Source organism: Algoriphagus aquimarinus (assembly GCF_007997215.1).
In the GTDB taxonomy this organism is placed as follows: Bacteria; Bacteroidota; Bacteroidia; order Cytophagales; family Cyclobacteriaceae; genus Algoriphagus; species Algoriphagus aquimarinus_A.
This window is the reverse complement of the sequence record NZ_VORW01000014.1, coordinates 1-109,706: the sequence shown is the minus strand read 5'-3', so window position 1 is coordinate 109,706 and position 109,706 is coordinate 1. Positions and strand designations below refer to the sequence as shown.

The following is a 109,706-nucleotide window of genomic DNA, read 5'->3' as shown; positions in this document are numbered from 1 at the left end:
AGGATGCTAAAATACGAGCTGCGGCTAGCGAACAACTCAAATGGGTAATCGATCGAGCGTATGATTTAAATGCTCAGGTGCTTTGTGGGCCATACCATTCTGGATTCACTGTTTTTGCATCACGAGAACCTATAGAAGAGGAATACAATTGGTCAGCTGAATACCTAAATGCTATGGGTGATTATGCCCAGCAAGCTGGTGTATTGTTGACCCCTGAGGCATTGAATAGATTCGAATGCTATCTCTGCAATACCATGGAGCAGCTTTCCTATTTGCTCAAAAAGGTAGATCACCCGAATGTACAAGCGATGTTTGATACACATCATGCGAATATTGAGGAGAAAAAACTGGGGGATGCCATCAAGTTTATCGCACCTCAGTTAGGGCATTTCCATATTTCGGAGAATGATCGCGGCACGCCAGGTTCAGGTCATGTGAACTTTGACGAGACGTTTAAAGCGCTGGCTGATGTGAAATATAAAGGGTGGCTGACCATCGAAGGATTCACCAGAAACGATCCTGCTTTTGCGAATTCCATCGGTGTGTGGAGGAATTTCTCTGAGCCTTGGGAAATGGCTGAAAAAGGCTATGAGTTGATTAAAGGGATGGGAGAGAAGTACGGGATGTAGGGGCTAGTTTTAAAAACGGTAATGTGTTCCAAAACACCAACTATGTTTGACCACATAACTAATACTATCAATATAAAAATCTAGTCCTCAAGATTCATCGTGAACTCTGTTAGTTTCCCTGCTTCTGCCAAAACAACTTCGGCTGACTCGAAAAGTTGATTTGTTGCTATATTCTCTCCGATTAGGCTAATCACATGGTATCCTGGTGGCACACCTTGAAAGAAGTAAATTTTTCTTTTGACATCTAAACTTCCCATGTTGTTTAGTTTTATTTTCAGGTTTTTGTAATCAGAAATATTGGAAAGAGTTACTTTGATGCTACCAGGAATGGTTGTTTCGATTTTGTTATTTATAGATTTTTGAAGTTCGGCCATATTGGTTTGAAATTCTAGCGCCCAAGCGCTTGTTTCTTCCTTGACAATCTCTTTTATCATTATAATAAAATCTGCCAACATGCTCAATAGTTCTTTAGCCTCCTCCTCAGGGATTACAGCCAAATTTTTACCATAAGTTTCAATTTTCCATCTTAGCTCAAACTCCTTTATTTTTTTGGTGATTTCCATTTCTGTTGTGATGTACCTTATCCAACCAGATGAAAATCCAAAGAATTTATCAAGTAGCAATAATGTTCCTGCAAAGGCAATTGCTATATATCCTAAGTTTAATATTGTAGTTTCTCCTTTGTTTTCTAAGATTAGGGCATTGATCAACGGGATGATTCCACCCAACCCAAAAAGAATAATGGAAGTTAGGCGGATACCTCTTGAGTATTTACGCTTGGCCTTGATATTAACTTTGTACCAGTTTGAAGCATTGTTCGCTTCTTGGATAGTATTAATGAAGGTCTCTTCTATTGTTTCCATAAAAATTTGATTTCTTCATAATGAATTACCCTGCCTTATAAGTTTGTTTGTTAATGATGCTTCCCCCGTTGTTATATAATAATTTGAGTCCTAATAAAACAAAGCATTTTTCCTCATAAATAAACATTACGATTCGGGGCATATTAGAGGTATCTACCTACAAATCAATTGATTGACGGTTTTCTTCGAAAAGGATAATGATTAAAAAAGTAGCTTAAATTATCACTTTTCAGTAGAAAGATTAAAAAGAAAATCTCTGCAAGAAATTAAATTTTCATAAAGAGACCTTTCCTTTATTAATCCTATTTAAGTGAATATAAGTCAATTAGACAAGAGATGCAATTAAATTCAATCCTGCTTTTGCCAACTCCATCGGTGTTTGGCGCAACTTCTCCGAGCCTTGGGATATGGCTGAAAAAGGCTATGAGCTGATTCGAGAAAAACTTGTGAAGTATAGCCGCTAGTCCGACTTATTTTCTGTTTACCAGATTCCGAATTGCTTGAAATGGTGTGCGAAGTGCTTCGGGTGAAAACGCTCCCACTCTGAATAAGCTAGCATTCCAAATCTCGGATGGACAGTAGTAGCATTTGTGTCTGACTCAAAGAATTCATTATAGGCAGTTATGCTGTCTATGAGTTGCTGCTTGGCCTCGTCTAAGTTCGTACTTCGTAAGGGCATCAGATCTCCAGCATTCATACCTGGAGCAACTACTCCGCGGGGGAAATCCATATCTGAGTCCAGAAGCGCTCTTTTCTGAAATTTTTGCTTTTCACTTGGTTCAAACTCCGGGATTTTGATTCTGTTATATGCTATTTTAACAGTGACGGTTAAGTGCTCTACCATGTGTTGAGGAGTCATTATTCCAAATTGTGCTGGAGTATCAGCTTTTAGATTTTTCAGCTTTTTCTCAATTGTCTTACTTTCCATAGTTGGGTTCTTTAGGTTTTAAGGTACACAAAAAAAGCGCTTGATTTCTCAAGCGCTTTTGGTGATTAGGGAACTTTAAATCTTAGCTGCCACACATTTCGCAATTATCTGGATCATCCAGTGAGCATGCAATAGCATCTTGTTTCTGTGATTTTACTTCTACTATTTCTTGCTGAGCTTTTTCTATTTTCGGCTCAAATCCTGTCTTGTCCAAAGTGAATTTGATAGCACCTACAGCTGCTTGAGATCTCAAGTAGTACATGCCTGTTTTTAATCCTTTTTTCCAAGCATAGAAGTGCATAGATGTCAACTTACCGAAATTAGGGTCCTGCATGAAGATGTTCATACTTTGAGACTGACAGATGTAAGCTCCACGATCGGCAGACATATCGATGATGATTTTCTGCGAAATCTCCCAAACAGTTTTGTAGATGTCTTTGATGTGCTGAGGAATTCCTGGTACATCTTGCACGGAACCATTGGTAGAAATCAATCTATTTCTCATGGTGTCATCCCAAAGACCAAGTGCGATCAAGTCTTTCATCAAATGCTTATTCACAATAATGAACTCGCCTGAAAGGGTTCTTCTAGTATAGATATTAGAAGTGTAAGGCTCAAAGCACTCATTGTTACCCAAGATCTGAGAAGTAGAGGCAGTAGGCATTGGAGCCATCAAAAGAGAGTTTCTCATGCCGTACTTCTTCACTTTCTCTTTTACCTCGGTCCAGTTCCATCTGTTAGACTTTGGAGTCACCCCCCAAAGGTCAAACTGCAACTCACCTTTAGATGCTGGAGAACCTTCATAAGTCTCGTAGGTGCCCTGAACTTTAGCCAGTTCCATGGAAGTTTCCACTGCTGCAAAGTACATGGTTTCAAAAATATCTTCATTCAAGCCTTTTGCTTCTGGAGAATCAAACGGCATACGAAGCAGAATAAATGCGTCTGCAAGTCCTTGAATTCCCAAACCGATTGGGCGGTGACGGAAGTTTGATTTGCGTGCCTCTTCTACTGGGTAGTAGTTTACATCAATCACCTTGTTCAGGTTCTTGGTAGCTACTTTGGTAATTTCATATAGTTTCTGATGGTCAAAGAATAATTTTCCATCAGGGCCTGCAGTTACAAATTTTGGAAGTGCAATAGAGGCCAAGTTACAAACAGCTACTTCATCAGGAGCAGTGTATTCGATGATCTCAGTACAAAGGTTAGAAGACTTGATGGTACCCAAATTCTTCTGGTTAGACTTGCTGTTTGCTGCATCTTTATAAAGCATGTAAGGAGTACCTGTCTCGATTTGAGATTCTAGTACTTCAAACCAAAGCTCTTGAGCTTTGATCGTCTCACGAGCTTTGCCTTCTCTCTCGTATTTTTCATATAGTCTTTCGAACTCTTCTCCGTGGCAATCAGAAAGTCCAGGAGCCTCGTGAGGACAGAATAGTGACCACTCTAAGTTTTGTTCCACACGCTTCATGAAAAGATCTGGAATCCAAAGTGCATAGAACAAATCTCTTGCTCTCATTTCTTCCTTACCATGATTTCTCTTTAGCTCCAAGAAATCTTTGATGTCCGCATGCCAAGGTTCTAGGTAGATCGCAAAGCTTCCTTTTCTTTTTCCTCCACCCTGATCTACATAGCGAGCAGTCATGTCAAAGTTTCTAAGCATTGGGACAATACCATTGGAAACTCCGTTTGTGCCTTTGATGTAGGAGCCTTTGGCTCTTACGTGGTGAATAGAAAGACCGATGCCTCCAGCAGATTGGGAGATCTTAGCACATTGCTTCAGGGTGTCGTAGATTCCGTCAATACTATCATCCTTCATCGTTAGCAAGAAGCAAGATGAAAGCTGAGGTTTAGGCGTGCCAGCATTGAAAAGGGTAGGAGTAGCATGTGTAAACCACTTTTCAGAAAGTAGGTTGTATGTTTCAATCACTGACTCCATGTCCTCTTTGTGGATCCCAACAGCCACTCTCATCAACATGTGTTGAGGACGTTCTACTACTTTTCCATTCAGGCGGATCAAGTAACTTCTCTCCAAAGTCTTGAATCCAAAATAATCATACCCAAAATCCCTTTTGTAATCAACGGCTGCATCTAGTTTAGCTGCGTTCTTTTTGATGATGCCATATACTTCCGGATCTAACAAAGCTGCATTTTCATCAGTCTTAGGATTTACATGAGTATATAGTCTTTTCATCGTATTTGAAAAAGACTGGCTAGTAGTTTTGTGAAGGTTAGAAATAGCTATTCTAGCAGCCAAGATTGCATAATCTGGGTGCTTTACAGTTAGGGAAGCACAAACTTCCGCTGCCAGATTGTCCAACTCAGTAGTTGATACGCCATCATACAAACCATCGATTACCTTTTTGGCAACATCGATAGGCTGGATGAATCTTGGATCCAACTCATAGCAAAGGTTTTCAATCCTGGTTGTGATTTTATCGAATCGTACTGATTCTCGCCTTCCGTCTCTTTTTAATACTAGCATTTCATTGGGATTTTTGGTTGATGGAAAAAGGGTTAATTAGAAATCCTCACCAATGGAGAATCTTGGTGAATCGTCAGAACCCTCGGTAGTTTTCATTACTCCAGCTTTTTGGTAATCACCTACTCTTTTTTCGAAGAAGTTGGTTTTTCCCTGAAGTGAAATCATATCCATGAAATCAAAAGGATTCGTACTGTTCCATATTTTATCACATTCTAATTCGTCTAGCAGTCTATCTGCGACAAACTCGATGTACTGACACATAAGATCAGAATTCATCCCGATAAGTCTAACAGGTAGCGCGTCGGTCACAAATTCTTTTTCTATTTCTACAGCATCTCTGATGATTTCTCTTACCGTTTCTTTTGGCAGTTGATTGTTCAGGTGCTGAGTATAAAGGTGACAGGCAAAGTCGCAGTGCAGCCCTTCGTCACGAGAGATTAATTCATTGGAGAAAGTAAGGCCTGGCATCAAGCCTCTTTTCTTCAGCCAGAAAATAGAGCAAAATGAACCTGAGAAAAAGATCCCTTCCACTGCTGCAAAAGCGATCAAACGCTCTTGGAAGTTTCCATTGTCAATCCATCTCAAAGCCCAGTCAGCTTTTTTCTTTACGCAGTCAATATGTTCTATAGCGTTAAGCAGTTTATCACGTTCTCCTGCATCTTTAATGTAAGTATCGATAAGTAAGCTATACGTTTCAGAGTGGATATTTTCCATTGCGATCTGGAAGCCATAGAAAAATTTAGCCTCTGTATATTGAACTTCAGATACGAAGTGTTCTGCTAAATTCTCATTTACAATTCCATCACTGGCAGCAAAAAATGCAAGAACGTGAGAGATAAAGTGACGCTCGCCATCATTCAATGCCTTCCAGTCCACCATATCTTGACCTAAGTCAATCTCTTCAGCTGTCCAAAAGCTAGCTTCTGCTTTCTTATAATACTGCCAAATGTCATTGTGTTGGATAGGGAATAGCACAAAGCGATTCTTATTCTCTTCTAATATTGGTTCGTACTGCATTGCCATTTGATTTTTTTAAGCGTAATAAATTTGCTCTTAATATAGTTTCTGTCGGTCCGGTGATAGGAAAAGCTGCCTTTTTAGAACAGCCTTTGAACAAATATGTAAATCAAAATCGGGAAATAAAACCTGTGAAGTGCCTATTCAACCCTCTTTCTGAATAATGTTCAAAAACTGTATAATATTCAAAAAATCAATAGTTTAGACTATATCAAATATATCTTTGAGTTAATTGAATGAGCGCTTTTTAAGGGTTTGAAATAAATTGAAATAATTACGAAAAAGATTTTCAACCAAAATTCAAGCATGAAACTGACCAGGGTTCAAGTATTACACATAATTAATTATGCTCTTCAAGATTTTGATCATCAAACTGTTGAGTGAAAACTGCATTGGCTATTTTAAATGATTTAAGAATAAAATTGTCTTTCAGCCGGGAATTATTAAGGTTATTTTTGTCCAAATTTGAGGTGCGGCACAGTTTCATTATAATTCTTAAATAATATTTCTTGGGGCAGTTTTTTTGTTTTATATAACTTCCCTATATTTGCACTCCGATTTCAAAAGAATCAAGAACTATGTACGCAATTGTAAACATCGCAGGAAAGCAGTTCAAAGTAACACAAGATCAGTTCGTCTATGCTCCAAAGCTAGACTTAGAAACTGGCGCTTCCATCGAATTCGACCAGGTACTATTAGCAGAAGCTGATGGAACTGTGTCCGTAGGAGCTCCCCTACTTAAAGGAGCATTGGTAACTGGGAAAGTCCTAGATCATGTAAAAGGTGATAAAGTCATCGTCTTCAAAAAGAAGCGCCGTAAGGGCTACAAGAAGAAGAACGGTCATAGACAAGACTTCACTAAAGTATTGATAGAAACTATTTCACTCTAAGTTTTCTTTTTCGAAAACTATAACAGAATAAAACCATGGCACATAAGAAAGGCGTCGGTAGTTCCAGAAACGGTAGAGACTCACAATCCAAGAGATTGGGTGTGAAGAAATTTGGTGGCGAAGTAGTAATCGCCGGTAATATTATCGTAAGACAAAGAGGTACTAAGCATCACCCAGGTGAGAACGTAGGACTTGGTAAAGATCATACCTTGTTCGCTACATCTAACGGTGTTGTTACCTTCAGAAAGAAATTTGATGGCAGATCATACGTAAGCGTATTGCCAGCAGAAGCTTAATTTAAGCAAACAATCAATTTAGATAGCTCCTTCATTCGAAGGAGCTATTTTTTTTATGAGGATTTTTTAACCGCAGTGAACGCGGTGGTTTCGCAGAGAGCGTAGCTTAAGTTTTTATCTTATATGTCTGAAACCATTTGGTTCAAGTCTCAAGACCTGTCCGACTATCGGCGGGCTTGGACTAAAACAATGCAGTCTCCAGACTGCTATTCATTCAGAATTGTCATTCTTTTATCAAGTCAGACACGAATGATTTCTAGATTAATATACTGACACAAAAAAGCCCGACTAATAAAAAATCAGTCGGGCCTTTTATATGGTTATATTTTTTAAAATGGTTTATAGCTCAGTACTTGATCTATAAATGTAGTGGCGCTTTCTGGAGAAATAACCAGTATAAAGACTATCCCGAAAATTGCTCCATACAAATGTGCATCATGATTGATTGCATCGTCTTGATTTTTTCCTTTGAAATAAGAATAAAGAAGAAATAGCACACCTAAAATAAATCCAGGTAAGCATAATATCCCAAATAAGCAGATATCTGAAAGCGGCAGTATAATGATACTTGCAAAAACTGTTGCGGCTGTTCCGCCAGAAGCTCCCAATGCTCTGTAGTAGCTATTGTCCTGATTTTTCAGATAGGTAGGGATATCTGAGATGATGATTCCCAAAAGATAGAACAATACAAATACAGCTCCGCCCATAACTACTCCGAACTTATAGGCAAGAACTTGCTCCACCACACCTCCGAAGAAGTAGAAGGTGAACATGTTGAAGAAAAGGTGGATGTAATCTTTGTGGATAAAGCCCGAAGTGATGAATCTATCCCACTGTCCATTCCGCTTGATTTTGTAAGGAATAAACATGCAACGTTCCATAAAAGCTGCATTATTGATTCCGTAGTAACTGCTGATCGCAGTGATTATGATCAGGACAACTGTAATTGATAAAGTCATTTATTTTTCTCGGTGAATTAGGTCCTGGGTTATTTTCTTGAGTTCAAGAAAATAGTCTTCGTTCTTGAAATGAATAGCATCGTATTGAGCAAATCCAGCTTCGAAATAGGAATTCATTTTGGATTCCGTAATCGCTTTAACACCTAGCTTTTCATAAAGCCCGCGTACTGCCTGTACTTTTTCTTCTTTGTCGAATTCGCTTTGGGAAAGCCAGTAGTTTAGTGTTTCAGCATCTTCACCTTCAGCAAGTTCAAGTGCCTTTATCAGAAGGAAAGTTTTTTTATTGGAAATGATATCTCCTCCGACCTGCTTACCGAATTTGGCCTGATCTGCAAAGACATCGAGTAAGTCGTCTTTCAGCTGAAAGCCAACACCGATATTCATTCCGAAATCATATAACTTCTGTGCATCATCCTTTTCCGCTCCAGCCAGCAAAGCACCAAGTTGTAAAGCGAATCCCAAAAGAACGGCAGTCTTCAAGCGAATCATATTGATATATTCGTCTTCGTGTACAGACTCCAAGGACTCAAAATTCATGTCGAACTGCTGTCCTTCACATACTTCTGAAGCTGTTTTATTGAACAAGCGAATTATCTCTCCTAGTTTTTCGGCTTCAGTAGGTAAGAGCAAATCATAGGCTTTCACCAACATTACGTCACCTGAAAGTATGGCTACGTTATTATTCCATTTGATATGGACAGCTTTTTTGCCTCTTCTCAGGGGAGCATCGTCCATAATATCGTCATGCATCAGTGTGAAGTTGTGAAAGACTTCTACTGCCGCCGCTTGGCTTAGGATTGTTTCCGGATCAGTCTTATAGATCCCATAGGCCAATAAACTAAGCAAAGGACGGATTCTCTTTCCGTCCAAGCCTAGAATATAAGTAATGGGTTCATAAAGTTCTCGTGGTGACTTTCCTATTCCCGCATCTATCGGGAATTTATTCTGGATGTAGTGCTCCAGCTTACCTAACAGGGCGTGCGCGTGGCTTTTTTCTGTCATTATCTGCAAATTCCAAATCAATTGTTCTACGGTCAATGTCGGTGTTGACCACCCTGACCTTAACTTTATCACCTAAAGTGATCATTTTTTTCGTCTTCGAACCAACGAGACGCATGTTTTTCTGGTCGAAATCGTAGTAATCGTCATCCATATCCTGGACGCGAATCATGCCTTCACACTTGGTTTCTGTGATTTCTACAAAGACTCCCCATTCTGTGATTCCAGCTACAATTCCATCGTAATCCTTGTCTTCTGCAAGTGACATGAATTCCACTTGTTTGTATTTGATAGAAGCTCTTTCGGCATCAGCAGCACGTTTTTCTCGTTCAGAGGAATGCACACATTTTTGCTCCCATGCTTCTGCATCTGGAGATTTACCATTTTCAAGATAAAGCTCAAGAAGCCTGTGCACCATCATGTCTGGGTATCGACGGATAGGAGAGGTGAAGTGAGAATAATGTGCGAAAGCAAGACCAAAGTGTCCTTTTGGTTCAGTCGTATATTTGGCTTTCGCCATACTTCGAATCGCCAGTTGCTCAAGCACGTTCTGCTCAGGTTTGCCCTGTATTTCTTCCATCAGCTTATTTAGCGCGTTGGAAACATTATTAGGGTTTTGAATATCGAATTCATGACCAAATCGCTTCGCAAAGCCTGAGAAAGTATCCAATCGCTCCATGTCTGGAGAATCGTGTGTACGATATACAAAGGTGTCTTTTCCCTTATTCTTATTGAAAATGAATTCAGCTACATATTTGTTTGCCAAAAGCATAAACTCTTCTATGAGCTTATGAATATCTTTTCGCTCTTTGATAATCAAACCAAGTGGAGTGCCTTTTTCGTCCAGGTTGAACTTCACTTCTACCGTCTCAAAGTTGACAGCACCATGCTTGAATCTACGCTGACGGATTTTCTTCGCCATTACATTTAGCAAAGTTAATTCTTCAAAGTAGTCTCCTGACTGATTGTCAATATTCTCCTGAGCATCTTCGTAGGCATATCTTCGATCAGAGTGAATGACAGTTTTGCCAATCCAATGTTTCTTCACATTAGCCTCATCATCCACTTCAAATACGCAGGCAAAAGTCAGTTTGTCTTCATTTGGACGAAGTGAGCAAAGTCCATTACTCAATCGCTCTGGAAGCATAGGGATAGTTCTGTCTACCAAATAGACAGATGTTGCTCTGTTATATGCTTCTTTTTCCAAAGCCGTATTTGGCTGCACATAGTGAGTTACATCAGCGATGTGAATACCTATTTCGTGATTACCATTTTCTAATTTTCTATAGGAAATAGCATCATCAAAATCCTTCGCATCCGCAGGATCAATCGTGAAAGTCAGAATATCTCTGAAATCTTTTCTTTTCTTGATTTCTTTGGCTGTGATTTTCTCAGAAATTGCTTCAGCTTCTTTTTCTGGCTCTTCTGGATATTCAAAAGGTAACCCGAATTCTGCCATGATGGAGTGAATCTCCACTTCATGTTCTCCGGCTTTACCGAGTACACGAATTACTTCTCCAGTTGGATTCTTATCTCCTTCTCGCCATTCGGTGAGTTTGACGATTACTTTTTCGCCATGCACAGCACCATTCAATGCTCCTCGATGAACGAATATATCCTTGTGCATTTTTCTAAAATCCGGAACTATGAATGCGAAACGAGGGGATATTTCCACTCGCCCTACGAATTCGTCACGGCTTCTTTGTACTACTTCCAGAACTTTGCCTTCTACTCGCCCGGTTTTTCCTTTGAGGGGATAGACCATTACACGAACTTTATCGCCATCAAGCGCTTGTTTGAGGTCAGCTTCTTTAACCATAATATCTCCATCGACTTTTTCAGGGTCAAGTGGGACAATGAATGCGAAGCGAGGATTTACAAAGTCCACAATACCCTCGATGAATTCAGGATCCTGAGTGGATGAGTAATAATTTCTTGGATTGCGAGAAACTGATCCAGCTTCTACTAGTTTGCTGAGCACTGGTTCCACTCCACCTTTTGTAAGGGCATCCCGGATTTCCAGTTTCTTAATGATTTGCTTGGAGTTAAATTCTTCTCCAAAATTAGCGTCTAAAAATTGAAGGATACGACGAGCCAAGCTGGCTGCATCTGTTTGTTTTCCTCCATTATTTTTACTTGTGTTTTTGTTGTTAGTTTTTCTTCCCATGTTTTGGGTTGTTGATTAGGGTTAAGGTAAAAAGATTTATGTCCCTGCGCCCATTAATCTTTGTGATCTTTTTTTGAATCTTCTAAATGGATGATTTCTATTTCTAAGTCATCCAACTGTGGATGCATAGCCATATATACTCGAGCTGTGACTTCCACATCTCTCAGGCAATATTTTTTGATTTTTTCTACGTCTTTTTCCAGATGAAAAGTAGTGTTGACCTGACTTCCGTCAAGATCATCTTTTGAAGATGGAATTCCAAAAACTGAAGCTAAAAGCTCCAAGCGGGTGTAATGTTTATAGTCTCCAAACTTCCAAAGCTCCATCGTGTCTAGATGGCGAACTTCCCAGGGCTTTTTCCCTGAGATCTGTAAAGGCTCTGGCAATGCTACTCCATTGATGAGCATTCTGCGGCAGAGGTATGGAAAATCAAATTCCTTACCGTTGTGAGCGCAAAGAATCCATTTTTTCTTCTCTAACAAAGCCTTAAACTCTAAAAGAAGTTCCCGTTCATCTTCATGCGCATAACATTTCGATCTGAACGCCAGTTTTTTGTCTTTCTTTTTCCACTGAAAATACCCCACGCCGACGCATACTACTTGCCCAAATTCGGCATGGATTCCTGCTCGATCAAAGTACAAGTCTCCAGGGGCATGAATGCCGTCTTCAGTGTGAATCAAACGCTCTTTTCTTAGCCACTCTTCTTGAATTCGCTCGGGCAGTTCTTCAAATTTTTCAGTTAACGAAGCTGTTTCTATATCTAGAAACAGAATGTCATTCAAATGATCAAAAAAATCTGCCATAAGCGTGAATTATGCGTGTAGAACTCCTTCTAGGCCAATTTCGGGAATCATCTTTATGAAGCATGGATCGAAACTGCCTGAAGTAAAGATAAACTTTTTATCAAAAATCTGATCCATAATATAATAACTCACCCAAAACTCATTGTTCAAAGCAAAAACCGATGGATCAATAGCTTCGATTTTAGCTACAGCCTGCTCACTTAATTCATCTAACATGTGTCGAAGGGTAGATGTTTTCTTTATTTCTCCATTTATTTCACCGTATCCTTTTGAAGTGATCATCACATTTTTCAGCTCAATCATATTCAAGTTGATAATATATACCGCCCACTCTGTTCCCATGGCAGTTTCTTCTTTTGCTATTGCCAGTTTTACTCCAGTCACAGGGCTGAAATCTATGTCTTTCTTCATAATGTTTCTATACTCTCCATTTCAAATAATTCGATCAAATGCTGCTTCACTCGACCTTTAACCTCTTGCATATCCACTGCTCTGCCCAGTTCAAGATGAAGTGATGTCACTGCTTTGTCGTCGATCCCACAGGGGATGATGTGTCCAAAATAGCTGATATCCGTGTTGACGTTGAAAGCAAAACCGTGCATGGTAACCCAGCGACTGGATTTTACACCCATAGCGCAGATTTTCCTGGGATTTTTCTGCTCCAAATGGTCTATCCATACGCCAGTTAATCCGTCTATTCTACCTGCTTGGATTCCATAATCTACCAAAGTCAAAATGATCGCTTCTTCCAGAAATCTCAAGTATTTGTGAATGTCTGTGAAGAAATTATCCAGATCCAAAATAGGATATCCTACGAGTTGCCCTGGTCCGTGATAAGTAATATCTCCGCCACGATTGATTTTGTAATATTGAGCATGGTGGCTTTTAAGACCGTTTTCATTCAATAGCAGATTTTCTTCCTTGCCACTTTTTCCCAGTGTATAGACATGCGGGTGCTCCACAAATAGGATGTAATTGCTACTTGGAGATTGGTAGGCAGGAGCCAAAGGACGGTTTCTGATTTTCAGCGCGACCGTTTCTGCAAATAACTGCTCCTGATAGTCCCAAGCCTGCTGGTAATCAAGCTGTCCTAGATCTCGGAATTCTACTTTTTTATTAATAATTTCATTCATCGGATAGTCCCGAAGGATTTACTTTTCAACTGAGCCAGCAACTGGTTCGTTCATTGATTTTTCAAAATTAAACAAATATCCAAGATGGCTGAACACAACGATTCTGGAAAACTTGCAGAGGAACTAGCTGCTGACTGGTTAGTGAGCAAAGGGTATGAATTTGTAGAAAAGAATTACAGATACTCACATGCCGAGATTGATTTGATCATGAAGCATCGCGGACTGTTAATTTTTGTTGAAGTTAAATTCAGATCAGGGACTGGCTTTGGATTTGCAGAGGAGTTTGTGGATTCGGTCAAACGGAAACTGATTATCAAAGCCGCAGATCAGTACATATATGAAAATGACTGGCATAAAGACATCCGCTTTGATATTGTAGGCGTTTATAAGGATCGCACAGGGAAAATTAATTTCAGGCATTTTGAAGATGCATTTTACTAAACAATCACCCCGGTTTAATTTAAAAAAACATGAAGAAAGTAACAGTAACGTTCTTTTTTGCCCTTCTGGCAATTGTAGGATTCGCACAAGATGCTAAGAAGGACAGACGAATAGAGGAAGATGCTATAGATGCAAAAGCAGCATTTTTGGAAGACGATCCAGAAATGGAGAGTTTTTTCAGCTCTTCTTATGGCTACATTATCTTACCAAATGTAGGTAAAGGTGGTCTTGGGATCGGTGGAGCTGCCGGAAACGGAGTTGCTTACCAAGGTGGAAATAATATTGGCTTTGCAAAAATGACGCAGATTACGATAGGTTTTCAGGCAGGCGGACAAGCATATTCCGAAGTTGTGTTCTTCGAAGATCAGGAGGCGTTTGAGAGATTCAAAAACAGTAAAGTAGAAATGTCTGCTCAGGTATCGGCAGTTGCCGCAGCTGAAGGGGCTTCTTTGAATGCAAAGTATATCGAAGGTGTAGCAGTATTTACACTCGCAAAAGGTGGATTGATGTATGAAGCCTCAGTAGGAGGTCAGCAATTCAAATTCAGAGAAAAATAAGAATTATATGTATATCGGAAATGATGCCAGTATATTTATTTTCTTTGGTGTACTGGCTGGAAGACCGAAGACCGAAGTGGCCTAAAATCTAGAGTTTAGCTTATATTTTGATGCTTACATCCACTTACTGCTAGAAAAGCTGATTTACATAAAAAATTAATTGTCTTTACGGTACACTAGATTTCCGTCCTTATCCCATTCAGCACGAATATAAGGGCGGAAATTTTTTGTATAAGCTGATTCCTGATATTGAACCTCGCGCTTCCGGATTGCTTTGGTATTGTTCGTATCCCAATATTCTGTCCAAAGCCCTACTTTTTCTCCGAATTGATATTCTCCAGTTACAGCCACTTGCTTATCTTCATAGAAGTAGAAGTAATTTCCTTCTTCAAGTCCATATTGCACAGGGATGATTTCTCGGATAGTTTTAGTGGATTGGTCGAAATAGCGGGTTCGGGATTCTCTAGGCCAGCCTTCGGAAAAGTGGTTTTTGTCCTGAAGTACATTCTTGGAATCAAATAGCATCCAGGTTTTGTGCTTAGTACCGTAGTAGAACATGCCACTTTCCACCACTTCTTCATTGATTACACGCTCGTAAGGCCCGTGAAGCAGGTAGCCTTTCCCTGCTACATAATCTTTGGTCTTGATGCTTCTATCCTGCGTGTCAAACCAGTATACGTCCCGAATATATGGATCAGGCCTTCGGCTTACATCAGTGTAGCTGAAGAACTCAAAAATCTGCTGACCTCGGATTTCATTTCGCGTGTAGCCTTTTTTAGTTTTGATTCCGAACCATTCATTTTTGCGTTCTTTCTTCTTTTTCTCTTTTTTTTCTTCCTTTTCTTTTGAGTCATCAAAAAGCAGCAAAGGCATAGTCGTTGGAAGCAACCTTGAGTTCACCACACCACTAGAATCAGGATCTGATTTGGGTTTTGCTTCTTCTTTTTGCGCAAAAGAAACCTTGCTCAAAAGTAGGAGGAAAATAAAACTGATATAAAATCTACTCATTGTATACAAAAACGCAATTTACTTCGGTGTATTTTATCCAAAAATAACATTTCGAGATCAAAACCCACCGATTGTTTAGATTTTATAATCTTCTCTCTATTTTTGTGGAATTTGTAATAAAATCTCTCAAACAATGAATTCTATTTTATCAGACCGGATAATCAATATGGAGGAATCGGCCACTCTTGCCATGGCAAAAAAAGCAAGAGAGCTGAAATCACAAGGAGTTGACATCATCAGCCTTAGTTTAGGTGAGCCTGACTTCAAGACTCCAAAGCATATCCAAGAGGCTGCAAAAGATGCAATCGACGAAGGAAAGTACTTTTCATATCCTCCTGTAGCGGGTTATCAGGATTTGAGAGAAGCTATCGCAAAGAAGCTTCGTGAAGAGAACGAAATCTCTGAAGCAAAAGCTGAAAACATCGTTGTTTCAACTGGAGCCAAGCATTCTATTGCCAATGTATTCATGTGCATGATCAATGAAGGCGATGAGGTAGTTATCTTCTCTCCTTACTGGGTGAGTTACGCCGAAATCATCAAGCTAGCTGGTGGAGTTCCTGTATTGATACAAGGTACTTTGGAGAACAACTTCAAAGCAACTGCTGCTCAGTTAGAGGCTGCGATTACTCCTAAGACCAAAGGTGTTATTTATTCGTCTCCATGTAATCCTACTGGATCGGTATTTAGCAAGTTCGAACTTGAAGCGATTGCCAACGTGGTGAAAAAGCATGAAAACATCATGGTGATCGCCGATGAGATCTACGAGAAAATCAACTTTGCTGGAAGAAATTACAGCATCGGATCATTCCCAGGAATGTTCGAAAGAACAATCACCGTAAACGGATTCTCTAAAGGCTATGCAATGACTGGCTGGAGAGTTGGTTACATCTGTGCTCCAGTTTGGATGGCAAAAGCTGTAGAAAAAATCCAAGGTCAGTTCACTTCAGGAGGAACAGGTATCGCTCAAAGAGCTGCACTTGCAGGTATTTCTGGAGATCAGACTCCAACGACTGAAATGGCTAATGCTTACCTAAGAAGAAGAGGCTTGGTATTGGACTTACTTCGTGATATCCCAGGAATCAAAACTCACGTACCAGAAGGAGCATTCTATTTCTTCCCAGACGTGACTGCTTTCTTTGGCAAGTCTGCCAAAGGACATGATGTGAAAGATGCGGATGATCTTTGCTTGTATCTTTTGGCAGAAGCTCACGTGTCTCTAGTGACTGGAGCTGCTTTTGGAGCGCCGGATTGTATCCGACTTTCTTACGCAGCTTCCGATGAAGAGCTGGTAGATGCTCTCGGAAGAATGAAAAAAGCACTCGGCGAGCTAGCTTAATCTGATTATCCGTAACGATGCCAGTATTGCTTTTTTCTTTACTATCCTGACCGAAGACCGAAGACGGATGACCGAAGCGAGCCTCAATCTAAAAGTTGATCATACTCGCTAGAAGATTAGGTTTTCTTGGCTAGAAAACAGATACAACAAATGTTAGAACTTAACCCCGGCAAACGTCGGGGTTATTTTTTGCCTAGCCAGAAAGGCTTATTTTTGAGAAAAATTACCCTATGGCTGAAGTAATCGTAATCACCCCGGTTAAGAATTCTCTTGAAACAACCCTAGATACTGCAAGAGCTATTGCAAGCTCCACGGTAGGGGTAAGGCATATTATTTTTAATGACTTCAGTACAGAAGAGACCAAAGTAGGGCTTGAGCAGAATAAGGCAGAAATCGGTTATGAACTCATTCATTTGGAGGATCATACAGATCATCCTTCGCCTAATTACAAGCTGGTACTTCAGATGGCTCAGAAGATGGCGAATGAAGCTAGCTTACCCCTTTTAGTCATAGAATCAGATGTAGTGGTGAAGCCCGAGACTATTGCGGATTTGCTGAGTTTCCAGAAATCATCCATTAAATCTGGGTTGGTAGGATCTGTGACGGTGGATGAAAATGGGATGGTAAACTTTCCGTATCTGAAATTCAAAGGAGTGAAAGAGTCAGTAATCGATACTTCGAGAAGTTTAAGCTTTTGCTGTACACTTTTCGGAACTGACTTTTTGAAAGCCTATGACTTCATGGGATTAGATGAAGCAAAAGATTGGTATGATACGTTTATCTCAAAGAAGTCCATCGAGCTGGGATTCAAGAATCATGTGCTGATGAATGCTCCCGTGTGGCATAGACCACATGCCAGCAGACCATGGAAGCAATTGAAATACAGCAATCCTCTGAAATACTATTTCCTGAAGTTCTGGAAGGGAATGGATAAGATTTGATTAGAGTTTACCTATGAACTTCATCAAGGTATTGTAAGGTCTGGACCAGGTACGCTGGATTCTTAGGGGGCCGTTCAACTCTCTCTCAAAAAAGTCCATGTGTTTGGCATTCAAATAAGCTAACCTCTCAATTTTCTTTTGGTGAGTGGCTGTCTTCTTTCTCTTGCTGGTGGGAGTCAATCGATAGAAATATCCTAAGAAAGGTAACTGCACAACCTCTCCACCATTTTTTAGCATTTTAATCCAAAACTCCCAATCTTCTCTTCCCATCGTCATGTCTTCAGAGAATCCACCAACTTCCAAGGCATCTTTTTTCCAAAAAAAGGTAGCGGGAAAAATCATATTATCTCTTGCGAGTTGATAGCGGCTAAAGGGCTTGAGATTCCATTTTTTTTGCCCCTTTTCATTGAATTTTATTCCCTGGCAATAGACTACTCTCACTTCTGGTCTAGCTACCATGACTTTGACCGCTTCCTCCATGTAATTAGGGGCGATTAAATCGTCCCCATCCAATGGTAGAATGATTTCACCTTTAGCGGTTTTGATTCCATGATTTCTAGCTCTTGATACGCCTCCATTGGGTTGGTCCAAGACAACTACTTCTGGGAATTCTTGCTCCAGTTCACGGGCTATTTCGAGAGAATTGTCAGTGGACCCATCATTGATTATTAAAAGTTCAATCGGTCTGTAGGAGGATGCAAGTGCACTTTTAACTGTTTCTCTAAGGTATTTCGCTTGGTTATAACAAGGAGTAATTATAGAAACTAATGGTGCTTTCATTTTCACGTGCTTAAAACTCTCAAATTTTACTATTCGAAGGTAACTTTTATTTTATAAAGATTTAATTTCCGAGAATGTGGCAAGGATAGACTTTACTGCCTAGTTTTTAACGGTTTCGCCGTAAGTTTCTGAGAACCTGATTAATCTAAAGAGATTTTCTTAGACCTGATACTACTGGAATAATCAGTGCCTCAGTTCCATTTTTTCTAGAATTGAGAGAGTTAGTTATCTCTTCATTAAACCTATCAGTTGAAATAGGGGGATACTAGGAAGACTAAATCAAGTTTTGTTATATTTTGAAAAGAGTAAGAAAATAGTTTGAAACTTTGTTTAAATCATTGAATTTCATAATTTTAAAATGGTGATTAAACAACTTTTTATCAATATTTGATTTTTTCAAACACGGATTCTTTTAATAATCCATTTTTCTAACTCAAGCTGTTTCAAAGAAAATCCGGGCTATGGCCCGGATTTTTTTTTGAATTTTTTTTAGTGAACTTTCGATTTCCGAATTGCTTAAAGGTCCACATGATCAAAAATAAGAATTTACTTTTCCTAGTTTTTACATTTGCTTTTTGCATTCGCGGGTTTGGTCAGAATGATAAGTTTCAATATGACACTAGTTATGTTGAGAGTACTCACGAAGCATTCGCAATCAGGCTTTTTACTTCTCAGAAATACACTCGACTTGTTCAAAATACTCCAGACCAAGATCGAACTTTTGTATTAAAGCCAAACACTGGTTTGAAAATGGGAGTTGGGGTTAGCTATCAGCGCTTGACTATCAATGTTTCATTTCCCGTAGGGTTTCTGTACCCGGATAAGCAAAAGAATTGGCCCTTCAATTTGGATTTACATTCACATATTTATGCTCCCAGAATCATAATTGACTTTTTTGGGCAGTTTTATGGAGGTTATAAGATAAAAGCAGATGATTTGGAAAACTCAGATGCGGATTATCTTAGAGAAGACATGCGTTTATCATCCATGGGTATGAATATGAACTATCTTTTTTTTGGAGATAAAATTTCACTTGGAGCTGCTTTCAATCAGACTGCCGTTCAAAAACGTTCTGCATTTTCCCCATTTATAGGATTTGAAATCTATGGAGGAAAAATTAAAGGAGATTCTCTTTTATTACCAAAAAGTCAAGTGCCCGACGCTGCTAATTTTGATAAAGCTGGCTATTTTCAAGCAGGTCCTAATGCAGGTTTGGCAGGATCTCTGGTTTTTGGAAAAGGGTTCTTTCTTACGGGTACTGCATCAGCCAATTTGAGTGGAGGTTATTCCAAATGGAGAAATGGCGAAGAGTTCAAGAAATGGGGTGTAGTTCCTACTTATTACCTGAGGGCTTTCGTAGGCTATAATGGAAAGCGCTTCTCTATTAATGGAAATTACGTTTATAAAAATTTAAACTTAGTAGAGGGGGAAGCTTACGATCAAGCGATCAACACGGGGAATTATAGGGTTATTTTAATGTATAAGTTATACCCTAGGGATAAATTCAAAAAAGGGTTCAATAAAATAAACCCACTAAGTGTACTGTTTAAGGATTAGTACATCAACCTATGGACTCTCCGTGATAATTATTTTAGCTTTGAACACATAAAAAACCCAAATACAATGGCAGATCAATTCGGTATTCAAGAATCTTTGAAGCGACTCGGAATAAAATCAGAAAACTCAGGGACATCAACTGGTGTCAATTGGATAGATTCTGGAGAAGCTTCCATTTCATCTTTTTCACCGGCAGATGGAGTCCTGATTGGAAAAGTGCAGGCAACGAATCAGAAAGCTTATGAGGAAGTGATCTCTCAGGCTCAAGTTGCTTTTGAAAGCTGGAGACAAGTACCTGCGCCGCATCGAGGTGAAATTGTGAGAGAGATTGGTAATGCGTTAAGGGAAAAGAAGGCTGACCTAGGAAAGCTTGTCTCTTATGAGATGGGGAAATCCTATCAAGAGGGACTAGGAGAGGTGCAGGAGATGATAGATATCTGTGATTTTGCAGTTGGCCTTTCTCGCCAACTTTATGGTTTGACGATGCATTCTGAGCGTCCTGGTCATAGAATGTATGAGCAGTGGCATGCTCTGGGAATAATCGGGATTATTTCTGCCTTCAATTTCCCTGTGGCAGTTTGGTCTTGGAATGCTGCATTGGCTTGGGTTTGTGGAGATGTTTGTGTTTGGAAGCCATCTGAAAAAGCACCTCTTTCTGGAATTGCATGCCAGCATATTGCGAGTGAGATTTTTGAAAAACATGGCATGCCAGAGGGAATATGTTCACTTATCATTGGTGATTATAAAGTAGGCGAACTGATGTCACATGATTCTAGAATTCCATTGGTTTCAGCTACTGGTTCTACCCGTATGGGGAAATTAGTTGGGCAGGCAGTTGGAGGTAGGCTAGGAAGGTCTCTTTTGGAACTTGGTGGAAATAATGCCATCATCATCACCGAAAATGCCGACATGGACATGGCGATTCGAGGAGCTTTATTTGGAGCTGTTGGAACGGCAGGTCAGCGATGTACCAGTACAAGGCGTCTAATTATTCATGAGAATGTCTATGAAGAAGTCAAGTCGAGGCTAGCGTCTGCATATAGCAAACTAGTGATTGGGAATCCTTTGGATGAAAAAAATCATGTTGGGCCAGTAATTGACAAGGATGCCGTTGATATGTATTTAGCGGCTATCGAGAAGGTACAGGTCGAAGGAGGGAAGGTAGTGGTAGAAGGTGGCGTGTTAAGTGGTCAGGGCTATGAGTCTGGCTGCTATGTGAAACCAGCCATCTATGAAGCTGAAAATCACTTTGAAATCGTGCAACACGAGACATTTGCACCGATTCTTTATTTAATCAAATACAAAGAAATTGCTGAAGCTATTGCGATACAGAACGGAGTTCCACAGGGATTATCTTCTGCGATCATGACAACCAATATGAGAGAAGCTGAAGCATTTCTTTCCGTAGCTGGATCCGATTGTGGAATTGCTAATGTGAATATCGGAACCTCCGGTGCGGAAATCGGTGGTGCTTTTGGTGGAGAAAAGGAAACTGGTGGAGGAAGAGAGTCCGGCTCTGATGCTTGGAAAGCTTATATGCGTCGTCAGACAAATACAATTAATTACTCATCTACTTTGCCTTTGGCGCAGGGGATTAAGTTTGATATTTGAAAATTGTAACCCTTATAAATGCCAATCAAGCCACAAGTGAAGATTTAAATAGGGCGATGTTAGCCATAATTATCTCTTACCAACTTGTGGCTTGACTTCCTCAAATCCCCTTTGACCAACCCAGCCATGCACTCTGAAGAGCTTAAAGCATCTTTGATTATCTCTGTTTATAAAGATGTCCATTTTTTAGAACAAGTTATGAAGTCCCTAGAGTTGCAGACTTGGAGGGGCTTTGAAGTGATAATTTCTGAAGACGGAGATAGTCTGGAGATGAGGGATTATGTGCGACAAATAGACTCTACTTTTCCTATCCAGCATCTGACACAGGAAGATTTAGGATGGAGAAAAAACCGCGCACTTAATCGGGCTATTAAATCAGCCAAAACTGAATGGCTAGTATTTATAGATGGAGACTGTGTGCTTCATCCGCGATTTATGGAATTTCACTTTAAACTTTCTAATAGAAATTCCATTCTGGCTGGAAAGCGGATAAAATTGGATCCAGAGACTTCTAATGAGCTAATTGAAGGTAAATTACCATTAAGTAAAATGAACAGGCTTATTGTTGGGAAATTCCGCAAAATATCTAGGAAGGGTGGTCAATTTGTTGAGGAAGGTATATTCATAGATCCCACGGGTCCTTTTGGTTTCATTCCTAAGGTGAGAAAAATGAGGAATTTGAAAGGTTGTAATATGTCGTTTCATAGGTCCGCTATAGAAGCAATAAATGGGTTTAATGAGGATTACATCAAACCTGCTGTTGGTGAGGATATCGATTTGGTATGGAGATTTCAAGGTTTGGGGTTTCACTTGGTTTCCCTGAGAAATCTAGCGGTTCAGTATCATTTATATCATAAGGAAAGTTGGATAGAGCAAGAGGATAATATGGAAATCATGAGGAGAAATCAAAAACTTCAGGAATATGTCTGTAAAAATGGCCTTGAGAAGAAATAGGCTTTATTACTGATAGCTATCCAAATTGTTAAAAAACTGGTGGAGGTCGCGAGTCAGGATCAGATGCGTGGAAAGCTTATATGCGTCGTCACACAATTACGATCAATTACTCATCTACCTTGCCGTTGGCTCAGGGGATTAAGTTTGATATTTAGAGTTTCTGATTTCTCGGTTTTATGCCAATTGCATTTTTGGGTTAAGAGGCGGGAAGATCGAAGTGGTCTTAACTAAGTGTCAGTCTCGTATTCAAAATAGTTACTTTGAATACATGTGAAATTAGGATTTAATGGAATAGCCTCCTGATGTGATATTTGGAGGCTTTTTTATGTAGTATTAAAAAAAATGGGGCAAAAAAAATCCCGAATAAATTATCCGGGATTGAATGTGGGAGTTGAGGGATTCGAACCCCCGACCCTCTGCTTGTAAGGCAGATGCTCTGAACCAACTGAGCTAAACTCCCAATAAATTTTCTTTTGAAACTCTGAACCTCCCGATAGCTATCGGGATGAGCTAAACTCCCAAGAATTAAATATTGCTCACTTTTGAGCATAAATAGTAAGATGTGGGAGTTGAGGGATTCGAACCCCCGACCCTCTGCTTGTAAGGCAGATGCTCTGAACCAACTGAGCTAAACTCCCATCTTTGTATTCCTTTCCGTTCGAAAGGGAATGCAAAGGTAATTAGAGATTCATTTGTGGCAAATCTTGGATTGCTTTTTTTTGATAATAAAAAATAATCGTTTGATAATGAGGAGGTAAATTATTTTTTATTTAGCCTTTACTCCAGATTCAACATAAATCCAGCCCTAAACCAGCGGCCTGGCATCTGTACAGTTCCCGATTCGATATAGTCTGTATCGGTGATATTGGATGCTTCGGCAAAGAATCCGATTTTTCCGGTTCGATTATAGTCTACTCGCATGTCTAGTAGGAAATAAGGGTCCAGATTCATGCGCTCTACATTTCTCATTTTGGTATTCCACTCCAGCTTTTGGCCAATCCCAACAAGTACTCCTCCGATCATTTGATTTTTCAATGCTGTCAAAGCATACCTAGTCTCGATTCCAGGCTGATTGATCAAATCAGCATTGATGTAGTTATAGGAAAGATTGAATTCCTTGACCTGTATAGTATTGCCATTTGGATTTACACGATAGTTTAGGGAAGCTTCAATTCCATTGAATTTTACTTCGCTGAAATTCTGTGGCTGCCAAGGAGTGTCAGCATTAGGTCTTGTCCATTCGATCAGGTTGTCAGTGCTTCTATTGAAGTAAACCAATTCTGCAAAAATCCCGGATTTAGACCATTTTGCTCCGATTTCGAAGTTTTGCGCTTGCTCAGGTACGAGTTGATTATTTCCGATATTGGTTGGGCCTTTATAGTACAGATCGTTGTAGGTAGGGATTCTATAGCTTATTCCGTAGCCTGAGTAAAGCCTCAGATCAGATGTAGCCTGAAAACCAATTTCCGCTCCTGGGAAATGCTTCCAGCCATATTCTGAATAATAGTTAGAATACACTCCAGCCCGTAAATCTACTTTTGAACCAAAATTGACCATTTGCTCTAAGAAGATCCCTGTCAGCACTCGATCACGACTTCCAAGATTGGTACTTTCGATGGCTTCCTTTCTGGTCTCTAGACCAAAGCCAGTTTTACCGAATTTGGATTCAAAATTTCCGTTTGCCTCCAAGGCAAAAACGTCTGTCGTATGGTTGTTTTTGTAGAACTCCGGCTCATTTTTCTTGAGCACATATTCGTCAGCATTTCTGCGAAAATAACCTCGGGTATTTAGGTAAAAGTTCTCTAGTTTTAAAGAGTGACTAAGTGAAGCCAAGGTTGTCTGAACGCTTTCCCACTGATCTGGAAATGCACTGGAGTAAAAACCATTGGCACCGAAGCTGCGGTCTGTATAGGCTATCATGCCCTTCAATTCATTTTTCTCATTGAGATCAACACCACCTTCGTAGAAGATATTGCTGACTTGGTAGTCCGAATTATACCAATGTCCATTTGAGTCATCGTAAGAGATTGCCAAGTTTTGCTTGTAATTCCCTACAGGAAGTGAACCGGCAAAGTTTATTCCCTTCATTCCAAAGTCACCTGCATAGCCTTGAATTCTAGCATATCTTTTATCGCTCAGTTCAGTAATTACATTGATCGCGCCTGCATAGGCATTTTGCCCAAAAACTCTTGATGCCGGACCTTTCAATACTTCCACTCTGTCAATATTGACCAAGGGAACTGGGATATTCATCATGTGATGCCCCGTCTGAGGATCGCTGAGTTTGATACCATTCAGAAGCATGAGCGTCTGCTCAAAGGATCCACCACGGATACTTACGTCTGATTGTACTCCGGTGACTCCTCTTTGACGAATATCTACGCCCGGTACAAATGATAGTATTTCAGCTAAACTTCTGGCTGGAGTGGTTTCTATCTGGAGTTTACTGATGAGAGAAATATTCCTGTTTTGCTTAGAGAATGGGAGTTGAATCCTGTTTTCTTGGATCAAAACTTCTCCTAAATCCTGTGTTGTGGTGTCTGTTTGAGCATTTACACCTAAAGAAAATGCCAATGAAGACACTAGTAGTACTAATTTTCGCATGGGTTGATCGTAAATAGAAGCCCAAAAGTGCTGGGAAAATATGCATTTTCCAATAATGCGATTTATCTAAAAATTCGTTAAAGCAGAGACTCTCGTATAAAATGCCCTAGAGCTTAAGCTAGCAATTCTTACTTTTAGGGTTAAATCAATTATCTAGTATGCGCAGGAAAATTATAATTAAGCTGCTTTTTGCCGGAGCTATGCTCGCAGGAATCAGCAATTCTTTTGCTCAAGAAGTAAAGGAAAATAACCAGAAAGAATTTGGTGAATTTATCAATCGCAAGGGAACCTACACTCGATCTGCCTCTGGCAAACCTAATGTAGGCTACTGGCAAAACAAGGCTGATTATCAAATCGCTGTGACTTTGGATGATCAGGCACACACGCTATCTGGTAATATTAAGCTTACCTATACCAATAATAGCCCTGAGACTCTGGACTTCATCTGGATGCAAATGGAGCAAAACCGATTCAAAGAAGATTCCCGCGGAACTTTGACTACTCCAATTCAAGGAAATCGCTACAATGGTGATATTGACGGAGGTTTCGATGTTACTAATCTACAAGCTAAAGTGGGGTCTAAAGGATCCGTTTCTTCTAAAAACATTGTTTCAGATACCAGAATGCAAGTTTGGTTCAACGAGCCTATCCCAGCAAAAGGTGGTACTGCCACAGTTTCAATGGATTTCTCTTTCAAAGTTCCTGTAGAAGGAATGGATAGAATGGGAAGACTGGAAGTAGAAGATGGTTGGATCTATGCTTTTGCCCAGTGGTATCCTAAAGTAGCCGTATTTGACGATGTAGAAGGTTGGAATGTGGAGCCTTACTTGGGAGCTGGAGAGTTTTATCTTGAGTATGGTGATTTCGATTACAAAGTTACCGTTCCTTATGACCACATCGTGGTGGGTTCTGGTGAGCTTTTGAATCCCAAAGAAGTCTTGAGCAAAGAACTTCAGGATCGTTACGCTAAAGCAAAAGACAGTGATACCACAGTAATGCTGATCACTGCTGAAGAGCTAGGGAATACTGAATTGACAAGACCTAAGCAAGAGGGAACAGTTACCTGGCATTTCGCTATCCAAAATAGCCGTGATGCGGCTTTTGCTACTTCGAGAGCATTTATCTGGGATGCTGCCAAAATCAACTTGCCTAGTGGAAAGAAAATATTAGCTCAGTCTGCTTATCCTAAAGAATCAAATGGAGCTGATGCTTGGTCTAGATCTACAGAATATACCAAAGCATCTATCGAGCATTATTCTTCTACATGGTTTGAATTCCCTTATGCTACTGCGACTAACGTAGCTGCAGACATCGGAGGGATGGAATACCCAGGATTGAACTTCTGTAGTTATAATTCCAAAGGAGAAGACCTGTGGGGAGTAACTGATCACGAGTTTGGTCACAACTGGTTTCCAATGATTGTAGGATCCAATGAGCGCAGATACCCATGGATGGACGAAGGCTTCAATACCTTTATCAACCATTACAGCACACTATCCTTCAATGATGGAGAATACCCATCAAACTTGAATGAAACGCGTAGATATACAAATTTCTTCACTAGCGAGACTAGAGAAGGGATTGACACTTATCCAGATGTAGTAAATGTTGGTAATTTGGGAATGCTTGCTTACAATAAGCCAGCTTTTGGCCTATTAATGTTGAGAGAGTACATTTTGGGCCATGAGCGATTTGATAATGCCTTCAAATCTTACATCAAGACTTGGTCATACAAGCATCCACAGCCTACTGACTTCTTCAATCATATGGAGAATGTAGCCGGAGAAAACCTTTCTTGGTTCTGGCAAGGATGGTTCTACGGAACTGGCAATATTGACTTGGGAGTAAATGCGGTAATTCCTTATGCAGGAAATTACGTAGTTGTCTTGGCTAACAAAGGCGATATGCCAATGCCGGTATTAATGGAAATCACTTTTGAAGATGGCTCAACTGAGAGAAAAATGCTTCCTGTTGAGATCTGGCAACGAGGTGATACCTGGAACTACTTGTTAAAAACTGACAAAAAAGTAACGGCAGTAGTAATCGACCCTGACAAGCTTCTTCCAGATGTGAATCTTGGAAATGATAGCTGGCCACAGAATGTTTACGAGAAATAAAATGCAAAAGCCCGGATGGTCCGGGCTTTTTTAATGCCTAATCCTGAAGGGGAAGAAAAATTAAGGCATGTTTAACAATTGACTTTGAATGACCAGTAGAAAAAAAGTGGACTTTCACTCATATCGAGGAAAGTCCACTTTTATAAAAACGGAGTGTTTATTATTTAATCCACCAAGTCATTTGATGAATGTTGTCATTGCCAGCCCCGAATTGCTTGGTAATGGCAGAGGTTACATTGTCAGCATTGTAATTGTATTCCGACTGTGGGTAAATCCATCTGTAAGGAATCTCTACGCCTGTAGGTCTTCTGAAGGAAGGGAATCCAGTGCGGTGATGATCATAGAAAGAGGTCCACTGCATTTGAAAGAAGGATTGCAGATACTTTTGCATTACGATAAGCTCGATTTTATCGGTATCACTCATGGCTTTTGAAAAATCATTCATCGGCTCACTTAGGTACATCATCGCGGCCTCAGGATCTACATAGCTGCTGTATTCTTCAGAATACATTTCGTAAAATTTGAAGGAAGCTTTTACCCCATCTTTGTAAAGCATCTCTGCATCTGCACTGATCCAGCCACGAACTGCTGCCTCAGCCAATATCAACTGCTGCTCAGAGTATCCCAGTAGCTTATAAGGCTCGTTAACAGGATCTCTATGGTATCTGTCGTTTACTTTAGATACGTTGCCCTGAGTAGCTTTTTGATTGACTTCTGCATAGGGCGCTGCCGGGTCACCACCTTCGTAAGAAGAGAAATCATCGATTGCCTTTCCTGCTTCTTTGGCAGACTTGGTCTGGGTGCAGTAGATAAATAGTCTAGGGTCTTTTCTTACCTGAAGTCTCTGGATAAAGGTAGAGTCTATATACATCCCAGAACTGAACCCACTACTGTTGAAATCTGGGTAGCGATTGTTTTGCTGATCTAGGAATACTAATTGACCACTTTCAGCTTCACTTTCCATCAATGGACTATTGGTGAAAATAGTGTTGAATTCACTAAAGTCTATTTCTCCTGATTCTGATTTTGGAGATAAAGTCATTAGGACTTTCAAGCGGAAAGCATTGATCAGTTTTCTCCAAGAAAGCACATTTCCACTATAGATGATATCTCCGGCTATGATTGTGTTTTGACTTGCAAGGATTGTTTCTGCTTCTTCCAATTCTGCCAAAATGCCTTTGAAAACTACTTCCTGATCATCGTATACAGGTGCATATTCTTCTTCTATTTCACCTTTTAGCGCAGCTGTATAAGGAACATCGCCAAAATTTAAAGTCAAATTATAGAAGTAGTAACTTCTGAAGAATTTGCCCAAGGCGACGTAGGAGGGATCGTTGATTCGCTCAGCTTCTTGGATCATTTTGGTTACATTTCTCAAGACAGAATATGGGCCAAAACTGCCTCTATCCCATTTGTAATACTGATTGGAGTTTTCTCCATCGGTCTGAACAAGCATCTTCTGAGCATAGAGCGCTGAAGTGCCTCCGTAAGCTCTGAAAACTTCCCATTCCACATTGGTAAGCAGGAGTTGCGGGTGAGTTGCAGTTGGAAGATTTGGATTGATGTTCATTTCCTCTAGGTCGGTGCAGGAAATAAACACCATGGAAAGCAACAGGATAACTAATATGTTTTTCATTTTATTCAATGTTTGTATGACTGAAAATCAATTAAAATACGGCCTTCAAGGTCATGCCTACATAGCGTGAGGATGGATCCTGAAGGTTGTTGTCATTGCCAAAATCAGGATCTAGGTAAGGCAGTTTTTTCAGTACAAATAGGTTGTAACCGTAAAGAGTCAAATCAAGGTTTTTGATTTTTTTGGACTGCATGATATTCATCAGATCATAAGTCACGGATAGTCTTCTCAACTTCAGGTAGGAGCGGTCGTACACATTCGCAAAAGTCTTGTTCTCATCTTCGGTCACTTGTGCTCTGTAAGGATAGGTTTGAGACCAAGTCTGCCAGCTCACTGCAGTTGTGTTTGGCGTATATTCTCTAGTGTCAGAGAGTACGTTTCCATCTACATCTCTTACCAGTTCACCACCGGTTACTACGACGCCTTCTGGCACGTATACAGGTTTGCCTGCAGCATATTCTTCATCTCTGTATTGAGTTGAGTTAGGATGCTTTCCGCCCCACCACATTTTCTCTATAGTCAATGATCTGATCAATCCGCCCCAAGCGCCATCTACGTCCATGGCTATTCTGAATTTGTTGATGTTGAACTGGTTTTGGATACCAAATCTCCAAGATGGGTCCAAGTGACCGATTTTAGTTGGAAAAGGGTCCCTTCTAGGAAGACCAGTATTGGCATCCAGGATCACTTGTCCATCAGCGCTTTTTTGCCAAACAGTGGCATAGTAGCTATCTGCTCTATCACCCACTCTTAGGTTACCGAATTTCTCTGCATCACCATATATTCCAGTGATTTTTCGCTCAAACTTCGTCCAGTTCGCACCGATGTTCCAAGAGAATTTGTCCTTCTGAATCGCAGCATAATTCATCATCAATTCAAATCCATTGGTGGTGTATTCATTGCCGTTTACTTTTCTGGAAGAATATCCAGATGCTTCAGAAATGCTTAGATCAATGATCTGATTTTCATCCAGAATTCTATAGTAAGTACCTTCTAAGGTCAGTCGTTTCTTAGCAAATGAAGTAGATAAACCCGCTTCGATAGTGCTTGACTTTTGAGGCATTATCTCCGGATTTACTAGGCTGGAGGAATAGCTCACGGATGGAGTCGATCCGTAAGTCACTCCTTTGTTGTAAGCAGAGTAGATGCTGTATGGGCTCAAATCACTTGAGACCTCAGACCATGAACCATATACCTTGATGAAATCTATCGCTTTTGGCAAGTTCATAAACTCAGAAACAATCGCACTGATTGATGCTGAAGGGTAGAAATAGGAATTGTTTGCCTTAGGCAAAGTCGAAGACCAGTCATTTCTTGCGGTTACATTAAGGAAGATGGATTGCCAAAGATCAACGCCCATGGAACCATATACACTTCGGATTTCTTTTTCCTCCAGGTAATTAGAGGCTTGTACCGGACCTTGAGTATTGTTTAAGCTATAGACATACGGCACGATCAATCCATCTGAGGAAGAATAGGCTTGCTTGTAGCTTCTGTAAAAACTGGAAGCACCTGCATTGACCGTCAATCCGATTTTTTCATTGAAGTCTTTGTTGTAGGCCGCCAAGAAGTCAGTATCAAGGTTTAGCTGATCGTCATTCCAGAACTTGTAATCACCATTTCTAGAGTCACCGTAGTTCATGTATGACTTAGGACTTTGCATGTCTTCAAATAATGTCCTTTGTCTAGCAGAGATTCTGCCCTGTACGTACAGGTTAGGCATGATTTGATATTTCAGCTTCAGCTTACCGTCCATTACATTCCTGTTGTGCACTTGGTTAAGCTCATTTGCTGCGAAATAGACATTGTTGTACCATGCATAGTTATAGTTAGCTTGTCTATAACCTTCCAGTCCAGGCACATACATATGATCTTTCAAATCCTGTCCATTTACATCATCACCCATCCAGATAAGGATCGTGTACATGTGGTTTTTTGGACCGTATCCATAGCGTGGATAGTTAGGAGAGTATACTTTATTGTAACCCAAGGTCGCATCCAACTGAAGTTTTTCGCTGAGTTTAAAGGAGGAGTTGAAGTTGAATCCACCCGTGTTTACAGATGTGTTAGGAACTTGACCTTGCTGGTAGGCGTAGTTTGCAGAGAACATCAACTGCGCTTTTTCGCCCTGATATGCGATAGAAATATCGTTTTTAGTGACTACTCCAGTCCTCATGAAATCATTCAAATTGTCATGACGTTTCCATTCGGTAGGTACTCGCTCATAGGTAGACTTGTCGTCGTACACTGTTCCTGTGACACTTCCGTACCATTCTACTACCTCTCCCGTGTTTTTATTTCTGATTGGGCTATTCCACTGAGGAACTAGCACGCCAGGTTCAAACTTTGGTCCCCAGATCATATCTCCATCCGAAATACCGCCATCGGCACCATCCCAGAATTCATATTTTCCATTAGAGCCATTACCGTAAGCTGTCTGCGTTTCGGGAAAGACTGTAAATCCTGCTGTAACCATATTATTGGTCGTGGCAGTCACGGTTAAGCCGTCTTTTTTGGCGTTTTTTCTCGTGATCAAGATCGCACCGTTTTTCCCTCTTGCACCATAAAGCGCAGATGCAGAACCTCCTTTGAGGACGTTGATGCTCTCAATATTTTCTGGAGAAATGTCAAAAAAGTCAGTTTCCACAGGAACACCATCCAATACAATAAGGGGAGTTTTGCCTCGTAAACTAAATGAAGGTGACTGAAACATTCCAGTCGGATTGTTAACTGTCAATCCGGCAATTTGACCGGAAAGAGCATTTCCAAGATTCAACGTCGATGCTTCTGCTATCACATCCATTGGCACTTCTTGGGTAGCATAACCCAATTTCTTTTTTTGCTGCTTGATCCCGATCGCGGTCACGACCACTTCTTCCAATGCCTTGCTATCATCTGCCAGAGTAATATTGATAATACTTCTTCCGTTGATAGCTTCTTCTTGTGCTTCAAATCCGATGAAACTATACACCAGAACGGCGCTTTCATCAGCCATGATATTGTAGTTGCCTTCAAAATCGGCAACTGTTCCTTTATTGGTGCCTTTCACCAATACTGTCACTCCTGGGAGACCTTCTCCCTTGGAGTCTGATACTTTTCCTTTGACCTGAACCTGCGCCAACAAGACTGTTGGGAGGAGCATCATCAACAAAGTAATAACTGTAAAAGTCTTCTTCATTTTCTAGTTTTAAAATTTTGAGAATGATTTTAATTGTTTGATAGTCAGTAAGAAAACTGTGGTTTCAGCTTGCAGCTGACATCAAGGGACAAAAGTATCCAAGTCGTGAAAGGATGGTCTAGAAACTAGGTTTTCAATTTGTTATATTAAAAACCGGAAAAATAAAAAAGAGATAATGTCAAATCGTGGACATGCATGAGATGACTATCCTATTTTTTTGAAATAGGGCGATTCGAAGATGATATTTGTTCTAGGCTAGGGTATTTTCTACTATAAAAAAGTAAAGTTTTTTAGAAAAGTATGTGATGTTTTAATACATGATAGATTAAGGACTAATTGTCCTCTTAACAAGTAGATAAACTAGGCGTAGTTAAATCTACGATAGGTTCTTGCGTGAGCTTTACTTGGCGACCAATCTCATTTTGTAAATTACAGAGTAGTCATTTTCAGCATATTCAAAATTTGGTGTAAACCAGATTTCTTGTTCAGAGATGAATTTGAAGGTGAATCCTAGAGATTCCGGTTTCATGATCACTTTGGAGACTGATTTCCCGTCAAATAGAACCTGTCCATTCGTGTTTGTTTTGTTGCGCTTGCGACTGAACTCTTCCGGGTCTGAAGTCTCCAATGCAAAGATTTCGTCGTATTCCTGATCTGACAGTCCTCTGTTATAGGTAAGCAAAAACCGTTGTTTTTCTGTTGGGTGGAGGTTCTGGATTGTTCCCACATAGATGTCCTTCATGTCGTAAGTACCATAATGTGCTTCCTCCTTTGGTTCTTTTTGAATAAACTCTTCAAAAGGAATAGGTTGAATAGATGCTGGGTTGGTTAAGTCTGAAAATGAATAGCCGTATATCACCGGTTCGTTGCGGAAGGCGACGTACAGCGTGTCAGAACTAGATGCGATAAGGGTGTGATAATTTACGTTCAGATAGGTTTTTTCTCCAGTTCTGAATTTGGATGAGTCTGGAAACGGGATGGCAGGGCTAAATTTGCCGCTTTCTAAATCCAGAACTTCCACCCGACTGGAGGCCATTTGAAATTCTTTTCCATCCACTCCCAATTCCTCCGAGAGCCTTCCTTCCCATGGAAATATAACCTGGTCATCGTGTACGACCAAATTATTGTTATATGCATCAATAAAGGAAATTGATGGGGTAAATTCCGGTAGAAAAGAGCGGGTAGGTTCACCGGAAAGTGAATACAAGTAAAAGCCTCGGAAAGCAGGCACAATAATCTCTTTGGAACTCAAGAAGCTGGGTGGTCCTAATCTGGAGCTCTGATAGAATCCCGGTCCATCGCCAAGTCTTTTGAATTTACTCAGAATTGTTCCTTCTCTATCCGCTACGAAAACCGTATCGCTGCGCTGGTCAATGAGTAGAAAGGTCTTGCCATCTTCAGTTATGTCTGCCAAAAACAAGTTTCCAAGATAATCCACCAGGAGCGAATCATAGATTTCGAATTCAAAATCCTGTTCAGCAAGAGGAGTGGAGGTTTTGTTTTCTTCCTTTTCACCTGAGCAAGCGATTGTGCTGAGTACAAATGGGAGGAGATATAGGTGGCTTAAGTTTTTCATTTTTGTACTAGTTTCAGTTTGTAAAAAACAGCATACTCTGGTTCTTCTTCCAGCGAATTAACATTTTGGTCAGCCCATATAAATCCATGATTGTCTTGCCTGTTTAGGCGATATTTATCGCTGACCAGTTGAGGTCTGCTCGATTTGCCATTTTCATCCAGGACTAGCCACTTCATAGGATTTAATCTCTCTAATTCTTGAATTAAAATTTCCATTTCTTGGGTCAGATCAGGCATATTTTCCAGCTCAATTCCCGAAGTATAAGTTATGAGATGATTATCCCCGATTTTGAAAAAACTCCAGATTCCTCCCTCACGGTCAGTTTTGGTTTCATAGTCTGGGCTTCCTTTCATGGGATATCCTGGGTTCAGAAGGAATTTATCGAAAGGAATTGATTGTGCTTTGAATGAATCTTGCTCCACTGATAAATCATAAGAGTAAAGCAAGCTGTCATTGCTGTAAACGAAACTCACCTTACTACCATCTACTTGGAATTTTGGCGCTAGAAAATCAAAAGCTTCGCCATTCAAAAACCTACTTTTTTCATGAAATGGGACTACTGGACTAAAAGTTTCTTGGTCTAAATTAAAGAGTTCGAATAAATTATACTGGCTATAGTATTCTGGCTGGTTGGAAGGAATATCATTTTGAGGACCGCCTATAAATCCGAGTAATTCATTCTCTCCTTGTAAAGAAATGGGTTGTAAAAAGTCAAAACCATTATAATACATGCCTCGTCCGATGGGAGGGAATTTAAGGCTTTTTAGAAATTGTAGTTTCAGGTCGTAAACAGCCAGTCTATTGTTTCCCATAGCTATGATTTGATCTCCTAAGAAGGTGGCGGATGTAGTGAGTGGACCGACAGATGTTGGAGCATCTGCAGGTTCCTCGTATGTAGTGATTATATCGCCTTTACCATCAGTCAGGATCAAGTGGTTGTTGGCACTATTGCCAAAGAGAAAGTGATTTCCATCGGGATGAATTGCCAGAAGCATGAGCTGTCCCAGATAATCTACCTGAATAGAATCTACGATCTGGAGTTCCCATTCATTGGAGTTTATGGATTGATTTTCCTCGTTGTTTTTCGGAGATGAGCATGCAAAAGCCAAAAGGATTGAACATGTGAAAAGTGCGTTGATCTTTTTCATTTTTGTACTAGTTTCAGTTTGTAAAAAGTGAGGTAATCCTGCTCTTCGCCTATGTATTCATCGTTTCTAAGTGCGAAAAATGGCTGGTTAAGACCCTCCATAGCAAAGATTTGATAAACTTTTTTAGGAATGGGAATTTCATTTGACCATCCTTTTTCTGAGTCATATACTTTGAGATAGGATTGGTTTAGATCAATAAGTTTGGTGAAATCCTCAGGGAAATTGAATTCGTTTGCGCTAAAAATATCTTCAGAGACTCCTTCTGAATAGTGCACTACAAATTGATTCTCATTAGCAAAAACCCCAAAAATATTGCCTTCCACCAATTTTTCGTAGTTGTAGTTTTCGTATTTGTCTTTCAATTCAGGAGCTTCGATAAATTTCGTGGGGTTAAGATCTATGGTTTCTATGAAGCTCCCCGAATCAAGCAGGTTAAATCTGTGGATTTTAGGCTCGTTGTCGAAGTAGAGCAATAGGTCATTTTCAGATATGGTAAATGATATTGAAGGTCTTTCGTAAAGCTGGCCAGTACTGAATTTTGAAGTTTTGGGCGTTCGGATTAGTGGGCTACTTTCTCTTGTAGTAGGGTTTAGCTTTTCGAGTAAATAATAGTCTCTTAAATAATTTTCCGTAAAAGGCCCTACCTCATCTCTTCCTGTATAGTATAGAATTATTTTATCCTGCCAGATTTCAAATGATTTCGCATCCATCAACCCACCATGTGTGGGGGCTCGAAATGGCATTTCGATTTCTCGTTTAACGGATAGATCCTCATTTAATTCATAATACGGACCACTGTGATTGCCGATAAAAAGATTGCCATCGGGATCAATTTTGACAGTGGAAATAAAAGAAATTGAATTTGGTCCGTCTTTGGGGAATGTTTTGGTAGTGAGCACCTGCCCTTCATAATCGATTTTGACTATGGCGTTGGCTTTGTAGTCATAGAGCAAACCTATTCCGTCTCTAAAATCTCCGGTGGATATGTTTCCTAAAAAGTCTACCTGTATTGAATCAAGGACTTGGAGGTCCCATTCATTTGAAGTCTCAGAGGATTCCTCTTTGGACTTTTCTGAAGAGGAACATGCTAGAAAACTGCACGCTAAAAAGGTTGTTAAAAAGTGTCTGTACCTCATTTTTCAGTCAATTTCATTTTATAAACTCTCAAAAAATCTTCTTCTACATCAGGATCGGGAAGCTTTTGGAACCAAGCATATCCGCCCCCGGAGGCATAAGATCTTCCTCCGGTTTTGGCAGGTGAAGGTACATTCCCCACATAGCTTAGGTCAGCTAACTTATATACCAATGTGCCCTTCGGGATTTCATCTTCAAGTTTTCTGTACATGGCTTTCGCTTCTTCCTCTTTTCCCTGTTTCCATAGTCCCTCAGCTTCTACTGATTTCTTGGGATCCATTCCTGAGTAATAGTCCAGCAATAGTAAATCATCCAGCACATGGATGTTTCGAATGGAAGCAGTCCCTCCATTGATTTCAACATGACCTTGCTGAAATTCGCCTCTTGCTCGGCCTTCGGGAATAATAAATGAGGGTGTTTCTAGATGGATCACTGTATCCAAACGCGCACCATTAGCATTTAACTGATATACATAGAGTTGGGGATCCCCTCCGTGAACAAAAAACAATTTGTCGTTTAGTGCCTCTAAAGCGGGAGTATAGTCGCTTTGAATATATCCTTTGCCGTTCAAGAATTGACTACCTTCTTCAAAAGGGATTAGTTCAGTCATAGCTCCAGTTTCTATATCCACCAATTCTAAGGCCCTATAGGTATCGTAAAATTCCTGCTCTCCCGGATATGAATTCCTCGGACGGACAGATTTGGGAAGTAAATAATCTTTTCCTTTCAATCTCACTGATTCTGTTGATTTCCCTATTTCATTGTTTGACCCAGATGCTCCCAAGGATTCAGGATGAGGGATTTTCTTCTGCATATTCCCATCCAAGTCAAAAAGGAACAAACCATTTCTTCCATAGATTGCCAGTTGATCTTCCCCATAAAAACCTGGTCTTTCTAACATGAACCCATAAGAATCTGGAGTGTCTTCGCCCTTAGAGAAACTGTGCTTTATATTTCCTATAGCGTCGGATGTAATGATTTTTTGACTCGGATAATCAAAGAAGAGTAATGACGTCCCATCTTTGTTTACATCCGAAAGCATGGGATTTCCAAGAAATTCCAAATCCAGAGAATCTACCAACTCCCATTCGTGGGATAAGGGTTCTTCTGCAACTTGCTCAGATTTTTCTGAACATGAACTAATAAATAGTACAGAGCACAGTAAAGTTGAAAAGGCTTTCATAAACAGTGATTTAGGAAAAGGTAATAAGATAGTAGTTAATCTTTTTAAACAAAAAAAAACTCAGCCCGAAAGACTGAGTTTTAAGTTTTTTTATCCGGTGACATTCCCTTCATCATCCCATTGGATAATGGTGCCTCGATCTTCAGGTTTGAGGTAAATAGACAAATATTTTTCTTCCAGCTGGAAGCCGTGTTTTGCCATCACTTCCTGAGGCACTCCATCCCATGCGTTTGGCGTGTTGCCTACATAGCCCATATATTTCCACCCAGGTTCGGTAGAGAAATATCCAGAGCAAGTTAGATTTCTGAGCATGTTGAACCAGCGAACTCCACCTTCATATTCTGGTTTTGCAGTATCTGGCCAAGCCACTTCATCCACGATTTGTATCACTTCTGATTCGCTTAGTTCATTGAATGCTTTTCCGAATTTCTCGTCTGCTTCAAAATCCAGCCACATTAATCCACCCCGCATTCGGGTTTGATTTGCTGGCTGATCTTTCATCATAAACTCCATGAAATCCACTACGCCAATTTCAGTAGCTGCTGGGGACTCACTGTCTTTTGGCATAATGATATCCACTAAGGTGCTTAGCTTCTTACGTTCATCGTCGGTAAAGAAGGTCTCTGAAAGCAATGCTTGATCGCGTTGTTTTTCTTCTTCAGTTCTACCGCCGATTGTCCCGCCAGCCAAGAGTGCATTTTCAGGTAGAGCTTGCTCTTCAGGAGAGCAGCCAGTGAGTAGTAAACCCGTTCCGACTGTGCCGGTAAAGAGTAGTTTGAGGTTTTCTCTTCTGTTCATGGCTTAGATATTTTTCTTTTTCAGTTCTGATACAATGTAATCTGAGGTTCTCCAGCTCAAGGCAAGGATGGTCCAAGTAGGATTCTTGTCAGCTTGAGAGACAAAAGATCCCGCATCCACCACAAAGAGATTTTTGCAATCATGCGCTTGGGAATTAGAATTAAGCACGGAAGTTTTTGGATCGTTGCCCATTCTGGCTGTACCTACTTCGTGAATGATTCTTCCAGGGGCGGCAAGTCCGTAAAGTGTGTCTGCCCCAGGTTTTGTTCCCAGTAATTGTGCTCCGGATCCAGTCAGGATTTCTTCAAAAGTATCCTGCATGTGCTTGGCTTGGTTGATTTCCTGATCCGTCCATTTATAGTTGAATCGAAGCACAGGAATACCAAATTTGTCCACGACCGTTGGGTCGATTTCACAGTAATTTTCAAATCTCGGTACACTTTCGCCACGTCCAGACATGCCAACCGTAGAGCCATAGATTTGACGAATGTCTTTTTTCAATCCTTCACCATAGCCACCATTTGGACTTGGCTTGCCGAATTCATCCGTAATGTATTTTCTCATGGAGTCCATATTTCCTCCAGCTCCATAGCCTGGCTGTCCCATTCCACCACCATATTCTATATGGTAGCCTCGGGCAAAATCAAGTTTCTTATTGTCCAGCCACCAAGGAGTATACATGTGCATTCCACCTGTACCATCTTCATTGTAACGCTCCCGGCCCATCATGTCAGGAATGATTCCTGACCTACTTGCGCCTGTAGAATCGTGCAGGTAATGACCCAAAACCCCTGAGCTATTGCCAATGCCGTTTGGATGTGTCTTTGATTTGGAATTGAGCATGATACGCGAAGTCTCGCATGCTGATGCGCCAAGTACGACTACACTAGACTTCAGCTTATACTCCTTCATGTCCTTTATGTTGACAAAAGAAACTCCTGTTGCTTTGCCAGAGTCATCTGTGGTGACTTTTCTAACCATACTATGGGTGAAAAGATCGACTTTTCCCTGCTTCATCGCAGGATGAACTAGGCAGGTTCCAGCCGAGAAATCCGCATAAACCTGGCAGGCCCGATTACATTGGCGACAGAAAAAACATGCGCCACGGTCTTTGTTGATTGGCCTTGTAAGAATAGAAAGCCTTGATGGAATCATTGGGATGCTTGCGCTGCTAGCTCCTTTTTTCAAATAAAGTTCGTGAAGTCTAGGTTTGGGAGGAGGAAGGAAAAATCCATCCGGTTCATTGTAAATGCCTTCTTTGCTACCATAAACTCCAATCAGTTTATCGACTTTATCATAGTAAGGTTTGACGTCATCGTAGCCAATAGGCCAGTCGTCTCCCAAACCATCAATACTTGCTCTTTTGAAGTCATTTGGGCCAAAGCGGAGAGAAATTCTTCCCCAGTGGTTAGTTCTTCCACCGACCATTCTGGATCGGAACCAGTCGAACTCGGAATCACCTTTTCTAGTGTAGGGTTCACCGTCGATTTCCCAGCCGCCAATAGCAGCATCAAAATCTCCAAATGGACGGATTTGAGTGCCTGCACCTCTGCGTGGAGATTCCCAAGGTGGCCTGAGTTGGGTGCGGTCTTCTTCCTTGGCAGGATCAAAATCTCCGCCTGCTTCTATTACTGCAACTGAGAGTCCGGCCTCAGAAAGGATTTTGGAGGCCATTCCGCCACCAGCTCCAGATCCTACAATAATGACATCATAGGTATCCCCGGAAGATTTGATTTGAAAGCTCATTTTCTAAAAATTTTAATTAAGGATAAAATATAGCGTAAAAAAATCCATCTAGAAAATGAGGTAAATGGGTTGGACTGAAAGTCAATTAAAACTATTTCACTTTAGTACAAATAAAATCCATAATCACCCTAAATCCATTATTAACGTATTTCCTAATTTGAGTCTGCTAAATCCTTTATCCGCTGATACCAGAGGTATACTTAGGAAAATTGAAGTAGCTGCAACAATTGAATCCGGTAGTTTTACCTTCGTGTTTCTTCTAATTTCAATAGTTAATTTTTTGATTTCTTCATTATACTGAATTATCCGGCAATTGGCGATCAAGGATTTAATTAGGGTTTCCTCTGAAATGTTATTGGTGGGGAAAACTAAAAGTTCAAGTTCAGTTATGAAAGAGATAAATATCTCTTTGTCTTTCAAAAACTCTACTACGGTTGATTCACCCTTCAAAAAATAAATGAGAATGTTGGTATCAACAAGTAGCTTATTTCCACTCATTCCTCAATTCTTTTTGGAAATCAATAGGATCAATTTTCGTTTTTAATTTTCCCGCGAATTTCGCAATTGACTTTTTTGATTTTACTATTTCTTTCTCAGAAAGCAAAGCTTCAATTTCCTTCTTTGAAGTCCCTTTTTTTATAATGGATACCATAACTATCAAGCTTAAAAGTCCTAATAAATGTAGAGAATATTAGAGGTATAGAAACCCCCAATTATAACTCACTATGAATATATGGCCATATTGTTTCAAATACAATCTTGTGACCTTCTTCCGTAGGGTGAATGCCATCAGGGAGATTTAACTCAGGGATTCCTCCTACATTTTCCAGAAGAAAAGGAATGAGTGTCACATTTTTTTCTTCCGCAACAGCTGGATACATCGCTGTAAATTCAGCGGCGTATTCCTGCCCCATATTTGGAGGGATCTGCATGCCTGCCAAAATGATTTTGGTGTCAGGGAATTTTGATCTGACTTTATCTATGATTTTAAGAAGGTTGCTTTTGGTCTCAGTGAGATTGATGCCACGAAGTCCGTCATTACCGCCAAGTTCTAGCACGAAAATATCGGGTTTGTCTTCAAGAAACCAATCCAATCTGCTTAGACCTCCAGCGGTAGTTTCACCGGAAAGTCCTCCGTTGATCACTCTGTAATCCATTCCAAGGCTGTCAATTCTTTGCTGAGTCAACCCTGCAAACCCATCTTCAGGGTCGATTCCGTAGGCAGCAGTCAAGCTGTTTCCGAAGAAAAGAATGATCTTCTGATCAGATTTCGCCTCAGCAGTTATCTCAGCGGTGGTTTCGGATTGGGTAGTTTCTGCTTTTTTTTCTGAGCAAGAAACTAGGACCAATCCTACAAATAGTATAGCTGGTAAAAAGAATGAGCGGTGTATATTGAATCGCATAGAAATCGGAATTGTGATATGTAAAACTATATACCCAAAAGGATTTTTGGGCAAAAGGTTCGTCAAATTTGCAAAATGAGGTTTAAACCACATCCACTATAATGTTATTTGCCGATTAAAAGTGCTATTGCTATCTTCCACAAACTATATAGAGGGTTTGTCGTTAAGCATTTACCAAACCCTTTTCCCACCCAAGTACAACACATGAATATTTTATCAGTCTCTAACCTGAGCAAGGTTTACAAAAGTGGCAGCAGAAAACTGACTGTCCTAGACGAAGTGACATTTGACATCAAAGCAGGAGAAATTATTTCTATAGTCGGACCATCAGGCAGTGGAAAGACGACACTTCTTGGACTTTGTGCTGGATTGGATTCTGGATCCACAGGTAGCGTAGTGCTGGATGGTAATTCGTTGGAGAAGCTTTCCGAAGACCAAAGGGCAGCTGTCAGAAACCAAAGCGTAGGCTTTATTTTTCAGAATTTTCAACTTTTGCCTACACTGACTGCCCTTGAAAATGTGATGGTTCCACTTGAGTTGAAAAGGAGAAAGGATGCCCGTCAAAAGGCTCAGGAACTTCTCGATAAAGTGGGCCTTGGCGATAGAGGAACTCATTATCCAACACAACTTTCTGGTGGAGAACAGCAGCGGGTTTCTATAGCAAGAGCTTTTGCCAATGAGCCAAAAATTCTTTTCGCTGATGAACCAACGGGAAATTTGGATACTGAAACTGGCGAAATGATCGAGAAACTGATTTTTGACCTGAATAAGGAAGAGGGAACTACACTGGTTTTGGTTACGCACGATTTGGAATTGGCAGCCAAGACTCAGCGTATCATTCATATTAAAGGCGGAAAAATACAGGAGGGTGAAAATGCCTGATTTCGGATGGATTATTAAGATGGCTTTTCGGGATTTCCGGAAGAACATCTCTAGACTTTTACTGTTTGTTTCCTCTATCGTTGTGGGTATCGCTGCTTTGGTGGCAATTAGTTCCTTTGGAGAAAACCTAACAGCAGACATTGATAATCAAGCCAAAGAGCTTCTAGGAGCTGATTTGGTTTTGGAAAACAACAAGGAAATAGGAGAGCAGTTTATTGATAGCGCAGCTACGCAAATGGCTTCGGAAGTCAATTTTGCGAGTATGGTTGCCTTTCCGGAGACAGGAGCAAGTCGTTTGACTCAGGTTCGTGCGCTTGAGGGAGCATTTCCATTTTATGGTTTTTTTGAAACAATCCCAGCTTCGGGTGATGCTGACTTCCGCTCTGGCGGGAAAAAAGCACTAGTGGAAAAGACGTTGATGGCTCAGTTCAACGCGGAAGTGGGAGACCAGATCAAAGTAGGGGAAGTGCTTTTTGTAGTAGTTGGAGAATTACAAAGTGTTCCTGGGCAAACTGGGATCACGGCCTCAGTTGCTCCTGCTGTTTACATTCCAAAGGATTATTTGGAAGAAACTGGCTTGGTGCAATACGGTAGCCGAGTGAATTATAGCCGCTATTTTCAATTTAAAGCAGGTACAGATGTAGAAGTTTTGATCAAACCATTCGAGGATCAATGGGAAGAAGATCGAGTGGATGCAGATACGGTAGAAGATAGAAAACGCTCGACTGGTCGTTCATTTGCAAATCTTTCTAATTTCCTGAGCTTGGTAGCATTTATCGCATTACTGCTAGGTTGCGTGGGTGTGGCAAGTGCCGTTAATGTCTTTGTGAAAGAGAAGCTAGGTTCAGTGGCAGTTTTACGTTGTTTGGGAGTTTCTTCCAGAGATGTCTTATTGATCTACCTGACAGAGATCATGATTATGGGCATGGTCGGAGCTGTTCTAGGTTCTTTTCTCGGAACGCTGCTTCAGTTTGTATTGCCTGCTGTTTTTGCAGATTTCTTACCAGTGGAGGTGTCTTTCGGGATCTCCTGGCTTTCAATAGGTTTTGGAGTAGTGACAGGTTTATTTGTCTCTGTTCTGTTTGCCTTACTGCCTTTACTGAAAGTGAGAAATGTGTCTCCTATGGCGACGCTTAGACCAGAAACTGGGGACTCTACTATATTGAAAGATCCGCTTCGTTGGTTAGTTATTGTGGGCATTCTTGGATTTATCTGGGGTTTTAGCTATTACTTATTAGGCAGAGTAGATTTTGCTTTTGGCTTCACAGGATTTGTGGTTTTTGCTTTTGGAATTCTTTGGGCAGTGGCTCAAATGATTATCTGGGCAGTAAGGAAGTTTTTACCTATTTCTTTTACCTATACGTTGCGTCAGTCTTTGGCGAATTTGTACAGACCAAATAATCAAACAGTTTCTTTGATTGCCACTATAGGGCTAGGAACTGCGATGATTTCTACGCTTTTTTTCCTTCAAAATCAATTGCTTGAAGAGGCCAAATTTGCAGACAAGGAAGACCAGCCGAATATGTTGATGTTTGATATTCAAACGGCTCAACTGCAAGATATAAAAGCTAAAATTTTATCACGCGACCTTCCGATTATGCAGGAAGTTCCGATTGTGACCATGCAGCTTAATGAGATCAATGGAGTTGATAAAAAGGAAAATGAGGAACTTCCTGGCGAAGAGGACTATTCTGGATGGTTATATAACAGAGAGTTTCGCGTCACCTATCGCGATACGCTTATTTCTTCTGAGACAGTTACTGATGGGGAATTGATTCCATTGGGAGCAAGAGGAGATAGTATTTTTGTTTCTTTTGAAAAAGGTTTTGCTGAAGGGAATGGAATGAAAATAGGAGATGAAGTGGAGTTCAATGTGCAAGGTCGTCCTATCAAGACCTATATTGGAAGTCTGCGAGATGTGAAGTTCGCGCAGGTTTCTACGAACTTCTTGGTGCTATTTCCAGAAGGTGTATTGGATCAAGCGCCGAAATTTCATGTGCTGATCACCAAGACAAAAAATGATCGTGAAGCGGCCTATGTGCAGGCTGAGATCGTACGTGAATTCCCGAATATCTCTATCATCAACCTTGGTACAATCGTAGCGACGCTGGAGGAGATTCTTGGGAAAATAAGCTTTGTGATTCAGTTCATGGCATTTTTCAGTATAGCTACAGGGATATTAGTACTGATCAGTTCGCTGATCATCAGTAAATATCAGCGGATGCGGGAGAGTATTCTACTTAGAACTTTGGGTGCAAGCTCGGCTATTGTCAGTAAGATCAACACGCTGGAATACTTCTTCTTGGGGAGTTTAGCTTCGCTGTCCGGAATAATTCTCTCGTTTGGTGCTACTTGGCTATTGAGCAAATTTGTCTTCAATATAACATTCCGAGGAGCTTGGTTGGAGGCATTTGTGCTTTACCTATCTATTACCGGTTTGACTATAGTCTTGGGCTGGCTCAATGGGCGTAAAATCATCAATCAGCCTCCGATGGAGATATTGAGAGGGACTTAAAAGTCTGAAATTAGAAATGTAAAGTTTGAAAGGCTCGCAGAAATGTGGGCCTTTTTTTATTTATCAATAATGATGTCTGCACTGAGCGATTTCTAATGTTCCGTCTTTAACTCGGTACACGAGTCGATGTTCTCGGTCTATTCTTCTAGACCACCAACCGGACAGTTCGTTCTTGAGTGGCTCAGGCTTGCCAATGCCCTCGAATGGAGTACGCTGACATTCTTTAATCAGTTTATTTATTTTTCTAAAAAGCTTTATGTCAACTTCAATCCAATATTGATAGTCTTCCCATCCTTTCGATAAAAAAATAGTATTCATGTCGAAATGACTTAGAGTTCGATCAGATCCCTTTTAACACCTAATCCCTTATTCGCCTCGTCAATTGCGTGCAACAATCGCTCGGCATTTTTAGGGCTGCTCATTAAGTAGTAGGTTTCCTGCATGCTTTCATAGTCAGATTTGGATAGGACTACCACGTCCTCACCGTTAGCCCGAGTGACGTATAGTGCTTTTTGATCATTTACCACATCGTCTAAATATGACTTCATGTTTTCGCGGAACTTAGAGTAGGTAGTGATTTCCATGGTTTTCAAGTTTTTGTAAATATAAGAAGTTGTACGGTATGTTGTACAGGTGGGTTTGTGTTTTCGGATATAGAATGTTTGAGAGTGTTTGATTAATTTCAAGTGTCAAATTATTTTTCAAACGCTTAATCGAACTTGATATGCAGGCTTACATTAACTTTTTGGTGGAGGATATCGTGGCGGCACATCGCCCGGAGGATTATTATTCGAGATCCAGGAAAAACTCCGAAGATGAGGATTTGGAGGAGTCTCTTCGCGAATCTGAAATGTTTGTAAGTCAGGAGAGAAGAACTGGGTTTGAAGGCTATTGTGGGCTTAGGCGGGAAAGTTTTCCTCCAAAAGAGCAACTTTCAGAAGATCAATTGACTCAGTTGACTACGGCTTTTGTACAAATGATGAAATCCTGGAATTTGGAAGTGGCATTTCCATATGATCTCCCTCAGCTTCGCCGATACGAATTACTCATGAATATCTTAGTCGGTCCGGTGATGATTTTCAAGCATGGGTATTATTGCTTTGACTTTTGTACAGGAAATCCCGATGGCTGTAAGTTAGGTGAATACTGCCCTTGTTTGAAGCGTGAATTTTATAATCCTTGAATAGAAAAGTAATAGACTTCCTTTAAAGAATATGGATATCGAGTAATTTCTATTATTCTGCCTTAGCGATCATTCCCAGAAATTCGATCAGTCCTACCGCCTCAATATCCCCTCTCATCGGGAATCTGTCAGCACCAGAATAAACCACATATTTTTTGGTGGCACCTATGTCCTCACAGGCTCTATGAAAACCTGATTTGATGGTAGGCGCACTTGATTTTTTTATTTCTATCCCCCATACTTCATTCGTTCCAAACTCAAGAACTAAGTCAATTTCTGCCTGATTACTTGAGCGATAATAGCTTGCTGTCCAGTCAGCGGGTAATTGGTTTAGGATATTTTCCATCACAAATCCTTCCCAGCTTGCCCCGACGGCTGGATGTCCTAGCAGCTGATCGAAAGAAGAAACGTTCAGTAGACTATGTAATAATCCTGTGTCCCGAATATATACTTTGGGGGTTTTTACCAATCGCTTTTTTGTGTTGCCAGACCAAGGGTGTACCTGCCTCACCATGAAGAAATCCTGAAGAATATCCAAGTAATTTCGGGCGGTGGTGTGGCTTACCTCCAGACTTTTGGCGATCTCTGTCATTACCGCTTGTTGCCCGTGATAATGCGCTAACATGGACCAGAAGCGTTTCATTCGTGTGGCTGGAACTTGTGGACCAAAGAGCGGAATATCTTTCTCAACATAAGTGGAAATAAAGTCTCGTCGCCAGTTTTGACTTTGGATTTCTGATTCTGCTAGATAGCTGTCTGGAAAACCACCACGAAACCATAATTTCTCCAAGTTAAAACCTAAGGGATCGTTAATGTTAAGTTCATTGGCAGAAAAGGGATTGAGTTCCAAGTACCGAATTCGTCCTGCAAGAGATTCAGAAGATTGTTGCAAAAGATCTCGTGAGGCAGAGCCTAATAGAAGAAAATGTCCCGCACGCTCTCCATTCCGCTTGCGCAAATCCACCAAAGCTCGAATCACCGGGAAGAGTTCTGGTTTTCTTTGCACCTCGTCGATTACCAAAAGCTGATTTTCAAAGCGTCTTAAATAGCTTTCTGCATCATCGAGTTTAGCCAAATCAGAATTCAGCTCCAGATCCAAATAATGGATAGGTTTGTCCAAAGCAGTCTTTGCCAAGTCTAAGGCCAGTGTAGTTTTGCCTACTTGCCGTGGGCCAAGAATAACTACCACAGGCATATTTCTTAGGCTATCAATAAGCTTTTCTTCAAGTAATCTTTGGATCATCTCCTTTATATTATACTTTCAAATTGCATAAAAATAAAACAAAAACCATGCAATTTGAAAATTAAACTTTCAAATTGCATGGTTTTTAGGGTTTGAACATGTTTAGAGAAAATTGTGAATTGATGTAGGCGTGATGAAAAAGATGTTGAAAGCTAGGGAAGTGAAAAAGAAAAAGCTCGCTTTTCAGCGAGCTTTTGTACCCAGAGCCGGAGTCGAACCGGCACGCCTTGCGGCATTGGTGTTTGAGACCAACGCGTCTACCGATTCCGCCACCTGGGCTTGTGGTGAGAGTATGTCTCATTCCCGTCACTTGCGTAACGGGATGCAAATATGAGCAAAGAATCTTTTTTCTACAAACTCAATTTTCCACTTCTTCCAAATTTCGTGAACTGAAAGCCATGGGTTTTTCAGAAAAGAGCGCTTTGGTGAAGGTCCAGACGCTTTTAAAAAGCTCAGAGTCACGGTATTGGTTCAGCTTTTCTTCGCTTTCCCAATGACTATGTGTTAAGAAAATATTTTTATCATTTTCATCCTGCCATAGCTCCAAGTGGTGACATCCGGGGAAATCCCGAATGGATTTCTTGTTTGCGTTGAAATTTTCCAAGAAATCAGCTACTGCTTTGGGCTTGAAAGTCATTCGTACAATTCGGATCAGCATCAGGGATGGAAGGTTACATAAACCACACTGTCGTATTTCAATCCAAGCAATTCAGCGCCGTGACCATGGTTGATGCCGATTTCCAATAAATCCAGACTGTTGAAAAATGCAAAGCAGTCTCCAGGCTCTACCTGATCATAGCCTTTGTGAAGTCTATTGACTGATTCTCTACCGAATTCAATTGAGAAGTTGCCTGGGTTCAATTTATCAAAGACCTCTTTGTTGACATTTGTGATCAAGTTGCCATAACGATCCACCCGCAGCACATGTCCTATAATATGCTCCCGGGTAGCTTTCGGGTGACGGGACATGAGTTTTCGAAAGTTCTTCAAAGGCCCTCCAAAATCATGAATAGCTGCGCCGCTGGCTACTTTTGCAGCTATAGGCGCAAGGATATCTTTGGTAGGAAAAGTGGAGTCTTTCAGATGTATATCCGCAAACTGTACCATAATGCCGGGTTCATGATCTGCGAGCAGACTTAGAATTCCGTTGTTTGGGCCAACAAAAATGTGCTCTTCAAGTTTTACACCTATATAACCATGGGTAATACTTCCAGTGGTGTTTAAAGATACTAGATGTACTGTTCCTTTCGGGAAATCCCTGAAAGTAGATCGAAGCACAAATGCAGCGTGGGCAATGTCAAACGTGTCGATATTGTGTGAAATATCGATGATGTTCAATTGTGGATTTACGGCAAGCATTTTCGCTTTTACTGCCGGTACGTAGTAATCTTTGTCCCCAAAATCTGAGAGGAATGTCACCAATGCCATAGAAGCAAGTCAATTAAAATTTATGTACTTTTGTTAAGGAGGGCTGCGGACAAAATTAGAAATTTTATTCGTCTACCTTCAATGAAAATCTAATCAATAGAAATAGTTTGGTCGAAAAAGTAATCACATTAGAAAATGTCCCCTTGGCTGAGTTTTTAGGCGAAGCCAATGAGAACATCCGGCAAATTGCTGCTGCCTTTCCCCAAAGTAAAATTATTTCCCGTGGTAATGAAATCAGAATTCAAGGCGGAGCTCCTGAGATTCTGAGAATTAACGATGTTCTTAATCTTTTATTGGAGCATGTGGATCGATTTGGTCACATCACTCCAGAGAATGTAAAAGATTATTTAGAAGTCGAAGGAGTGCCTTTCGAAGAAGCTAACCGGGATCAAGTCATCGTCTTTGGCAACAAAGGATTAGTCATCAAGCCGAAGTCTGCAAATCAGAGAAAGCTGGTGGAATCAGCCATGAAAAATGATTTAGTCTTTGCTTTAGGTCCTGCCGGAACTGGTAAAACCTATATAGCTGTCGCTTTGGCTGTGCGGGCCTTGAAAAACCGCGAAGTCAAACGTATCATTATCACCAGGCCGGCTGTGGAAGCAGGTGAAAATCTAGGTTTTTTGCCAGGTGATCTGCAGGAGAAACTGGATCCATACCTAAGGCCGATTTACGATGCACTTCAGGATATGGTACCGCCTGAGAAACTCAAATACTATCAGGAAACTCGCGTGATCGAAATTGCTCCTTTGGCATATATGCGTGGTAGAACGCTTCATGATGCATTTGTTTTGCTAGATGAAGCGCAAAACACAACAAATGAGCAGATTAAGATGTTCTTAACCCGTATGGGGCCTAATTCCAAAGTAATCATCACAGGTGATCAGACTCAGGTGGATTTGCCAGTAAGGCAAAAAAGTGGACTGTCTGAGGCCCTTAAAATCCTCAAAGATGTGTCTGGGATTGGTGTAGTAAATCTGAGTGGAAAAGATGTGATCAGACATAGATTAGTGAAGTCGATTATCGAAGCTTACGAAAAAGATCACTACCAAAAAGAATTACAAAAAGATGAGTCTGCAAGTAGAAAGAATAACTCGTGATGATCAGCTAAAATCAGCGTATTGGATCAGAGAACAAGTTTTTGTGCTCGAGCAAGAAGTAGATCCGAAGGCGGAGTATGATGAGTTTGAAAGTCAATGCGCACACTTTCTTGCCTATCTTGATAATAAACCAGTGGGTACGGCTAGGTGGAGAGTTACACCAAATGGGGTGAAATTGGAGCGTTTTGCCGTATTGGAAGAAGCCCGCGGCAAAGGAGTGGGTCAAGCTTTAGTGACTGCAGTACTCAACGACATTGAATCCAATCCTAAAGCAATTGGGAAATTGAAATACCTTCATTCTCAGCTTAATGCAGTTCCACTTTATTCAAAGTTTGGATTTGAAAAATCAGGAGATATGTTTGAAGAATGTAATATTTTGCACTACAAAATGCAACTGGCTTAAGTATTGCCACATATTTGTTAACTAATTATAGAAATATGAAATCGAGCCTGCCTGAGGCAGACAGGCATGACAAAAAACCTCAGACTCTGAGATGATTCAGCCATGCGAGATTCCATATGACCTTTGAAAAACAATTATAAACAGATGAAAAAATCAATCTTTACCCTTACTCTTATTCTGGCGTTAGTAGTTTCAGGATATGCACAAGAAGTGATTTCGAGCAGTGGTGGTTCTACTCCGAATAGAGGTGGTTTTTCAAATGAAATACATGTCAATTTCATGACACTCATTTGGTTCGGCTCACTAGAAGCAGGATATGAGCGCTATTTGAGTGATGATCATTCGATAGAGTTCAAGGGTTTTATTAACGACCGCTTTGGATTTAATAATGAAAACAGTGGAAAAAAATACAAGACGAACTCTTTACAGGCTTCCATGAACTTTTACTTTGGCGACAATGGAAGTGGTCGTTTCTTCTTATTCCCATTGGCTAAGATACGATTTGGTGATTTTGAAGAGCCAAATGATGGTGGAGGGATTCAGACTACAGATATGACTGCTTTCATCTTAGGTGCAGGAGTAGGATATAAGTGGGAGCTTTCTAAAAACTTTGCATTTGGCCCATTTGCCAGCATTGGCAGAAACTTCAGTGATGATGTTGCAAACCGCTTTACAGGAATAGAATTGAATGGAGGATTCAATCTTGGATATAGGTTCTAAGGTTTTATTCAATACAATAAGTATCAGAGAGTCCAGTTTGGACTCTTTTTTTTATGTAAATATTTTTAGCGTACAGCCACATAGGTTATGAAGGTTTAGCAAAATCTATGTGAACCTATGATACTTTGTAAATGATTGATATATAAAGGAATATATTGAGTTTGTGTCCTGCGTTTTTTCGTAAAAATGAAGTAAATTAAAACTTTAATTTTTTCGAAAATGAGATTTGCTGACTTTCCATTTTTACGGTATCTGCCATTTCTATTGATAGGCATTTTTTTAGGTCAATCGGATTGGTCTCCTGACTTGCTCGTGCTTGCCATCATTCTTAGCATAAGTTGGCTTTGCTATTTGATGTTAGTTTCAAATCTTGGGAAGTATGCATCTTTCTTCCAGATGAGTTCTATCGCATATTTATCGTTGATTGTTTTCGGCGCACTGCTAGTTCAAAATCAGAAGCGTCAAACAGATGTCAGTACGGATATTCTTCAAGCGGAAAGTTATCTAGCGGAGGTGACGGCATACGATCTGCAAAAGCCGAATTCTTTCGAGAATTTACTCGAAGTGAAATCTGTGCTTATAGAAGGAGAATGGAATGATTTCCAAGGCAAAGTCCTAGTTTATCATCAAAGTGACAAAAATTTAGAGCCAGGACAAATACTATTGGTGAATAAAAAGCCAGAGGAAATCGCGAGCCCTCTCAATCCCCATGAGTTTGACTATAGGCAGTATCTGTCCAGACAGGGAATTCAATACCGTCAATTTTTAGGAAAGGATTTTCAGCTGGTTGATTCAGTCCCGAGCACTGGTCTGAATTACTTTTTGGTGCATTTACGACACAGGATTGGCGAGATGCTTCAGTCAAAAATCCCAGATCAGAACTCGGCCCAAATAGCGCTGGCCTTGCTTTTAGGTCAGAAAAAAGAACTCGATCCGACGATTCGCGAGGCTTACACTCAGGCTGGAGTGATGCATATTTTGGCTGTTTCGGGACTTCACGTTGGTATTATTTACGCCTTGTTTATCTTGGTTTTGAAACCACTCAAACTGAAAAAAGAGAAAGCTAGGCTGTATCTCTTTGCTGTTATTTTAGTGATTTGGCTGTATGCATTTCTCACAGGGTTATCACCTTCGGTGGTTCGGGCTGCCACCATGTTTTCATTGCTTACGCTGGGTCAGATGCGTGAGCGACGTCCATCCATTTATAATATTTTGGCATTTTCTGCTATTCTGATGATTACCACGAATCCGGACGTGATCTACGAAGTTGGTTTTCAATTGTCTTATTTGGCCGTGTTGGGGATAGTGATGATTCAGCCGTTGATTCTAAACTTGTGGTTGCCGAGACACAAGGTGCTAGAATACATCTGGCAATTAACTTCCGTTAGTCTAGCTGCTCAGCTGGTAACTTTTCCATTGTCCTTGTATTATTTTCATGTGTTTCCCACCTACTTTTTGCTGGGTAATTTATTGATACTGCCACTGGCATTTTTGATCATGCAAGTCGGAGTTCCTTTGATGATTTTTGGATGGATTCCAGTTGTAGGCGATGTTTTAGGTTGGGTTTTGAGTTGGTTGATTTGGGTACAAAATTGGATTGCTGAGACTATTCGTTTGATTCCTGGCGGAAAGCTGGATAGACTCACGATGGATTTCTCAGGAATGATATTCGTGTGGGGAATGCTATTGATTATAGCAGGTTGGGAGTTTGGATCTAAAAGAAAGCTGACTTGGCTGGCTATGAGTCTAGCATTTTTATGGGTTGGTTTTCAGCTTTATGTAGAGTTTCAGATTCCCTCCAAAGAGTTGATCGTATATCAGGGGAAGAAATCTCAACTTTTCGATTTTTCATATTCAGGTAAAACGTATTCATGGAATCAAGGGCTTGAGCCAGGAGAAATCAGTTACTCAGTAGATCCTAATCGTGTGCAAAAGCAGTGGTCACAGATTCCAATCTCATTAGTGGCTTTTCAGCATGATTCGGGTCAGCTAGAATTTATTGGTACTGATTTTACTTTTCACCCCATAAACAAGAAACTGCACTTTTCATCTACTCCAAAAGCTGTCCATTTATGGTATGGAGGAAAGTGGATTGACTTACCTGTGACCGATTCAATAGCTATTGATTCTTTGGCTTATCGAATACTTTTCTGAGTTTGATTTTGCAAACCCTGCTATTGAAACTAACTTGATCCCAAACCCAAATTGTAAACAAATGAGCGCTGTACTCACAGAGATCACCGATAGAATAGGATACATTACTTTGAACAGGCCTGAAAAGCGGAATGCACTCAGTCCAGAGTTGATTGCAGGACTGCATGCCGCTTTTGAGGTGATGAATTTCAATGATGACGTGAAAGTCATTGTGCTTCGATCTACGGGAAAGGCTTTCTGTGCAGGAGCAGATTTGGCCTACTTGCAGCAGCTTCAGGATTTTTCTTACGAGCAAAATCTGGAAGATAGCCGCCACCTGATGGACTTGTTTAATTTGATCTATTGCCTTCCCAAAGTCGTGATCGCAGAGGTTCAAGGACATGCTTTGGCTGGAGGCTGTGGATTGGCTACAGTCTGTGATTTCGCTTTTGCTGTTCCTGATGCGCTGTTCGGCTATACCGAAGTGAGAATCGGTTTTGTGCCTGCATTGGTTTCAGTCTTTTTGCAAGAGCAAATTGGTGCTGCCAAAACGCAGGAATTGCTACTTTCTGGGGAGTTTGTTTCGGCTACCAAAGCTGCCGAATTAGGCTTGATCACGGGAGTGGAGCCTACGGAGTTTTTAGAGAAATATGTGCGTGAATTTGCTACCAAGCTTATCACACAGAATTCCGGATTTTCTATGGGGAAAACCAAAACTCTTTTGCGCGAGCTAAATCAATCAACTAGAAATAAATCGCTTGAGCTTGCTGCGGAGATGAATGCCACTGCACGCGCCCATGCCGATTGCAAAAAAGGAATTGCTGCTTTCCTTAATAAAACTACGCCAGATTGGTAAATGCTGAATAGAGCTACTGAAATCCTTCATCAAGTATTTGGGCATGCTGATTTTCGGCCTGTCCAGAAAGAAATCATCGAGTCAGTTCTGGCTGGGAAGGATACGCTTGCACTATTGCCAACAGGTGGAGGCAAGTCACTTTGCTATCAGATCCCCGCGCTGACTCAGGAGGGGATTTGTCTTGTCGTTAGTCCTCTTATCGCTTTGATGAAAGATCAAGTGGATGCACTAAAGGCGAAAGGAATTAAGGCTGCGGCGATCTATTCCGGGATGAGTTATCGAGAGATCGATCGCACGCTGGATAATTGCATTTATGGAGATTACAAGTTTCTGTACGTGTCTCCAGAGCGATTGAAGGCGGAGCTTTTTGTCGAGAGATTTCGGCAGATGAAGATCAATTTGATCGCCGTGGACGAAGCGCATTGTATCTCTCAGTGGGGTTATGATTTTCGCCCGCCTTATTTGGAGATCGCTCTGATTCGACCTTATCACGCCAAAGTCCCTGTTTTGGCTCTGACTGCTTCGGCTACTCCGCAAGTTTGCGCGGATATCATGGAAAAGTTGGAAATGAAAAAACCAGCGGAATTCCATCAGAGTTTTGCGAGAAAAAATCTCAGTTACAGTGTGCGACTCGTAGAAAACAAACTTGAAAAAGGACTGGAAATACTGAGTAGAATAGATGGATCAGCGATCTGGTATGTGAGAAATCGTCAGGGGACTCATCAAATCGCTAAAGCGCTAAGTCAAATGGGGATTTCGGCTTCAGCCTATCATGCTGGCTTGTCTATGCAAGATCGGGCGAAGCGCCAAGATGCTTGGATGAAAAATGAAGTCCGTGTGATGGTGAGTACGAATGCCTTTGGGATGGGAATTGACAAGCCAGATGTCCGTGTAGTTATTCATAGCGACTTGCCTGAAAATGTGGAGAATTACTATCAGGAAGCTGGGCGTGCAGGAAGAGATGGAGAAAAAGCCTATGGAGTTCTACTAGCGAATAATCAAGATTTTGAAACTGTTTTAAAACGCGCAGAGCTAGTCTATCCACCTTTAGATTTTGTAAAGCGGGTGTATCAATGCCTGGCAAATTATTACCGCATTGCAGTTGGGAGTAACATGCTAAGCAGCTTTGATTTCGAATGGAATGAGTTTGCAAATACCTATGAATTGGGCGTTTTGGAGAGTTTTTATGCTTTGAAATTACTGGAAGAAGAAGGCTTTATTGGACTCAGCGAAAGCTATTACACTCCATCCAAAATTCATTTCACCGTAGACCCTTCCAGATTGTATGAGATTCAGATTGCCTACGCAAAGCTGGATCCTGTGGTGAAAATCATCATGCGTACGTATGGAGGGAATGTCTTCTCGGAATACATCAAAATTCAGGAAGCTAAGCTTGCCAAGTCGCTCAATATCTATGAAAATGAGTTGGTAAAATCACTCAAACATCTGGAACAACTGGAAGTGATGGTCTATGACCAGCGAAAGGATAAACCTCAGATTACCTTTTTGACACCTCGATACGATGCTGGGAAGTTGCCTCTCAATTTCAAGAGGATAGAACTGAGGAGAGCTTTGACGCTGGAAAAAGCTCAAAGTATGGTGAAGTATGGGCAGCAAACTGAGCTCTGTCGCACTCAGTTTATTCAGGAATATTTTGGAGAAAATACCGATGAGCAATGTGGTGTTTGTGATATCTGCATTACTCAGCGAAAGGAAAATCACCCTGAAATAGCAGAAAATAAGCTCAGGAAAAAGATATTGGAAACATTAACCAAGGCTGGTGAGTTGACTGATAAACAGATATTCGAAAGTATTCGCCTGCCTATGGCTGAGAAAAACCTTCGAGTTTTGCGGATTTTGCAGGATCAGGGATATATTACACTACTGGCTTCGGGCAGTTACGTACTTACAGCTCATGAGTAATTTTCTAGACGATTTATTCAACAAGGTTTTCAAGTCTTCGGAAAAGTCTCCGATGACGCATAAGGAGAATATTGTTCTTAAAGCGCAGGAAATAGAAGAAGTACAAGTTTGGCTGAATTCTTCGGAAGGTCGGGAGACCTTTGCTCAGATATCCAGATCTTATCATTTTAAGACCATTCAGATAGAAGAGCGTCCGCAGATTCATGTGTTGGACTCGAAGTATGCCAGAGGGTTTGCGATCACCTACGATGAGCCCTTGGATGAAAAAACATTTCCCCTGCTTTTCTTGGCTTTTGCACAGCGAGTTCTAGCTTTGGGATATCAGCAAGTGAGTTTGGATAGGAAAATGGAGGAAATAAACGAGCAAGTGAAAGTCACTGATAAGTTTTATTTCAAACCGCCACTTAAATCACTAGCAGAGAATGAATTGATTTCTCAGTTATATGGCAATATTTCCATTGAGAAAATCAGCGTAAATAACCAGCCCAATTACCTCAAGGTACTAGCTACGTTTTATTCGGATAGGCTATACCAGGATCCCAAACCTTTCGATCAATTTCTTGATCATTTATTAGAAACGACCAATGATGGACAGAATTAACTTAAAAGAGCAACTAGGGAGATACAGGACGCCATACGAGGAGGAATCTAGCTTTATTCAGGACTTTTTGGATTTGACAGAAGACCCTCTGGCTTACGGAAGAGAGCGGTTGGATGGACATTTTACAGCTTCGGCTTGGATAGTGAACCGTAAACGCACGCATACTTTGCTCACGCTTCATCGCAAACTTGGCCGATGGTTGCAGCTTGGTGGACATGCGGACGGTAATGAGGATTTGCTGGAAGTCGCTATGAAAGAAGCAAATGAAGAAAGTGGTTTGAAGAGTTTAGAGTTCGTAGACAAGACCATTTTCGACTTGGATAAGCATATCATCCCAGAGCGCCCACATGTGCCTGAGCATTTTCATTTTGATGTTCGCTACATTTTGGAAGCAGATCTATACGAGCCTTTGATCAAAAGTGACGAGAGTATTTCTTTGGCTTGGGTGGCATTTGATTCGGTTCAGGATGTGATAGGCTATAATCCATCTATTCTTAGAATGCTTGACAAAACCAGTAAATCAGAAATTCTTCTTTGATGATCAAACCTGACCCCGCGGAGCTACAGCGAGAGATTGAATTTTCCTTACCTATTCAGATTAGATTCTCAGATATCGATGGCTACATGCATGTCAATAATGGGGTATACTTCAATTATTTTGAACATGCCAGGGCGGTGTATCTATTTCAAGTATGTGATTGGAATGTGATGGAAGTAGGTTCTGTGGTCGGAAGAATAGAAATGGATTATTTCAGGCCAATTCATATAGATGATACGGTAAGAGCTCTGGTGAAATGCAGTAGAATAGGTAATACATCCTTTGATCTAGAGCAATATTTAGTAGGAGAGACTAAGGACGGAGAACCGTACACTTTTGCAAAAAGTAAATGCATTCTGGTCTCCGTAGATATGAAAACGATGAAGCCTATGCCGCTTCCGGAAAACTATAGGGCAAAACTTCAGCCCAAATCCTGATAACAAAGACGCAATCCTTATCTTTGCGCAAAATTTAAGCTGTGAAAAAACTTTGGATAATTACCTTGCTTATGGCAGGATTGATGGGTTGTAGCCCAAGTGAAGAGGAATTGGTTCAAGAGGGAATAAATCAAATGGACGCCCAAAACTGGAAGGGAGCTATTACGCTTTTTGACCGAGCATTGGAGATTAATCCTAAGAATGGACTTGCCTTGAATGCAAAAGGAGCAGCGCTATTTCAGGAAGAAAAATTTGAAGAAGCTGTTCCTGTATTCACGGCAGCTATAGAAGCAGATTCTGCTAGCTACAAAGCTTGGTTCAATCGTGGAAATGCGAACTTGAAGCTGGAGAATTTCAAAAATGCAGTTTCGGATTATAATATGGCAAGTATGCTAGATCCAACTCAAACAGATATTTATTACAATCGTGGCTTGGCATTGCTGGGTCTGGAAGAATACGAAGATTCCTTGTTGGATTTTGATAAAGCCCTTCAGGTAGAACCAAACCAAGCTCTCGTACATTTCAATCGCGGAAAAGCACTTTTAGGAAATAATGATCCAGGCAATGCGATGAAAGCATTAACTGATGCAGTCAATTTGGATGGGAAAAATGCTGCTGCCTATTACTTGCTTGGAGTGACTAGAATGTCTGCTTTGGGTGAGTCTGAAAAAGAGGCAGGTTGTGCAGATCTGAAGATGGCACTTCAGCTTGGTTACACCGAAGCCAAAACTTGGATAGACGATTTCTGCGAATAAAATGGCAGTAATTGGTCAAGATATATCGCAAGCAAAAAGAATTCTGGATGCAGGTGAATTGGTTGCAATTCCTACCGAAACCGTATATGGTTTGGCTGGAAATGCGCTGAATCCTGTGGCTGTAGCATCGATTTTTGAAACGAAAAATCGCCCTAGTTTTGATCCCTTGATTATCCATGTTCCTTCGCTTGTAGAAGCTGAGAATTATGTAAATGATATTCCCGCAGCACTTCGCAAACTTGCAGAACACTTTTGGCCAGGACCACTTACACTGTTACTTCCTAGAAAAAGCAACATTCCTGATATAGTCACCTCTGGATTGGATCGCGTGGCTGTGCGTGTTCCTGATCATCCACTGACCCTAGAATTACTAGCTCAGTTAGACTTTCCTTTGGCTGCTCCAAGTGCAAATCCCTTTGGGTACATCAGTCCTACTTCACCAAAGCATGTGGATGCTCAGCTGGGAGATAAGATCTCGTACATTCTGGATGGAGGAAAATGTAAAGTGGGCTTAGAAAGCACGATCGTAGGAATGGAAGAGGATGAAGTCGTGGTTTATCGATTGGGAGGTTTAGACATTTCAGAGATTGAAAGCATTGTTGGGAAAGTGATAGTGAAAAGTCATAGCTCTTCTAATCCGCAAGCGCCTGGTTTGCTGGAAAGCCATTATGCGCCTACCAAGTCTTTTTTGCTGGGAAATCTGGAGACTTTGATTGCGGAATATCAAGACAAAGGAATTGACTTCGCTGTACTTTCTTTAGCCCAAACATTTCCAGCTGTTCCTGTCGGAAATCAAATTGCTCTAAGTCCTCAGACTGATTTGAAAGAAGCTGCTACCCATCTATTTGCTGCTATGCGAACTTTGGATGAGTCAAATGCCGTTGTGATTTTGGCAGAGCTAATGCCTGAAGAAGGCCTCGGGAAAGCCATAAATGATCGCTTAAGGCGTGCTGCAACGAAATGATAAATTTACTTTCCTATACTTCTTAGCAAATTGATCACAGATGAAAGTCTGTTTTTGCCGTAATCTTTGATAAATTCACACCTGATTTTTATCTATTTAATTAATCAAAAGCTATTAACCTTACTATGAACTCTAGAATCAAAAATGTAGATAACCTCAGTTTTGAAGGTAAAAAAGCACTCGTAAGAGTGGATTTCAATGTTCCTTTGGACAATGAGTTGAATGTAACTGACGACACTAGAATCCAAGCTGCGCTTCCAACTATCAATAAAATATTGACCGATGGTGGATCAGTGATTTTGATGTCACACTTAGGCAGACCTAAATCTGGTCCTGAGGATAAATTCTCTTTGAAAAATATTGTGGTGGCTTTAGAGAAGGCCTTGGGCAGACCAGTGAAATTTGCGCCGGACTGCATTGGACGAGAGGCTGAAATGCTTGCTGAAGGCTTGAAGCCAGGTGAAGTATTGTTACTTGAAAACCTTCGTTTCCACAAAGAGGAAGAAAAAGGTGATGTTGACTTTGCTAAGAAACTTTCGAAACTAGGTGATATCTATGTGAATGATGCATTTGGCACAGCTCATAGAGCACATGCTTCTACAGCGGTGATCGCACAGTTTTTTACAGATAAAGTTTGTGGTTATTTGATGCTTTCTGAGTTGAAAAACGCAGACAAAGTTTTGGGTAATCCTGAAAGACCATACACAGCGATCATGGGCGGTGCAAAAATCGCAGATAAAATTATGATCATCGAGCAATTGCTCAATAAGGTGGACAACTTGATTATCGGTGGCGGTATGTCTTACACGTTTGCTAAAGCGCAAGGCGGAACTATCGGTGATTCTTTGCTAGAGGCTGATAAGATGGATTTCGTACTTGAGCTAATGGAGACTGCCAAAGAAAAAGGTGTTAACCTGATTCTTCCAGTTGATACAGTGATTTCCAAAGCTTTTGCAAATGATGCTGAGCAGGGAATGGCTGATAAAGGTGAGATTCCTGACGGCTGGATGGGCTTGGATATCGGGCCAAAAACTCGTGTGATTTTCTCTGAGGTAATCGCAAATTCTAAGACTATTCTTTGGAATGGTCCTATGGGAGTATTCGAAATGGAGTCTTTTGATAAAGGAACAAAGGCTGTTGCGGAAGCGGTAGTAGCGGCGACTAAAGCTGGTGCATATTCACTTATCGGTGGAGGTGATTCTGCAGCTGCAGTTAATAAGTTTGGCTTTGGTGAGGATGTTTCCTTCGTGTCTACTGGCGGTGGAGCATTGCTAGAGCACATGGAAGGCAAAGTGCTTCCAGGAGTTGCTGCTTTGGAGCCTTAAGTATTTCAGACCTTTGGGGTTTTTAAAACCCCGAAGGTCTTTTTTTTTGATTTTTTTTTAACCACAAAGTGCGCAAAGTCCCGATAGCTATCGGGATCGCAAAGAGCACTGACACTTTCTTATTGATAATATGATTGTCTCTAATTGTTGAGACTACTTGCCTCATCGGGGCAAACTATGTGTAGCTAATAGATTCTAGCGTCCTTTTGCTGTGCCTATAGGTACAGCGCTAGAAAAAATTAATCCTACATCTCTAAGTTGATATTTAACTAATACATTGAAAGATGGACAAAATAAATCTAAATGAGATTTTGCAAATCAAGGATTTGTCAAATGTGAAGATAAGGTTCAATTTGATGTTTAGAGATAATTGGAACCCAATAGAAGACTTTAAAAATGACAACCTTGAAGTGATGTTCGAAGGGCATTATCATAATTATCCCAATAAACGATCTTATAAAGAAGGACAGATGACTATTGCATTTGTCAAAATACACCCCAAAGAAAATTATTGGTTGCTGTTCCATATTGGAAAAGTGACTAAGGACTTAAATATCTTCAATGGAATAGGATACGAATACGAGCCATTGAAGGAATACGAAAAATACTTTGGGAGGTTAATTATAAGATTTAAGAACAAATCTCAAATGATGATTCGGAATGCAGCATCTGTAATAGATGAATGTGAAGTATCACAATTATTGCCTGATACTTTTGACAACGATCTTTTTCCAGGCTATGATAAAGTGAATGTTTCTTGGAAAGAATTAAAAAGAGTAATCGAAAAGGACACTTGGAAAACTGCCTTAGAAAATCAAAAAGGAGTTTATTTACTTACAGACATATCTAACGGTAAACAATATGTAGGATCAGCGTATGGAGAAAGCATGATTTTAGGGCGCTGGCGATCTTATATTAGAAATGGGCACGGTGGAAATATCGGATTAATACCGATAACCTTTATTCATATTCAGGAAAATTTTAGGTTTTCAATTTTGGACATATACAAATCCACAACCGACGATTTAATTATTATAGCACGGGAAAATTGGTGGAAACAAATATTACAATCTAGAAGATTTGGCTACAATGTGAATTGATGTTTACTGAATGATTTAAACCTTCGAGGTCTAAAAAAGACCTCAAAGTTTAATAATAATGAATATCGAAAGCCGAATGCTGAATTTTTTGAGGAGTTAGAATTCAATCTCCACTAGCACTGGAAAATGATCCGACGGATACTTTTTACCATAGTTATCAGTGAGAATTCCGTGACGAATTACGTTCAGATTTCCTTTGACAAATACATGATCAATGATGCCATCAGGCATTTTCTCCCAGTCAAAACCTGTGAAAGAACCTGCAGGACCGTAAGAAGGGATTTCGGAGATCAATCTAGCGTCTTGCCAATCGGGATTTGAAGTAATGGTAGCGTAAGCCGCATTATCGGGTTTTACATTAAAGTCGCCCATAAGTATAGCAGGAGCATTTTCTTTGTTGATTTTAGACACTTGAGCCATCACAAGTTTACTGCTTTCTTCGCGAGCTTGCTGTCCGATGTGATCGTAGTGAATGTTGAAAACATAGAAGGTTTTACCGCCTTTATCCTTGAATTTTCCCCAGGTACAGATTCTGTTCAAAGCCGCATCCCAGCCTTTACTTGGTTTCTCAGGAGTGGGCGATAGCCAGAAAGTGCCTTGATCCAAAATCTCAAACTTTTTGGCATCATAGAGAATCGCTGCATATTCACCTTTTTCGGTTCCATCATCACGACCAACGCCAATGTATTTATATCCAAGTTCATTGCTTAGATCCATTAGTTGATTGTTTAATGCTTCCTGTACACCGAAAAGCTCGATTTGGTGAAACTGAATTAGACCTGCGACATGTGGAAGTCTGTCTGCCCAGAGGTTTCCGACGTCATTTTGATTGGCATATCGGATGTTGAAAGTCGCAAAATTATGCGTTTGCGCTATAGATAGCGTGTTTGTCCCTACCGTTAAAGCAAGGAGAAACACAGATGTTTTTAAAATACTTCTAATGATTGAATTCATGATTTCAGAACTTATTCTTGAAAAATGGTTTAAGTATTTAAAATTGAATCATAATTTCATCAAATGAAATTAAGCATGACAAAAATGTCAAACATTTCGATGATCATAATACATGCGAGATTCTCCCGAAGAAAAATCGGGACAGGCAACGTGTCCTTAGAAAATCAAATTATAAACACATGAAAACCTTTTATCCCAAAGACCTAACACCTCAGGAATTTCATGGCTTGCTCCAAGGAGCAGTAGCTCCTCGACCGATTGCTTTTGCTAGTACTATTGATCGAGAAGGAAATGTGAACCTGAGTCCGTTTAGCTTTTTCAATTTGTTCAGTACGAATCCTGCGATATTGATCTTTTCTCCATCCAGACGCGTGCGTGATAATACTACTAAGCATACTTTGGAAAATGTGTTAGAAGTACCCGAAGTGGTGATCCATGTCGTTCATTTTGGAATGGTGGAGCAAATGTCGCTAGCGAGTACGGAGTATAAAAAAGGTGTGAATGAATTTGATAAAGCAGGATTTACTCAAGTAAAATCAAATGAAGTTAAGCCTCCGCGCATCAAAGAAGCACATGTTGCCTTTGAGTGCAAAGTGAATGAAGTGAAGTCGCTTGGAGATAGTGGAGGAGCTGGGAATTTGGTGATATGCGAGGTTTTGGTAGCGCATGTGAATGAAGCTGTTTTGGATGAGATGGGCGTGATTGATCCTAGGAAACTAGATGCTGTGGCAAGATTGGGCGGGAACTGGTATAGCCGTGCCAGTGGAGCATCTCTATTTCAAATTCCAAAGCCCTTGCGAACCCTGGGTATTGGTATTGACCAAATGCCAGCCGAAGTTAGAAATAGCACCATTTTAAGTGGAAACAATCTTGGGAGACTGGGCAATGTAGAGGCTCTTCCAAGTCCGGCTGAGGTTGCTGATTTTGGGCAAGGCGCAGAGATCCAAGAAATGAGAGTTCGCTTCCAGTATGATCTAGACTCACTGGCGGACCATTTGCATCTTTTGGCTAAGGAAGCACTAGATGAAGATGATGTCGACCGAGCTTGGCTGATATTGCTTCAGAAAGGGTAAAAAGAGTATTCAGTGATCAGTCTCAGTTCTTAGAACTCCCTCGTAGATCTTAATCATTAGCCGTATGGAAACTTTATAATAATAGGTACAAGAAGTGAAACCTGCCTTCGGACTGGCTCGAACCAGCGGGGCATAAATCAAAATGCGTTTCTCGAAAAAATCAGGCTGTGAGTATCTGGACCCATGCTGCGGTTAATATAAAGGCATAAAAAAAGCGGCCTGAGCCGCTTTCCTTATTTTATGATGATTTCCTGAGGCATTCTCACTTGAACACCTTGATAGGTTTTTAATTTTTCTACTTGCTTGTAGAGCGTGTAGTTTGATCCCAATTCACTTTTTAGAATTTTGATTTGAACACTGTTTCCCAAGTCTTCCATGATCGATTCAAACCAAGGTTTCTTTGTAGGATAATATACTACTCTATAGTCATCGACAGCACCAATTCTAGCAGCAGCGATTTCAATAGTCGTATTCAAACCTCCAAGCACATCTACTAATCCTCTTTCTTTAGCTTGGTTTCCAGTCCATACTCTGCCGGAGGCTACTTCTTTTACAGCTTCTGGAGACATGCCTCTACCTTCAGATACTCTGGAAATAAAGGTCTCATAACCATCTTCCACAGTGTTTTGGATGATGGTTCGCTCCACATCGGTCATTGGTCTGGTTGGATTCATGAAGTCAGAAAGTTCTCCTGTTTTCACCACATCCGTAGTGATACCCAGCTTGTCATTAAGCAATTCTTGCGCGTTGAACATCATGCCGAAAATACCGATAGAGCCAGTGATCGTGTTTGGCTGGGCAACGATAGTATCCGCTGGAGCTGAGATGTAATATCCACCTGAGGCAGCTACTTCACCCATGGATACATATACTGGTTTTACCTTTTTGGCTTCAGCCATTTCTCTCCAGATCACCTCAGAAGCGACCACGGATCCTCCTGGAGAATTCACACGAAGTACAATTGCCTTGATGTTATCATCTTTACGAGCTTTACGGATTTCTTTGGCAAATTTCTCTGAACTGATCACTCCATCTGCATCTCCTCCTACTATCTCCCCTTCTGCGATGATTACGGCTATTCTATTAGAGGAAGTGATGTTTTTCGACTTAGCCGTTTTATTCAAGTCAGTTACATTGATAGTTTTGATATCATCCCCCTCATCAATGCCAAGCTTTTCTTTCAGTTTGGTGAGCACTTGATCCAAATACAGCAGCTCTGTGGCCAAACCATAGGTCACTGCATCTTGAGGCTTGCGAACAAGCATCAAATCATTGATTCTTTTCAAGCTGTCATAACCGATACCTCTTGATTCAGAGATGCCATGAAGCGCAAACTGATTCATATCGTCCAAAAATGACTGCGTTTGTAATCTAGCTTCAGGGCTGTTTTTTTCTAGGATAAAAGGCTCTACAGCAGACTTGAATTCCCCAACTCGGAAGATTTCAGGTTTTACACCTACTTTTTCAAAAAGTCCTTTGAAGAAGATTCCCTCCGAAGAAAATCCGTTGAAGTCTATTCCTCCTAAAGGATTCAGGTAGATTTCGTCAGCAACAGAAGCGATGTAATAACCGCCTTCAGTGTAAGCTTCATCGTAAGCCACGATGAATTTCCCGGAAGTCTTAAAGTCAACCAATGCTTCTCTAAGCTCAAGCAAATTAGCTTGACCAGCCATGATAAGGCCAGTATTTAGGTAAATTCCTTTAATGTTATCATTGGTTTTTGCTTCGCCGATGGCTTTTTTAAGGTTAATAAGTCCAGCAGTCATTTCCTGCCCGAACGGATTACCAAAGATTGAAAGATCCAAATCATCCTCAGACGTACGCTCTACTATAGTTCTTCCGTTTAGATCCAGGTGCAAAACAGAGTTTTCGCTTACCTTCACTTCTTCAGATCCACTTGATGAGGCCAAAATGCCGATCAGGCCCAACATAAGAAGCACACTCAGTATGCTGAAAACAAAAAGACCGACGATCACCGCCAGTACATTTCCTAAGAATTTCATAAGCTAAATTATTTGAAGCCCCAAAATAACCTAATTTGAGCCATGTTTACAAAAGCAATAATAAGCTGAGAATGTTTGAAAAAGCTGTTTTAATAGTAGGAGGAAATAAAGGCGATCGAAATGCGCTGCTAAAGTCGGCGGTGGAGGCCGTTTCAGAATTAGGGGAAATGACACTCAGGTCTAAGGTTTATGAAACTGAAGCATGGGGAGGAGTGGCTAAAGGGCCATTTTTGAATCAAGTGGTTGAAATCAAAACGGCATATTCTCCATTCGAACTCTTAGCCTTTATCCAGCAAATCGAAACAACTCTAGGTAGAAAAAGAGATGAGCATTGGGGAGATCGGACGATGGATATTGATATTATTTTTTTTGGAGATAGGGTAATTGATACTCCTGAGCTCCAAGTTCCTCATCCATTTATTGCGGAGCGGAAATTTGTGTTAGTACCGCTAGCAGAGGTTTTATCGGAGTTTATTCATCCAGTTTTGGGAAAAAGTAGCCAGCAAATGTTGGAAGAATGTGAGGATAAATCTGAGGTATGGGAGTTGGAAGGTTGATGGTTTTGTGTTCTGCTGCTTCTCCAGAAGCTGCAGGAATCATAATCAATTAGTACTAAACGAAACTAAGATTTCGCTCTTTCAGAGCTTTGCACTAGAGTTCTATTTTTTACCCAGTCCTACCGAGCTGGGCTTAGGTATTTAGGGCTTTCAGCCCTTAGCCACATAAAAGTTTAAAGAATCTAATTGCTCCGTCTAGGCTAATTTTTGGTAAAATTAGTTGGGCCAAGGTTTAGCTTATGAGCAAACGGCATTCATTTATCTCAAATCTGTAACAAAAAAAGCTTGGTTCAAGTCGTAAGATTTGAACCAAGCTTTTACTTTATTTTCACTGTGTTCCTCCGCGAAACACTCTGCGGTTACAACCCAGAAACCTCAGCTTCAGGATGAATTTTTTTGACTAAGCCTTGGAGCACTTTTCCTGGGCCGCATTCTACAAACTCAGTAGCACCATCTGCAACCATGTTTTGAACGGATTGCGTCCATTTCACCGGAGCAGTAAGCTGGGCGATTAGGTTTGCTTTGATTTCAGCTACATCGGTAACTGCCGTGGTGCTTACATTTTGGTAAATAGGGCAGCTAGGTGTATTGAAGCTCGTTGCTTCTATGGCTGTCTGCAATTTCTCGCGAGCTGGCTCCATCAGCGGAGAGTGAAATGCACCACCCACTGGAAGTGGTAAAGCTCGCTTGGCTCCAGCTTCTTTCATCTTTTCGCAGGCAAGCTCGATTCCTTTGTTCGAACCAGAAATCACCAACTGACCTGGGCAATTATAGTTTGCAGGCACGACAACCTCCTCAGTGAAAGTAGCGCAGATTTCTTCTACTTTCTCGTCTGCCAGTCCTAGGATTGCTGCCATGGTAGAGGGATTGATTTCACAAGCTTCCTGCATCGCAAGTGCTCTCTGATAGACTAACTTTAATCCATCTTCGAAAGCAAGAGTGCCATTGGCAACCAAAGCAGAAAGTTCTCCCAAAGAGTGACCTGCAACCATATCCGGTGCGAAGTCTGGAGTTGTTTTCGCCAAAATCACGGAATGAAGAAATACAGCTGGTTGGGTTACATTAGTTTGCTTTAATTCCTCTGCAGTTCCCTCAAACATGATGTCTGTGATGCGGAAACCTAAGATTTCATTAGCTCTCTCAAATAACTCTTTTGCTTGAGGATTTTCTTCATAAAGTGCTTTTCCCATTCCTGGGAATTGGGCGCCTTGGCCCGGAAAAACAAATGCCTTCATTAACTAGTGTTTTTTTGTTCGGTGCAAATATATGGCTTTTCCCAAAGTCATACTGCACTTGCGCTTTTAGGAACTTAGCTTGATCCCTGTTTGGGATATGGTTTCTGCTGAAAGAAACTTTGCTTTTTCGGCTGGAGTGGGAAGTCTACAGGTGCTTTTCTTTCCAAACCAGCGGTAGCGATTACTGCCAATCCAATTGTAAACAGGATCTCTAAGGAATTTTGGTAGAAAAATAAGGGGATACAAAACCGGCCATAGTCCAGATAGGTTTCTGGCTATTTTCAGTGCAGCTGTGCTTTTGTAATAGATTTCACCCTTTTCCAAAAGAACAAGAGAGTCGAGGTAATCTTCTCGAACCTCAAAATTGGAGAGTATTGTTTTGCTAAAATCCTCTTGCAATGCTCCCACTAAGAAGTGATCCTTATGATCTCTTTGGATCACAAAATCAATGGAAGCATTACAGAGGTTGCAAACCCCATCAAAGAATATGATGGATTTATATTCTGTCATCTAAGGAGTTGAATCGTTCCTTTCAGGCTTTGGTCTTTTTTGGCAGGATCGAGTACGTCGAATACTACATTTCCGGAGTAATAATAGGTGCCTGCAGGTAAATCATTGCCATTTTTGTCTCTTCCATCCCATCGGATGTAGATGTCGTTTTCGGAAGATTCAAGACTATTGTAAGAGAATACTTCCACTCCCCAACGGTTTACGATAAAGATATCAACTCCTAAAACAAACCTTGGACACATCGAGAATGGATTGTCAAAAGCCATATAGGTTTCGTTTATCCCATCACCATTCGGTGTAAATGCATTAGGCAGATTGTAGCTAGGACAATTTTCTACACAGACGATATTGCTCGGCTCAGACTCATTGCCAGATCTATCTACCGCAGTGATGTAATAGCAGCCACGGTAGGTGGTCAGATCACGTATAGTGGTAGAGAGATTCAGGGAAGAAACTGTCGCTATCAATTCAAACTGGCTGTCCTCGCCATTCGAAGTATAATATAATTTATACCCACTTAATTCGTCATCACATTCGCCTGAAAAGTCAGGAGTCCAGCTTAATTCATGTTCGTAAGTGGTATTGCCACAAGGAACTTCTGCGAGATAGGCGGAACATTCTGGGCCTTCGAAAGTCAATACTGGAGGACATGGCAAGCGATTATCATCAGGCTTAGCGCACACGATTTGAGATTTGTTTTCCAGAGGATAAACTAGTCCAGCTACGTTGTAAGAACCTTTCGTGATCACGTAATAGCAGTATTCAACTTCCTTTTCTAATGGAACACCATTGAAACTACCGTCGTCCAAATATTTGAATCCACTGGTGGTGACATCCACTTCTGCGATTTTCACAAAGGTAGCGTCGTCAGCTGCTGCTGCATCTGTTCTGTTTCTATAAACCTCATGCTTGTATTGGCTGACAGAATTGTTCCAAGGAACGATGAATTCCCAATTCAGCTCAATGGCTTCATTGATAATTGTTGGTTCGAGCCAGACTGAAGAAGCTTTAGAGGAGGTGTCAATTTTTGTATTCCTATCAAGTAAGACGACTTCGTAATTGTACACGACACTTTGTGTGTTCAATCCCGTGTCGGTGAAAAGCGTGTCAGAAGTGACTCCCAGTGAGACTTGTCCTGCATCGCCATTGAATCCAGTGCTTCGCAAAAGCTCATAAGTATAAGGTCCTGGGAACTGAACTTTATCAATATCATATGGAGGTGTCCATTTCACGAATATCTCTCCAGCGGTTGGATCAGTTTCTTCCACGCTGACATTAGTAATTATCGGAACATCCACGTCTATGGTGACGCAGATTTCATCGGAAACTATGCTTTCGCCAAGTCTAGGCTCAGGATATGCTGCCACCAGTCTATAGCAGTACGTATTGCCTGGAGCTAATCCATCTCCACCATTTACATCTAAGAAATTTAGCGTTTGCATATTGGTGGTTCCGATCAATTCATAACCAGCACGGATTCCAGTTTCACAGCTGTCAGGCTGATAAGGATCAGAATTGATCCTCCTCCAGATTTGCATTTCACTAGCTGAGTTCGCACATACGTATGGATCCCAATTCAGCTCTACCGTTCTGCCTGGCATTTGCTCTATTTGATCGAAGACAGGTGGTGGGCCTACTACTTTGATACGCCAAGTTTTAATATCAACTAATGAAGGCCCTGAGCTAGGTTGATCTGAGATCCTTACCCGAACCTCATATTCCCTTGCTCGCACGTGGTTACAGACTGTTTGCCAATCGAAGTTTACGATGCCGGGAGTTGGCTGGTAAGTGCTTTTAGGGCTATAGCTAGCAGGAGATGTGGTTATTTCTATAGGTTCGCCAAAGACCTCTATTTTGATAGGGTCTCCGTCTGGGTCTTGACCTTGGATGATTTCTTCTATTTTAGTACCTGCCACCACACAAAGATCTGGGGGCAAAATCAACTCTGGTCTTCTGTTATTCGAGTTTTCAATAATGATTTGCATATCCCGGACTACGTAGCCTATGAGCACCCATTTTCCATCTAGCTTCCGATATTCATTGATTCTAAATGCCACATTAAACTGCCCTGCGGTACCAGGTGCATCCCAAATCAAATCTCCGGTAATTGGATTCAATGTCAAAAATGCCGGCGTGCTACCATCTTCTTGTTTGAAACTGAACTCTGGAGAAGCAGGGCTTCTATAGTTATTAACTGGACGTTGAAACTGCTGCTTAGGAATGTCCATTGAATAAGCCAAACTATCGCCATCTGGATCAAAAGCGCCAGGGTTATGAATGTATCTTACGTTTATAGCGCCATTGTCAACTGGTGGGATTGTCAGGACTGGAGAGTTATTTACTCCAATAAATGGGTCAATTGTAATAGTGGTTTCTACATAAAACGGCGTGTCTACTGAATTATCCATATTCAGCGTTCTATCATTTCTGTTGAATTCCTGAAATCTGATCGTGTAAGTTCCAGGTCCCTGAAACGTGTGAGAAATCACGAAGATGTTTTTCTCAATTTGATTACCCAAACTTATTACTGTATTGAAATCACTTTCAGTATTCAGACCATCTACAATTCTCCCATCTCCAAAATTGATTTCTCCTGGCCCAAAAATCACATTTGATCGAGTATCTGTATACCCTACGACTGTGATTTTATAAGTAAGGTTTTGAACTGAAACCCGCTCGGCGATGATTTCACCAGCCCGAATATGCGTTGCCCAAACTTCTGAAATTCCTGCTAGCAGGAAGAGTAAAAAAAATCCCAGTGTTATTTTAAGCTTCATATTGATCAAGGTCTTTGATTACAGTGAAAAAAGAATGTACGTATTTATCGATAATAAAGATTTTGTACATGATTTTCTTCCTATTACTAAATAAAGGGAAGTAAGGAGAAAATCTCCGCAAAATCAAACATTAAATCTCTTCATATAGTTATACAGCCAGCAAATTCTTCAAAGATTAAAGTCTATTTAGAACTGATTAAAATAAGAGAAGTGTTTTTGAATGGATTGTTTGCTAGTTGTTCCAAACGTAAATTTGGCACAATTAATCAAAGATTTCGTTTTAATCTAATCGCAAAAATTGTATGAGCTGGGTTACAAAAACCTTGAGTAGCACAATAGGCAGGAAATTGATCATGGCTTTGACCGGGCTTTTCCTGATCCTGTTTTTGACAGGTCACGTTGCAGGAAACTTGCAGTTGTTTAAGAGTGATGGTGGTGAAGCATTTAATATTTATGCTCATTTCATGACTACTAACCCTGCGGTAAAATTGCTTTCTTACCTTACTTACATTTCCATTATCGGTCACGTGATCTTTTCTATCTGGCTTTCCAGAAGAAACAAAGCTGCACGTCCGATAGGATATGGCGTATCTACTCCGCCTTCTACGACTGTATCTTCCCGCAACATGGGTATTTTGGGCACGATCATTTTGATCTTCATCGTGATACACATGCAGACTTTCTGGTATCAGATGCACTGGGGAGAAGTTCCTTTCGTGACTTATGATGGTGTAGAATACAAGGATTTGTTCAGCATTGTGGCTTTTGCTTTCCAGAATGAACTGATGGTAATCGGATATGTAATAGCAATGGCTTTCTTGGGATTCCACCTTTCTCATGGATTTGCAAGCGCATTCCAGACCTTAGGTTTGAATCATGCGAAATACTCGCCAGCAATTGAAGTAATCGGAAAAATCTACTGCATAGTAGTTCCGATACTATTTGCCAGCATGCCAGTTTATATCTATTTCACACAGAGCTAATCAATAGTCCCCTATGATACTAGATTCAAAATCCCCAATCGGACCTTTAGCCGAAAAGTGGACTAAACATAAGTTTAACAGTAAGCTGGTGAACCCGGCAAACAAAAGAAAATACGAAGTGATCGTAGTGGGTACCGGTCTTGCCGGAGCCTCTGCTGCTGCTTCTCTTGCAGAATTGGGCTATAAAGTGAAAGCTTTTTGCTTCCAGGATAGCCCTCGTCGTGCGCACTCTATCGCTGCACAAGGCGGGATCAACGCTGCTAAAAACTATCAAAATGACGGTGACTCGGTTTACAGACTTTTCTACGATACCATCAAAGGTGGAGATTATCGTTCCCGTGAATCGAATGTGTACCGTCTTGCAGAAGTTTCTGTAAATATCATTGACCAGTGTGTGGCGCAGGGTGTACCTTTTGCCAGAGAATATGGTGGATTGCTTGCCAACCGTTCTTTCGGTGGAGCGCAGGTATCCAGAACTTTCTACGCTAGGGGCCAAACGGGACAGCAGTTGCTTTTAGGAGCTTATTCAGCTTTGAGCCGTCAGGTTGCCAATGGTAAAGTGAAACTTTATCCTCGTACTGAAATGATGGACGTCGTAACTATCGACGGTCATGCAAGAGGTATTGTGACTAGAAATTTGATCACTGGCGCTATCGAAACTCACGCTGCTCATGCAGTGCTACTTTGTACTGGTGGTTACGGAAACGTATTTTTCCTATCTACCAATGCGATGGGATCGAATGTAACTGCAGCTTGGAGAGCGCATAAGAAAGGTGCTTACTTCGCCAATCCTTGCTACACGCAGATTCACCCTACTTGTATTCCAGTTTCTGGAGATCATCAGTCCAAGTTGACCTTGATGTCTGAGTCACTAAGAAACGATGGGCGTGTTTGGGTACCAAGCACGAAGGAGATGGCTGAAAAACTTCGTAAAGGAGAAATCAAGCCAAAGGATATTAAGGAAGAAGAAAGAGATTATTACTTGGAGAGAAAGTATCCATCTTTCGGTAACCTTGTACCACGTGATGTGGCTTCCAGAAATGCGAAGGACGTTTGTGATGAAGGTAAAGGTGTAAACGAAACTGGCGAAGCTGTTTTCCTTGACTTCCGTGATGCCATCAATCGTGACAGCGAAGACGCGATCCGCGCGAGATACGGCAACTTGTTTGACATGTATCAGCAGATCACCGGTGAGAATCCTTACCAAACCCCAATGAAGATTTATCCTGCTGTTCATTACACTATGGGTGGACTTTGGGTTGATTATAACTTGTCTACTACAGTTCCCGGGCTTTATTCCTTGGGAGAGGCGAACTTCTCAGATCACGGAGCAAACAGATTGGGAGCTTCTGCTTTGATGCAAGGTTTGGCAGATGGTTACTTCGTAGTTCCATATACTATCGGTGATTATTTAGCACAGATAGGTCCCGCTCCAGTAGATGCCAATCATCCTGAATTTGCCAAAGCAGAAAAAGGAGTGAAGGATGCAATCCAAAAGTTATTGAGCATCAACGGTACCAAGACTGTAGATCACTTCCATAAAGCACTTGGACATATCATGTGGAACTACTGTGGTATGGCTAGAGACGCTGAGGGTTTGACCAAAGCTAAAGGCATGATTCAGGAGCTTAGAAAAGAGTTCTGGAGAGATGTGAAAGTGCTTGGTGCAAATGAAGAATTGAACCAGACTTTGGAGAAAGCAAGTCGAGTAGCTGATTTCTTAGAACTTGGTGAATTGATGGTGGACGACGCACTGAACAGAAATGAGTCTTGTGGTGGACACTTCAGGACAGAATCTCAAACTCCGGAAGGAGAAGCGCTCAGAGATGATGAGAACTTTGCTTATGTAGCAGCTTGGAAATTTATGGCAGAAAATTCCCCTGAGGAATTGCATAAGGAGCCGCTCGTGTTCGAAAACGTGAAGTTGACTCAGAGATCCTACAAATAAATTCAAGACTTTAATTCATAATTATATATGAAACTGACATTAAAAATATGGAGACAGAAGAACGCCAGCGATAAAGGCGGTTTTGTCACCTATCCTATAGATGGAATTTCCGCTGACATGTCATTCCTAGAAATGATGGATGTCTTGAATGAGGAACTTGCTATAAAAGGACAAGACCCGGTACATTTTGATCACGATTGCCGCGAAGGTATCTGTGGCATGTGCTCCCTGTATATCAATGGCCATCCACATGGTCCGAAGCAGACGACTACTTGTCAGCTTCACATGCGTTCGTTCTCTGATGGAGATACTATCACGATCGAGCCTTGGAGAGCAAAAGCTTTTCCAGTGGTAAAAGACTTGGTTGTAGATCGTGGAGCATTTGACAGAATCATCCAAGCGGGCGGATACGTGAATGTGAATACAGGTGGCGTACCAGATGCAAATGAGATTCCTATACCAAAGAGAGTCGCTGATGAAGCCTTTGATTCGGCTACGTGTATAGGTTGTGGAGCTTGTGTGGCAGCGTGTAAGAATGCTTCTGCGATGCTTTTCACCTCTGCGAAAATCTCTCAGCTGGCAATGCTTCCACAAGGTCAAGTGGAAAGAATGTCCAGAGCAGAGAATATGGTCGCTCAGATGGACGAGGAAGGCTTCGGAGCCTGTACCAACACCGGTGCCTGCGAAGCAGAATGTCCTAAGGGAATTAGCCTGACGAACATCGCTCGAATGAACAGAGAGTACTTCTCTGCTTCTCTAAAGAGCGAGAATGTATAATTGAATCAGAAATTCATAAAGAATGAAAAAGCCGACGAGAGTCGGCTTTTTTTGGTTTTAGTTGAAAAAAAGGAGTTGGTATTTTATATATCCCTCTTATTTAGTGGTATAAGCAAGTTTTATTTTTTAGTGGCCTCAATCTGAGGTTGAAGGAAGTCTAGATGATTTAGATAATTATTTAGTTGAAATAAGGTTTGATTCGACTTTTATGACGATTTATTTATTGGTTAAGGATATTGAATAGCTGGTCAAGTTCAAAAGGTTAAGAATATCTAGTCTGTCTAGATAGATGAAGAATATACACAATTGTGGACATTCTCTATGTAATTGGCAATCATGTGACGTCAGACAACAATGTAAATAGACTTTTCAAGGCATCAATTATTTTTGCAATGATATATACTGCCACAATTTTTCTGGGTGATAAAAATTTTGTTTAAGGCAATTTTAGACCGAATTACACTAGATCTTTCTACACCTTGAATAATGTTAGCGTTCTTGTTCATTTGGTCTATGTTGTCTTATTCGTAAAGTCCAGCATCGATCATGAGTATAATAGTAACGGTCAGACTATGTGAGTTGAATATTTATCAGGTAAGACAGTTTTACATAGGAGAACATGCCAAATGGATGAAAGGCGGTATTTGGACTTATTCCTAAAGGGAGGGGACGATTTTATGCTCAAACCTTATAAGTAAGGACAGTGAGAGCAATAAAAAAGAGCTCGATAGAATATCGAGCTCTTTTTTTAATGTAATATATCGGGGTGAATTACTTCACTTCGAAGCTAGCTCTTCTAGCCAATTGTCTTGCGTCAGCAGAAGATTTATCAACGCTAGTGTCTTCACCGTATCCTTTGTAAGATAGTCTAGAAGCATCAACTCCAGAAGCAACTATGATGTCATAAACTGCTTTAGCTCTTTTTTCAGAAAGCTTCATGTTGTAATCTTCAGGGCCGATTTCGTCAGCATAACCTTTAATCTCAACACTTACTCCTGGATTCTTTTTCAAGAAGTTAGATACATAGTTTGCAGCGCTAGTAGAGTATCCAAGCGGCTTAGCGCTATCGAATGCGTAGTATACGTTTACGTAACCGTCATTGATTGCTTTCTTGAAGAAATCAACTTGCTCTTGTACTTCCTCAACTGGACATCCATTTGTAGATACTGGGCCAGGAAGGAATGGACACTTGTCCATGTGATCAGGAGTTCCGTCACCGTCAGAATCCAAAGTCATACCTGAAGAGTTTACTCTAGCTCCAGCTGGAGTATTAGGCTCTTTGTCCAAGTAATCAGGAACGCCATCACCGTCAGAATCTTTCAACATATCTTTGATACCGTTGATCTGAGTAGCAAGCTCTTCTTTAGTAGCATATTTATCAGCTGCGATGAACCAATCAGCATGCTCCTCATTTTTACCTAAGTAAAACTGAACTCCAAGAGTTCCAGTCCACCAAGTTCCATTAGCTCCGTAGAAGCCATTGTTTGACTGAGCAGTGATTGCTGAAGCGCCATCAAATGCAACAGTCTGACGACCGTTTAGGATAGTAGAGATGTCACCTACAAGTGCAACTCCTTTACCCAACTTCAATTGAGGAGTAACTCCAAAGATTAAAGTGTAAACATCATCTTTGAATCCTGCATGAAGATTTTCTTCAGGCTTAACTTGGCCAATGCCTGCTCCACCATGAAGTAACAATCCAAATGATCTTGTAAAAGATTCAAAATTCATGATACGACCAATGTTTGCAACACCTTGAAGATCTAATCGGTTGTATTTTGTACTAAAAGTACCAGTCGAAGGGTTTCCGTTTTCAGCTTCTTTAAAAGAACCAAAACCGTAGTCTACTTTGACACCGAATTTTTCATTGAACATGTAACGAGCACCAAAGTCAATGTGACCAAGGTTAAGGGAAGGCGAAAGAAATCCAGGGGTCAAAGGAGCCATTGGTTTGTTAAAACCGCCGTTTACTTCAAGTGACCACTTGTCGAATTCTTGGGCGTTGGCTCCAAATGCCAAAGCTCCTGCCATTAGGGTAGATAGTATTAGTTTTTTCATAACAAAAAATTTTTGTTCAAATTTTAAGTGTTGATTGATGTGAATACAAATTTATTAACTTTTAATTTACTACAAATCTAGCTGAATTATTTTAAACCCAATTCCGGGAAATAAATAATTCCTGTCTTTGTTCAAATTTATCGATGAAATATTAACATAATTTATGCCAAAATGAAATTTCTATTCGAAATCCTCAAACAAAATAGTGTTTCGGGTGATGAGTCTGAAACATCAGATTTTCTTTTACAATATATAGACCAACGAAAGAATTATTGGAATGTTTTGCCTGAAATCTATTCTGGTGAAGATTTTCATGATTGTATTTTATTGAAATTCGGAGTGCCTAGAACTGCGGTTTTTGCGCACATCGACACCATTGGTTTCATGTCAAGGTATAATAATCAGTTAATTAGCGTCGGAGGTCCTGAAATAATTGAAGGTACTATTCTAGAGGGAAGAGATTCTCTAGGCGAGATATCATGTAAATTAAAAGGTCAAGAAAATGACATTACTCATGATTTTCCTCGGGGAATTGCTCCTGGAACTCGACTTTCTTTTGCTCAAAACATCAGAATTGATGAAGAATATATACAGGCAGCCTATTTAGATAATAGATTGGGAGTATATACGGCCTTAAAGCTTTGCGAAACTATTACCGATGGTTGGGTGATTTTTTCCACATTTGAGGAACATGGGGGCGGAAGCATGCCGTTTTTGCTCAAATTTATTCAAGAAACTTCTCCTATTAAGCAGGCATTGATAGCAGACATCACATGGATTACTGAGGGAGTGCAGTTCCATAATGGAGTTGTGATCTCTATTCGGGATAAATTTATCCCGAGAAAGAAGTTTATTGATAGAATCATTGACCTTGTGAGCGATAGTGGGATTCCTTATCAGCTTGAGGTAGAAGAGTACGGTGGCAGTGATGGTAGAGAGGTTCAGTTTTCCCCTTATGCGATTGATTGGTGTTTTATCGGTGCGGCTGAGGAGAATGTCCACACGCCTGACGAAAAGGTTTCCTTAGTTGATTTGGAGGCTATGCTTAAGATTTATCCATATTTAATGGAAAAACTCTAATAATTGAGAATGAATATTTTAGTAAAAGATAAAGAATTTGAAATATTTCTCACTTCTGAGAAAATTAATCAACGTAATTCCCAGCTTGGGAAAGCAATCACGCGAGACTTTGGAGGAGAGGAGTTAGTTGTACTTGGGATTTTGAATGGATCATTTGTATTCATGGCTGACCTCTGTAGATATATTGACTTACCTCTTTCCACCTCTTTTGTAAAGGTTAGCAGCTATTCGGGTATGGGAACTACTGGGGAGGTCCGGTCTATATTGGGCTTAGAAGAAAAAATTGAAGGCAAAAATGTCCTTATCGTGGAAGATATAGTAGACACAGGAATCAGCATGGATTATTTGTTAAAGGCACTTTCTGAATTCAATCCAGCCAAACTTTCCATCGTAACATTACTGCATAAACCTGATGCTTTTCGTTTTAATTACGCGTTAGATTATGTCGGTTTTGAAATTCCCAATAAATTTGTGGTCGGTTACGGCCTTGATTACGATGGTTTGGGTAGGAATCTTCCCGATATTTATCAACTCAGTACTCCTTAAATAATAGACTTACGAATGTATAATATTGTATTATTTGGCCCTCCGGGTGCAGGCAAAGGCACTCAAAGTGAAAAACTTATAGAGAAATACGGACTTACGCACTTATCTACAGGGGATCTTTTCAGAAAGCATCTTGGCGAAGGAACGGAACTTGGCCAGCTCGCGAAAAAGTACATGAATGAGGGACGATTGGTGCCTGATGAAGTAGTAATAGGCATGGTCGAGGATAAAATCAATGAAACTAAGGACGCGCGCGGATTTATTTTTGACGGATTTCCACGTACTACTGCCCAAGCAGAAGCTTTGGACGAAATGCTTTCTCATCACAAACTTGAAATCAATGGAATGATTGCGTTAGATGTGCCTGAAGAGGTTTTAAGAGTAAGAATTAAGGAAAGAGGTAAAACATCTAATCGTGTGGATGATCAGGATGATGAGAAAATCAATACACGTATTAAAGTGTACTTAGATGAGACTCTTCCTGTAGCAGACTACTATGCTTCGCAAAGCAAACTTCAGAAAATCAATGGTGTAGGAGAAATCAACCAAATATTCAATGACATCACTTCGGTGATTGATAGCTACTGATTCCCTTTATTTTCCTAATTTTGCAATTCATATTTGGCTAGGCTTTTAAGCTTAGCCTTTTTCTTTATCAAAAAATGGCTGATTCAAATTTCATAGATTACGTTAAGTTCTGCTCCCGATCAGGCGCAGGTGGACCTGGGTCGACTCATTTTCGAAGAGAAAAGCATGTCCCAAAAGGTGGTCCCGACGGAGGTGATGGCGGAAGAGGTGGACATATTATAGTAAGAGGCACTACCCAAGTGTGGACTTTGCTCCATCTGAAATATAAAAAGCATGTAATCGCTGAGGCTGGTAAAAGCGGAGAAGGCGGGAGAAGAACTGGAGCGGATGGGAAAGACATGATCCTAGAAGTACCTCTCGGAACTATCGCAAAGGATGCAGAGACCGGAGAAAAGCGATTTGAAATCACTGAAGATGGGCAGGAAATAATTCTGACCAAAGGTGGAAGAGGCGGTTTAGGAAATGACCACTTCAAGACTTCGACCAACCAAGCTCCGCATTATTCACAACCTGGTGAAGAAGGTATAGAAGAGTGGATCATCTTGGAGTTGAAGCTTCTTGCTGACGTTGGGTTAGTAGGATTCCCTAATGCAGGTAAGTCAACCTTGCTTTCCTCTATATCTGCAGCTAGACCCGAGATAGGAGATTATCCATTTACTACGTTGGTTCCAAATCTTGGCGTAGTCGGCTATCATGGCGATCAATCCTTTGTGATGGCTGATATCCCTGGGATTATTGAAGGAGCAGCAGAAGGAAAAGGTCTTGGTATTCGGTTCCTTCGTCATATAGAGCGAAACTCGATTTTACTTTTCATGGTACCTGCCGACGCACCGGATATCGCAGAGCAATACAAAATTCTTCTTGGGGAACTAGAGAAATATAATCCAGAGCTTCTGGACAAACGAAGACTCTTAGCTATATCCAAGGCAGACATGCTGGACGAAGAGCTGGTGAAAGAAATGGAGAAAGAAGTACCTAAAGGAATTCCTCACGTTTTCATTTCATCTGTCTCTCAGTACAATCTTGACAGACTCAAAGATCTAATCTGGCAGGCTATTCACGAAGGTTAAGGTGTCAGTTTGTCAGAGAAAGTGCAATGGCAACAATATTGATAACCCCATAGCTCCAATTATTGTCTATTTCAATTATGAATAATAACGAACAAGTGGATCAAGAAATGAATCTTAAGGACGAAAATATAAATGAAGAATCAGTTGAAAACGTCTCTTCAGAAATGGAATTCGAAGGCGTAGAGCCTCAAACTGCTTCAGATGAGAATAAGCTGGAATACGAAGTAGCTGATCTGAAAGATAAATATCTTCGACTATACTCAGATTTTGAGAATTATAGAAAAAGAACAGCAAAGGAGCGTTTGGATTTAATCACCACAGCATCGGAAGATATGTTGAGGGAGTTGATTCCAGTAGTCGATGACTTCGAGCGTGCTTTGAAAGCTAGTGATAGTGAAGTAGAAGGATCAAAAGTGAGAGAAGGCAACCTACTTATTTTTCATAAGTTGGTAAAAATTCTTGAATCTAAGGGTTTAAAGCCAATGGACGACCTTGTTGGAAAACCTTTCGATGCTGAAACTCAAGAGGCAATCACACAGATTCCTGCCCCAAACGAAAAATTAAAAGGTAAAGTAGTAGACGTAATCGAAAAAGGTTATGTCTTAGGAGATAAAGTAGTACGCTACGCAAAAGTAGTGATAGGAGCATAAGATTATGGCTAAAAGAGATTATTACGAAGTACTTGGAGTAAATAAATCGGCTTCAACAGATGAAATAAAAAAAGCTTACAGGAAACTGGCGATTCAGTTTCACCCAGATAAAAATCCTGATAATCCTGAAGCTGAAGATAAATTCAAAGAGGCTGCGGAAGCATACGAGGTACTAAGCAATCCAGAGAAAAAACAACGTTACGATCAATTCGGTCATCAAGGTGTAGGCGGTGCTGGAGGATATGGCAGCGGCGGAATGAACATGGATGATATCTTCTCCCAGTTCGGCGATATTTTCGGCGGAGGCGGCGGAGGTGGTGGATTTGGATCATTTTTCGGCGGAGGCGGAGGAGGCCGACGTACCAAAAAAGGAACAAATCTTCGGGTGAAGATGAAAATGACCCTTGCAGAGATTGCAAATGGTGTAGAAAAGAAGATAAAAGTGAAGCGCCATTTGATAGCAGACGGAGTTACATTTAAGTCTTGTTCTACGTGCCAAGGAGCCGGACAAGTGAAGAAGGTGGTCAATACCATGCTTGGCCAAATGGTTTCAGCAAGCACATGTGGAGTTTGTGGTGGAAGTGGTCAAATCGTTGATAAAAAACCGGCAGATGCAGACGCTAGAGGTCTTATAATTAAAGAGGAAGTAATTTCTATCAATATCCCAGGAGGAGTAGCTGAAGGAATGCAGCTAAGTATGTCTGGAAAGGGAAATGAAATACCAGGTGGGATCGCAGGTGATTTACTTATTGTTATTGAAGAAATTGAGGACAAGGTCCTTCAGCGCGATGGTAATAATGTAATATATGATCTATATGTTTCCTTTATAGACGCAGCTCTTGGAGCTTCGGTAGAAGTGCCTACTATAGAAGGAAAAGTTAAGATAAAAATTGATCAGGGAACCCAAAGCGGTAAGATGCTCCGCTTGAAAGGTAAAGGGATCAAGGATATCAATGGATATTCCAAAGGAGATCAACTTATCATGGTAAATGTATGGATACCTACACATTTGTCAAGAGAGGAAAAAGAAACACTGGAAAATCTAAAGGATTCAGATAATTTCAAACCTGATCCAGGTAATAGCGAAAAATCATTCTTCGATAAGATGAAAGAGTTCTTTTAAAACAAAAAAAGCCAGATGCAATTCTGGCTTTTTTTATATTTTTAAAAAACCTTTTTAAAGTCGCCTCGTAACCTTACCGTATGCTTAGAAAATTGTGTCTGCTTTTTCTGATGATGATTGGAGGGGTAGCTGTGAGTAAGGCGCAACTTGTCAAAGAGTTCAAAGCGACAGAAAAAGAAGGTTTTGATATGGTTGCTCTTGAGTTTACTACCTATAAGAGTAGCACTCAACTGAGGAAAACCAAATCTTCCGACCCTGTCTATATTCATGGACATCTTGATCAAATTAATATCCTTCCAATTTTTTCTCAGAAAATATCAAATAATATTCTTCAGACATCTCTGATTCATAAGAACGTGGAGTCTGAAAATTTAGGAAAAAGTATCACTTCAAAACTTTTTTCAGGATCTTCTGATGATTTTGATCACAGCTGGAATGTTAGCCTGAGCACTAATTACCTTTATCATCTTGATTTTAATCTGGGAATGGGCAAGTCAGATTTTGACTTGGCTAATTTGACTATTAATCAGCTTAAGGTGAAAAGTGCCAGTGCCGATGTGACTATTCATTATGGAAGTAATTCTCCTAACCAAGTCCAGATGGATACGCTGCTAGTCACCTTAAATATGGGGACAGTGGTGATTGAAAATGCCAATTTCACGAATGCTAAAAAGATGATTTTTGAGGTGAATTATGGCAAGATTGATTTGGCTTTCTCTGAAGGAATGCCAAATGGCAGTCAAGTGATAGCTGCCGTAGGTGCAGGTTCACTTCATTTAAAGCTACCTTCGGATTCATTTCCCATTAAAATAAAAATGAGAACAACGGCGATGTGTAAAACTACCTTGCCGAAATATTTAAAACCGTTAGAGAAAGGGACCTATGTCACTAAAGGCTACAATGCCAATGATCCGAGATTAATGGAATTGATCATTGATGTGGGAGTCGGTTCATTAGTTGTAGAATAATCCCAATTTTTTGAATCATGCTAAAAATAGAAAAGCTTAATAAATCCTACGGAGCCAATAAAGCACTAACGGATGTAGATTTGAATGTGTCCGAAGGAGTGGTGTTTGGACTTCTTGGTCCAAATGGTGCAGGTAAGACTACCTTGATCCGAATTATCAATCAGATTATCGATGGAGATAGTGGTAAAGTCTACATAGGTGGAGAGCTTCTAGCGCCGAAGCATATTGGATTGATAGGATATCTACCAGAAGAGCGTGGGCTTTATAAGAAGATGAAAGTCTGGGATCAGATGTTTTATTTTGCCAGACTCAAAGGGTTAAGTCCGCAGGAAGCCAAGATGAAGATCAAATACTGGCTGGAAAAACTTGAAATGGAAACCTGGAAAGACAAGAAGATCGAAGATCTCTCCAAAGGAATGGCGCAGAAAGTCCAGTTTATTTCTACCATTATTCATAATCCTCCTCTTTTGATTCTCGATGAACCATTTTCGGGCTTTGACCCTGTAAATGCTGAGATTATCAAAAATGAGATTTTAGAACTCAAAGCAAAAGGAACAACAGTAATCCTAAGTACTCATAGGATGGAGTCTGTTGAGCTCCTTTGTGATCAGGTAGCGATGATCAATCGCTCCAAGAAAATTCTGGATGGCACCATCAAAAAGCTTAAATCCACTTATCGCCCGGAGGTATATTCGGTCACATTAGATCATCTCAGGAGAGACTTGCCAGCTGAGTGGATATCCAAAGAAGATGAAGGAAGCTACAATTTCACACTTCCTTTAAGTGGGAAAAAGCCCAATGATCTTCTAAATGAATTAATGCAGTATGGACAAGTGAGCAAATTTCAGGAGCTTATCCCAAGCATGGAAGAAATTTTCATTCACCAGGTAAAGTCAACAGAAAATGGATAAGATCTGGTTAGTTATTCAGCGTGAGTATGTATCACGTGTCAAAAAGAAATCTTTTTTACTCGTTACTTTATTAACGCCATTAATTTTCCCGGCGATCATGGGAGTTTTCGTGTGGATAGCTTTAGAGGAGGAGGATAATCAGGCTCTACGAATTATTGAAGTAGTAGATGACAATAAATTGTTTTTCCTAGAGAGCTCGGAGCAATATGCGTTTTCCTTTTCAGATGCAAGTCCCGAAGAAGCGAAGACCCTGGTACAGGAAGGGAGCCGCTATGGTTTTCTGCACATTCCGGAATTTGATATAAAAGACCCTGTTGGGATTTCATTCTACGGAGAAGAGAATCCAAGTATGAGTTTGATTAGCTATTTGGAGAACAATCTGCGAAAGAAAATCGAAGAGCAACGACTGTTTGAAAGCGGGATTGATCCCAAAATCATCAACGACGTCCGAACGAAAGTTGCGATTAAGTCCATCACAATGGATGATGAAGGAACGGAGACGGTGAGCGATGCCACAGTGAACTATGCGATAGGCTTTGTGGCAGGTATACTGATCTACATGTTTATTTTCATCTATGGAAATCAGATTATGCAAGGGGTCATTGAGGAAAAGTCCAGTAGAATCGTAGAGATTTTAGTTTCCTCACTTAAGCCATTTCAGCTGATGCTTGGCAAAATTATTGGGATCGCTGGAGTAGGACTCACGCAACTTTTGATTTGGATTGTACTAATTGGTACCCTTACCACCATCGTTACTGGGTTCCTCGGAATGCAGATGCCACAGCAGCAAGCTATGGAAATGGCCAATCCTGAATTGGCTCAAGGGTTAGCCCAAAACACTGACATGGGTGAGATTCTTCAAGTGCTTTCAGGTATCAACTACATTCAGATTGTCTTAAGTTTTGTCTTTTACTTCTTGGGAGGATATTTACTATACGGAGCCTTGTTTGCAGCAATTGGATCTGCGGTAGATGCTCCTTCAGATGCGCAGCAGTTTATGTTGCCAGTGACTATTCCTTTGATCGTTGCCTACATGGGCTTGTTTGTGTTTGTTCTGAATGACCCAAATAGTACTACCTCATTTTGGCTTTCAGTCGTTCCGTTGACTTCTCCAATTGCTATGATGGGAAGGGTCAGCTACGGTGTGCCATTTTGGGAACTTATGCTTTCAATGGGGTTATTGATTGCGGGTTTTCTATTTACAACCTGGGTAGCTGGGAAAATCTACAGAATCGGGATTCTCATGCATGGAACTAAGCCAAGTTACAAGACGCTTTGGAAATGGATCAAAACCAATAATTGATCATTCAGGCATACCTGGCTTTGTCAAAAGCTGCACAGAAAACAGCTTCGATTGAAGCCTATGAATTATTGACCATATAATCTGGGCTATCAGCCCGAGTTTTTATTTTATCTTCGCAGCATGTTTGTTCTATCTGATACACCATCACTAGCCAATCGCTTCCTGCGAGAAATGAGAGACGTCCGCATTCAAAATGATAGAATGCGCTTTCGAAGAAACTTAGAGCGGATGGGCGAAATAATGGCTTATGAAATATCCAAGTCATTTGAATATTGCTCGGAAGTAATAGATACTCCCCTTACCACCTCGTCTGCACTGAATCCAATAGAGCAACCTGTAATCATTTCTGTGATGAGGGCATCATTGCCGTTTTACAATGGTTTTTTAAGCTATTTCGATCAGGCAGATAGTGGATTTATTGGTGCTTTTAGAGATGAGAGTCAGGCAGGAGAAATCACTGTGCAATTGGGCTATCACGCTAGTCCAAGCGTAGAGGGCAGAATAATCATTCTTGCTGACCCAATGCTTGCTACTGGTAAATCTCTAGTAGAATCGATTCAATCTATTCTTTCTTACGGTACACCAAAACACATTCACATTGCTGCAGTAATTGCAGCTCCTGAGGGCATAGAATACCTCAGTAAAAATATCTCGTGCTCCTATTCGCTTTGGCTTGGAGCTATTGACGAGAAATTGAATCACCAATCCTACATTGTCCCTGGATTAGGCGATGCTGGAGATCTTGCTTTTGGCCCAAAACTTTAATTACTACATGCTACCTTATTTCCTATTATTTCTTGGTTTGGTCATTTTACTTTACGGAGGTAAAATTCTTGTAGACGGCGCTTCCGCAATGGCAGTAAAGCTGGGGATGAGTGCTGGACTAATCGGGATGACTGTGGTAGCTTTTGGTACATCTGCACCAGAGCTTTTAGTAAGTGTAAATGCCGCACTCAAGGGAAATAGTGATATTTCTATTGGAAATGTGATTGGATCCAATATTGCCAATATTGCTTTGGTACTAGGAATTAGCGGGATATTTTATCCCATCCTAATCCGAAAAACGCATATCCGATTTGACTATTTGGTTACGTTGCTGGTGTCCATTCTTTTCTACGGCTTAAGCTACAATGGGCTCATCGGATTTTGGGAAGGCATCCTGCTTTTAGGATTATTCATTGCATTTAACATCTACCTTTTTAAAAGCCCGGGAGCAGATCTAGTTGATAATACGGAAGTAGAAGAGGAAATAGAGCAGGTGAAAAACTACTCTTGGTTTGCATCCATTGCCTTGTTTATAGGTGGGGTAATAGGTTTGTACCTTGGATCTGAACTATTAGTCAATAACGCCGTGAAAATATCCAGAGAGTTCGGAGTTTCGGAGCGCATAATTGGAGTGACCATTATTGCCATTGGGACAAGCTTACCCGAACTTATCACCTCTATTATTGCAGCCTTATCGAAGCGAACGGATTTAGCGTTAGGTAATATTCTAGGCAGTAATATCATGAATATTCTATCTATTATAGGTATTACGGCGATCATTAAGCCGATTGGCGTGTCGCAAGCATTTATTGATTTTGATTTCTTATGGATGCTTGGAATTACTCTCTTTCTATTCGTGTTGATGCGTACGAAGATGCGAGTTTCAAAAGTTGAAGGTTCTCTGCTCTTGCTAAGTTACTTTGCCTACTTGTTCTTCCTATTATGATGGAATCTATTCTTACATTATTGGGAATCTACTTTCTATGTTGGTTCAAGTTTCTTGCTGGGCCAATTTTAGGATCAGCAGCTGGGTATAGCGTATGGGAAAATGTGTTAGTGACTGTTGCAGGAATGATGACCAGCGTAGTTATTTTCACATTAATAGGAACTAGACTCAAGAATCTTTTTGATGAAAAAATCTCTACAAAACCGAAACTTGTATTCTCAAAGAAGAATAGGAGGATAGTTCAGCTTTGGGGAAAATACGGTGAAATCGGTATCGCATTCTTTACACCAATGCTTCTTACTCCAATCGGAGGGACACTAATAATGGTTTCATTTGGCGTCAAAAAAAGACACATTTATTTACATATGTTTTGGAGTGCCTGCCTTTGGGCGGTGGTTTTTAGTTTGAGTATAGATCATCTGTTAGCAGTTCCCTTTATTAAAAACCTATTCCTCTAACTCTTCGTCAGGTAAGATTTCTATATCTTTTATCAGAATCCGCTCAGCGATGGACTGACCAGTCAATGTAGCTGCTAATCCACCCATAGCTGTTTCCTTGTATCTACTTTCCATAGATGCGCCTACTTCACCCATTGCGTCTATACATTCATCTACAGGGATCACGGCGCTAACATTTGCCAAAGCTATCTGAGCCGAGCTAAAAGCAATAGCAGCTGCACTTGCATTTCGCACTACACAAGGCACTTCCACTAATCCAGCTACAGGATCACATACTAGTCCTAGCATGCACTGTATCGTAATTGCCACCGCATTGAAAATCTGATCAGTATTTCCACCCAAGCAATATACAATAGCACCTGAAGCCATAGCTGCTGCTGAACCTGTTTCAGCTTGACATCCCCCTACAGCTCCGGCTAAGCTTGCTTTTTCTTCAATTATCAAAGCAATCCCAGCACCTACAAGGAGCCCTTCAACTATTTGCTCATCACTTAATCCATGAATTTCTTGAAGCGTAACTAACGTTCCTGGTAGGATGCCGCTTGCACCCGCTGTAGGTGCTGCTACCACTCTACCCATGCAGGAATTAACTTCTTTGGCAGCCAGTGCCCGTGAGATCAGCTTTTGAAATTCTGGAGAGAGGACAGAAAGTGGATGGTTAAATACTTTCTTGGCTCCATTGTTAATCATCCCCGAGCGAGAGGTCATTTCTTCTTCCAGTCCAGTCTTCACTGCATCTTTCATCACGCCATAAGCCTGAAGAAGACCAGCTTTAATCTTATCATCAGTTCCGTTTTTTTGATCTACTTCATATTCGATGACAGACTCAGGTAAGGATAGATTTTTCTCTTCACAATAGCTTTTCCAGTCCTTGAAGGATTCAAATAAATAGCTCATAATAGATGGGTTTATATACTTTTACATTTGTTCTAAATAACGCCAGCAAACTTAATTTCTTTAGTTTGAAGGTTGGAAGAGCGAAGACAGATGTAGCATCCTCGATAGGGTCTGACAAATTCTAGATTTCCATTGTCCTGTACTGTTTCATTTAGAAATTGAAATTCAGTGTCTGCTTAATCTCTGGATCCAAGCTTAATGCTACAGGACAAGTCCTAGCTGAATTTTTTAATTTTTGGATCATCGCCGGATCACTACTCGGACTATCCCAGTGAAAATCAATAATGATTTCACTTATTTTTCGTGGCGATGACTGCATTATTTTCGTCACTTCCCAAGTTAATCCTTCCAATGAAACTGAATCACGATTAGCCACGATTCCCATAATGGTAATCATGCAACTTCCTAAAGCACTAGCTACCAGATCAGTCGGAGAAAAAGCTTCTCCTTTTCCGTTATTATCTATGGGAGCATCAGTCAGTATTTTCACGCTTGATTGCAAGTGCTCAGACTCGGTTCTCAAATTCCCTAAATATGAACTTTTTATAGTGGGCATAAACTCTTATTTTTAAAATCAGTTAAAATACTAACACCCAAAAATAGGGCTATATTTTTGACCAATTCGAATGACCAAGCTGAAATTCATTTTACCTCTTCTTTTACTTTCCTTTTCCATTGAATCTTTTGCCCAGAGAGAAGATATCGGCAACTATGATTACGATAAGGAATATATGTTTGGCGGCAACAAAAACACTAACGGGGGACTGATAGGAGGTCTTGTATTCAAAGCAGGAACACGAATTGACGACACCCAATTTAGTTTTTGGGCTGTGGAATTTTCCAATGTCAAAAACCCAAAGGAAATCCGCTACAATACAGTGCTCGGCAACAGCTATATTTTTGGAAAGTCGAATTACCTCTATTCCATCAGGCCGCAATACGGGCGTGAAATAATTCTTTTCAAAAAAGCTCCCAATCAAGGTGTACAGGTTTCTGCACTTGCGGCGATCGGGCCATCTTTTGGTATAATCGCTCCTTATTATATAGAATATGCCCTGAACCGAGTAGAAACGGTACGAGAGCAATACAATCCGGAGATTCATCAAAGCCGGTTTAATATTTTGGGCACTGGAAGGCTTTTCGAAGGTATAGGACAATCAGAGTTTGCTATCGGTGCAAATCTTAAAGCCGCACTATCCTTTGAATTTGGAGTTTTTCGCTCTAATGCAATGGGATTGGAACTTGGATACATGCTTGAAGGTTTCACCAAAGAAATCCCTTTGATCCCGACTACAGAAAATCGACAGTTGTTCCAGTCCGCGTACTTCACGTTTTTCTACGGGTTCAGACAGTAGGTCAACTTGGGTTTTGCCCTTTGCTGAGTTACCTTTGTATCAAATCAGAAATCAATGATAGAATTACCTGTTATTACCGAAGAAGCAACTCGAAGAAAAAAGCCTGATTGGCTTAGAGTGAAACTCCCGGTAGGAAAAGAATACGCCAAAGTCCGCAAGTTAGTAGACGAGCATAAGCTTCATACTATCTGTGAAAGCGGCAATTGCCCAAATATGGGCGAATGCTGGGGTGCTGGCACTGCTACCTTTATGATTTTAGGAAATGTATGTACGCGTTCCTGCTCATTTTGTGCAGTAGCGACTGGCCGACCGCCGGAGTATGATACTGACGAACCTAGAAGAGTAGCCGAGGCTATAAAACTCATGGGAGTAAAACATGCTGTTTTGACTTCTGTGAATCGAGATGAGCTGAAAGATAAAGGTGCTGAAATATGGTATCAAACGGTCGTTCAGACTAAAGAGCTTTCTCCTGAGACTACTATCGAAACACTTATTCCAGATGTGAAATCAAATTGGGATGCATTATATCGAATGATCAGTGCTGGTCAGGAAGTTGTTTCTCATAATATGGAAACAGTGGAAAGTCTTTATAGAAGAGTTCGCCCACAAGCAAAATACGCCCGCTCATTGGAACAGACCAAATTGACCAAGGAGTTTGGTAAAAGAACTAAAACTGGTATGATGCTAGGTCTCGGAGAGAAAAAAGAAGAAGTATTAAAAGCGATGGATGACCTAGTAGAGCATGGCTGTGATATCCTGACGCTGGGACAATACCTTCAGCCTACCAAAATGCACATAGAAGTTGCTGAGTTTATACATCCAGATCTTTTTGCAGAATACAGAGAAGAAGGTCTGGCAAGAGGATTGAAATACGTAGAGTCTGGTCCGTTGGTGAGATCATCTTACCATGCAGAGAGACACGTGAACGTATAAATTTGTCAGCTCGTGAAAATTTAAAGCACACTTTCGGGTGTGCTTTTTTATTCCTAATTTTTCAATATTTTCATGTCTAATAGAATGGATAGAATTCACAATAAACTACAACCAAATGGTAAAAATTGAAAAAATCGGAGTTTCTTCCGCTGCAAAAATTTACAGCTTGACACTTGGCGTTTTAGGCTTTGTGATTGGAATATTTTATGCGCTTTTCTTTTCCATATTCTCAGGTCTGTTAGGTGATGAAATGTATTCTTATGGCCTAGGGTTGGGGATTGGAATGGCGATAGTCTTCCCGATTATTTATGGAATTATAGGTTTTATCGTAGGGGCATTAGGAGCAATAGTCTATAATTTTGTGGCTTCAAAAATTGGAGGTTTGGAAATTCAATTCTCAGAAGACGATAAAATTCCATTACTATAAACCAAAAAAAGGCTACCATATGGCAGCCTTTTCATTCTAGAATGAGAGTATATTAAACTTCTTCACTAGCATAATCTTCCACTGGAATACAGCTACAGATCAGGTTTCTGTCTCCGAATGCAGAATCAATTCTTCGTACGGTTGGCCAGAATTTATTTCCTTTCACATAGTCAAGAGGATAAACAGCTTTTTCTCGAGAATATGGTAATTCCCACTTGTCTGTAAGAACCATCATCGCCGTGTGAGGTGCATTTTTCAATACGTTTTCTACTCGATCAGCTACTCCATCTTCGATCTCTTGGATCTCTGCGCGAATAGAAAGCAACGCATCACAGAATTTATCCAATTCAGCCTTAGTCTCAGATTCAGTAGGTTCAATCATTAAGGTGCCCGCTACTGGGAAAGACACTGTAGGCGCATGGTATCCATAATCCATCAAACGCTTAGCGATATCTTCTACTTCCACTCCAACTTCTTTGAAAGCTCTGCAATCCACAATCATCTCGTGAGCTGCTCTTCCCTGAGTACCTGTATATAAAATCGGGAAATGATCTTTCAATCTTTCCTTAATGTAGTTAGCATTTAGGATTGCCATTTTCGTAGCATTTGTCAAGCCATCTCCGCCCATCATAGCGATGTACGCGTAAGAGATTGGCAAAATGCTCGCGCTACCATAAGGTGCCGCCGAAATAGAAGATACAGCCTGCTCACCACCTGCTTTCACCAAAGGATTGCCTGGAAGGAAAGGAGACAAATGACTTGCGACACAAATCGGCCCCATGCCCGGTCCACCACCACCGTGAGGGATACAGAAGGTTTTGTGAAGATTCAAGTGACATACGTCAGCACCAATTCTGCCTGGGCTAGTCAATCCTACCTGAGCATTCATATTAGCACCATCCATATAAACCTGTCCACCATTTTCATGGATGATTTCGCAGATTTCCTGAATTGCCACTTCGAATACTCCGTGTGTGGAAGGATAAGTCACCAAAAGCGCGGACAAATCTTTCGAATGAGTAGTGGCTTTTGATTTTAGATCTTCTAGATCAATATTTCCTTTTTCGTCACATTTCACCAAAACCACTTTCATTCCAGCCATGACAGCGGAAGCAGGGTTGGTGCCGTGAGCGGAAGTTGGGATCAACGCTATATTTCTGTGATGATCACCTCTGCTCTGGTGATAGGCACGGATTACCATTAGTCCAGCAAATTCACCTTGCGCGCCAGAATTTGGCTGAAGGGACGTGTCTGCAAAACCAGTGATTTCATTCAACCAATGTCTCAAGTTTGCAAAAAGCTCTTGGTATCCAGCAGTCTGATCGGTTGGAGCAAATGGGTGCATCTGTCCAAACTCAGGCCAAGTCACCGGGATCATTTCAGCTGTAGCATTTAACTTCATCGTACATGAGCCTAGAGAAATCATAGAATGTACCAACGATAAATCTTTATTCTCCAAACGCTTGATGTAGCGAAGCATCTCGTGCTCACTTTGGTAATCATTGAATACTGGATGAGTCAAATACTCAGAAGTTCTCACAAGTCCTTCTGGCAATTCTAATTCAATCTCAGAAGCCAAAGCCGAAAGGTCTGGGGCTTCTACTCCTTTTGCTTTCGCAAAAACCTCCACTACTGAAGCGATATCTTCTAAAGTCTTGGCTTCGTCAAAAGTCAAGAAAACTGTATCGTAATCGTAACGGAAATTCATTTCCGCAGAAAGTGCTAAAGATTGGATTGCATTAAGCGACTTGGCTTCTATGCTTACTTTGATGGTGTCAAAGTAATTTTTGGAAGTAACCTCGTAACCCAAATGCTCAAGAGACTTAGCAGTAAGTTTCGCTAGTCCATGTGTTCTAAGTGCAATATTCTTTAGACCTTTTGGTCCGTGATAGACAGCATAGAAGCTAGCCATGACAGCCAAAAGAACCTGTGCAGTACAAATATTTGAAGTTGCTTTTTCTCTTTTAATATGTTGTTCACGTGTTTGCAAAGCCATTCTGTAAGCTTTGTTGCCTTCACGATCCTGAGAAACACCGATGATTCTACCTGGAATCTGACGCTTATAAGCGTCCTTAGTAGCGAAGAATCCTGCGTGTGGTCCACCGTAGCCCATCGGAACGCCAAATCTCTGAGAAGAACCAATCACCACATCAGCGCCCATTTCACCTGGAGCAGTCAATAGTGTCAATGCTAAAAGATCAGCTGCAAAAGCTGTTGTCACATTATTCTCTTTTGCTGCAGCGACGATAGCAGAGTAATCACGCGCTTCGCCATCTGCGTCTGGGTATTGGAAGAGCACTCCGAAAAGATTCTCATCTGTCAAGTCCAAAGAATCAATTGATCCGAAAACCAACTCAATTCCAACTGGCTCAGCTCTAGTTTCTAATACAGCTTTGGTCTGAGGGAATACTTTTTCGTCGACAAAGAATTTCGTTGCATTCTTTTTCTCTCTTGGTTTCACTGCAAAAAGCATATTCATCGCCTCAGCAGCAGCAGTTCCTTCGTCTAGAAGTGAAGCATTTGCAAGCTCCATTCCAGTCAACTCCATGATTACAGTCTGGAAATTGATCAAGGCTTCCAATCGGCCTTGAGCGATTTCTGCCTGATACGGAGTATAGGCAGTGTACCATCCTGGGTTTTCAAGTACGTTCCTCAAAATCACACCAGGTACTAATGTGTCATAGTATCCCAAGCCTATAAATGACTTGAAAACCTTGTTTTTAGAAGCGAGTTTTTTGAAGTCTTTCAAAAACTCAGACTCTAACTTTGCAGCAGGAAGATCCAACGGGCGATCCAGTTGGATAGATTTCGGTACTGTTTGGTTGATTAATTCCTCTAAAGATGAGGCTCCGATTTTCTCCAGCATCGCTGAGATTTCTGCATCTGTCGGGCCATTGTGTCTGCTCTCAAATTTGACAGCATTAGAAAGATTGATCTTCATATAAGAACGTTAAGACGATGAACTATTTGGGTTTGAAATCCTCTAATTTTTCAAGGTGCGAAGGTACAATTTATTGAAAGATAATGCTTTCATGCCCTCTATTATTTCCTATGTATAACATCAAAATATATAAACGGTTTATTGTAGGGTAGAAAAATTCTCTAGTTTAGCGCCTGAAATGCAAAAAGATTGAAATTACCTATAGTCTATCATGCTTAAGTATTGAGTTCCTAAAAGTGATTTCTATTTGAATTAAAAACCTAAATATAAACTAATGAAATCGAGCATGACCTAATCGTCAAAAACTAAAGCGATCATAAAACATGCGAGATTCCATGGGACCTTTAAAAATCCAAATTAAAAACACATGAATAAAAGTCTGTTATTAACGGGAGCAATGGCTTTGGGCCTTGCTCTACCGTCATTGGCGCAGCAACCTGCTCAGGTGAAATATGCCAACACAATCACTGCAGGAGACCTAAAAGAGCGTCTTACTTACCTCGCTTCTGACGAAATGAAGGGTAGAGACACAGGTTCTGAAGAGCAAAAAGTAGCTGCTAATTACTTGGCGGATTTTTACAAAAAAATTGGTTTGACAGGCCCAGTAGCTGGAAGCTACCTGCAAGCTGTTGAGTTGGTAAGCTCTTCTTTTGGAGAGGTTTCTTTGAAAGTTGGAAAAAACAAACTTGTCAACAATGAGGATTTTGTTTTCTCCGGCGATGGAGATATGAAGAAAGCGTCTAAAACAGACCTAGTTTTCCTAGGATTAGTTACTGACGAAAACCTAGCTAAAGTCGAAGTAAAAGGTAAATTGGTTGGAATCTGGGCTGTTGGCGTAAGATCTAACGACCTTCAGACTAAAGTAATGGATGCTGGAGCTGCAGGTATCGTAATCGTGAGCATGGAAGGTCAGGCAAATTTTGACCGTATTGCTAATCGTTACAAAAGCTTAGCTGGAAAAGGCAGAGTAGGTTTCGCAAAGGAAATTGAGCAAAAGCCAGTATTCATGGTTAGCTCTGATAAAATGGCTGAATTGTTCAATACTCCTGTGGAAGTCTTGAAAGAAGCTGCAAAAACAAACCCTGAGTCTATCAAGTCCCAAAAAGCTACTTACCAAATCGAGAAGAAAATCGAAGAGGTAGAAAGCTCAAACGTAATGGGCTACCTCGAAGGAACTGATAAGAAAGACGAATTGGTAGTAATTTCATCTCACTACGATCACGTAGGTGTAAGCAGCACTGGCGAAGTATTCAACGGCGCTGATGATGATGGATCAGGAACAGTATCTGTTACTGAAATTGCTGAAGCATTTGCTTTGGCAGCAAAAGATGGAGTGAAACCAAGAAGATCTATCCTTTTCCTAAATGTAACTGGTGAAGAGAAAGGCCTTTTGGGATCTGAATACTACTCTGAGCACCCAATCTTCCCATTGGAAAACACAGTAGTAGATTTCAACATTGACATGGTAGGTAGAATTGACTACGAATATCAAGATGCTGAAAACAAAGATTTCGTCTATGTGATTGGTTCTGAAATGCTCTCTACAGATTTGAAAAAAATCTTGGAGTATAACAACATCACTTACTCTGACTTGATCTTGGATTACAGATACGATGCTGAAGATGATCCTAACAGATTCTACTACAGATCTGATCATTATAACTTTGCAAAGCATAATATCCCCGTAGCATTCTTCTTCAATGGAGTTCATGACGATTATCACCAGGTAACTGACACGGTGGACAAAATCGAATTCCCGCTAATGGAAAAGAGAGCAAGATTAATCTTCCATACAATTTGGGATATTGCCAACAGAGAAAATAGAATTCGAGTTGATGGCACAAACAACAGAGCTGAGAGATAATTAAGCTTTTATAAATAATTGAAAGGCTATTGGAGAAATCCAGTAGCCTTTTTTGGTATAGGGGAAATTTCAAAAAGGCAAATTTGTCCTTTTAAGACTTCGATACAGATGAAAGATTAAGTTTGAGAAGACTGAAATGGGGTCAGTCCGAGTAAGAAAAATTTAGAATTTATAAAACAAAGATGACGGTGTCAGCCTGAGCGAAGTCGAAGGCTCTTTTAAAATAAGTGAAGTGATTGTCCTCGACTTCACTCGGACTGACACTATTTGTGGTGAAAAACAAAATCCGTCATTGGTAGCGAAGTTGAGGACCTTTCGATTTCGAGACTCTCGTCTCTCAAGTACTCAAGGTGACTACCATTCCGCCACCATTCGTACCACACGAACGGTCACAGCCAAAACTAAACTGCGTCAATATCTTCGAACATTGCTGTAAAAAAAATTGATTACACTTTTCCAATCTTCAATTTTTATAAAAAGGTATCTTTGCCTTCCGAACGTAATCAAAATATCCGTGTACAAATCTCTGCTCAAGCCCCTCTTTTTCCTCAAAAAACCAGAAGATGCTCACCACTTCACGGTAGATCTCACAAAGTTAACTTTCAATCTCCCTGTAATCGGCTCAATAGTAGAATCGACTTTTCATCTGGAGGACAAAAGTTTGGAGCGAGAGGTTTTTGGGTTGAAATTTAAGAACCCCGTAGGTTTGGCAGCAGGATTCGATAAGGATGCAAAGGTCATTGATGAAATGGCCATGCTAGGATTTGGCTTCATCGAAATCGGGACTTTGACACCAAAACCTCAGGAAGGAAATCCTCAGCCTAGACTATTTAGACTTCCGCAAGACGAATCTCTGATCAATCGCATGGGTTTTAATAATGGAGGCGTTTACGAAGCAGTGGAGCGATTGAAGAAGCGAAAGTCAAACGTACTGGTAGGAGGAAATATTGGTAAAAACAAAGTCACTCCAAACGAAAATGCGGTGGACGATTATTTGATTTGTCTGGAGGCATTACATGATCACGTAGATTATTTCGTGGTCAATGTGAGTTCGCCGAATACACCAAATCTCCGCGACCTTCAGGAAAAGGAACCTCTTAAAGCTTTGCTCCAAGCGGTGAAAAACGCGAATGACCTCAAGCCAAATCCTAAGCCTATACTTCTGAAAATTGCTCCTGATCTGACCGATGGACAATTGGATGACATCATCGAAATCGTACAGGAAACCAAAATTGATGGTGTAATAGCGACCAACACCACTATAGACCGTTCACAATTGAGCACATCGAAGGAAGAAGTGGAAGCCATAGGAGCAGGTGGAGTGAGTGGGAAAATTTTAGGGAAAAGAAGTACAGAAGTCATCCGATATCTATCTGAAAAGTCCAACAAGGCATTCCCAATCATCGGAGTGGGCGGAATCTTTTCTGCTGAAGACGCAATAGAAAAACTCGAAGCTGGAGCTAGCTTGGTTCAAGTCTACTCGGGCATGATTTATGAGGGACCTGGGCTGATCAAAAAGATTAAAAAAGGATTATTGGCTCATTTTTCACAATAATTTGTCAATCTCAATTCATTAATCTTATCTTAAATCGGATTTGAATCGCATACATGGCCACCAATTCACCTAGGACCAATACTTTTAGAAAAAAAGCAGAACCCACCAAAAAGAAAGGAGCAGGCTTCAAAGCGCCGAGCTTTTCATTTGGGAAGTTTAATACTACCAAGTTTGTCTTGACACTTGGTATTTTGCTCATGTCAATCGCTTTCTTTTTGATGATCGCTTTTATCAGCTATCTATTGAATGGTCCTGCAGATCAGAGTTTGGTCATGAACAATAGTAGTGAAGCGATTCGGGAAACCGCTCGTGAATCAACCAACTGGCTGGGATATCTGGGAGCTCAGGCTGGAAACTGGATGATCTATCGTTGGTTTGGTGTGGCAGCATTCTTATTTCCTCCATTTCTGTTTTTATTAGGATTCAAGTGGGCATTTAAAATTTCATTGGTTTCCCTCACTCGCTATACTACTTTCGCACTTTTCTTCACGTTCTGGCTCGGTTTATTGACTGGCTACATTGTGATTTTGATTGAGGGATATTCCTACTGGAGCTTCCTCTCAGGAGGTTTTGGATATGAATTAGCCAAACTTTCGGCAGATTTTCTGAGTTGGGGAACATTCATTTTATTGGGTGGATCCATGCTTATTTTCGTGATTTTCTTCTTTGATATTGACAAATTAGATTGGTTCAGCAGCAAATCTTCAGATTCCGATATGGACGATGATGAGTTGGAAATAGACGCGGCATCTCCAGTGAAAAATCCTTTCAAAGATGAGGATGAGTTGGATGAGGAAGAAGAAATCGATGACGATGGGAGCTCTTGGACGATTAAGGAAGATAATCTCAATGCTCCAATCGAACTCAAACCAGAGTCCAAACCAAAGCCCAAAAAAGAGGAGATTGCATTCGATGTCCCTCAACTGAATATTCTCGACCCTGTAGTGGAGCGTGAGCATGAAAAAGTATTGGAAAGTAATTTCTCAGTGGTAAAACCAGCCGGTGAAGAAAAAACTGCTGAGGAGGTTGAGAATTTGGATGCATATGATCCTACACTTGATCTTCCGCATTACAAATACCCTACGCTTGATTTGCTCAATGAATATGACGTTCAGAAAGTCACTGTGAGCCGTCAGGAACTTGAAGACAATAAAAACAAGATTGTAGAGACGCTTGAAAACTTCAAGATCGGAATTCAGGAGATCAAAGCGACGATCGGGCCGACAGTTACATTATATGAAATCGTCCCTGAACCAGGTGTGAAAATCTCCAAAATCAAAAATTTGGAAGATGATATTGCCTTGAGCTTGGCAGCTTTGGGGATTAGAATTATTGCTCCGATACCAGGAAAAGGTACTATCGGTATAGAGGTTCCTAACAAAAATAGAGAGCTAGTTCCTGCCCGGGCAGTTTTGGGTACAGAGAAATTTATGCGTTCGGACAAGGATCTACCGATTGCTTTGGGCAAGACTATTTCCAACGAAGTGTTTGTGGTGGATTTGGCAAAAATGCCTCACTTGCTAATGGCAGGTGCGACTGGTCAAGGTAAATCTGTGGGCTTAAATATGATCTTGGCTTCTTTGATTTACAAGAAGCATCCATCTCAATTGAAGTTTGTTCTAATAGATCCAAAAAAGGTAGAATTAACACTTTTCAATAAGATCGAAAGACACTTTTTAGCGAAACTTCCAGGCGCCGAAGAAGCTATTATTACCGATACCAAAAAGGTGATTTACACGCTGAATTCTCTTTGTATCGAGATGGATAATCGATATAATTTATTGAAAGACGCAGGCACAAGAAACCTGAAAGAATACAACGCGAAATTCGTCGCACGCAAGCTTAATCCAGACAATGGCCATCGCTTCATGCCTTACATTGTATTGGTAATTGATGAATTAGCAGATTTGATGATGACTGCTGGCAAGGAAATCGAAGGTCCAATCGCCCGTCTGGCACAGCTTGCCAGAGCAATTGGTATTCACTTGGTTGTCGCCACACAAAGACCATCTGTAAATGTCATTACCGGTATTATCAAGGCGAATTTCCCCGCACGTCTTTCTTTCCGTGTGACTTCCAAAATCGATAGCCGAACTATCCTCGATACGGGCGGAGCAGATCAGCTTATTGGTATGGGAGATATGCTCTTATCCCACGGATCAGAGATAACGCGTATCCAATGTGCATTCTTAGATACGCCTGAAGTAGATGCTATTTGTGATTGGGTTGGAGAGCAAAAAGGTTATTCAGATGCTTATTTACTTCCTGAATTTGAAGGAGAAGATTCTGACAATTCGATTGGGAGTGTTGATTTTTCGGATCTCGATCCACTTTTCAATGATGCTGCAAGACTACTCGTAATGCATCAGCAAGGAAGTACTTCTTTGATTCAGCGAAAACTGAAGTTGGGCTACAATCGTGCAGGAAGAATCATCGATCAATTGGAAGCTGCTGGTATAGTGGGAGCATTCGAAGGATCAAAAGCTCGGGAAGTGCTCGTTCAAGATGAAGCTAGTTTGGAACGGTTATTGAATAGTTTGTAAAAGCTGTTCAAGTAGTTCAAGCAGCTCCTTTACATGAAAAAATTCGCCCTAGTTTATACTCTTTTTCTAGCCTTACTATTATCATTCGAAGCCTCCGCTCAAAAAGATCCAAAAGCAAAAACTGTTTTGGATGCTATGAGCCAAAAGTTTCAAGCAATGAATGGTTTCACGGCTAATTTTGACTTTACTTTCCAAGATGCTTCTGGACCTGGAGATCGCCAAACAGGGGATATCGCGGTGAAAGGTGAGCAGTATAGACTCAAGCTGCCAGATCAGGAAATCTATAATGATGGCAAAACGGTTTGGACTTTTATCCAATCGGATAACTACAAGGAAGTCACCGTCAACGATGCTAATCAAATGGAAGGCGAGCTTACACCTTCTAATATTTACCGACTTTACGAATCAGGCTATAGCTATAAATTGATAGGAGAAAAGCAATTTCAAGGCAAAACGGCTTATGTTGTAGAATTGCTAGCGGAAAAAAATAATGCGCCTTTCGAACAGGTTAAATTGATGATTGACAAAAGCAATTCAAATCTTCTGGGATGGGAAATGTTTGACGGTCAAGGAGGAGTTTTTTCTTACACCTTCAAAAACCTAAAACTTAACGCTAATCTTCCTGCATCCTATTTTGTATTTGATACTAAGCAATACCCTGGAATTGAAGTTATCGATTTGAGGTAAGAGGTTAGTTCTTTATAAAGCGCTTAATTTGATATTAAACACCGAACCACCTTGAAAGAGGTGGTTTTTTGGTTTAAGGCCTTTAAAGAATTTGATAACTTACCCCTAACATAATGAATTCATGGGTTTCTTATCTTTAGGCTTTCCTTCAAACGGCTACAATTATGCGAACATTCTTACTTTCTCTTTTCATTTTTTCAATAGGCATTTTTTCATGTGCCACAAAAGAACAATTGAAACCCACCAAACAATGGTACAAAGGCAATCTTCACACGCATTCTTACTGGAGCGATGGGGATGATTATCCAGAGATGATTATGGATTGGTACAAGTCACATGATTATGATTTTGTGGTACTTTCTGATCACAATACGTTGGCAGAAGGCGAGAAATGGAAGCTTCTGCCAAAATCTCCTTCGCATGAAGCTGGCTTCGAAAAATACCTTGCCAAATACGGGGAAAGTGGAGTTGAATACAGAAAAGACTCTGCAGGCAGAATTGAAGTAAAACTGAAAACCTTAGCAGAATATGCGCCCATGTTTGAAGAAGAGGGGAAGTTTCTGATAGTTAAATCACAGGAATTGACAGATTCATATGACAAGAAACCTCTTCATATGAACGTCACCAATATCCGAGAAAAAATAGAACCTCAAGGTGGTAATTCAGTTTCAGAAGTAATGCAGCGGAGTCTTGATAAAGTAAAAGCACAGCGGGATTCTACTGGAGTACCTATGTTTTTGCATATCAATCATCCGAACTTTATCTGGGCGATCACTCCTGAGGACATTATTGCTTTGGATGGAGAGCGATTTTTTGAGGTTTATAATGGCCATCCGCAAGTACATAATTATGGTGACTCACTTCGACCAAGCATGGAAGTTTTATGGGACAAAGTTCAGGTGGCATATCTCCAAGAAGAAAAACCCTTATTATATGGTCTGGCTGTAGATGATGCTCATAATTACCATGTGTTTGATGAAAACAGTAGCAATCCAGGTAGAGGTTGGGTAATGGTGTCGTCCGAAAGTTTGGAGCCAGCATCTCTCGTGGAAGCTATGGAGCGTGGGGATTTCTACTCCAGCACCGGAGTGACTTTAGAGTTTGTAGATTTCGATGGGAAAACACTCAGTGTCGGGGTACAACCTGAAGAAGGAATTACCTATGCGATTCAGTTTTTTGGCACAAAAAAACCAAGTCCTGAAGCTAGCGGTGTATTGTTGAAAGAGGAGCAAGGTGAAAAAGCATCTTATACTTTGGAGGCAGGTGATATGTATGTCCGGGCAAAGATCATTTCTTCCAAACCCAAAGAGAATCCTTATCAGTTGGGCGATACAGAAGTTGCATGGACGCAGCCAGTAGTAGACTAAAGATCAAACTTGTTTTTGGGGCCTTAAAGGATTTGAGCGAAATTGAAATTAATTTCAAATTTCAAATTTCTAGTTCCCTTGCAATCCCGACCGTATTCTTACCTCTTTTCCATTTCGTATTTCGGCGCCAGATATAAAGGCTGGGCGCCACAACCGAATCAACAGACGGTACAGCGGAGGTTGGAGCGAGTGCTTCGACACGTGATGGGGCATGAGGACTTTTCTCTGATCGGAGCAAGCAGGACTGACGCTGGCGTTTCTTGTATTGGGGGATATGTGCAGATTTTCCTTCGGGAAAAAGTTGATTATATGAACACACTTCTGCCTCAATTCAATGAACACTTGCCTCAGGATATTCGACTCAATTCCGTGCAGGAGGTTGCCACAGACTTTAATTTGATCCAATCTGTAACGCAGAAAAGCTACCGTTACTATTTCACTAATTCCCTGTCTTTTCATCCTTTTGCTTCTGCGTTTACGGTCAATGTGCCTGGCGAATTGAATTGGGAAGCGATGAAGGAAGCTTGTAAGCTATTCATAGGAAGTCATGATTTTAAGGGTTTTTGCAAACCTTCAGAAAATAAGACGGACTATGTACGCGAAGTTTTATCTGCTGATATTTTTACTTCAAAGGAGTTCTTGGGTCAATATTTCCCAGAAGAAATCTATTACTTCGAAATCACGGGAACAGGTTTTCTTCATCATCAAGTGCGCATGATGATGTCTGCCGTTTGGCAAATAGGTAGCCAAGAAATAAAGTTAACTGAGATTACAAGTCGATTTGATTTCCCGGATAGATTCGAGAAACTGCCTCCAGCACCCTCAAATGGGTTGGTGCTTTGGGAGACATTGTTGACAAACCTTTGAGGGTTTTAAAAGGCTGAAGAACTAGAAAAATACATTCTAAATGGCCATTTGAGAGAAGCTGATAACTAAAGGTGAAGCATAAAGCTTAAAATAACTAACGTTGCGTCGCTGCGCCGTAGCGAGAAAAAAATCAAAGCTTCAGTTCAAATACATAATCATCCATCACATAGCCATTTCCGATGTCGATGATTTCGCTTTTGATGTTTACAAAACCTAAGTATTCGTAGAAGTCTATCGCTCCCTGATTGTATTTATTTACGTTTAGCAGAAGGCTAGTCTGCTCATTTTTCAAAGCAATTTCTTTGATCGCGTTGATCAATTTCTTGCCAACTCCTTTCCCTTGAGCAGTAGGAAGAATATAGATCTTATGAATCTTCGTTTTCCCAGGTTTCTGATTGATTTCAATACCTGTAAACCCCAACTTTTCTCCACCTTCATCTGCAAGCAGAAAAGTATGGCCTTGAGTGATTTGCTTCTCAAGAAGAGCTAGGTCATAAAGCAAATTAAGCATGTAATCGATTTGCTCGGGACTAAGGATCTCTCCAAAAGTATCAGGCCAGGTGCGCTGTGCGATGGATTTGACTATTTTTAAGTCTTCTTTCGATGCTGGGTTTATTTGAATCATAGGCAGTAAAAATGAGAAGCCAATTTATCTCGATTGTATTTAAAAATAGAAACCGAGCCCCTTTTTGTGAGGCTCGGTTTCCATGTTTTTTTGTAGCAACTAGACTTTGCTTGGCTCAGGGTGAGTGTAGCCTTTTCTGTAAGGCCTTCTCAATCGCCCGGTCGCCTCTTTGTCACCAATCACTGTCATGGTCTTTGGATCGTATTTCAACGCTCTACCTCCCAAATCCATGGATATATTTGCCAAGATGCAAGAAGCAGTAGAAATATGTCCTTCTTCTATGTCAGCAATTGGAAGCGTATCGTTTCCGATAGCTTTCAGCCAATCCTGCATGTGAAGTCTGGTTGCAGGTGCTGCATTAAGTTCGATGTCTGGCTCAGTAACATCTTCTGGATATTTTTCACGTTCGAAAAGACAATCAAAATGAATTGGCTTTTCATCCTTATCTAAAGGAGTGTAATCTGCCTGCATGGTGCTTCCTGCCAGCATTCCCTTATCTCCAAAAATCTTAAATGCCCAAGGATAATTTGCATCATCTGGATTGCCCCATGTTCTATGTTGCCAAACAACATTTAATTCAGGGTATTCAAAGATTGCCGACTGGGTGTCTGAGATATTGGACTTCCCGTCTTTTTGTACATAAATGCCTCCAGAGGAAGTGATCTGTGTAGGCCAGCCTAGCTTTAGCATCCAGCGAACGGTATCAAGCATGTGCACACACATGTCTCCAGTGATGCCATTTCCATATTCTATAAATGTTCTCCACCATCGTTTGTGAGGGATCCCATCGTACGGTCTCAGTGGCGCTGGGCCTGTCCACAGATCATAATTTAAAAACTCAGGCACTGGTTCTACCGGCGGGTTACCATTAGCACGCATGTGGAAATAGCAGCAAACCTCTACGTGAGAGATTTTGCCCAACTTTCCTGTGTCAATGATCTGCTCTTTTGCATCAATCAGATGCGGGGTGCTTTTGCGTTGAGTACCGACTTGTACTTTCTTATTGTACTTCCTAGCTGCTGCAATCATCGCTTCGCCTTCAATGACGTCCACCGAAATCGGCTTTTGCACATAGACGTGAGCACCTGATTTCAACGCATCGATGCACATCAGTGCATGCCAGTGATCCGGTGAACCGATCAATACATACTCTGGCTTTTCTTTGGCTAGAAGCTCTTTGTAATCTTCATAGAGTGCAGGGACTTTTCCTGATTTTTGGCGAGTAGCCACCATATCTCCTGCGGCTTTCAGCATGTTTTTATCTGGATCACAAAGGCCGACTACTTCTACATCTGCTACTTGAATGAGTCGAAAAAGATCCGATTTTCCATACCAGCCTGCTCCGATCAGCGCCACTTGTAAGGGGCCTTCTCGATCTTTGAAGTCCATGCCTAAAAGGCCGAAACTTGCTAGTGTTGCTAACGCGGAAGAGCCTTTGAGGAAATCTCTTCTATTGAGTGTATTCATTTAGATTGGGTTTGAGGTTTATTGCATCTCTTAAGTTACATAAACAGAAATTCTTAGCAAATGAAATTGGATGAACGGACGCAATAGATGGGATTCTGAGCTATCTAAAATAATGCACCCAAAGGAGATAGTTCGGTAGTATTAATCGAATTTTGTAATAAGCTAAATTCTCTAAAAATGAAGTTTGGTTTTTATTCCTTATTTTCAAGCTAACAAAGACCTTTAAACCTACCTTTTCATGAAATCCAGAAGAATTTTTCTCCAAAAAGCAGGGCTTTCAGCCTTAGCATTAAACATTTCAACCTTTAACCCAATTTCTGCAATGCCAAATTTTCTTGACTCTAAAAAAATGGATGAGAAGCCTTTGCGAGTAGCTATCATGGGATTAGGAAGCTATGGCACAAGAGTGGCAGAGGCAATTCAAGAAACGAAGAGAACCAAGTTGGTGGGAGTGATCAGCGGTACTCCTTCAAAAGTGGAAGCATGGAAAACCAAGTATGGTATTCCTGCTAAAAACTGCTACAATTATGAAAATTTCGATGCGATTAAGGATAATCCGGACATCGATGCAGTTTATGTGATCACGCCAAATGGCCTACACAAAGACCAAGTGATTCGAGTAGCGAAAGCAGGTAAGCATGCGATCTGTGAAAAGCCTATGGCAGTCAATGCAGCAGATGGGCAAGCGATGGTGGATGCTTGTAAAGCAGCTGGTGTCCATTTGCTGATCGGATATAGAATGCACTTCGAAGCAAATACATTGGAAGTGATTAGAATGCGAAAGGCTGGTGAGTTTGGAACTCCCTTGTTTTTTCAGGGCTTAAGTGGGTTTATTATTGGTGATCCTAGTCAATGGAGGTTACAAAAGTCACTTTCGGGTGGTGGAGCGATGATGGATATAGGGATTTACTCCATCAATGGCGCCAGATATATGTTGGGAGAAGACCCAATCTGGGTGACTGCTCAAGAGACAAAGAATAATCCTGAGAAATTCAAAGAGGGAATCGATGAGACAATCCAGTTTCAAATGGGATTTCCAAGTGGTGCGGTAGCATCTTGCCTTTCCACTTACAGCATGAATAATTTAGATCGTTTTTTCCTAAATGGAACAAAAGGCTGGGCAGAAATGCAGCCATCTACTGGCTACGGGCCTATCAACGGCAAAACGAATCAAGGGCCATTAGATAAGCCACACACTACTCATCAGGCAGTTCAGATGGATGAAATGGCAGCGATTATTTTTGACGGAAAAAAACCTGAAGTTCCAGTGAATGGAGAAGAGGGAGTGAAGGATATGAAGATTATTGATGCGATTTTCAAAGCTGTTAAGACAGGAGAGAAAGTGTCGTTGAAGCTTGCCTAATCCTTAGTAGTAGATTGGCCTATCTTTCAAATCGATTGATTATACTCAATTCTTGGAAGGTAGGCCAAATCTAAATAGTTGAGTGTGCTTGCTCAGGAAGTGTCGTGAAGATTCTATTTTTTTCAAAAAATAGTTACTGCAAAAACTCGCTTTTATTAAGCGTAGAGATGGTGAGTAGCTTTTACCTGTGCCAGGAAACTGTCGAGTGCCTCATCCAAAATCTGATATATTTCCTCAAATCCTTCTTCTCCGCCATAGTAGGGGTCAGGTACGGGCATGCCTTGTGTTTCCGTTACAAAATCCCGCATCAAGTAGATTTCTTTGTCTGCAAATCCATATCGGGCTTTTAGGTTGTTCAAGTTTCTAAGGTTATTGTCATCCATTGCCAGGATATACTCGAAATCTCTAAAATCAGTACGGTTTACTTGTCTACCACGGTGCTTCAATGGTAGGTTGTATTTAGCTGCACACTTTATAGTTCGCTCATCAGGCAATTCTCCAATATGGAAATCAGAGGTGCCTGCACTGTCACTCTTAAATTGCGCTTGCATTCCAGCAGCTTTCACCTTCTGAGTAAAAATAGCTTCAGCTAAAGGTGAACGGCATATATTACCTAGACAAACAAATAAAACTCTAATCATATTATTTAAACTCTAACTGAACATGCTACTTAAAAAACTGAGGTTTTGAAAGTACTTATTTTTAGGGAAAATGTACAGCTGGATTTGTCTTTTTTTTTCATGAAAATCTCAAAACCAGTGTATTAACGATCTGCCTTAGGTGAATTTGCTGCGCATAAAACTATTTCCCGTCAAATGGCTACTTTTGACAAATGAAATGGATTTATAGAATCGGGATATTTTTTGCCAGGATACTTTTGCTCCTAGGCGGACTGTTCATGCCCAAAATTAGACATTTCTCTTCTAGTAGAAAATATCTTTTTCACAGACTTGTAGAGTTTAGGTCGAGCAATCCAGGTAATTTGGCATGGTTTCATGTAGCTTCACTAGGTGAGTATGAGCAAGCTAAGCCAGTGATCGCTGAACTAAAGCGAGTACAACCTGATCAGCTTATAGTAGTAAGTTTTTTTAGTCCGTCAGGTTTTGATAATGTGATCAAAAAGGCTCAGCCATATGTGGACTTTATTACTTATTTGCCTCTTGATAGTAAAACTATGGCAGAGAAGTTTTTAAATACCTTGCAGCCAAGTATTGCTTTTTTTGTGAAATACGATCTCTGGCATCATCATATAGCCGCAATTAAATCAAGAGGAATTCCACTTTTCCTCTTTTCAGCATCTTTTAGACCTGATCAGATTTATTTTAAGCGAGATGGGTTCTTCAGAAAGATCCTTTTTCAGTTCGATTATATTTTCACTCAAAATCAAAATACACTAGACTTACTTAAGTCGATTGACTATTCTAACACTAGTATAGCTGGGGATACGCGATTTGATAGGGTAGCAGAGACCGCCAGAAATCGAAAAGATTTCCCAGATCTACTTGATTGGGTAGGTGACTTCCCGACTGTCGTTGCAGGCTCGGTCTGGCAAGAAGATATGGATTTGCTTATTCCGTTGATGAATGCTAACCCTGGGTATAGATGGATTATTGCACCACATGATTTGAATCCAGAACCAATGAATCGATGGGCAGATCAATTATCTCTATCGACAGTTAGGTATTCGCAATGGGATAAAAAGGAAGCCCCTGATGTACTTTTCATCGATAATATTGGAATGCTAAGTTCATTGTATCAATTTGCCAAGGTTGCTTATGTAGGCGGAGCATTTGGTAAAGGGCTTCACAATATTTTGGAACCACTAGGATTCGGGATTCCTGTGATTTTTGGCAAGTTGAAAAACACCGCTAAATTTCCTGAATCTGCAGAAAGTCAGGCGAATGGTTGCGGATTTGAGGTCAGTGATGTTGAGAGTTTGAAGTTGGTCTTTGAGAAAATGGAGCAGCCAGACTTCTATCAAGAAAGTGCAGATTCAGCCCGAAAATGGGTGAAAACGAATATTGGAGCAGCAGCTAAAATCATTAATAAGGTAGAGAAACTAGTGTCAAGAGCATGAAAGGAAGAGTGATAAAATCTACCGGAAGTTGGTATTTGGTGCAGACCGACGACGAAGTCGTTGCTTGCCGATTGAAGGGGAAGTTTAAGCAAGATGACCTTAAGCTGACCAATCCTATCGCGGTGGGTGATTGGGTGGAGATGGATAGGGAAGAAAATCAGGAGACGGCTGTGATTTTTGATATTTTGCCTAGAGAAAACTACGTGATACGAAAGTCTACCCGAAAGCAACATTTTTCACACATCATTGCTAGTAATTTAGATCAGGCAATTCTTGTCATTACCATGAAAAGCCCAAGAACATCCTTAGGCTTTATAGATAGATTTCTTGTCAGTACAGAGAGTTTTAGGATTCCCGCAATTTTGGTGGTGAATAAAATGGATCAGATGTCTGGTGAGAAAGCGGATGATTGGCTTTTGGATATTCATGAGATCTATGAGCCATTGGGATATCAGGTAATTGAAGCTTCTGCATTGAAAGAAGAGAATTTGAAAGATAAATTCAAATCAGTTCTGGCTGGTAAGTCCACACTAATTTCTGGGCATTCGGGAGTAGGCAAGTCCACCTTACTAAATGCTTTAGTCCCAGAAGCCGCACAGCATACCAAAGAAGTTTCTGGTTTTACCGCTAAGGGTGTTCACACGACTACTTTTGCAGAGCTTTTTGCCTTAGAATACGGCGGTGATTTGATTGATACCCCTGGGATCAAGGAGTTTGGGATACTTGATATTGAGGATAATGAACTTTCACATTATTTTCCTGAAATGAGAAAATACCTAGGGCAATGTAAATACAATAATTGCCAGCATGTGAATGAGCCAGGCTGTGTCGTGCTGGAGAAAGTGGAGGCGGGATATATTCATCCTTACCGCTACGAAAGCTATTTGAATATCCTAAATGAGGAAGACGACTACAGATAAGCTGTTCTCTTGATTTTGAATCCAAGTAGAATTGGCCTAATTTTCATTTTTGAAAAACACCATGAGCGAAGTACTCAATCACCAACAGATAAAGAAGAAAATCACCCGAATGGCCTATGAGATCTACGAAAGAAATCTCAATTCAAAAGCCGTTGTGTTAGCAGGAATTTCTGGAATGGGGGAAACTCTAGCCAATCTTCTAGCAACAGAACTCAAAGCGATTTCCCCTTTAGAAATAGAACAAGTCAAAATCATTTTGGATAAAGCGCATGTTGCTTCTGAGGAAGTTCAGCTTTCGAATGAAATTGATCTACAAGGGAAAACGTTGATTCTGGTGGACGATGTGCTCAATACAGGAAAAACATTGGTCTATGCCATGAAGCCATTTTTGGAAGAGGAGCTTTATAAAATGGAAATTGCTGTGCTGGTAAACCGTAGTCATGGACTTTTTCCAATTCGTCCCGATTACACAGGGTTCGAACTTTCTACTACTCTTAATGAACATATCAAAGTAGATTTCTCAGGAGATAATTTCTGCGTTCATCTCCACTAATATTATGTCTGTACACTCATCTGCTAACGTCAAGCGAATTACCACGCATATTCTTCAGGAAATGAAAGATCGTGGTGAGAAAATCTCCATGCTCACAGCCTATGATTATTCTATGGCCAAAATCGTGGATGCTGCTGGGATCGATATCATCTTGGTGGGCGATTCAGCCTCTAATGTCATGGCTGGTCATGAGACTACTTTGCCTATCACATTGGATCAAATGATCTACCATGCTTCAGCTGTAGTGCGTGCTGTAAGTAGGTCTTTTGTGGTCGTGGATATTCCTTTTGGGAGCTACCAAGGAAATAGCTCTGAGGCATTGCGATCCACTATTCGGATCATGAAAGAATCTGGTGCACATGCTGTGAAAGTAGAAGGTGGATCTGAGATAAAAGAATCAATTGCTAGAATATTAAGTGCCGGAGTTCCAGTAATGGGACATTTGGGATTGACTCCTCAGTCGATATATAAGTTTGGTACCTATACGGTAAGAGCCAAAGAAGATACAGAAGCAAATAAGCTTTTGGAGGATGCAAAGCTTTTGGAAGAACTAGGCTGCTTTGCAATAGTAGTGGAAAAAATCCCTGCTGATCTTGCCAAGAAAGTAGCTGAGTCCGTGTCCATTCCCATAATCGGTATTGGAGCCGGAGGAGGAGTGGATGGTCAGGTATTAGTGATGCACGATATGCTTGGAATCACTCAGGAATTCAAACCAAGGTTCTTAAGGCAATACGCCGATCTTCAAGGAATAATGATGGAGGCCTTCGGCCAATACATTAAAGATGTAAAGAGTAAGGACTTTCCGAATGAGGGGGAGAGTTATTAAGGGATTAAAGCAAAAAAAGGCACATCACATGATGCGCCTTTTTTTATGGATATGTCTCGTCCTGAAATAAGTTGACACCAAATCGACTTATTATGGAAAAAGAAAACCTCTCTAGTGTCAAGGGGAAAAAGCGTTCGCAACGTGATTACAATTTAGGCTTTAAATTGACCCTGATTTCC

98 protein-coding genes and 3 tRNA genes are annotated in these 109,706 nt (G+C 40.7%); 58 read left to right on the top strand and 43 right to left on the bottom strand.

What is annotated here, in order from left to right:
* A partial coding sequence (locus tag ESV85_RS16635; RefSeq protein WP_146919573.1) for a sugar phosphate isomerase/epimerase family protein occupies nucleotides 1–629 on the top strand: 629 nt, incomplete at its 5' end.
* Nucleotides 630–709: 80 nt separating this feature from the next.
* Here the strand turns inward: ESV85_RS16635 and ESV85_RS16630 are convergent.
* From ESV85_RS16630 to ESV85_RS16610, 4 genes are all read right to left on the bottom strand, one after another.
* Nucleotides 710–1,492 carry an SLATT domain-containing protein gene (locus tag ESV85_RS16630; RefSeq protein WP_146919572.1) on the bottom strand — a complete coding sequence of 261 codons (783 nt, stop codon included), beginning with the start codon at nucleotides 1,490–1,492 and terminating at the stop codon, nucleotides 710–712.
* Nucleotides 1,493–1,973: 481 nt separating this feature from the next.
* Nucleotides 1,974–2,420: a DUF1569 domain-containing protein gene (locus ESV85_RS16620; protein WP_146919570.1), complete on the bottom strand. Its 447-nt coding sequence runs from the start codon at nucleotides 2,418–2,420 to the stop codon at nucleotides 1,974–1,976.
* Nucleotides 2,421–2,502: 82 nt separating this feature from the next.
* Nucleotides 2,503–4,902, bottom strand: coding sequence for a ribonucleoside-diphosphate reductase subunit alpha (locus ESV85_RS16615; protein WP_146919568.1), 2,400 nt, complete (start codon nucleotides 4,900–4,902; stop codon nucleotides 2,503–2,505).
* 36 nt (nucleotides 4,903–4,938) lie between these two features.
* A complete protein-coding gene (locus tag ESV85_RS16610; protein WP_146919566.1) occupies nucleotides 4,939–5,919 on the bottom strand; it encodes a ribonucleotide-diphosphate reductase subunit beta in 981 nt (326 codons plus the stop codon).
* A 578-nt stretch (nucleotides 5,920–6,497) separates the two neighbouring features.
* Between ESV85_RS16610 and rplU the strand changes: the two genes are divergently transcribed.
* Nucleotides 6,498–6,809, top strand: a complete 312-nt coding sequence (gene rplU / locus ESV85_RS16605; RefSeq protein WP_092902051.1) for a 50S ribosomal protein L21 — start codon at nucleotides 6,498–6,500, stop codon at nucleotides 6,807–6,809.
* A 35-nt stretch (nucleotides 6,810–6,844) separates the two neighbouring features.
* Nucleotides 6,845–7,105 (top strand): 50S ribosomal protein L27, encoded by a 261-nt coding sequence (rpmA, locus tag ESV85_RS16600; RefSeq protein ID WP_086503232.1) that lies wholly within the window; start codon nucleotides 6,845–6,847, stop codon nucleotides 7,103–7,105.
* 329 nt (nucleotides 7,106–7,434) lie between these two features.
* On the opposite strand, the gene ESV85_RS16595 is transcribed toward rpmA, so the two are convergent.
* The 6 genes from ESV85_RS16595 to lipB are packed head-to-tail and all read right to left on the bottom strand — an operon-like array spanning nucleotide 7,435 to nucleotide 13,166.
* Nucleotides 7,435–8,064 carry a rhomboid family intramembrane serine protease gene (locus ESV85_RS16595; RefSeq protein WP_146919564.1) on the bottom strand — a complete coding sequence of 210 codons (630 nt, stop codon included), beginning with the start codon at nucleotides 8,062–8,064 and terminating at the stop codon, nucleotides 7,435–7,437.
* Nucleotides 8,065–9,066 (bottom strand): polyprenyl synthetase family protein, encoded by a 1,002-nt coding sequence (locus ESV85_RS16590; protein ID WP_146919562.1) that lies wholly within the window; start codon nucleotides 9,064–9,066, stop codon nucleotides 8,065–8,067.
* Entirely contained in the window at nucleotides 9,029–11,230 is a 2,202-nt protein-coding gene (rnr, locus tag ESV85_RS16585) for a ribonuclease R (protein ID WP_146919560.1), read from the bottom strand. The genes ESV85_RS16590 and rnr overlap by 38 nt, the downstream gene beginning before the upstream one ends.
* Before the next feature lie 53 nt (nucleotides 11,231–11,283).
* Nucleotides 11,284–12,033 carry a 3'-5' exonuclease gene (locus ESV85_RS16580; RefSeq protein WP_146919558.1) on the bottom strand — a complete coding sequence of 250 codons (750 nt, stop codon included), beginning with the start codon at nucleotides 12,031–12,033 and terminating at the stop codon, nucleotides 11,284–11,286.
* A 9-nt stretch (nucleotides 12,034–12,042) separates the two neighbouring features.
* A complete protein-coding gene (locus ESV85_RS16575) occupies nucleotides 12,043–12,444 on the bottom strand; it encodes a hypothetical protein (protein WP_146919556.1) in 402 nt (133 codons plus the stop codon).
* Entirely contained in the window at nucleotides 12,441–13,166 is a 726-nt protein-coding gene (gene lipB, locus ESV85_RS16570; protein ID WP_146919554.1) for a lipoyl(octanoyl) transferase LipB, read from the bottom strand. The genes ESV85_RS16575 and lipB overlap by 4 nt, the downstream gene beginning before the upstream one ends.
* A gap of 84 nt (nucleotides 13,167–13,250) precedes the next feature.
* Between lipB and ESV85_RS16565 the strand changes: the two genes are divergently transcribed.
* Nucleotides 13,251–13,607 carry a YraN family protein gene (locus ESV85_RS16565; RefSeq protein ID WP_146919552.1) on the top strand — a complete coding sequence of 119 codons (357 nt, stop codon included), beginning with the start codon at nucleotides 13,251–13,253 and terminating at the stop codon, nucleotides 13,605–13,607.
* Nucleotides 13,608–13,636: 29 nt separating this feature from the next.
* Entirely contained in the window at nucleotides 13,637–14,164 is a 528-nt protein-coding gene (locus ESV85_RS16560; protein ID WP_146919550.1) for a YSC84-related protein, read from the top strand.
* Between the two features lie 156 nt (nucleotides 14,165–14,320).
* On the opposite strand, the gene ESV85_RS16555 is transcribed toward ESV85_RS16560, so the two are convergent.
* Nucleotides 14,321–15,172, bottom strand: coding sequence for a hypothetical protein (locus tag ESV85_RS16555; RefSeq protein ID WP_146919548.1), 852 nt, complete (start codon nucleotides 15,170–15,172; stop codon nucleotides 14,321–14,323).
* A 133-nt stretch (nucleotides 15,173–15,305) separates the two neighbouring features.
* Here ESV85_RS16555 and ESV85_RS16550 point away from each other — a divergent pair, with 133 nt between their 5' ends.
* A complete protein-coding gene (locus ESV85_RS16550) occupies nucleotides 15,306–16,508 on the top strand; it encodes a pyridoxal phosphate-dependent aminotransferase (protein ID WP_146919546.1) in 1,203 nt (400 codons plus the stop codon).
* Nucleotides 16,509–16,738: 230 nt separating this feature from the next.
* Nucleotides 16,739–17,449, top strand: coding sequence for a glycosyltransferase family 2 protein (locus ESV85_RS16545; RefSeq protein ID WP_146919544.1), 711 nt, complete (start codon nucleotides 16,739–16,741; stop codon nucleotides 17,447–17,449).
* On the opposite strand, the gene ESV85_RS16540 is transcribed toward ESV85_RS16545, so the two are convergent.
* On the bottom strand, nucleotides 17,450–18,229 hold the full coding sequence (locus ESV85_RS16540; protein ID WP_146919542.1) for a glycosyltransferase family 2 protein: 780 nt from the start codon (nucleotides 18,227–18,229) through the stop codon (nucleotides 17,450–17,452).
* A gap of 528 nt (nucleotides 18,230–18,757) precedes the next feature.
* Here ESV85_RS16540 and ESV85_RS16535 point away from each other — a divergent pair.
* From ESV85_RS16535 to ESV85_RS16525, 3 genes are all read left to right on the top strand, one after another.
* A complete protein-coding gene (locus tag ESV85_RS16535) occupies nucleotides 18,758–19,786 on the top strand; it encodes a DUF4421 domain-containing protein (protein WP_146919540.1) in 1,029 nt (342 codons plus the stop codon).
* 66 nt (nucleotides 19,787–19,852) lie between these two features.
* Nucleotides 19,853–21,397, top strand: a complete 1,545-nt coding sequence (locus tag ESV85_RS16530) for an aldehyde dehydrogenase family protein (RefSeq protein ID WP_146919538.1) — start codon at nucleotides 19,853–19,855, stop codon at nucleotides 21,395–21,397.
* A 126-nt stretch (nucleotides 21,398–21,523) separates the two neighbouring features.
* Entirely contained in the window at nucleotides 21,524–22,351 is an 828-nt protein-coding gene (locus ESV85_RS16525; RefSeq protein ID WP_146919537.1) for a glycosyltransferase, read from the top strand.
* A 385-nt stretch (nucleotides 22,352–22,736) separates the two neighbouring features.
* On the opposite strand, the gene ESV85_RS16520 is transcribed toward ESV85_RS16525, so the two are convergent.
* The 3 genes from ESV85_RS16520 to ESV85_RS16510 all read right to left on the bottom strand — a co-directional run bounded on the left by ESV85_RS16520 (nucleotide 22,737) and on the right by ESV85_RS16510 (nucleotide 24,955).
* Nucleotides 22,737–22,811 (bottom strand) — tRNA-Val (locus ESV85_RS16520).
* 103 nt (nucleotides 22,812–22,914) lie between these two features.
* Nucleotides 22,915–22,989 (bottom strand) — tRNA-Val (locus ESV85_RS16515).
* A gap of 139 nt (nucleotides 22,990–23,128) precedes the next feature.
* The gene (locus ESV85_RS16510; RefSeq protein ID WP_146919535.1) at nucleotides 23,129–24,955 is read right to left on the bottom strand and encodes a TonB-dependent receptor plug domain-containing protein; all 1,827 of its coding nucleotides are present in this window, start codon (nucleotides 24,953–24,955) and stop codon (nucleotides 23,129–23,131) included.
* 158 nt (nucleotides 24,956–25,113) lie between these two features.
* On the opposite strand from ESV85_RS16510, the gene ESV85_RS16505 reads away from it, so the two are divergent.
* A complete protein-coding gene (locus ESV85_RS16505; RefSeq protein ID WP_146919533.1) occupies nucleotides 25,114–27,072 on the top strand; it encodes a M1 family metallopeptidase in 1,959 nt (652 codons plus the stop codon).
* A gap of 160 nt (nucleotides 27,073–27,232) precedes the next feature.
* Here ESV85_RS16505 and ESV85_RS16500 read toward each other — a convergent pair whose 3' ends face one another.
* The 10 genes from ESV85_RS16500 to ESV85_RS16455 form a co-directional block, all read right to left on the bottom strand.
* Nucleotides 27,233–28,708 carry a SusD/RagB family nutrient-binding outer membrane lipoprotein gene (locus ESV85_RS16500; protein WP_146919531.1) on the bottom strand — a complete coding sequence of 492 codons (1,476 nt, stop codon included), beginning with the start codon at nucleotides 28,706–28,708 and terminating at the stop codon, nucleotides 27,233–27,235.
* Nucleotides 28,709–28,739: 31 nt separating this feature from the next.
* Nucleotides 28,740–31,886 (bottom strand): SusC/RagA family TonB-linked outer membrane protein, encoded by a 3,147-nt coding sequence (locus ESV85_RS16495; protein ID WP_146919529.1) that lies wholly within the window; start codon nucleotides 31,884–31,886, stop codon nucleotides 28,740–28,742.
* Between the two features lie 400 nt (nucleotides 31,887–32,286).
* Entirely contained in the window at nucleotides 32,287–33,462 is a 1,176-nt protein-coding gene (locus tag ESV85_RS16490) for a hypothetical protein (RefSeq protein WP_146919527.1), read from the bottom strand.
* A complete protein-coding gene (locus ESV85_RS16485; protein ID WP_146919525.1) occupies nucleotides 33,459–34,610 on the bottom strand; it encodes a hypothetical protein in 1,152 nt (383 codons plus the stop codon). The genes ESV85_RS16490 and ESV85_RS16485 overlap by 4 nt, the downstream gene beginning before the upstream one ends.
* Nucleotides 34,607–35,746, bottom strand: a complete 1,140-nt coding sequence (locus tag ESV85_RS16480) for a hypothetical protein (protein ID WP_146919523.1) — start codon at nucleotides 35,744–35,746, stop codon at nucleotides 34,607–34,609. The genes ESV85_RS16485 and ESV85_RS16480 overlap by 4 nt, the downstream gene beginning before the upstream one ends.
* A complete protein-coding gene (locus ESV85_RS16475) occupies nucleotides 35,743–36,927 on the bottom strand; it encodes a hypothetical protein (protein WP_146919521.1) in 1,185 nt (394 codons plus the stop codon). Before ESV85_RS16475 ends, ESV85_RS16480 begins: the two co-directional genes overlap by 4 nt.
* A 90-nt stretch (nucleotides 36,928–37,017) precedes the next feature.
* Nucleotides 37,018–37,725: a gluconate 2-dehydrogenase subunit 3 family protein gene (locus ESV85_RS16470; protein ID WP_146919519.1), complete on the bottom strand. Its 708-nt coding sequence runs from the start codon at nucleotides 37,723–37,725 to the stop codon at nucleotides 37,018–37,020.
* A gap of 3 nt (nucleotides 37,726–37,728) precedes the next feature.
* Nucleotides 37,729–39,471, bottom strand: coding sequence for a GMC oxidoreductase (locus ESV85_RS16465; RefSeq protein WP_146919517.1), 1,743 nt, complete (start codon nucleotides 39,469–39,471; stop codon nucleotides 37,729–37,731).
* Between the two features lie 123 nt (nucleotides 39,472–39,594).
* A complete protein-coding gene (locus ESV85_RS16460; RefSeq protein ID WP_146919515.1) occupies nucleotides 39,595–39,969 on the bottom strand; it encodes a type II toxin-antitoxin system VapC family toxin in 375 nt (124 codons plus the stop codon).
* Nucleotides 39,970–40,184: 215 nt separating this feature from the next.
* On the bottom strand, nucleotides 40,185–40,874 hold the full coding sequence (locus ESV85_RS16455) for an arylesterase (protein ID WP_146919513.1): 690 nt from the start codon (nucleotides 40,872–40,874) through the stop codon (nucleotides 40,185–40,187).
* 204 nt (nucleotides 40,875–41,078) lie between these two features.
* Here ESV85_RS16455 and ESV85_RS16450 point away from each other — a divergent pair, with 204 nt between their 5' ends.
* Nucleotides 41,079–41,756, top strand: coding sequence for an ABC transporter ATP-binding protein (locus tag ESV85_RS16450; protein ID WP_146919511.1), 678 nt, complete (start codon nucleotides 41,079–41,081; stop codon nucleotides 41,754–41,756).
* The gene (locus tag ESV85_RS16445) at nucleotides 41,749–44,271 is read left to right on the top strand and encodes an ABC transporter permease (RefSeq protein ID WP_146919510.1); all 2,523 of its coding nucleotides are present in this window, start codon (nucleotides 41,749–41,751) and stop codon (nucleotides 44,269–44,271) included. Before ESV85_RS16450 ends, ESV85_RS16445 begins: the two co-directional genes overlap by 8 nt.
* Before the next feature lie 63 nt (nucleotides 44,272–44,334).
* On the opposite strand, the gene ESV85_RS16440 is transcribed toward ESV85_RS16445, so the two are convergent.
* Together ESV85_RS16440 and ESV85_RS16435 are read right to left on the bottom strand one after the other, a co-directional pair.
* Nucleotides 44,335–44,589 (bottom strand): Txe/YoeB family addiction module toxin, encoded by a 255-nt coding sequence (locus ESV85_RS16440; RefSeq protein ID WP_146919508.1) that lies wholly within the window; start codon nucleotides 44,587–44,589, stop codon nucleotides 44,335–44,337.
* 11 nt (nucleotides 44,590–44,600) lie between these two features.
* On the bottom strand, nucleotides 44,601–44,855 hold the full coding sequence (locus tag ESV85_RS16435) for a type II toxin-antitoxin system Phd/YefM family antitoxin (RefSeq protein WP_146919506.1): 255 nt from the start codon (nucleotides 44,853–44,855) through the stop codon (nucleotides 44,601–44,603).
* A 140-nt stretch (nucleotides 44,856–44,995) separates the two neighbouring features.
* Here ESV85_RS16435 and ESV85_RS16430 point away from each other — a divergent pair, with 140 nt between their 5' ends.
* Nucleotides 44,996–45,454, top strand: a complete 459-nt coding sequence (locus tag ESV85_RS16430) for a hypothetical protein (protein WP_146919504.1) — start codon at nucleotides 44,996–44,998, stop codon at nucleotides 45,452–45,454.
* A gap of 52 nt (nucleotides 45,455–45,506) precedes the next feature.
* Here ESV85_RS16430 and ESV85_RS16425 read toward each other — a convergent pair whose 3' ends face one another.
* The 4 genes from ESV85_RS16425 to ESV85_RS16410 all read right to left on the bottom strand — a co-directional run bounded on the left by ESV85_RS16425 (nucleotide 45,507) and on the right by ESV85_RS16410 (nucleotide 48,125).
* On the bottom strand, nucleotides 45,507–46,697 hold the full coding sequence (locus tag ESV85_RS16425; RefSeq protein ID WP_146919502.1) for an ATP-binding protein: 1,191 nt from the start codon (nucleotides 46,695–46,697) through the stop codon (nucleotides 45,507–45,509).
* A 197-nt stretch (nucleotides 46,698–46,894) separates the two neighbouring features.
* Nucleotides 46,895–46,976 (bottom strand) — tRNA-Leu (locus ESV85_RS16420).
* A gap of 79 nt (nucleotides 46,977–47,055) precedes the next feature.
* Nucleotides 47,056–47,355, bottom strand: coding sequence for a putative quinol monooxygenase (locus tag ESV85_RS16415; protein ID WP_146919501.1), 300 nt, complete (start codon nucleotides 47,353–47,355; stop codon nucleotides 47,056–47,058).
* Complete coding sequence (locus tag ESV85_RS16410) at nucleotides 47,355–48,125, bottom strand: S-adenosyl-l-methionine hydroxide adenosyltransferase family protein (protein WP_146919499.1); 771 nt, start codon at nucleotides 48,123–48,125, stop codon at nucleotides 47,355–47,357. Before ESV85_RS16410 ends, ESV85_RS16415 begins: the two co-directional genes overlap by 1 nt.
* Nucleotides 48,126–48,232: 107 nt before the next feature.
* Here ESV85_RS16410 and ESV85_RS16405 point away from each other — a divergent pair, with 107 nt between their 5' ends.
* The 13 genes from ESV85_RS16405 (at nucleotide 48,233) to ESV85_RS16345 (ending at nucleotide 60,977) form a co-directional block, all read left to right on the top strand.
* Entirely contained in the window at nucleotides 48,233–49,222 is a 990-nt protein-coding gene (locus ESV85_RS16405; RefSeq protein WP_092900244.1) for a PhoH family protein, read from the top strand.
* Complete coding sequence (locus tag ESV85_RS16400; RefSeq protein ID WP_146919497.1) at nucleotides 49,191–49,625, top strand: GNAT family N-acetyltransferase; 435 nt, start codon at nucleotides 49,191–49,193, stop codon at nucleotides 49,623–49,625. The genes ESV85_RS16405 and ESV85_RS16400 overlap by 32 nt, the downstream gene beginning before the upstream one ends.
* Nucleotides 49,626–49,769: 144 nt before the next feature.
* On the top strand, nucleotides 49,770–50,345 hold the full coding sequence (locus ESV85_RS16395; protein WP_146919495.1) for a DUF3575 domain-containing protein: 576 nt from the start codon (nucleotides 49,770–49,772) through the stop codon (nucleotides 50,343–50,345).
* A gap of 219 nt (nucleotides 50,346–50,564) precedes the next feature.
* Entirely contained in the window at nucleotides 50,565–52,499 is a 1,935-nt protein-coding gene (locus ESV85_RS16390) for a ComEC/Rec2 family competence protein (RefSeq protein ID WP_146919493.1), read from the top strand.
* A 61-nt stretch (nucleotides 52,500–52,560) separates the two neighbouring features.
* On the top strand, nucleotides 52,561–53,334 hold the full coding sequence (locus ESV85_RS16385) for an enoyl-CoA hydratase/isomerase family protein (RefSeq protein WP_146919491.1): 774 nt from the start codon (nucleotides 52,561–52,563) through the stop codon (nucleotides 53,332–53,334).
* Nucleotides 53,335–55,257, top strand: a complete 1,923-nt coding sequence (locus ESV85_RS16380; protein WP_146919490.1) for an ATP-dependent DNA helicase RecQ — start codon at nucleotides 53,335–53,337, stop codon at nucleotides 55,255–55,257.
* A complete protein-coding gene (locus ESV85_RS16375) occupies nucleotides 55,250–55,858 on the top strand; it encodes a hypothetical protein (protein ID WP_146919488.1) in 609 nt (202 codons plus the stop codon). Before ESV85_RS16380 ends, ESV85_RS16375 begins: the two co-directional genes overlap by 8 nt.
* Nucleotides 55,845–56,396: an NUDIX hydrolase gene (locus ESV85_RS16370; protein WP_146919486.1), complete on the top strand. Its 552-nt coding sequence runs from the start codon at nucleotides 55,845–55,847 to the stop codon at nucleotides 56,394–56,396. The genes ESV85_RS16375 and ESV85_RS16370 overlap by 14 nt, the downstream gene beginning before the upstream one ends.
* A complete protein-coding gene (locus tag ESV85_RS16365; protein ID WP_146919484.1) occupies nucleotides 56,396–56,833 on the top strand; it encodes an acyl-CoA thioesterase in 438 nt (145 codons plus the stop codon). The genes ESV85_RS16370 and ESV85_RS16365 overlap by 1 nt, the downstream gene beginning before the upstream one ends.
* 41 nt (nucleotides 56,834–56,874) lie before the next feature.
* A complete protein-coding gene (locus tag ESV85_RS16360) occupies nucleotides 56,875–57,588 on the top strand; it encodes a tetratricopeptide repeat protein (RefSeq protein WP_317130799.1) in 714 nt (237 codons plus the stop codon).
* 1 nt (nucleotide 57,589) lies between these two features.
* Entirely contained in the window at nucleotides 57,590–58,552 is a 963-nt protein-coding gene (locus ESV85_RS16355; protein WP_146919482.1) for an L-threonylcarbamoyladenylate synthase, read from the top strand.
* Between the two features lie 125 nt (nucleotides 58,553–58,677).
* Entirely contained in the window at nucleotides 58,678–59,877 is a 1,200-nt protein-coding gene (locus tag ESV85_RS16350) for a phosphoglycerate kinase (RefSeq protein WP_146919480.1), read from the top strand.
* A 284-nt stretch (nucleotides 59,878–60,161) separates the two neighbouring features.
* Nucleotides 60,162–60,977, top strand: a complete 816-nt coding sequence (locus tag ESV85_RS16345; RefSeq protein WP_146919478.1) for a GIY-YIG nuclease family protein — start codon at nucleotides 60,162–60,164, stop codon at nucleotides 60,975–60,977.
* A gap of 96 nt (nucleotides 60,978–61,073) precedes the next feature.
* Here the strand turns inward: ESV85_RS16345 and ESV85_RS16340 are convergent, their stop codons facing one another.
* A complete protein-coding gene (locus ESV85_RS16340; RefSeq protein WP_146919476.1) occupies nucleotides 61,074–61,931 on the bottom strand; it encodes an endonuclease/exonuclease/phosphatase family protein in 858 nt (285 codons plus the stop codon).
* Between the two features lie 179 nt (nucleotides 61,932–62,110).
* Here ESV85_RS16340 and ESV85_RS16335 point away from each other — a divergent pair, with 179 nt between their 5' ends.
* Nucleotides 62,111–63,004 carry a flavin reductase family protein gene (locus ESV85_RS16335; RefSeq protein ID WP_146919474.1) on the top strand — a complete coding sequence of 298 codons (894 nt, stop codon included), beginning with the start codon at nucleotides 62,111–62,113 and terminating at the stop codon, nucleotides 63,002–63,004.
* Between the two features lie 233 nt (nucleotides 63,005–63,237).
* Here the strand turns inward: ESV85_RS16335 and sppA are convergent, their stop codons facing one another.
* A complete protein-coding gene (sppA, locus tag ESV85_RS16330) occupies nucleotides 63,238–65,007 on the bottom strand; it encodes a signal peptide peptidase SppA (RefSeq protein WP_146919472.1) in 1,770 nt (589 codons plus the stop codon).
* Between the two features lie 71 nt (nucleotides 65,008–65,078).
* Here sppA and folK point away from each other — a divergent pair, with 71 nt between their 5' ends.
* Nucleotides 65,079–65,564 carry a 2-amino-4-hydroxy-6-hydroxymethyldihydropteridine diphosphokinase gene (gene folK, locus ESV85_RS16325; protein WP_146919470.1) on the top strand — a complete coding sequence of 162 codons (486 nt, stop codon included), beginning with the start codon at nucleotides 65,079–65,081 and terminating at the stop codon, nucleotides 65,562–65,564.
* Nucleotides 65,565–65,923: 359 nt separating this feature from the next.
* Here folK and fabD read toward each other — a convergent pair whose 3' ends face one another.
* From fabD to ESV85_RS16310, 3 genes are all read right to left on the bottom strand, one after another.
* Nucleotides 65,924–66,799: an ACP S-malonyltransferase gene (gene fabD / locus ESV85_RS16320; protein ID WP_146919468.1), complete on the bottom strand. Its 876-nt coding sequence runs from the start codon at nucleotides 66,797–66,799 to the stop codon at nucleotides 65,924–65,926.
* Nucleotides 66,800–66,865: 66 nt separating this feature from the next.
* Nucleotides 66,866–67,309, bottom strand: a complete 444-nt coding sequence (locus tag ESV85_RS16315) for a thiol-disulfide oxidoreductase DCC family protein (RefSeq protein WP_146919466.1) — start codon at nucleotides 67,307–67,309, stop codon at nucleotides 66,866–66,868.
* Nucleotides 67,306–70,086: a gliding motility-associated C-terminal domain-containing protein gene (locus ESV85_RS16310; protein ID WP_146919465.1), complete on the bottom strand. Its 2,781-nt coding sequence runs from the start codon at nucleotides 70,084–70,086 to the stop codon at nucleotides 67,306–67,308. Before ESV85_RS16310 ends, ESV85_RS16315 begins: the two co-directional genes overlap by 4 nt.
* A 302-nt stretch (nucleotides 70,087–70,388) precedes the next feature.
* On the opposite strand from ESV85_RS16310, the gene ESV85_RS16305 reads away from it, so the two are divergent.
* From ESV85_RS16305 to ESV85_RS16295, 3 genes are read left to right on the top strand one after another with little or no spacing between them, the layout of a single operon-like run.
* Nucleotides 70,389–71,069, top strand: coding sequence for a succinate dehydrogenase cytochrome b subunit (locus ESV85_RS16305; RefSeq protein ID WP_146919463.1), 681 nt, complete (start codon nucleotides 70,389–70,391; stop codon nucleotides 71,067–71,069).
* Nucleotides 71,070–71,082: 13 nt separating this feature from the next.
* Nucleotides 71,083–73,017, top strand: a complete 1,935-nt coding sequence (locus ESV85_RS16300) for a fumarate reductase/succinate dehydrogenase flavoprotein subunit (protein ID WP_146919461.1) — start codon at nucleotides 71,083–71,085, stop codon at nucleotides 73,015–73,017.
* Between the two features lie 27 nt (nucleotides 73,018–73,044).
* Nucleotides 73,045–73,794 (top strand): succinate dehydrogenase/fumarate reductase iron-sulfur subunit, encoded by a 750-nt coding sequence (locus ESV85_RS16295; RefSeq protein ID WP_146919459.1) that lies wholly within the window; start codon nucleotides 73,045–73,047, stop codon nucleotides 73,792–73,794.
* 771 nt (nucleotides 73,795–74,565) lie between these two features.
* On the opposite strand, the gene ESV85_RS16290 is transcribed toward ESV85_RS16295, so the two are convergent.
* On the bottom strand, nucleotides 74,566–75,852 hold the full coding sequence (locus ESV85_RS16290) for an OmpA family protein (protein WP_146919457.1): 1,287 nt from the start codon (nucleotides 75,850–75,852) through the stop codon (nucleotides 74,566–74,568).
* A gap of 171 nt (nucleotides 75,853–76,023) precedes the next feature.
* Between ESV85_RS16290 and ESV85_RS16285 the strand changes: the two genes are divergently transcribed.
* From ESV85_RS16285 to ESV85_RS16230, 12 genes are all read left to right on the top strand, one after another.
* Nucleotides 76,024–76,932: an aminopeptidase gene (locus tag ESV85_RS16285; protein WP_146919455.1), complete on the top strand. Its 909-nt coding sequence runs from the start codon at nucleotides 76,024–76,026 to the stop codon at nucleotides 76,930–76,932.
* A 9-nt stretch (nucleotides 76,933–76,941) separates the two neighbouring features.
* On the top strand, nucleotides 76,942–77,478 hold the full coding sequence (gene hpt / locus ESV85_RS16280) for a hypoxanthine phosphoribosyltransferase (protein WP_146919453.1): 537 nt from the start codon (nucleotides 76,942–76,944) through the stop codon (nucleotides 77,476–77,478).
* A 15-nt stretch (nucleotides 77,479–77,493) separates the two neighbouring features.
* The gene (locus ESV85_RS16275) at nucleotides 77,494–78,066 is read left to right on the top strand and encodes an adenylate kinase (protein WP_146919451.1); all 573 of its coding nucleotides are present in this window, start codon (nucleotides 77,494–77,496) and stop codon (nucleotides 78,064–78,066) included.
* Between the two features lie 74 nt (nucleotides 78,067–78,140).
* Complete coding sequence (gene obgE, locus ESV85_RS16270; RefSeq protein ID WP_146919449.1) at nucleotides 78,141–79,136, top strand: GTPase ObgE; 996 nt, start codon at nucleotides 78,141–78,143, stop codon at nucleotides 79,134–79,136.
* A 77-nt stretch (nucleotides 79,137–79,213) separates the two neighbouring features.
* Nucleotides 79,214–79,786, top strand: a complete 573-nt coding sequence (locus ESV85_RS16265; RefSeq protein WP_146919447.1) for a nucleotide exchange factor GrpE — start codon at nucleotides 79,214–79,216, stop codon at nucleotides 79,784–79,786.
* Between the two features lie 4 nt (nucleotides 79,787–79,790).
* Nucleotides 79,791–80,909, top strand: a complete 1,119-nt coding sequence (gene dnaJ / locus ESV85_RS16260; protein WP_146919445.1) for a molecular chaperone DnaJ — start codon at nucleotides 79,791–79,793, stop codon at nucleotides 80,907–80,909.
* Nucleotides 80,910–80,989: 80 nt separating this feature from the next.
* Nucleotides 80,990–81,877 carry a hypothetical protein gene (locus ESV85_RS16255; protein ID WP_223276026.1) on the top strand — a complete coding sequence of 296 codons (888 nt, stop codon included), beginning with the start codon at nucleotides 80,990–80,992 and terminating at the stop codon, nucleotides 81,875–81,877.
* Between the two features lie 17 nt (nucleotides 81,878–81,894).
* Nucleotides 81,895–82,788 carry an ABC transporter ATP-binding protein gene (locus tag ESV85_RS16250; RefSeq protein ID WP_146919443.1) on the top strand — a complete coding sequence of 298 codons (894 nt, stop codon included), beginning with the start codon at nucleotides 81,895–81,897 and terminating at the stop codon, nucleotides 82,786–82,788.
* Nucleotides 82,781–84,091: an ABC transporter permease gene (locus ESV85_RS16245; RefSeq protein WP_146919441.1), complete on the top strand. Its 1,311-nt coding sequence runs from the start codon at nucleotides 82,781–82,783 to the stop codon at nucleotides 84,089–84,091. Before ESV85_RS16250 ends, ESV85_RS16245 begins: the two co-directional genes overlap by 8 nt.
* Before the next feature lie 120 nt (nucleotides 84,092–84,211).
* Nucleotides 84,212–84,856: a uracil phosphoribosyltransferase gene (upp, locus tag ESV85_RS16240; RefSeq protein ID WP_146919439.1), complete on the top strand. Its 645-nt coding sequence runs from the start codon at nucleotides 84,212–84,214 to the stop codon at nucleotides 84,854–84,856.
* Nucleotides 84,857–84,863: 7 nt separating this feature from the next.
* Entirely contained in the window at nucleotides 84,864–85,802 is a 939-nt protein-coding gene (locus ESV85_RS16235; protein WP_146919437.1) for a calcium/sodium antiporter, read from the top strand.
* Nucleotides 85,799–86,260, top strand: a complete 462-nt coding sequence (locus ESV85_RS16230) for a hypothetical protein (RefSeq protein WP_146919435.1) — start codon at nucleotides 85,799–85,801, stop codon at nucleotides 86,258–86,260. The genes ESV85_RS16235 and ESV85_RS16230 overlap by 4 nt, the downstream gene beginning before the upstream one ends.
* Here ESV85_RS16230 and sdaAA read toward each other — a convergent pair.
* Both sdaAA and ESV85_RS16220 read right to left on the bottom strand, forming a co-directional pair.
* Nucleotides 86,249–87,157, bottom strand: coding sequence for an L-serine ammonia-lyase, iron-sulfur-dependent, subunit alpha (gene sdaAA, locus ESV85_RS16225; protein WP_146919433.1), 909 nt, complete (start codon nucleotides 87,155–87,157; stop codon nucleotides 86,249–86,251). The two genes, ESV85_RS16230 and sdaAA, sit on opposite strands and share 12 nt — an antisense overlap.
* A 151-nt stretch (nucleotides 87,158–87,308) precedes the next feature.
* Nucleotides 87,309–87,713, bottom strand: coding sequence for an OsmC family protein (locus tag ESV85_RS16220; RefSeq protein ID WP_146919431.1), 405 nt, complete (start codon nucleotides 87,711–87,713; stop codon nucleotides 87,309–87,311).
* A gap of 70 nt (nucleotides 87,714–87,783) precedes the next feature.
* Here ESV85_RS16220 and ESV85_RS16215 point away from each other — a divergent pair, with 70 nt between their 5' ends.
* The 3 genes from ESV85_RS16215 to ESV85_RS16205 all read left to right on the top strand — a co-directional run bounded on the left by ESV85_RS16215 (nucleotide 87,784) and on the right by ESV85_RS16205 (nucleotide 89,872).
* Nucleotides 87,784–88,512, top strand: coding sequence for a hypothetical protein (locus ESV85_RS16215; protein WP_146919430.1), 729 nt, complete (start codon nucleotides 87,784–87,786; stop codon nucleotides 88,510–88,512).
* A 54-nt stretch (nucleotides 88,513–88,566) separates the two neighbouring features.
* Nucleotides 88,567–89,445, top strand: a complete 879-nt coding sequence (gene lipA, locus ESV85_RS16210) for a lipoyl synthase (RefSeq protein ID WP_146919428.1) — start codon at nucleotides 88,567–88,569, stop codon at nucleotides 89,443–89,445.
* Between the two features lie 115 nt (nucleotides 89,446–89,560).
* Nucleotides 89,561–89,872, top strand: a complete 312-nt coding sequence (locus ESV85_RS16205; protein WP_146919426.1) for a DUF3566 domain-containing protein — start codon at nucleotides 89,561–89,563, stop codon at nucleotides 89,870–89,872.
* Nucleotides 89,873–89,924: 52 nt separating this feature from the next.
* Here the strand turns inward: ESV85_RS16205 and gcvP are convergent, their stop codons facing one another.
* Nucleotides 89,925–92,813: an aminomethyl-transferring glycine dehydrogenase gene (gcvP, locus tag ESV85_RS16200; protein ID WP_146919424.1), complete on the bottom strand. Its 2,889-nt coding sequence runs from the start codon at nucleotides 92,811–92,813 to the stop codon at nucleotides 89,925–89,927.
* 367 nt (nucleotides 92,814–93,180) lie between these two features.
* On the opposite strand from gcvP, the gene ESV85_RS16195 reads away from it, so the two are divergent.
* From ESV85_RS16195 to truA, 6 genes are all read left to right on the top strand, one after another.
* Nucleotides 93,181–94,677 (top strand): M28 family peptidase, encoded by a 1,497-nt coding sequence (locus tag ESV85_RS16195; RefSeq protein WP_146919422.1) that lies wholly within the window; start codon nucleotides 93,181–93,183, stop codon nucleotides 94,675–94,677.
* Between the two features lie 514 nt (nucleotides 94,678–95,191).
* A complete protein-coding gene (locus ESV85_RS16190) occupies nucleotides 95,192–96,232 on the top strand; it encodes a quinone-dependent dihydroorotate dehydrogenase (RefSeq protein WP_146919420.1) in 1,041 nt (346 codons plus the stop codon).
* A 53-nt stretch (nucleotides 96,233–96,285) separates the two neighbouring features.
* Entirely contained in the window at nucleotides 96,286–98,775 is a 2,490-nt protein-coding gene (locus ESV85_RS16185; protein ID WP_146919418.1) for an FtsK/SpoIIIE family DNA translocase, read from the top strand.
* Nucleotides 98,776–98,808: 33 nt separating this feature from the next.
* Entirely contained in the window at nucleotides 98,809–99,462 is a 654-nt protein-coding gene (locus tag ESV85_RS16180; protein ID WP_146919416.1) for a LolA family protein, read from the top strand.
* Nucleotides 99,463–99,626: 164 nt separating this feature from the next.
* Entirely contained in the window at nucleotides 99,627–100,829 is a 1,203-nt protein-coding gene (locus ESV85_RS16175; RefSeq protein WP_146919414.1) for a histidinol-phosphatase, read from the top strand.
* 78 nt (nucleotides 100,830–100,907) lie between these two features.
* Nucleotides 100,908–101,696 (top strand): tRNA pseudouridine(38-40) synthase TruA, encoded by a 789-nt coding sequence (gene truA, locus ESV85_RS16170; protein ID WP_191322035.1) that lies wholly within the window; start codon nucleotides 100,908–100,910, stop codon nucleotides 101,694–101,696.
* A 130-nt stretch (nucleotides 101,697–101,826) separates the two neighbouring features.
* Here the strand turns inward: truA and ESV85_RS16165 are convergent, their stop codons facing one another.
* Both ESV85_RS16165 and ESV85_RS16160 read right to left on the bottom strand, forming a co-directional pair.
* The gene (locus tag ESV85_RS16165; RefSeq protein ID WP_146919411.1) at nucleotides 101,827–102,321 is read right to left on the bottom strand and encodes a GNAT family N-acetyltransferase; all 495 of its coding nucleotides are present in this window, start codon (nucleotides 102,319–102,321) and stop codon (nucleotides 101,827–101,829) included.
* A gap of 99 nt (nucleotides 102,322–102,420) precedes the next feature.
* Nucleotides 102,421–103,788: a Gfo/Idh/MocA family oxidoreductase gene (locus tag ESV85_RS16160; protein WP_146919409.1), complete on the bottom strand. Its 1,368-nt coding sequence runs from the start codon at nucleotides 103,786–103,788 to the stop codon at nucleotides 102,421–102,423.
* 238 nt (nucleotides 103,789–104,026) lie between these two features.
* On the opposite strand from ESV85_RS16160, the gene ESV85_RS16155 reads away from it, so the two are divergent.
* Entirely contained in the window at nucleotides 104,027–105,151 is a 1,125-nt protein-coding gene (locus ESV85_RS16155; RefSeq protein WP_146919407.1) for a Gfo/Idh/MocA family protein, read from the top strand.
* Nucleotides 105,152–105,306: 155 nt separating this feature from the next.
* On the opposite strand, the gene ESV85_RS16150 is transcribed toward ESV85_RS16155, so the two are convergent.
* A complete protein-coding gene (locus ESV85_RS16150; RefSeq protein WP_146919405.1) occupies nucleotides 105,307–105,792 on the bottom strand; it encodes a low molecular weight protein-tyrosine-phosphatase in 486 nt (161 codons plus the stop codon).
* A 257-nt stretch (nucleotides 105,793–106,049) separates the two neighbouring features.
* Between ESV85_RS16150 and ESV85_RS16145 the strand changes: the two genes are divergently transcribed.
* From ESV85_RS16145 to panB, 4 genes are all read left to right on the top strand, one after another.
* Complete coding sequence (locus ESV85_RS16145) at nucleotides 106,050–107,228, top strand: 3-deoxy-D-manno-octulosonic acid transferase (protein ID WP_223276025.1); 1,179 nt, start codon at nucleotides 106,050–106,052, stop codon at nucleotides 107,226–107,228.
* Nucleotides 107,225–108,148, top strand: a complete 924-nt coding sequence (rsgA, locus tag ESV85_RS16140; protein WP_146919401.1) for a ribosome small subunit-dependent GTPase A — start codon at nucleotides 107,225–107,227, stop codon at nucleotides 108,146–108,148. Before ESV85_RS16145 ends, rsgA begins: the two co-directional genes overlap by 4 nt.
* A gap of 61 nt (nucleotides 108,149–108,209) precedes the next feature.
* Nucleotides 108,210–108,701 (top strand): phosphoribosyltransferase family protein, encoded by a 492-nt coding sequence (locus ESV85_RS16135; protein ID WP_191322034.1) that lies wholly within the window; start codon nucleotides 108,210–108,212, stop codon nucleotides 108,699–108,701.
* A gap of 4 nt (nucleotides 108,702–108,705) precedes the next feature.
* Nucleotides 108,706–109,527: a 3-methyl-2-oxobutanoate hydroxymethyltransferase gene (panB, locus tag ESV85_RS16130; protein ID WP_146919397.1), complete on the top strand. Its 822-nt coding sequence runs from the start codon at nucleotides 108,706–108,708 to the stop codon at nucleotides 109,525–109,527.
* The last annotated feature ends 179 nt before the right edge of the window (nucleotides 109,528–109,706 follow it).

Excerpts from the sequence above, each read along its gene's own strand:
- ESV85_RS16285 (WP_146919455.1), top strand. The coding sequence starts at position 76,024 with ATGAAATTTCTATTCGAAATCCTCAAACAAAATAGTGTTTCGGGTGAT.
- ESV85_RS16445 (WP_146919510.1), top strand. The coding sequence starts at position 41,749 with ATGCCTGATTTCGGATGGATTATTAAGATGGCTTTTCGGGATTTCCGG.
- ESV85_RS16545 (WP_146919544.1), top strand. The coding sequence starts at position 16,739 with ATGGCTGAAGTAATCGTAATCACCCCGGTTAAGAATTCTCTTGAAACA.
- lipA (WP_146919428.1), top strand. The coding sequence starts at position 88,567 with ATGATAGAATTACCTGTTATTACCGAAGAAGCAACTCGAAGAAAAAAG.
- ESV85_RS16355 (WP_146919482.1), top strand. The coding sequence starts at position 57,590 with ATGGCAGTAATTGGTCAAGATATATCGCAAGCAAAAAGAATTCTGGAT.
- ESV85_RS16220 (WP_146919431.1), bottom strand. The coding sequence starts at position 87,713 with ATGCCCACTATAAAAAGTTCATATTTAGGGAATTTGAGAACCGAGTCT.
- ESV85_RS16450 (WP_146919511.1), top strand. The coding sequence starts at position 41,079 with ATGAATATTTTATCAGTCTCTAACCTGAGCAAGGTTTACAAAAGTGGC.
- ESV85_RS16535 (WP_146919540.1), top strand. The coding sequence starts at position 18,758 with ATGATCAAAAATAAGAATTTACTTTTCCTAGTTTTTACATTTGCTTTT.
- ESV85_RS16295 (WP_146919459.1), top strand. The coding sequence starts at position 73,045 with ATGAAACTGACATTAAAAATATGGAGACAGAAGAACGCCAGCGATAAA.
- ESV85_RS16250 (WP_146919443.1), top strand. The coding sequence starts at position 81,895 with ATGCTAAAAATAGAAAAGCTTAATAAATCCTACGGAGCCAATAAAGCA.
- ESV85_RS16390 (WP_146919493.1), top strand. The coding sequence starts at position 50,565 with ATGAGATTTGCTGACTTTCCATTTTTACGGTATCTGCCATTTCTATTG.
- rsgA (WP_146919401.1), top strand. The coding sequence starts at position 107,225 with ATGAAAGGAAGAGTGATAAAATCTACCGGAAGTTGGTATTTGGTGCAG.
- ESV85_RS16345 (WP_146919478.1), top strand. The coding sequence starts at position 60,162 with ATGGACAAAATAAATCTAAATGAGATTTTGCAAATCAAGGATTTGTCA.
- ESV85_RS16380 (WP_146919490.1), top strand. The coding sequence starts at position 53,335 with ATGCTGAATAGAGCTACTGAAATCCTTCATCAAGTATTTGGGCATGCT.
- ESV85_RS16305 (WP_146919463.1), top strand. The coding sequence starts at position 70,389 with ATGAGCTGGGTTACAAAAACCTTGAGTAGCACAATAGGCAGGAAATTG.
- ESV85_RS16400 (WP_146919497.1), top strand. The coding sequence starts at position 49,191 with ATGAGTCTGCAAGTAGAAAGAATAACTCGTGATGATCAGCTAAAATCA.
- ESV85_RS16415 (WP_146919501.1), bottom strand. The coding sequence starts at position 47,355 with ATGCTGATCCGAATTGTACGAATGACTTTCAAGCCCAAAGCAGTAGCT.
- ESV85_RS16590 (WP_146919562.1), bottom strand. The coding sequence starts at position 9,066 with ATGACAGAAAAAAGCCACGCGCACGCCCTGTTAGGTAAGCTGGAGCAC.
- ESV85_RS16175 (WP_146919414.1), top strand. The coding sequence starts at position 99,627 with ATGCGAACATTCTTACTTTCTCTTTTCATTTTTTCAATAGGCATTTTT.
- ESV85_RS16365 (WP_146919484.1), top strand. The coding sequence starts at position 56,396 with ATGATCAAACCTGACCCCGCGGAGCTACAGCGAGAGATTGAATTTTCC.
- ESV85_RS16235 (WP_146919437.1), top strand. The coding sequence starts at position 84,864 with ATGCTACCTTATTTCCTATTATTTCTTGGTTTGGTCATTTTACTTTAC.
- ESV85_RS16620 (WP_146919570.1), bottom strand. The coding sequence starts at position 2,420 with ATGGAAAGTAAGACAATTGAGAAAAAGCTGAAAAATCTAAAAGCTGAT.
- ESV85_RS16550 (WP_146919546.1), top strand. The coding sequence starts at position 15,306 with ATGAATTCTATTTTATCAGACCGGATAATCAATATGGAGGAATCGGCC.
- ESV85_RS16560 (WP_146919550.1), top strand. The coding sequence starts at position 13,637 with ATGAAGAAAGTAACAGTAACGTTCTTTTTTGCCCTTCTGGCAATTGTA.
- ESV85_RS16135 (WP_191322034.1), top strand. The coding sequence starts at position 108,210 with ATGAGCGAAGTACTCAATCACCAACAGATAAAGAAGAAAATCACCCGA.
- ESV85_RS16350 (WP_146919480.1), top strand. The coding sequence starts at position 58,678 with ATGAACTCTAGAATCAAAAATGTAGATAACCTCAGTTTTGAAGGTAAA.
- ESV85_RS16480 (WP_146919523.1), bottom strand. The coding sequence starts at position 35,746 with ATGAGGTACAGACACTTTTTAACAACCTTTTTAGCGTGCAGTTTTCTA.
- ESV85_RS16265 (WP_146919447.1), top strand. The coding sequence starts at position 79,214 with ATGAATAATAACGAACAAGTGGATCAAGAAATGAATCTTAAGGACGAA.
- fabD (WP_146919468.1), bottom strand. The coding sequence starts at position 66,799 with ATGAAGGCATTTGTTTTTCCGGGCCAAGGCGCCCAATTCCCAGGAATG.
- ESV85_RS16410 (WP_146919499.1), bottom strand. The coding sequence starts at position 48,125 with ATGGCATTGGTGACATTCCTCTCAGATTTTGGGGACAAAGATTACTAC.
- ESV85_RS16205 (WP_146919426.1), top strand. The coding sequence starts at position 89,561 with ATGGTAAAAATTGAAAAAATCGGAGTTTCTTCCGCTGCAAAAATTTAC.
- ESV85_RS16530 (WP_146919538.1), top strand. The coding sequence starts at position 19,853 with ATGGCAGATCAATTCGGTATTCAAGAATCTTTGAAGCGACTCGGAATA.
- obgE (WP_146919449.1), top strand. The coding sequence starts at position 78,141 with ATGGCTGATTCAAATTTCATAGATTACGTTAAGTTCTGCTCCCGATCA.
- ESV85_RS16575 (WP_146919556.1), bottom strand. The coding sequence starts at position 12,444 with ATGAAGAAAGACATAGATTTCAGCCCTGTGACTGGAGTAAAACTGGCA.
- ESV85_RS16195 (WP_146919422.1), top strand. The coding sequence starts at position 93,181 with ATGAATAAAAGTCTGTTATTAACGGGAGCAATGGCTTTGGGCCTTGCT.
- ESV85_RS16610 (WP_146919566.1), bottom strand. The coding sequence starts at position 5,919 with ATGCAGTACGAACCAATATTAGAAGAGAATAAGAATCGCTTTGTGCTA.
- ESV85_RS16485 (WP_146919525.1), bottom strand. The coding sequence starts at position 34,610 with ATGAAAAAGATCAACGCACTTTTCACATGTTCAATCCTTTTGGCTTTT.
- lipB (WP_146919554.1), bottom strand. The coding sequence starts at position 13,166 with ATGAATGAAATTATTAATAAAAAAGTAGAATTCCGAGATCTAGGACAG.
- ESV85_RS16475 (WP_146919521.1), bottom strand. The coding sequence starts at position 36,927 with ATGAAAGCCTTTTCAACTTTACTGTGCTCTGTACTATTTATTAGTTCA.
- ESV85_RS16275 (WP_146919451.1), top strand. The coding sequence starts at position 77,494 with ATGTATAATATTGTATTATTTGGCCCTCCGGGTGCAGGCAAAGGCACT.
- ESV85_RS16500 (WP_146919531.1), bottom strand. The coding sequence starts at position 28,708 with ATGAAAAACATATTAGTTATCCTGTTGCTTTCCATGGTGTTTATTTCC.
- ESV85_RS16315 (WP_146919466.1), bottom strand. The coding sequence starts at position 67,309 with ATGACAGAATATAAATCCATCATATTCTTTGATGGGGTTTGCAACCTC.
- ESV85_RS16430 (WP_146919504.1), top strand. The coding sequence starts at position 44,996 with ATGCAGGCTTACATTAACTTTTTGGTGGAGGATATCGTGGCGGCACAT.
- ESV85_RS16630 (WP_146919572.1), bottom strand. The coding sequence starts at position 1,492 with ATGGAAACAATAGAAGAGACCTTCATTAATACTATCCAAGAAGCGAAC.
- ESV85_RS16255 (WP_223276026.1), top strand. The coding sequence starts at position 80,990 with ATGCTTAGAAAATTGTGTCTGCTTTTTCTGATGATGATTGGAGGGGTA.
- ESV85_RS16310 (WP_146919465.1), bottom strand. The coding sequence starts at position 70,086 with ATGAAGCTTAAAATAACACTGGGATTTTTTTTACTCTTCCTGCTAGCA.
- ESV85_RS16185 (WP_146919418.1), top strand. The coding sequence starts at position 96,286 with ATGGCCACCAATTCACCTAGGACCAATACTTTTAGAAAAAAAGCAGAA.
- ESV85_RS16440 (WP_146919508.1), bottom strand. The coding sequence starts at position 44,589 with ATGAATACTATTTTTTTATCGAAAGGATGGGAAGACTATCAATATTGG.
- hpt (WP_146919453.1), top strand. The coding sequence starts at position 76,942 with ATGAATATTTTAGTAAAAGATAAAGAATTTGAAATATTTCTCACTTCT.
- ESV85_RS16230 (WP_146919435.1), top strand. The coding sequence starts at position 85,799 with ATGATGGAATCTATTCTTACATTATTGGGAATCTACTTTCTATGTTGG.
- ESV85_RS16615 (WP_146919568.1), bottom strand. The coding sequence starts at position 4,902 with ATGCTAGTATTAAAAAGAGACGGAAGGCGAGAATCAGTACGATTCGAT.
- ESV85_RS16245 (WP_146919441.1), top strand. The coding sequence starts at position 82,781 with ATGGATAAGATCTGGTTAGTTATTCAGCGTGAGTATGTATCACGTGTC.
- sdaAA (WP_146919433.1), bottom strand. The coding sequence starts at position 87,157 with ATGAGCTATTTATTTGAATCCTTCAAGGACTGGAAAAGCTATTGTGAA.
- ESV85_RS16490 (WP_146919527.1), bottom strand. The coding sequence starts at position 33,462 with ATGAAAAACTTAAGCCACCTATATCTCCTCCCATTTGTACTCAGCACA.
- ESV85_RS16510 (WP_146919535.1), bottom strand. The coding sequence starts at position 24,955 with ATGCGAAAATTAGTACTACTAGTGTCTTCATTGGCATTTTCTTTAGGT.
- rplU (WP_092902051.1), top strand. The coding sequence starts at position 6,498 with ATGTACGCAATTGTAAACATCGCAGGAAAGCAGTTCAAAGTAACACAA.
- ESV85_RS16145 (WP_223276025.1), top strand. The coding sequence starts at position 106,050 with ATGCCCAAAATTAGACATTTCTCTTCTAGTAGAAAATATCTTTTTCAC.
- ESV85_RS16375 (WP_146919488.1), top strand. The coding sequence starts at position 55,250 with ATGAGTAATTTTCTAGACGATTTATTCAACAAGGTTTTCAAGTCTTCG.
- ESV85_RS16155 (WP_146919407.1), top strand. The coding sequence starts at position 104,027 with ATGAAATCCAGAAGAATTTTTCTCCAAAAAGCAGGGCTTTCAGCCTTA.
- ESV85_RS16495 (WP_146919529.1), bottom strand. The coding sequence starts at position 31,886 with ATGAAGAAGACTTTTACAGTTATTACTTTGTTGATGATGCTCCTCCCA.
- ESV85_RS16505 (WP_146919533.1), top strand. The coding sequence starts at position 25,114 with ATGCGCAGGAAAATTATAATTAAGCTGCTTTTTGCCGGAGCTATGCTC.
- ESV85_RS16555 (WP_146919548.1), bottom strand. The coding sequence starts at position 15,172 with ATGAGTAGATTTTATATCAGTTTTATTTTCCTCCTACTTTTGAGCAAG.
- ESV85_RS16595 (WP_146919564.1), bottom strand. The coding sequence starts at position 8,064 with ATGACTTTATCAATTACAGTTGTCCTGATCATAATCACTGCGATCAGC.
- ESV85_RS16215 (WP_146919430.1), top strand. The coding sequence starts at position 87,784 with ATGACCAAGCTGAAATTCATTTTACCTCTTCTTTTACTTTCCTTTTCC.
- folK (WP_146919470.1), top strand. The coding sequence starts at position 65,079 with ATGTTTGAAAAAGCTGTTTTAATAGTAGGAGGAAATAAAGGCGATCGA.
- sppA (WP_146919472.1), bottom strand. The coding sequence starts at position 65,007 with ATGAAATTCTTAGGAAATGTACTGGCGGTGATCGTCGGTCTTTTTGTT.
- ESV85_RS16340 (WP_146919476.1), bottom strand. The coding sequence starts at position 61,931 with ATGAATTCAATCATTAGAAGTATTTTAAAAACATCTGTGTTTCTCCTT.
- dnaJ (WP_146919445.1), top strand. The coding sequence starts at position 79,791 with ATGGCTAAAAGAGATTATTACGAAGTACTTGGAGTAAATAAATCGGCT.
- ESV85_RS16470 (WP_146919519.1), bottom strand. The coding sequence starts at position 37,725 with ATGAACAGAAGAGAAAACCTCAAACTACTCTTTACCGGCACAGTCGGA.
- gcvP (WP_146919424.1), bottom strand. The coding sequence starts at position 92,813 with ATGAAGATCAATCTTTCTAATGCTGTCAAATTTGAGAGCAGACACAAT.
- ESV85_RS16150 (WP_146919405.1), bottom strand. The coding sequence starts at position 105,792 with ATGATTAGAGTTTTATTTGTTTGTCTAGGTAATATATGCCGTTCACCT.
- ESV85_RS16290 (WP_146919457.1), bottom strand. The coding sequence starts at position 75,852 with ATGAAAAAACTAATACTATCTACCCTAATGGCAGGAGCTTTGGCATTT.
- ESV85_RS16565 (WP_146919552.1), top strand. The coding sequence starts at position 13,251 with ATGGCTGAACACAACGATTCTGGAAAACTTGCAGAGGAACTAGCTGCT.
- ESV85_RS16160 (WP_146919409.1), bottom strand. The coding sequence starts at position 103,788 with ATGAATACACTCAATAGAAGAGATTTCCTCAAAGGCTCTTCCGCGTTA.
- ESV85_RS16455 (WP_146919513.1), bottom strand. The coding sequence starts at position 40,874 with ATGCGATTCAATATACACCGCTCATTCTTTTTACCAGCTATACTATTT.
- ESV85_RS16465 (WP_146919517.1), bottom strand. The coding sequence starts at position 39,471 with ATGAGCTTTCAAATCAAATCTTCCGGGGATACCTATGATGTCATTATT.
- upp (WP_146919439.1), top strand. The coding sequence starts at position 84,212 with ATGTTTGTTCTATCTGATACACCATCACTAGCCAATCGCTTCCTGCGA.
- ESV85_RS16335 (WP_146919474.1), top strand. The coding sequence starts at position 62,111 with ATGAAAACCTTTTATCCCAAAGACCTAACACCTCAGGAATTTCATGGC.
- ESV85_RS16395 (WP_146919495.1), top strand. The coding sequence starts at position 49,770 with ATGAAAAAATCAATCTTTACCCTTACTCTTATTCTGGCGTTAGTAGTT.
- ESV85_RS16180 (WP_146919416.1), top strand. The coding sequence starts at position 98,809 with ATGAAAAAATTCGCCCTAGTTTATACTCTTTTTCTAGCCTTACTATTA.
- ESV85_RS16435 (WP_146919506.1), bottom strand. The coding sequence starts at position 44,855 with ATGGAAATCACTACCTACTCTAAGTTCCGCGAAAACATGAAGTCATAT.
- ESV85_RS16540 (WP_146919542.1), bottom strand. The coding sequence starts at position 18,229 with ATGAAAGCACCATTAGTTTCTATAATTACTCCTTGTTATAACCAAGCG.
- rpmA (WP_086503232.1), top strand. The coding sequence starts at position 6,845 with ATGGCACATAAGAAAGGCGTCGGTAGTTCCAGAAACGGTAGAGACTCA.
- panB (WP_146919397.1), top strand. The coding sequence starts at position 108,706 with ATGTCTGTACACTCATCTGCTAACGTCAAGCGAATTACCACGCATATT.
- ESV85_RS16300 (WP_146919461.1), top strand. The coding sequence starts at position 71,083 with ATGATACTAGATTCAAAATCCCCAATCGGACCTTTAGCCGAAAAGTGG.
- ESV85_RS16385 (WP_146919491.1), top strand. The coding sequence starts at position 52,561 with ATGAGCGCTGTACTCACAGAGATCACCGATAGAATAGGATACATTACT.
- rnr (WP_146919560.1), bottom strand. The coding sequence starts at position 11,230 with ATGGGAAGAAAAACTAACAACAAAAACACAAGTAAAAATAATGGAGGA.
- ESV85_RS16460 (WP_146919515.1), bottom strand. The coding sequence starts at position 39,969 with ATGAGTGGAAATAAGCTACTTGTTGATACCAACATTCTCATTTATTTT.
- ESV85_RS16370 (WP_146919486.1), top strand. The coding sequence starts at position 55,845 with ATGGACAGAATTAACTTAAAAGAGCAACTAGGGAGATACAGGACGCCA.
- ESV85_RS16425 (WP_146919502.1), bottom strand. The coding sequence starts at position 46,697 with ATGATCCAAAGATTACTTGAAGAAAAGCTTATTGATAGCCTAAGAAAT.
- ESV85_RS16165 (WP_146919411.1), bottom strand. The coding sequence starts at position 102,321 with ATGATTCAAATAAACCCAGCATCGAAAGAAGACTTAAAAATAGTCAAA.
- ESV85_RS16525 (WP_146919537.1), top strand. The coding sequence starts at position 21,524 with ATGCACTCTGAAGAGCTTAAAGCATCTTTGATTATCTCTGTTTATAAA.
- ESV85_RS16580 (WP_146919558.1), bottom strand. The coding sequence starts at position 12,033 with ATGGCAGATTTTTTTGATCATTTGAATGACATTCTGTTTCTAGATATA.